A 115,343-nucleotide genomic window follows, 5' to 3' on the forward strand; every position below is an offset into this window, starting at 1 on the left:
CACGCGATCGAAATCCGAGAGGCTCGCCGCACGGATGTCGGCGACCAGATCCCAGCTACCGTTGGTTGTGTGCAGGGTGCGAATCTCGACGATCCCCCGCAGCTTGCGGATGACCTCGGTCGTCGATTTTCCCGTGATTTCGATCAGCATCACCGCACGGACCGACAAGTCGTCGTAATCGTCCCGGACGCGGATGGTGAAACCCAGCAACGTCCCGGTATCGACCATCCGGTCCAGACGGCTCTGCACGGTGCCGCGCGCCACACCCAGGGCATCCGCCATCCTGGACAGGGACGCGCGCCCGTCCACCCGCAGATAACTGATTATGCGCCGATCGAGATCATCGGGGATGAATTTTGCAGACACCACGCAGCAGCACTTTCATTCATGCAATTTGCCTAATTGGACTATAAAAATTCTCCAAAATTGGGCGAATTGCAAGGCAACCTTGCCATTTATACCAACAGCGTGCCGCCTTACGATCCGTCCGGATCACTTCCCAAAGGACAGAATTCATGGCCCCGCCTCCTTCCCCCCTCGCCTTCATTCCCTTCGTCAGCGTCGAGAACATGATGCGCCTGGTGCATCATTTAGGGATCGAGACCATGCTGCGTGAACTCGCCGACGCGATCGAGGCGGACTATCTGCGCTGGCCCATGTTCGAAAAGACCGCCCGGCTGGCCTCCCATTCGGACGAAGGCGTGATCGAACTGATGCCGACTTCGGATGGAGAGGCTTTCGCCTTCAAGTACGTGAACGGTCACCCGAGCAACATCGCCAGGGGCCTGCAGACGGTTGCCGCGTTCGGCCTGCTGGCGCGCGTCGACACCGGCTACCCATTGCTCCTGGCCGAGATGACCCTGCTAACGGCCCTGCGCACCGCCGCGACTTCGGCGATGGTCGCGCGCAAGCTCGCCCCGGCGGACTCGCGCGTCATGGCAATGATCGGCAACGGCGCGCAGGCGGAATTCCAGGCGCTGGCGATGAAGGCCATTGTCGGCATCGAGGAAGTGCGCCTGTTCGATATCGACCCCGCCGCCACCCGCAAGGTCGCGCTCAATCTGGAAGGGTCCGGTCTCGGCGTAGTCTCCTGCGAAACCTCGCAGGAGGCGATCGAGGGCGCGCAGATCGTGACGACCTGCACCGCCGACAAGGCCTATGCCACGATCCTTTCCGACAACATGGTCGGCGCCGGCATCCACATCAACGCCATCGGCGGAGACTGCCCCGGCAAGACCGAACTGCACAAGGACATCCTGTCGCGCGCCTCGACTTTCGTCGAATTCGAGCCCCAGACCCGCATCGAAGGCGAGATCCAGCAGATGGCAGCTTCCTATCCCGTGACCGAGTTCTGGAAGGTCCTGAACGGCGAGGCGCCGGGACGTGCCGATGCCCGGCAGATCACCCTGTTCGACAGCGTCGGTTTCGCGGTGGAGGACTTTTCGGCGCTGCGCTATGTACTGGGCAAGCTGGAAGGCACGCAATTCTTCCAGCAGTTGGACATCCTTGCCGATCCCGACGATCCCCGTGACCTGTTCGGCATGCTTCAGCGCGCCGCCGCCTGACGGGGAAAGCACGCGCCTGGACCCGCACTTCAATGTGATATTGGACCTTTACGGCTCCAATATCACGGCGAAGAAGCGGCCGCGTTCGATACTGGAGAATGAGAATGGGCGATACGATCCTCGAACGCGTGACCATGGACCGCAGGACGGTTCTGGCAGCGACCCCCGTGGTGCTTGCCGCCGGCACCACGCCCGCTCTCGCCGGAGCGCGGCCGAACGGCTCGGGTCCGGGCGATATCGTCACGATGACCGCAACCGACCTTTCCGCCGCGATCCATCGGCGCGATCTCTCCAGCCGTGAAGTGATGGCCGCGCATCTGGCCCATATCGACAAGCTGAACCCGCGTTTCAATGCCATCGTCTCGCGCGTGGATGGCGATGTGCTGCTGCGACAGGCGGCAGCGATGGACGAGGATGCCGCCGCCGGCCGCTTCCACGGTCCTCTTCATGGGTTCCCGCATGCCGTGAAGGACACCGCCCCGGTCAAGGGCATACGCACGACGCAAGGATCGCCGCTCCTGCGCGGCAATATCCCGACCGCCGACAGCCTCGTGGTGGCGCGGATGCGTCAGGCCGGCGCCGTGTTCATCGGCAAGACCAACGTTCCCGAATTCGCCTTGGGCTCGCACAGTTTCAACCCCGTGTTCGGGACCACCCACAATGCCTATGCCCACGGCCGTGCGGCCGGTGGCAGCACCGGCGGCGGCGCGGTCGCGCTGGCACTGCGGATGGTGCCTGTGACCGATGGCAGCGACTTCGGCGGCTCGCTGCGGAACCCGCCCGGCTGGAACAATGTCTTCGGCCTGCGCCCCTCGTTCGGCCGCGTCCCCTCAGTCCCCAACACCGACTTTTTCTGGCAGAACTTCGCGACATCGGGGCCGCTTGGCCGCACGGTGGCGGATCTCTCCATGCTGCTTTCGGTCCAGGCGGGTGGCGACAGGAGATCACCGTTCTCGCTTGGCGACGATCCCGCCATGTTCGCGCGGCCGCTTGACCGGGACTGGAAGGGCGGCAGGATCGGCTGGCTGGGCGATCTCGACGGCGCCTTGCCGATGGAAGCGGGCATCCTCGACACATGCGCCAGGGCGCTCAAGGCCTTCGAGGCGATCGGCATGAAGGTAGAGGCGGCCAGGCTTGCCGAACGGGCGCCAGATATGTGGCGCACGGCGAAGATACTACGTCAGTGGTCGGTCGGTGCCGATCTCCAGGCGTTCTACGACGATCCGGCCAAGCGCGCGCAGATGAAGCCCGAGGCGATCTGGGAAGTAGAGGGCGGCATGAAGCTGACAGGCCCGCAACTGGCCGAGGCATCTGCCGGGCGAACCCGCATCTATCAGGCCTTCGACGCCGCCTTCGAACATTTCGACTTCCTTGTCCTGCCCACCGCGCAAGTCTTCCCTTTCGACGTCAAGGAGCGCTGGCCCACGCAGATCGCGGGGAAGCCGATGGACAGCTACCACCGCTGGATGGAAGTCACCCTGCCCGCGACGATGGCCGGATTGCCTGCACTCGCCGTTCCCGCGGGCTTCGGCGGCGCACTGAAGCTTCCCATCGGCCTCCAGATCATCGGGAAGCGACACGACGACCTGGGCGTTCTTCAGGTGGGTCACGCTTACGAGAAGGCATCCCCCTGGATCGCCTCCACGCCGCCGCCGGCACTGCACGGCAGAGGCTGATAATCCCGGGCCATCATCGAAGTCGTGGACACGTTCGCTGCCAGCGGTGGCAGCAAGCTCAGCGGCGCTGATGATTTCCGAGCACCTGCATGATGAGCGGGCGAATGCGGCTTCGAACGCCCTCTCCCGCTCATCATGTTTACGGATGCTTATCTCGCGGATCGCGCAGGTTTGCGGAAACGCGTGCGAAAATCGGTGAGGTCGATCGTGAAATCGTCCGCCTTCATATATTCCTCATCTGTCAACTTGGGCTTTTCATCGGCCTTGTACCACTTGGCATAGTCAGACGCGTCCACGCTATTGACCTTGTAATGCGTCGAATAGGTTCGCACTTTCACCTGCGGCACCTTCAGGGCGAGGTCGAAAGTCATCAGGCGCAACCAGCCGTCGCCGATTCCCATGCCTGGCTCCAGCTTTGCCCCGGCATCCTTGGCAGTCTGCGCACGGTCCTGATAGTCTGCCAGCACCTGGTAGACCGGATGGCCGAATTTATTGAAGTCCGTGCGGAAGGCTTGCGCGTGTTCGTGTCCGCAGAGCACCATGAATATCTGATCATGCTGACTGAGGAGCTTGTCCCAAATCATCTGGGGGCTGTTATCCTCCGGATCGGCGGCTGCGTTGTCGATGATCGGATTGGCCAGACGTTCGCCGGCGGTGTCCAGGAAGTCATGCATCGAAACGATGGTCGGCAGGCCGGGATATCTGGCGATCACGTCCGCCGCCCACTTCAGCGAGGCATTGGGTGCATCGAACTGCAGGCCGATGTGCAGGAAGCGATAGCCGCCGGCCGTGAAAATCTGCGCACTGTCGGCACCGTCGTCATGGCTGGCGACATACCACGACTGGTCCTTGAAGTACTGCGACTGGTCCGAGAAGACCTTCTTCCAGTTCGACAGGCCACCCGAATGCAGCATGCCTACATCCGCCGCGCTGCGGACCTGCGCGGCCGGCGGATGGTTCCAATCCGTCCACATCGCATCATAGTCGTGATTGCCCGGCACGACCGAGAACGGCACTTTGCCCGCAATCATGTCCCAGCCCTGGCGGACTGTCGGCATTTCGACAGTGTGGACCTTCTCGGTCGGCGCGAAGTGGGCATCCATCATCGGGTTGGGGGCGCGCTTGAAGCCACGAGCCGCGTGGGCCGGATCGATCATGAGCGACTGGTGCTGCCAGTTGTCGCCCAGACCGTCCACGAAAGCGATATCGCCGCCGGCGCTCTTCAGGTTGGCGGCGACAAAGGCCATCTGGTCGAGGAACATCTTGCTGGCGTCGAATGCAAAGCCCTCACCGGTCTGGTGGGTGTAGTCGACATAGTTCTGCGTATCGGGGATTACCGCGATGGTGAAGCTGTCGTCGGCCTTGTCTGCGGCTGTCGCAGGCGCGCAAGCAAGCGCCACACCGGTAAGGCAAGTGCAAAGGGCGAGCAGGCGGGAAAGCGTTTTCATGATTCCATGGCTCCGAGAGATGTCAGGAAAGGTCAGAACGAGAAGCGCAGCGTCGCGCCGTAAGTCGCCGGATCGCCGAAGAAGGCAACGTAAGTGCCCGGCAGGACCGAGCCGTAGTTGAAGTAATTGGTGGCGTACTTCTTGTCCGTGACGTTGCGGCCCCAGACCGAAAGATCCCAGTTGTCGTCGATGCGCACGCCCGCACGCAGGTTCAGCAGCCCGTAACCGCCAGTGCGGGTGAGCGCGGAATCGTCAAGCGAACCGAAGTATCTAGAACGATAGGAGAATTCGGCGCTGGCATAGCCGATGAGGCGGGAGGCGATTTCATGCTCGTAGGAGCCGTTGATACCGGCCGTCCACTTCGGAGCACCCGCAATCGGGCGGCCCGAGAGGTCGCAGGTCGCCTGTCCGGTCGTTTCGACAGGGCATGGGCCTTCGGTGTACTCGCGGTACTTGGCGTCATTGTAGGCGACGAAGCCATGGAGCGTGAATCCCCGTATCGGGCGCAACGTCGCTTCGGCTTCCACACCCTGCGTGCGGGCACTGCCGGCGTTCGTCAGAAGCTGCACGACCTGATCGTTCACCTCCATCAGGACGTTGGCCTGATAATTGCGGATATCGGTGCGGAACACATCAAGGTTGACGGTTAGCGCATGGTTGAGGAAGTCGCCCTTGATGCCGGCTTCATAACTGGTCGCCGTTTCCGGCTTCACTTTAAGCGCGTCGGCGCCAAGCCCTGAAGGCGGCAGCGTGGTGTTGAGACCGCCCGCCTTCTGCCCGCGCGAAACCAGCGCATAGACCATCACTTCAGGGTTGAAGCGGTAGTCGGTGCTGAACAGGAACGAAGGCGCCGTGTTGGAAATGCGCGCATGGATCGGTCCTGCCGCCTGCGAGGCGAGCGCAGCGACAGGATCGCCGGTCGCGGTGCTGACCGGCACCGGGCGGGTCACGTCTTCCTGCTTGGTTTCGTAAGTGACACGCAGGCCGCCAGTCACGTTCCAGTTCGGCGTCACATGCCAGTTGACCTGACCGAAGCCGGCGATGCTGTTGGTTTCCGGCGCGGCATGCGTATCCCAGCGCGTGCCGTTGTAGGCCAGCAGGGTCGCCAGCGCCGCCGAGTAAGGAGCATAGGCCTTGATCGTCGCGGTGGGCATGCCCGCCAGCCACGCCGCCGCATCCTCGCCATAGGAGACGTACTGCGTCGTATCGACCTTCTGATAGAAGTAATAGATACCCGCCACCGCATCGACGTTGCCCATGCGCGGGAAGGCCAGACGGACTTCCTGCGTAAACTGGTCGTTCTTGATGTGATAACCGCCGTACATGACATCGGCGCTGCTGCCTTCGGTGTCCGAGGCGCTGTCGTATTGCCAATAGCGATAGGCGGTGAGCGACGTCAGCGTGAAGCCACTGCCGAAGTTCCAGTTGATTTCGGCGGAGCCCGCTCCCTGACGGGTGCCAGTGCTGTATGGGCCGGCGGCAGCGGTGGTAAGACCATCCGGATCAATCGCGAGCGTGGCGCCGGTGGCGTCCAGCTTGGTCTGGATAACGGATGGGGTAAGACCCCAGCTCGGGATCACAGTGACCGCCCCCGAACTTTGCTGCTCGCGCGCATATTCACCGATCAGCCGGATGCTGAGATCGGCGGAAGGTTTGTAGAGAAGCTGCAAACGCGCACCGCGCCGCCCAAGATCGCTGACCTTGTCGCCGTTGGTGATGTTCTTGACGATACCGTTGCGCGTGGTGTCATAGCCGGTCAGGCGGAAAGCGAGATTGTCGCTGATCGGGCCGGTGACGGTGCCCTGGTACTGCTGGTAGTTGAAGCGCCCGTTCGTCACTGCCCCTCGGCCACCCCAATCGAACTGCGGCAGTTCGGTGGTGATGTTGACAGCGCCTGCGGTCGTATTCTTGCCGAACAGCGTTCCCTGGGGACCGCGCAGCACTTCGACTTGCGCAATGTCGATCAAGTCGCTCGCCGCCATGCCCGGACGGCCCAGGTAGATGCCGTCGATGAAGACACCCGCGCTGTTCTCCAGCCCGTCGCTGCCCGGATTGTTGCCGATGCCGCGGATCGAGATGCTGGTCTGGTGACCGTTGGTGACGACGACATTGGTGCTGGGGACGAGCTGGTTGAGGTCCTCCAACCGGATATGGTCATTGCGGCGCAGGTCCTCCGCGCCAATGGCGGTGATGGCGAGCGGAACGTCCCCGATCTTTTCCTTCACCTTGCGGGCGGTGACGACGATGGCGTCGCCGGACCCATCTTCCGCCGGGAGGGACTGTGCAGGAACCTCCCCGGCATGGGCATGCCCGGCGCTGAGCGCCAGAACGCTTGAGAACAAGGCGAATTTTCCGATCACGACCCGAATCCCTTATTTACAATTCCGAAATACGATACGGACGTGTATCGTTATTATGTGACAGATTTGTGAGACTGAATTTGGTAGAAGGGCTGTCGATGAAGGACGAAACGGAAGCGCCGACACGCGGTCGAGGAAGGCCACGCGATGAAGAAAAGGACGTGGCCATTGCCGAGGCTACCTGGCGGATTCTCGCCGAAAAAGGGTATGAAGGGCTGACCTTTGAAGGCGTGGCGGAACTGGCTGGTTGCAGCCGTTCCACGCTCTATCGGCGCTTTGCCCACAAGGCCGAACTGGTCGAGGCGATACTTGGTCAGACATCGCGCCGGATCGAACCGAAGATCGACGAAACGATGAGCCCGCGCGAAATCCTGCTGGCCCACGCCCGCGCGCTATGCGTTTACATGGCCGGTCCGCGCGGCCCAGCGATGCTGATGATGTCGGTGAGTGCCGAACACCATGCCGACCTCTCCGCCGCCATCGCTCGCCACGGTACAAACGAGCAGGCATTCTACCTGCGCGAGCTGGAACGTGCCCGCCCCGGCACCAACGAACAGGTGCGCGACTTCGCTTTCAATACGCTGATCGGAAACATCATCTTCCATGTCGCGGTGCTGCGCACCACACTGACCGAACGGCAGATCGTCAGGCTGGTGGACGGCGCGTTGGCACTGCTGGAAATGGAACCGGGCTGATCGATGCCCCCCCGCCGATAAACGCCGCGATGTTCCATCGAACATGGCATACAGCCTAGGACGACCTGCCATCCTGCCCAAGGAACCGTGTTCGAGACTTGCGAACCGCGTGACGGGAAACCCCACAGGCAGGGTCGTCGTGCAGTTCGCAGTTCCAGATCTTGATCCACCGGCATCGGACCCCACAGCTTATCCGCCGCGCAACCCCCGCAATAGCGTCTGGCGGGCATGCGCCACGCGCGGATTGCGTAGAGCCGTAGGCAGCCAGACCAGCGAGTAGGGATTGGTCAATGGCGTAGAAGTCGGCGCGATCTTCACCAGACGTCCTTCGGCAATATATTCACGGCACATATAGTCAGGCAGAACCGACCAGCCCACATTGGCCTGCAACATCTGACGTAGCACTCGCAAATCCGGGCTCGTCAAACCCGGCGATGTATCGACATGTCCCAGGCGCTGATGCCGCAGCCACGTGTCGATCAGTGGACGGTCCAGATTATAGGCCACCATGACCTCTCCCCTGAGCCCCGCTTCCAGCGATGATGCCGCCTTTATGCGGGCGGCAACCTGCGGTGCGGCTACGGCATGAACCGGCTCGTCACGGATGATTTCGCTGTGCAGACGAGCGTCGACGATGGGATAGGCCGAAACCCCCAGATCGAAATGCCCCTCCAACAACATCTGCTGCACCAGATCACGATGCGCCGGTTGCAGCCGCACCCGCATCCCGGCCGCAATCAACGAGGGCAGATGCTGCACGATCTCTTCAGCGATAAAATCGGCATGACCGATGATGCGGATCACCCCGGCCAGATCGGACGAGCGTGCCCGCGCCTTGCCCATCGCCTCTTCCGCCCGGTCGAGCAGGTCGCCCAGGTCCTGCGCGAGTTCGTCAGCGGCCATGGTAGGCTCCACTCCGCGCGACCGGCGCTCGAACAGGGTGCGGCCGAATGCCACTTCCAATCCGGCGATGTGCTGCGAAACGTTGGATTGGGTGAGAGCCAGGCTGCGCGCCGCGCCGGAAATAGAGCGCAAACGGTAGACTTCGACAAAGGTGCGCAGGCGAACAAGGGACATGGGTAAAGTTCCATCAGATTTCTGATGGCTGCTTGCACTAGCCTTGTGAGTCAATGCCTGCAACTCCGTCTAGAAGGGCGGCAACGGAAACGACCCGGCGCTTCGAAGGAGCCCCCATGCTGACCAAGACACTCTACACCACCGCCGCGACCTCCTCGGGGGGCCGGGATGGCCGCGCCCGCACTGCGGATGGCTCTCTGAATGTCTGGCTCGACATGCCGGTCGAACTGGGCGGGCGCGGCCATGGCAACAACCCCGAACAGCTCTTCGCTGCCGGCTACTCCGCCTGCTTCCTCTCCGCGATGAAGAGCATCGCCGGATCACTCGACATGAAGGTGCCCGCAGAAACCACGGTGACCGCCACTGTCGGCATCGGCCCGCTGGCGACGCAGGGCTTTGGCCTGTCGATCGCGCTGACCGCAGACCTGCCTGGCGTGGAGCGCGCCGCCGCCCAGCGGCTCATCGAGGCTGCCCATGAGGTCTGCCCCTATTCCAACGCCGTGCGCGGCAACATCGACGTCGCCCTGACGCTGGCCTGAAATCTGCGAGACACACCATGACCGACCATTTCAACGATCTGAGCAACATCCTGCGGGCCATGAAGAAGGCGCATCTCGCCGCCGGCCCCGCCAGCCCCACCCTGCGCCGCGACCGCCTGCAACGCGCCGCGCGCCTCATCACCGACCACCGCGCCGCTCTGGTCAGCGCCATCAGCGCCGATTTTGGCAACCGCGCCGCCTACCACACGCTGGCCACCGATATCGCGACCACCGCGGCCGGGCTGCACCACAGCGCCGCCCATGTTGACCAGTGGATGGAACGCGAAAGCGCCCCGGTCACCGACCCTGCCGTGGCCGCATGGATCGAACCGCAACCGCTGGGGGTGGTGGGCATTGTCAGCCCATGGAACTTCCCGATCAATCTGGCCTTTGCTCCGCTGGCCGGCGTCTTCGCGGCGGGCAATACGGCTCTGATCAAGCCCTCCGAGTTCACGCCGCACACCTCGGACCTGATTGCGCGTCTGGTTGGCGATGCGTTCGACGCCGATGAGTTAGGCGTGGTGATCGGCGGACCTGATGTGGCGCAGGCCTTCACATCGCTGCCCTTCGACCATCTGGTGTTCACGGGCAGCACGTCGGTCGGTCGCCATGTGATGCGCGCCGCGGCGGAAAATCTGGTGCCGGTGACGCTGGAACTGGGTGGGAAATGCCCGGTGGTGGTGGACGATGGTTTCGACATCGCTACGGCGGCAGAGCGCACCCTGACGGTCAAAACCTTCAATGCCGGGCAGATCTGCCTCTCGCCTGATTATGTGATGATGCCACAGGATGCCGTGGAGGGGTTCGTGGCATCGGCCAAGGCTTTCATGACGCGCGCCTTCCCGGCCATTCAGGCCAATGACGAGTACACCTCGATCATCGCTCAGCGTCATTTCGACCGGCTCCTCGACCTTATCGCCGATGCGCAAGCCAAGGGCGCGACCATCGTGCCGCTCAACGCCGTCGGAGAGCCCGTGCATGACGCCGCCACGCGCAAGATAGCCCCCGTGCTGATCCTGAACGCGACCGAAGACATGCGCGTGATGCAGGAGGAGATCTTCGGTCCGCTGCTGCCGGTCGTCGCCGTGGACGTGGACCAGGCCATCGCCCGCATCAACGCCCATGACCGACCGCTGGCCGCCTACCTGTTCAGCGACCGCGAGCCCGTGCAGGAACGCTTCGCCGCCTCGGTCACCTCTGGCGCCCTGGTCATCAACGACATCATGTCGCATGCCTCCATCGAAAGCCTGCCTTTTGGCGGCGTGGGAGCCTCAGGCATCGGCGCTTACCACGGGGTGCATGGCTTCCGCCGGTTCAGCCATTTCCGCCCCACCGTGCGGCAGTCTGTCGAAGGGCTGAGCGGACTGCGGTTGCGCGCTCCTTACGCCGACAAAAAGGCTGCGCTGGAAACTATACTGAGCCCGAAGAACTGAAACACATCCCATTCATTCCTTCCGCATCCGGTGCGATGAAGCGCCGGGCGGACAAGAGAGGTGAACACACATGAAAATCCTTATGGTCCTGACCAGCCATGACGCGCTGGGCGATACGGGCAAGAAGACCGGCTTCTGGCTGGAGGAATTCGCTGCCCCCTATTACACCTTCCTCGACGCCGGGGCCGATATCACCGTCGCCTCGCCCGCCGGCGGCCAGCCCCCGCTCGATCCCAAGAGCGATCTGCCCGATTTCCAGACGCCGTTGACCGCGCGCTTCAAGGCCGACCCGGCAGCGCAGGCGGTTCTGGCGTCCACCGTGAAGCTGGAAACGGTGAAGGAAGAGGATTTCGACACGGTGTTCTACCCCGGCGGCCATGGGCCCCTGTGGGATCTGGCCGAGAGCGAACTCTCGATCGCCCTGATCCAGAGCTTCGCCAAGGCCGGCAAGCCACTCGGTCTGGTGTGTCATGCGCCGGGCGTCTTGAAGAATGTTAAGGCCGTCAACGGCGAACCCTTCGTGAAGAGCCGCACCGTTACAGGCTTCACCAATGGCGAGGAAGAAGCCGTGGAACTGACCGATGTGGTGCCCTTTCTCATCGAGGACACCTTCATCGCGCAGGGCGCCGATTACCGCAAAGGCCCTGACTGGGCGCCCTTCGTGGTGCAGGACGGCACGCTGGTCACCGGCCAGAACCCGGCCAGCAGCGAGGATGTGGCCAAGGCCCTGATCGCCATGGTCGCCTGACCCGCGCCTGACGCCGCCCACGCAAGTGGCGGCGTCAGGCCCATCTCTCTATGCGATAGAATTCTTCGGCCACAGCAATGTCTCGTGACTGGAGATTCTAGCTGGCGATCAGGAAAAACGCTTCGCGCCGGCGACGCAGAGGATGACGATGACGGTCGACGCGATCATCGTCCATGCAACCGGCTCTCCGAGAACAACACCCGCAAGGAGCAGCCCGAAGAAGGGCTGTAGGAGTTGAAGCTGGCCAACGCCGGCAATGCCGCCGATGGCAAGACCGCGATACCAGAACACGAAACCCAGCATCATCGAGAAGACCGAGACATAAGCGAAGCCGGACCAGGCACGCCAGCCAATGTCGCCCAAGCTAATTGGCATGGTAGCGAAAGCTATGATGGCCATGACCGGCAACGAGAGGAGCAAAGCCCAGCTTATGACCTGCCATCCCCCAAGGCGCCGTGAAAGTGACGCACCTTCGGCATAGCCCAGCCCGCATAGCACGATCGATGCTAACATCAGCAGGTCTCCGGTCAGCGAACCGCCTGCGCTGTAGTACAGGGCGAAACCGGCCACCGAAGCAGCTCCGATCGTCGAGAAAAACCAGAAGGCGGGTTTCGGGCGTTCGCCACCGCGCAGTACGCCGAAGATGGCCGTGGACAGTGGAAGCAGCCCCACGAAAACCACCGAATGCGCAGCCGTGATGTGCTGGAGGGCAAGACCGGTCAGAAGCGGAAAGCCGAGGACCACGCCGATCGAGACGATGGCGAGGGGCAGCAGGTCGGAGCGCGCAGGCCGCTCCTGCCGGAGTGCCATGAGGAAGACAGCGCCGAGCAGCGCCGCGATGACGGCACGTCCCGATGTCACGAACAGGGGCGTGAAATCCGCGACGGCGAGACGCGTCGCCGGCAGAGACCCGCTGAAGATGATGACGCCCAGGATGCCGCTGCCCCAACCGGCTGTAGTCCGTTCCATGATTCCTCGCTTTCGCGATCGGACTATCCGGAAAGGTCTGGCCAAGGCAGGGACAATTCCATACAAAACTCGGTAACTGTATGTCCAAAAACTACCGTACAATCAAAAGGGCATGATAATGGTCCGGCTGCGTCGCGGAACCCGAACCGAAGCACTCATGGATGCAATCCGTGCGAAGATCGCAAGCCGCGCGATCGGCCCCGGGGATCGGCTGCCCTCTGTCCGCGGGTTTGCCGAGACGATGTCCGCGTCTCCATCCACCGTGGTCGAGGCCTATGACCGATTGGCGGCCGAGGGGGTTATCACCGCGCGTCGAGGCTCAGGCTTTTACGTGACGGGAGGCAGTATCCCACCGATGTCGGTCAGCGAGATGGGGCCACGCCGCGACCGGGCCGTTGACCCATTCTGGATTTCCCGCCAATCGCTCGACGCCGATACTTCCATGGTCAAGCCGGGCTGCGGATGGCTTCCAACGGACTGGATGCCCAATGCAGCACTCCGCAAGGCGTTGCGATCGCTGGCACGCGGCGAGGATGCGCTGCTGACCGAATATGGCAGCGCGCGTGGTTCCCCGGCGCTGCGCCGTCTGCTTCTCGGTCGTTTCGCCGAAGAGGGAATAGAAGCGAGCGCTGACCAGGTTCTGCTGACCGGATCCGGCACGCAGGCCATTGATCTGATCTGCCGCTATCTGCTGCATCCCGGCGACACAGTGCTGGTCGACGACCCCGGCTATTTCAATTTCCAGGCGCTGCTCCGCGCTCACCGTGTGAAGCTGGTCGGCATTCCATACACGCCCACCGGTCCCGACATAGCGGCATTCGAGGCGGCGCTGATTGCACATACGCCAAGGCTCTATATTACCAACTCCGCGCTCCACAATCCAACCGGGGCCAGTATTTCCCACCAGTCGGCGCACCGACTGCTGAGCGCTGCCGAAGCCCATAACCTCACGATCGTGGAAGACGATATCTTCGCCGATTTCGAACCATCGCCGTCGCCGCGTCTTGCCGTTCTGGACGGGCTCGACCGGGTCATCCGCATAGGAAGCTTCTCCAAGACACTCTCCGCATCCGTGCGCTGCGGCTATATCGCTGCGCGTCGCGACTGGATCGAGGGGTTGATTGATCTTCAGGTTGCGACGAGCTTCGGCGGGCCCAGTCCGGTGGCAACAGAGTTGATCGCCGATGTGCTGGCGGGTGGAAGCTACCGAAAGCATATGGCCGAACTCCGACAGCGATTGGCACAGGCGCGGGACCGCACCGCCGCACGTTTGGCGAAGCTGGGAATCGTGCCATGGCTCATGCCGCGAGGTGGCTTCTATCTATGGTGCCGGCTGCCTGGAGACCTTGATTCTGCGGATATCGCCCGGCACTGTCTGGAGGCTGGCATAGTGCTGGCCCCGGGCAACGTATTCAGCGTATCGCAGTCTGCGGCGCCGTTCATGCGTTTCAACGTGGCGCAGTCTGACGACCAACGGGTAGAGGACGCCCTCATTCAGGCATTGGATCAATCCGGCCGACAAGGGTGAAACTGCGGCATACGTCATTCGCAAGCTGAAATTGCCGGGACCGTTCCGAGAGATACAGGGACTGGTTCGAGACCTTCCGGTATTCCAGAATACTTGCCATCCACGCTGACGGAACGCTGGCGCCCGCGCGCGTGGATGCCTCCGAGATTGCAAGGTAATTTTCTGACTTTGCTCGGCAGAGCGCTTCATCAGTCGTGTGTCAGGCCTCCGATGTGGCTTGCTGACGCCAAGGGCCGTTATGCAGTTCGAACGATCCGGGCCACATCGGTTCAGCGAGCTTGGTTTGCTCTGGCACTGTGACTGGTTAGCCGTATCGTGAACATTGAAGTCCTTGCCGCATAGTATCAGTCGATCTCCTTGTCGGGACCGAGGCCCCGAGCGCTATGGCAGTTACGCCATCACGCCAAACGGTAGTCTTCCTCGCGGGTCATCATCGCCCAGATTGTCCGCGCCATTTTGTTTGCCAGTGCTACGGCGAACACCATCCTGGGCCGGCGAGCCATCATGCGGCCCAGCCAGTTGTCGGGGAGAATGCCTTTGCGCGCGATCCATCGTGTCCTGCTCATCGCACCGACGACGAGAAGTTTGCGAATGCCGATTTGACCCATTCGGACAGGGTGTCGATATGCTCGAGGTAGAGGCCTGCGATCTCCCGGATACTGGAAGGCACGTCGACATCCTCGTCGTCCATGGCTGCGCGGATTTCCTTCAGATGAGGAATCCCTTGGGGGAACACCAGGCCGAACTCGGCCAAGTGTCCTCGTAGCGCGTTGATAGTCTGCGTTCGCTGGCTCACAAAACATTGATGGGTGCGATAGGCCACAGCCCTCGCCTGATGTTCCGCGCTTTTGACCGCAACGAAATGCAGGTTCGGGCGTACAGCGGCTTCGGCAATGGCCGCCGCGTCTGCAGCGTCGTTCTTCTGCCGCTTCACGAAAGGCTTCACGTAGATTGGCGGGATCAGCCGAACCTCATGACCTTCTGGGTGTCAGATACGAAGTCGAGGCTCCAGCGCTGGTTTGGCCCTGTGGCATCGTCATGGATGCTCGCGTGCCTAAGGCCCTCTTGCGGCCACCGCGCCGGCGCACCTGTAGGCGTTCCTCTCGATACAGCCGCCGAAACTTCTTGTGGTTCATTGTCCATCCTTCTCGGCACAGCAGCCAGTGCAAGCGGCTATAGCCAAACCGGCGAGGCAGCCCGGCCAACTCGCGGATGCGTGCCCGTGCCGCAGCATCGTCCGGTCGGCGGCTGTCGTAGCGCACGCTCGTTCGATCTACGCCCAGAGTCTCGCAAGCCCTGCGCCGGCTCACCTCGGAAACCTCCTGGAGATGACCCACCGCCTGACGCTTCGCTCCAGGCGTCAGAACTTTTTCAGGCTGATCTCCTTGAGCATGGCGTTATCCTGCATCGCATCAGACAGAAGACGCTTCAGCCGAGCGTTCTCCTCTTCCAGCGAACGCAGCCGCCGGGCTTCGGAGACATCCAGGCCGCCATTCCGGCCTCCTGCTCCTTCAACACCGCGATGATCTGTTCCTCGCTGAACCTGCTCCGCTTCATAGCCATCCGAATCCAAGGGCAGGACTCTACTCAAATCTGGAGGAAATCCACGGGCTCAGACCAGCTGGAGCTTTGCGCGCCATCGAGTTGACGCCACCCCATTTTTCAACGCTGCCCAGTGTCTGATCCGAGCAAATGAGGTGATGCTTGGGCGCTATGCCGAGATGACGAAATCATGCTTGCCAGATGGGGCTAATGGCGGCTTGATCCGGCGATGACCAATCGCCCTACAAAGTCGGTGCGCCCTGTCGATCAGGTTGCAGCCGGGAAGGCCTATTTTGCCGATCTGGGGCTTGATGTGAGCCACTTCGGCGCGATCTGGCACTTGTTCAAGGTGGGCCAGCTCATGGGGATCGACCTCAACCAGATAAGCGGGCAACATGGCCTGAGCATTGCCGACTTCCACCTGCTCAGCGCCCTGATGATGAACGATCCAGTGCCGATGCGGGCAACCGATCTCGCCATCGCTCTCAACGTCACGAACGCTGCGCTGTCGGGTCGGGTCGCCAGGCTGGCGGAGCGGGGGCTGCTGACTTGCACGGAAGCGGCCGCCGATCGTCGCACGAAGATGTTGCTGCATACCAGCAAAGGGGCCGAGAAGGTGCGCTGCATCGGCAGCGACCTCGAGCATGCCGGACGGTTCGTGCATCACTATCGGCAGTTGCCGCAGGGCGATCGCGACGCACTGGAGCGGATCATCGCACAGTTGCACACGATGATGGACCGTGATTTTCTGCCGGTCACGCGGGGGGATAGTTAAGGGGTTGAACAATCCGGGATTGATACCGGCCGAGGGCATCGGCCAGGAAGCGGCCATCTTGCCGCAACACTGGATCACGCCCCATGGCCTGCAATGCCGACGTTCTTTTCCGCCCCCTGCGCATCGGGTCGATGACCCTGAAAAACCGCATTGTCATGGCGCCGATGACGCGCGGTTTCGCCATCGATGGAGCTGTCGGCGCTGCGCATGCCAACTATTATCGCAAGCGCGCTGAAGGCGGCGTGGGGCTAGTCGTGACCGAAGGCGTCGTGGTGGACCGGCCGGCCTCTCGGAACGAGCCCAATGTGCCCAGGTTCTACGGCGACGATCTGGAAGGATGGGGTGATGTCGTCGGCGCGGTCCATGGTGCCGGCGGTGCGATAGCGCCGCAGATCTGGCACACTGGCGCGGTCCGGAGCAGCAGTATGGATTGGGAACCTGACTTCACGGTGGAAAGCCCTTCGGGCCTTATCGCACCGGATCAGGCACGCGGCGACACCATGAGCGAGGAAGCCATTGCCGATACCGTCACCGCCTTTGCCCGGGCGGCAGCGGATGCCAAGCGTCTCGGCTTCGATTGCGTGGAAGTCCATGGCGCCCATGGTTACCTGGTCGACCAGTTCTTCTGGGCAGGTACCAATCTGCGCGATGACCGCTATGGCGGCCCCACACTGAAGGAGCGGTCGCGCTTCGCGGCTGAGATCATTGCCACGATCCGCGCCGAGGTCGGGCCCGATTACCCGCTGATCCTGCGCGTCAGCCAGTGGAAGCAGCAGGACTACAGCGCACGCCTGACACAGACCCTCGAAGCGATGGCGGACTGGCTCGTACCGCTGGTCGAAGCCGGTGTGGATGTGCTGCACTGTTCGCAGCGCCGGTTCTGGGAGCCCGAGTTTCCGGAAGCGGACGGCGCGCAGGGCCTCAACTTCGCAGGATGGGCGAAGAAGCTGACCGGTGCACTGACGATAAGCGTCGGATCGGTTGGGCTGGACGGCGATTTCCTTCAGGTATTCAAGGGCCAGCATTCTGAGCCTGCAAGCATCGACAGTCTGGTCGAACGCATGGAGCGTGACGAGTTCGACATGATCGCGATCGGCCGCGCGCTGATCACCAATCCCGACTGGGCCCACAAGGCACAGACCGGCCGGTTTGACGAAATGGTTCCCTTTTCAACGGATGCCCTCGCGCAATTCGTCTGACGCGCAGGCGGGTGATCGAGCTGCCGTTAGACCGCAATCGGAGAGAGATGATGAAATTCGAAACCGCAGACCTGACCCCGCGCATCGGCACGGAGATCAAGGCCAGCAAGCAGGATCTGCTCCAAGGGGGCCTGGGCGAGGATATACGGGAACTGCTGGAACAGCGCGGGGTTCTGCTGTTTCGCGAACTGAACCTGACCGATGACGAGCAACTCGCTTTCGCCCGGACCCTCGGCGAGGTGATCGACCAGGGCATGAAGGGCATCTACAAGATTTCGCTCGATCCCGCGCTGAATGACACCGCCGATTACCTCCATGCCACTGTCCACTGGCATGTCGACGGTGCTCAGGACATGGTGCCAACACGGGCTTCGCTGCTGACCGCGCGCGTATTGTCCAGAATCGGCGGCCAGACCGAATTCGCCAACACTTACGCCGCCTATGACGATCTCCCGGCAGATCGAAAGGCAGAGGCGGACAGCCTGCGCGTGGTCCACTCGCAGGAATACATCCAGCGCGCGATGCATCCCGATCCGAGCGAGGCGCAACTGGCTCGCTGGCGCGAGCACCCTGAACAGGTTCATCCGATGGTCTGGACGCATCGATCGGGGCGCAAGTCCTTGCTGCTGGGCCTCACCGCTGGCCGCATCGACGGGATGAGCGAGGAGGAAGGCCGCAGGATCATCGATGACATGCAGGCATGGGCCACCCAGCCGCAATTCGTCTATCGCCACGAATGGACATCGGGTGACCTGATCATTTGGGACAATACCGGCGTGATGCACCGCGTCGAGGCCTATTCGGCCGACAGTGGCCGCCTGCTCAGCCGGACGACCCTTGTCGGTGAAGAACCCATCGCCTGAACACGGGAGACCCTACCGATGCCTGCCTATATCATTGTCTATCGCGAAAGCCCTGTGCGGGACGAGACTGCGATCGCGGAATACTCCCGGCGCAATCGGGAGAGCGCGGCAGCCTTCCAGCAGCAATTCGGAATCCGTCCTCTGGTGGTCTACGGCACCTCTCAGGCACTGGAAGGCGACAATCCCGACGGCGTCGTCATGCTGCAGTTCCCCTCAATCGAAAAGGCAAGGGCCTGGTACGCAAGCCCTGCCTACCAGGAGGCGCTAGCCTTCCGGAAAAATGCAGCCGAGTGGCGCGTCGTCATCGTCGAAGGCCTTCCGGAATGATGAGCGCCAGCGCACTTCAGAACGGCCAGCGGATATCGAACTTGCCGGAAGAGCAGTGGACGCCGGAAGTCGAGGCGCTATTTCCGCTCATGCTTCCGCCCGGTTCGACCACCACGGATTCGGACTTCAACTCGATCCTGCTCTTGGCGCACCGGGGCTCGCTGATCCCTGGCTCCGCTTCAACGCCAAGGTCGCGGAAGGCTTCGTACTTTGTGCGTGGTATAGGGAAATCGCGATCTCGCGCGTCGCGTGGCGGCGGGCCTCCGATTACGAATGGATCCATCACACGCTTTCGGCAGCGCGCGCCGGCTTGACCAAGGCGAATCTCGATGCGCTGCAGAACGACGATGCCGATGACCAATGGTCCGGCCTGGAAATCCTGCTGATACGCGCCACCGACGAGATCTACGCGGAGGGTGGCATAGCGCCACAGACGCTCGCCCAACTCGTGGAGCATTTCACAACGCAGCAGGTCATCGAACTGGTCTTCGTCATCGGGGCCTACATTGCGCTCGCCGCCATTCTCAACACGGCTGGCGCCGAAATCGAGCCTCGGATCATGCAGCAAGCAAAGGCTGCCGGCTTCCCACGGCTCGTGCTTATCTGAGGCGTCACCTCGGGAACCGGGCAATGACGCAAGGCGAACAGCGCCATGGCCGCGCAGGCATCTGCTCGCTGGAACGGCGCTCTGGCCCTGATAAACCAAGACGGCAGCAACGCGCCCAAGTCGGTCATACCGCAAGACAGGGCCATCTCCTGAAACCAGTCGTAGCCAGACTTTCGGAAAGCGGGAAAAATACAGTGTCAGTTGAGACTCGCGCAGGGGGCGCATCCAACGCTAGTACGCAACGCCCAACGACGGCGGTCAGACAGCGATTGTCCAAGACGAAACTGACCCTGCTCCTCTCTGAGCTTCCGCGATCCAGCAAAGCAACATCAATCCGTTCTGACTGACATAAGAACTGCCGGGAGGCATGACTTCAATGCCAGCCCGCGCCGGCGCGGGTGCGGCGGTGGATCGGGAGCGTCGATACGGTCATGCAATGGTCCCCGTCAGGTTATGAGGAACTCAACTGGCACGACCAGTTCTATAGCTTCGCCCTTCACATCCTCTGGCGGCTTGGGCAGCGGCTGCGCCCGCTTCGGAAGCGCCAAAGCCTCGTTGTCCAGCGAGCGGACACCTGACGAGCGCTCCAACCTGACCGACAGTACCTTGCCCTGCCGGTCCATGGCGAAGCGGATGTACGGAACGCCCTGCTGCCGTGCGAAATGGGCGTCTCGCGGATAGCGCTTCACCTTGTCGAGGGCGCCGAGGACGAGGCCCTGCCATGTCGGCCTGCCGCTCGAAACTTGCGGGGCGGGCGGCACGGGCTTGCTGGCTGGCGCCGTAGTATCCTTCACCGGAGGGCCGGGATCGGGCGGCACGAGTTTGGCAGGCGGCGTTGCTGCCACGACATTGGCGGTCGGAATGACGATCTTCGGCGCTTCGATCTCGGGTACTTGAGGCTTCGGGACGGGCTTGTCCTTCTTCACCTGCTCCGGCCCTGGCGGCACTTCGCGAACGGGTTCGGGCGGAGCAGCCGGGCGTGCGACATTGAACGCCGTCAGCGTCGCAGGCGGCGGCATGGCCGTATAAGTCTGCCAGGTCAGGAACAGCCCAGCAAGAATGGCCAGGCCGATCGCGCTTGTCCCGCCCAATCCGACCAGACGCGTGGTCAGCGAATCCGTTTGGTCCGCGTAGCGAAAGGTTCTTGAATCGCTCGCAAATCGCCAGCCGACAGTGTCATCTCGCGCAGGGTCACACTCCTCGGGTAGCGCAGGGCTGTCCGAGGAGGGTGACAGTATAATCGGCTTGTTGGATGGCACTTAGAAACGTCCGCGCACCGTTGCCATCACGCTGCGCGGATCGCCGTAGAACAATCCGCCGAAGTTGTTCGAGGTCGGGATCGACTGGTAGTAGGTCTTGTCCAGCAGATTGTTGACGTTGAGACCCAGTTCGACCGCTTCACTGACATCATAGCGCGCGTGCAGTCCAACCAGCGCGTAACCGCCCTGCTTGATCGTATAGCTTGCGGTCTGGGTATACATCTTGCTCTGGACATAAAGGTCGCCGCCCAGCCGCATGCGGTTGAAGCTGCCCGGCAGGCGGTAGTCGGTCGAGAACTTGAACAGCTTGCGCGGAATGCGGGTGTTGTAGTCCGTCCCCTTGTTGACGCCTGCGACATATTCGGGATCGCTATAGGTGAAGCCAAGCGTCGCGTTCCAGTCCGGCAGCGGAGAGCCGGAAACCTCGACTTCAAAGCCGCGGTTGCGTACGCGCCCGCCTTCGACGTAGCAGGTGGACGTACCGGTGACGCCGCACGTCTTGTCCGCCGTCGTGGCCTCGGGCATGTTGAGCAGGCTGGATTGGAACACCGCCAACGATGCATTCAGGCGCCCGTCGAAGTATTCGCCCTTTACCCCGGCTTCGTAGTTCTGTCCCTGGATCGGATCAAGCAGCGTATTGCCCGCGCTGTAGTAGCTCTGCGTCTTGTAGACTTCCGTGTAGCTGACGTAGAGCGAATGGTGGTTGTCGAGATCGTAGACAACCCCGGCGTAGGGCAGGAACCGGGCTTTCGAGCTGTATTCGTCGTTCACGTAAGGGCTCAGGACGGTGTAGCTCGACCAGCTCAGGCGTGCGCCGAGAATGGCATGAAGCCCATCGGCCAGAGCCAGACGGGTCGAACCGTAAAGGCCGCCTTCCTTGCGGTTGTAATTGTAATAAGTGCTGGCGGTGTTGAGCACCGGGGCTGTGATCGACGCATAGTCATAGTCGGTGATGTCGACGGTCGGCGTATTGGATGCGGTGTGGATCGTGAAATCGAACTTGTCGCGCCGCAGGCTGCCGCCAAGGACTAGCTGATGCTCGCCGCCCAGCAGCCGGTAATGGCCGGTGGCATAGACGTCGAGCCCCACCTGCCGGTCCCGGTAGTCCACGTCGGAGACCACCAGCCGGTAGATGTCGCCAGAGGAACGTGCCGGATAGGACGAGCGAAAGTCCGCGTCCGACCAGATCGCGCTGGGGGCGACCACGATCTTCCAGTCGCTGCCGATCTGCTGTTGCAGTTCGCCGAAGGCCGAATAGTTGCGGCGCTTGAGATAGGCCCACTTGCCCGCCAGCGAGGCCGAACGCGGCAGATCGTAGAACGCACCGCTGACGTCGGTGTTGAGCCCGCCCCAGTCGTAGCCGTGGTTGTAATCGCGCTGCGCGGTGCCGCCGACGCGCAGCAACGTGCCGGGGGTAAGATCGGCTTCCGCCGTCAGGTACAGCAGGCGATTGTCCCTGCTGGCGCCGTCACGGTAACTGCCCGCGTTGTTGTAGAAAGCCACGGCGCGCGCGCGCACGTCGCCGCCCTTGGTGATCGGCCCGGAAACGTCCACCTGCCCGCGATAGTTGGACCATGATCCAATGCCTGCCTCGACACCCAGTTGAAAGTCGCGCGTCGCCCGCTTGCGCACGAGATTGATCGCTGCGGAAGGATTGCCGGTGCCTTGCAACAGTCCGTTGGCACCGCGCACCACCTCGACCCGGTCGTAGATCGCCATGTTCGCGGTGGACATCACGTCCATCGAGTAGTTCTCGGAAATGTTGCTCGGAATTCCGTCGAACTGGATATCGGTGATCTCCGATCCGCGCGCGTAATAGGTCGAGCGGTCGGTCCCGAGCTTGGTATAGGTAATCCCCGTCGTGGTGCGGGCAATATCGTCGAGCGACTGAACGTTCTGGTCGTCCATCTTCTGGCGCGTGACGACCGAGACCGACTGGGGCGTCTCCCGCGGGGAGAGAGCCAGCTTGGTGGCGGTCGAGGTGCTGCGTACGGTGTAGGAACGGGTTCCCTCGCTCACGGCAGGATCGCTGGTCAGTCCAGCCAGGCTGCCGCCGTTTCCGCCATCACTGCCCTGAACCTGCACCGGCCCAAGCTGGATGGTGCCATCCGCGGTTCGAGGTGCAGCCTCCAGCGTGAAGGCGCGCGGCCCGGTCTGGCGGAAGGTCACCCCGCTACCGGCAAGAATGCGCGAAAGGCCTTCCGCCGGGGCAAAGCTGCCCTTGAGACCGGGACTTGAAACGCCCGCTGTCAATTCGGCGCGATAGGCCAGTTCGACACCGGCCTGCCGGGCATAGCTGTTGAGAACATCGGCCAGCGCGCCGGCGGGAATATCGTAGCTCCGGGCTTCTTGCGCCAGCGCCGGAGCGGCGATCCCGGCCGAAAGCCCCATCGTCGTACCGGCAAGGAGTACGGCGGCCATCAGCCTGCCGCTCGCGCGCTGCCCGCCGCGCGCCTTTGTCGAAATCTTCACTCTGGATAATCCCCGAACGTCGTTGAACTCGAGGCGTTATTGCTAATGCGAACGCCTTGCATCTATGACGATCATGGTTTGCGAAACGAGAGCTCAGGTTGAAAATTTTTTCGCCTGACCGGAAAATCAGCTGAAAATCAAGATCATGCGGTCAGTGAGCTGGGCCGAACGCAGCCCCAGAGAGCTGCGGAGTTGAGCGATGGCCGCAACCGGATCGTCGATGTGGAACACCCCGCTGACGCGCAAGTCACGCGCCGCACCGACTACCCCCAGATAGCCTCGATGGTAGCGCCCGATCTCGGCGACGACCTCGCTGAGCGGCGCATCCTTGAACACCAGCGCTCCTTCGGTCCACGCCATGGCATCGTCCGGGTTGACCGTGAATGCAGGGCCGATCCCTGCTGCGGGCCCATAGGAAAGGCTCTTGCCTTCGTGCAGGACGGCAGAGGTGCCGTCCTCGGCCGGATAGCGAATGCGCACCTTGTGTTCGGTGACGGTTACACGCGTTTCGGCGCCGTCGCGCCGGACGAGGAAACGGGTGCCGAGCGCCGTCGTCGATCCCGCGCCCGCCTGCACGCGGAACGGGCGCGATGGATCGGGTGCCACGGTGAATGCAGCCTCGCCGGTCAGTAGCCGGACCACGCGGCGGTTGCCTGCAAATTCGAAAGCCACTGCGCTGTGTGTCCCCAACTGCATCGTGGAACCATCGGCAAGTCGCATCGTGCGCCTCTCGCCGGTTCCGGTCATCGCGTCAGCCTGGAGCATCGTCATCCAGCCCTGCGCCGACCAGACCAACGCAAAAATGAGGCTTGCGGCGATCGCGGAAATTGCCCAGCGCCGCCGCACGCGTGCCCCTGGCCGAGCGAGCCTTCGGGTCTTGCGAACGGGCTCTTGCGGCAGGGATGCGCGCAGCGCCGGAGTCTCGGGCACGGCGCCCATCTGCATCCAGAGGTCCTGCATCCGCGCATAGGCGCGCGCGTGTTCTGGATCTCGGGCCAGCCAGGCATCGCGCTCGGCTCGCTTTTTGGCAGGCAGTTCGCCGTCGAAATCGGCGGAAACCCAATAGGCCGCTTCATCGGCAAGCGAATTCGGCAAAGGCGCCTCGGTATCACGCGGCATACAGTCATTTCCCATGCGAAATTGCCGCCAATCTGCATTCCGCTTTCATCCCATGACGTTCGGCGCAAGCAAAACGATAGGGTGTCATCGCAGGATCGCTCATGCTTCGGCCGCGTCCGACAAAGCCCGATGGCACAGCACCAGGGCATGACGGATATGCTTGCGCACCATGTCCTGGCTGATCGACAACCGCTCCGCTGCTTCCGAGACGCTCAATTCGTCGATCTTGACCAGCACGAAGACCTGTCGGCAGCGGAGCGGCATCGTATCGACTACCGCAGCAATCTGGCGAACTTTTTCCTGATCGAGCAGGCGCGTTTCAGCATTGGGATCCGGCGAAGGGACGCCGTGACCATCGGCTTCCTCGACAAACAGGGCTGCCTGTCGCCGCGCGGCGCGTAGATGATCCAGCGCCAGGTTCGAGGCGAGGCGGAACAGGAAGGAGCGCTTGTTGATGATCGGCGGATCGTCTTTCACGCTCTGCACGCGCAAATATAGGTTCTGCGCGACATCCTCTGCTGCCGCGACGCTGCCCACCATCCTCGCCAGCCAGCGCACCAGGGCGGCGCGCTCGGTGGTCAGCAGACGGGATAGCAAGGCGGAGTTGCTCGACATGGCGAAATGCGCCCTATCGATGTTGCGAATGAATCGCAACTGCGTGGGTACAGCGACACTTTTGACAGCGCCAAGAGCATAACATTCAGCAATGTGACCACGCTCAAGCACTAATTTGATAGCGTTATACTCTGAGCGAAGCTTTATCGCACATTCTGCCCTGCCTTTTAGCGACCGGCAGCTATCTCACTTTCACTTCTCCAAACGCGACATTCCTCTGTCGGCCCAAAAAAATTCATTCGAATGCTCTCTGCAACATTTCTAGCGCCATTCAGATATTAGCGGGACGCCGGTACAAATGCATCCAAGGTCCAGTCTGAAGAGCTATATCAGGGATACTTAGGTCTCGCCGCGCACCATAAAATCTACTCCCAATCGGTCGCAAGACAATGCCTGAACTTCGGAATGCAGGTAATCTACACGCCCCGCAATCCAAGCCAGCTCGTCTTCAGAGATCCGATATTGGCGATCGTATCGCGACTTCACGTAGGAGTCGTGCAGCCGCTTGAAGCAGCGTTTTTCCGACTTCGTTTCGCTAGGCCACGCCCTCGCCAACGCAGGCACGATGTTCTCGCTTCGGTCACGAAGCCAGGTAACGTTTTGCGATCGCGGACTGTCTCCCGTCAGCATATACAGTACGGTGTGGTACAGGACCTCCGTCGCCTGATGAAATTGGAAGACCGCCCGATTGAGCCACTTGCGGGCGAGCGAAATCTGGGCAAACTCCAGGAATTCGCTCGCGCTGGAGAACCAGTAATCGAAATCCGCGCGGCGCTCCTGAAGCACGGCAGCGTGGTCCGGCACCATTGGCAATGACAGGGGATGACCTGGTAGTTCGTAGAGTACTGTGCCGTCAGCCACCGCCCCACACACAAACGATTTACCGTGCGACAGATCGCGGTGGACCGACTTGATACCGCGGATCGACAGGCTGATCGGTACGGCAAGTTGCCGCGTGATGGCATGTTCACGCATGAGTCGATCTTCTGCATGCAATGGAAAGTCGGATTTTTGCGCAAGCCGGTCATCGCTAACCACCACAAGGATCGAGTACTTTGGCGTACGCCCGCCCGGTAACTCCCGCGTTCCAGTACCGCGTGCATAGGCGCCGAACAGGATGACTTTCAAAATGCGTCCCTGTCGTTTCTGACCGGCCCCCACCGAGTGGTCCGGGTTGTTTGTTAGTGTAAGATTGCCTCCGGCGCCATGGCTGGCCGTAGGTGCAGCGTAGCGGAACCGGAGGGCAGCCATGGCGCCGTCGCCGTCTCCGGGGCCGGCGGTCGATACCCCAGCGAACTATGAGGCCTGACGGTGTTGTAGTGCCGCCGCCAGGCCTCGATCAGGATCTTCGCCTCGGCCAAGGTGTAGAAGATCTCCCCGTTCAAGAGCTCATCACGCATCGAGCCGTTGAAGGACTCACAGTAGCCATTTTCCCATGGGCTGCCGGGTGTAATGTAGAGCGTTTTCACGCCGATCTTCGCCAGCCATTGCTGCACGGCATTGGCGATAAATTCAGGGCCATTGTCTGACCGTATGTGCGCCGGCGGCCCCCGTGTGACGAACAACTCGGCGAGAGTCGCCAGCACGTCCTCGCTGCGCAGCCGTCGCGCGATGGGTAAGGCGAGGCACTCGCGGCTGGCCTCGTCGATGATCGACAGGATGCGGAACTTGCGGCCATCATGTGTGCGTCCCTCGACGAAGTCGTAAGACCACACATGGCCCGGATATTCCGGTCGCAGGCGGATACATGATCCGTCGTTGAGCCAGAGCCTTCCACGCTTCGGTTGCTTCTGCGGCACCTTGAGCCCTTCACGGCGCCAGATGCGCTCCACCCGTTTGCGGTTCACATGCCAACCGGCATCGCGCAGCAAGGCCGTCACCCGGCGATAGCCATAGCGGCCATACTGCCGGGCAAGCGCGATGATATCCTCGGTCAGGGCTGCTTCGTCATCCGCCCCACGCGGCGTTTTGCGCTGCGTCGATCGATGTTGCCCGAGCACGCGGCAGACCCGCCGCTCGGACACCGGCATCATGCCCCGGATATGATCGATACAGCGCCTGCGGCGCGCGGGGCTCAGAAGTTTCCCCGCGAGGCCTCCTGTAGGATCAACTTGTCCAGCGTCAGATCTGACACCGCCCGCCGCAACCGAGCGTTTTCCTTCTCAAGCTCTTTCATGCGCCGAGCCTGGTCCATCTTCAGGCCGCCATACTCCTTGCGCCAGCGGTAGTAGCTCTGCTCGGTGACGCCGATCCGGCGACACGCATCCGCCACCGTTCCGCCCTGCGCCAGCACGATCTCCGCTTCACGCAGCTTGCCGATGATCTCTTCCGGCTTGTGCTTCCTCGCCATTCAAGTCCTCCTTCGTGGCCAAATCTAAAACAGATTTTGGGCCACTCAGAAGGGGGCAGATCAGTGGATAGGACCAGCGAGTTCGCGAGTTCGCGAGTTCGAAAAAGAGAAATTCTAGGTCGTAAACTCATAAACGGCAGCGTGGGCGTGTGACGATTAGCGCTCGCGCTGCCGTCCGATCCTCCGCTTTTGCTTGGCCCTCGTCGCACTTTCGCTGCCGTGGTATTCAGGTGCCAGAGCAAACTTGTCGCGCTCGTCAAATTGACGATCACCGCGTAGGCCGAACGCCTTGAAAAGCCGATAGCCCCGCCACCAAGCGAAGGCCGTCCAGGCCCCGCCGATCGTGACAGCAATGATCCATGCCCACATCGCCGCAGTATCGCTCAACCGTGATTGTACCATCCCAGCAAGTGCGATCGGCAAAATGCCGAGGAATGGTGTGGCCGGTCGCATTCGCGTGGACTGATCGTGATCCACGAAACGGCGCATCCGCAGGTATAGGCTCGCCTTTGGCTTCATATGGACATTTTTGGCACGATCCGGTGCTGACCGCTATCTGATTGCATCTCATGCCCAAGGCTGATTCAGCGTCGGCATGAGCCGATACGACCTAACTGACTTCGAGTGGCGCGTGATCGAGCCGCTGCTGCCCAACAAGCCGCGAGGCGTTCCGCGCGTAGATGACCGCCGCGTGCTGAACGGGATCTTCTGGGTTTTGCGCTCCGGCGCACCATGGCGCGACCTGCCCGAGCGATATGGCCCGCGCACTACCTGCTACAATCGGTTCGTGCGATGGCGGAAGGCCGGAGTGTGGGACCGGATGATGGATGCCATCACCGCCGCGCATGATGGCGATATCCAGATGATCGACAGCACTTCCGTTCGCGCCCATCAGCAGGCCGCGACGGCAAAAAGGGGGATCGAGATCATTGTCTCGGTCGTTCCCGAGGCGGGCTCACGACCAAAATCCATGCGGTCGTTGATGGGCAAGGGCTCCCGATCCGGCTGAGCCTGACCGCAGGGCAAAGCCATGACGGTCAAGCCGCTGACGCACTGCTCGATCATATTGATCTCGGAACAATCGTGCTGGCGGACAAGGCCTATGATGCCGATCGCATCCGAGCATCTCTCCGCGAGAGGGGTGCGTTCGCCAATATTCCGCCCAAGGCCAACCGGCGGTCAAAACCGTACTTCAGCACGTGGCTCTACCGCGAACGGAACCTGATCGAGCGGTTCTTCTCCAAGCTGAAGCACTTCCGCCGCGTCGCCACCCGTTACGACAAGCTCGCCGCCAACTTCCTCGCCATGGTTCAACTTGCCTCAATGCGGCTATGGCTGCGAGCTTATGAGTCTACGGCCTAGTACGAGCTGGAGATCGGGTCGAATTTCCTGTGGGAGATTATCGAGATCAGTCAGCATGTTTCACCAATCGCTATGCGCATCCGCCCGCCATGAGACCATAGCGACGACCTGGACGAAAGGGAGTTAACACTCGTCAATTCGTGCCGAACCGCGCTCTCATCTTTTTCGAGACCGAGAGCGCGTAATCTCGGCCCCTCCAATCGGTCGGGCTGTGATACGCGCCGATTGCCCTCCAATAGTCGCGATTTGCGCTGAGCTCTGCCAGAAATATCCAGCGCGCGATTTGGACATTGAAGCAAGCATCCTGGATGAGCCAGGCCCTGACTGTCTCTGGAGGCTTGTGGATGAGAGCAGAGAGCTTTGGGATCCACCAGGTGTTGATCTGCATCGGCCCAAGGTCATGCGTCCCGTTGGTGTTTGGAACCTCGGCGCCAATCCAGCCAGCTTCCTGATCCCGCAGCCCCCACAAAGTGCGCTCCAGCCATTCTCGCCCAGAGGCAGCCTCGCGAATGCACCGGCCGATCAGGGCTTTCTGCTCCAGGTTCCGAGTGGGACGCGCACCCGCTCCATTTGGAACCAGTGCCGCGACAAGGACGGCAACGCCCAAGCTTAGCATAACGGGTTTACCGATCACGGCCGTCTCCATTGTGAGGTGCCGCACTTTCGCTCGGGCCGGTTGATCGGACCTGTATTTCGGGTGCAACATCGCCCGAACGACCATGGGTGAAGATCGACTGGATCCATGCATCGAGAATTGCCGCTGCGGAACGCCCCCGCTCGGTGAGACTTGCGGCAAGCCCCTCGCGCCCTCCCCACCCGGCTGAACTCCGTTGTGCAGCAAGCCGAAGTTTGCGCTGGTACCGCTCGTTCGCTTGTTCCTCCCTCATGCGCGCCCATCGCTCCGAATGGCGCGGTGACCTGCCCCTCAGGCTGTCGCGCTCGACGCGGCCCAGCCCCTCCAGGGCGGAGGTCTTTTCGCCCGACCTCACGGTCAGGAATTCGGCAAGCTTGTCCCGATCCTGGGTCCATAGCTTTACCCCGAAGCGGGCCCGGGTGATCGCGGTGTAGTAGTTCTTGCCGTTTACCAGCGGCGAACCAAGTGGCGCCAGCACATAGACCCTGTCGTACGTCTTCGACTGAGCCGCGTAGATCGTCTCCGCGTACCCGTGGTCCCAGGTCTTGTGATGATCCAGATCGATTGATTGCCGCCGGCCATCGCGGTCCCATCGAATGGTTGCGCGGCTGCCTTCGAGCGCCTCGACCGTTCCCCGCTCGGCATTCTTGATGTCGAGATCGTGGTTCACCAGGCGCCACTGGATGCGATCGCCACGCGTCAGTTCCCGGTCCTCCACATTGAAGACGTTGACCCGCTGCGGGCGCCCCAGTCGCGGATTCCAGCGGACCGTCCGACCGTGTTCATCGGCAAGCTCGAGCACCTGCCGCTCGGCATCATCCGTAACCATGCGCACGACACGGTATTCACCCTCGCGCACGATCCCGGACCGGTGATCTCCGCGCGAAAAGGTCAAGACCTGCCCACGGCTGTAGAACCTAGCATAGCGCTTCTCGGCATCGGAAAGTCCCGCCGGCGTCAGCACCGAGAGACGTGCATCCTCGGCACCAATCGCTTCCTCGGTTCGGAGCGCCTCGCGCACTTTCGTGTTCACGATGAGCCGCGTAGCGTTGTCCAGCACCAGGATGTTGGTTGTGGTTCGGGTTTCGGGTTTGAGCCTCGTCCATTCCCGAACCAGGCTTTGCGCGAGTTCCTCGGGTTTCTCCTGCGTCAGGACCTTGTCGAGATTGGCAAGCGAACCGGCATAGTCTCCGCTACGAGCGAGCGCGACCGCAGCTTTCATCGCCCTGGTTTCCTGACGGACGGACACCATGAGGTCGACCCGCGACAAGCCCAACTGCTGCATCAGCCAGAAAGGTTTCCCCTGCTCGATGGCACCTGTCTGACGGTTGTCGCCAAGCATGATGAGCCGCGCACCCGAGAGCCGGCTCAGCTCCAACAGCCGTATGGCTTGCCGGTTGCCAAGCTGCCCGGCCTCATCGAGGATCAGCACCGAGTTCTCGTCCAGGCCCCGCCCTCCCCGCGCGAGAAGACTGGCGACGGTACGGCTCTCGATGCCGGCCCGCCCACCAAGTTCGGCAGCGGCGGACGAGGTAGGGGCCAGGGCGATCATGGTGAAACGCTCGTCGCTGGCACGGCGGAGAGCTCCCACGAGTGTCGATTTACCGGCGCCGGCGACGCCATGGACACCGACGAGGCGATCCGGGCTTGTTCCCAGATGCCGAAGGCCTCCCTGCTGCGCCGCGGTAAGTCCGTGTTCGGCGCTCGCTTCGACCAGCCGGGCGTCCACCGCAAGCGGGGCGGCATCGTTCAAGGCCAGAGCCAGGTGGTCGGACAAGGCCAGTTCAAGGCGGGCGGTCCTGCGCGTAGTGCGCCCGCGGGTGAGTACCAGATCTCCTGTGGGCTGCTGCGCCTTCAGCAGCTTACGCCGCCCCTCGTGCTCCTCTGCAAGAGGCCGGATATCGGAAAGGCGAACTTCCCCCAGGTGCGAAGCGAGCCCCGCCCGCAAGAGCTGTCCGAGGTTATTGACCGCTTCCCTGCCTTCGGAATGGCGCAGACCGAACAACATGGCGCGCGCCGAGACAGCATGGGATGGCTCAAGCATCCGTGGGCCACGCTCTTCGGCTGTCTCCCTCGCCCCTTCGAGCGCCTCCCGGTGCGGCCCGAGGCGAGCCTTCCATTGGCCTCGAAGATCCTCGAGGGTTGCGCGCGCCTTGGGGCCCCGGGTTTCGTAGAACGATTTGCGCCGTGCAGCCTGGCCTTCGAGCCCATGCTCCTTCGCATGGGCGTCGATCTGTTCGGCGCGCTGCGACATCTCGCTCACCAGATCCTTGGGGAATCCGCGGATCTCGAAGAGACCCCGCCTGGGATCGAAATCGACTTCATAGCCAAGCTCTCGGATCCGGTGAGCGAGCTCATTACGATAGACCTGCCCGGCAACCATCTGCTCGGCGTACATGGCCCGGGTTTCGAGGCTCACGAACTGCTCCCCTTCCCCTCGGTTGGTTACGTTCATGATGACCACGTGAGTATGGAGATGAGGGTCAAGCTCGCGCGAGGCATGCTCCGTAAAGCGGGCGTAGACGAGGCGCCCCGTGGTCTCGTGGACCACTTCGCCGTCGCAACGGCGGCGCAGGGTCGCGTGTTCCTCGAGATAACCCAGAGCTTCGGTTACCGCCGTCTCGTGAGCGGCAACGATCCTCTCGTCCCCCATTACAAGCGCCATGATCGAAACCGACTTCGGCGCATTGACCGCAAAGTCCCAGCCGGGATGATGCTCGATGGTCCCGTCGCCTTTTCGAAGCCCCAGTTGCTGATCGCCGATCTTGCCTGCCAGCAGATCGCGCATCACGGCAGGGTCCACTTTGCCGCAGAGACCAAGCTCATCGGCGATCAGCCCGCCCCACTGCGAATGCTCACCCTCCCCTTTCGTGTAGTAATCCCCGACGGCGTAATAACGCGCGAGGTTCTTCGGCGTACCCTTGAGGCGGCGGGGATGGATCATGCCGGCCTCGACGCATCACGCGCGCCGGTGCGGCGACCGTGCTGATGAAGACGGAAGTCTGCCGGCTTGCCGAGAAGCATGAGGGGCTGCGTCGCGCTCGCCGACGGTGCCGCCTCGACTTCCCGCCTGTCACCTTGGAGGCTCTCCTCGGAACGTGTCACTGCGACCGCATCGAGAGGCAGCATCAGTGAGGAAGCGGCATCGGCGGTCGGAGTCTGACGACGTTTCGCTGAGCCACGCTTCGGAGGGGATGCCACTTCAGCAGCGACAAGGTCGGGAGCCGAAGGCTCCTCATGAACCGCCAGCCGAACCGGCGGATCGAGCTTCTCCTCGAAGGCAAAGGCGACGGACGGAACGTTGTGGAAGCTGTCCTCGAAGCGCACCACCGGAAGATCGCGCCCAAAGCGCAGATAACCCACCAGGTTGGGCAGGTTCGTCACTTCGGTATGCATGACCAATGGGCGGGTTACCTGCATGCGCGACAGGTTCACGCCGTCACGCATATCGTTGACGCCGTAGGACATGCCCTCGTTCGCCTCGACCTGTTCCACCTGTCCAAGGTTCTCGCTGACATGCTTGGCGGTCAGCGTGTCGTTTGCCCTCAGCGCGACCCACGTCGAACAGTATCCGGTAATCGCAGCAGCATCCTGTATCCCGTAGGTAGCCTCCAGCTGCGGGTAGCTCTGGTACCCCAGCACCCCGCAGCCTCCGTACTTCCGCGCGCGCGCCAGGAAGTCAGAAAGCGACGGCAGCTTGTGAAGCGACGGCAGCTCGTCGATGACGCAGTAGAGCCGACGATTACGGTCTGGGGTAAGGCTCATGATCGCGCTGATCGCAATGTCGAGCCAGACCGTGATCAGAGGGCGCAGCGAGGGCAGCTGATCCGCCTTCACGCTGATGAAGAGCCAGCTGTCGTCCTTCTCGTTTGCCACCCAATCGCGGATCGAGAGGCCATCGGCGGTATCGTCGAGGTAGGAGAAACTGCGCAACACCGAGGCCAGCTCGGCCTGGATGCCCGCCGAGGTTCGCTCTCCTTCCATGGAAATGAAGGCCGCGGCATCGGTGCCAGCGGCGAAGGCTGCAAGATCCTTCAGCTTTGAGCGCAGGAGAGTGTCGAGAAGGATCGAAACGAGCGTCCGTTCCTGGCGCGCGAGCTTGCGCATGACCGCAACCAGAGAGCCGCGCGCGGCCTTGGCCCAGAACGGATCACCCGACTTATCAGGGATCGTGGACTCGGCGATCTGGTCGTAGTGGTAGTCCCGCGGGACATCGACCCAAGGCGACCAGCGATCCGAACGAAGGTCTAGCGGGTTCAGCAGGACATCGATCCCAGGCCGATAGAACTTCTCCACGAAGGTCCCAGCAGTGTCGTAGACAATCGCGCGGCGCCCCGCGGAACGGATCCCTGCCAGCATCTTGACGATGATGTTGGTCTTTCCTGTCCCGGGCGCCCCACAGATCAGGATATGCTCCGGCTCGAAGGCATCGGGCACTCGTACTCCGCCGATTTCGAAGCTGCCACGCGCCTGCGCCCAGAGCGCCCGGCGCACTTGCCTGATGGTGCCGAAGCGGGCCCCTCGCAGGAACTGGTTGGACCCTAGTCCCCTCCCCATCCGGGTGAAGTAGAACCATGCCCAGAGCAGCATGCCGAGGGCAAAGACGCCGGAGATGGCAGCCCCATGGAGGAGATACCCTTCGAACGCCCGCAAGGTGTCCTTGGCGACCTCGGCGTCCATAAGCCGCGCTGGTGTCGTCCAGTAGGGCTCACCGCTTTCGGTGTGGAACAGAATAGGCGTGGCATTACCCGGAACCGTGTCTCCCATCACGAGAGCCTGGCCGACCTTGGCAAGGACGAAGCGCTCGTACGCGCTGGAGCGCTCGAGCGCATACCAGACGATCCCGCCGATCCAGACCACCAGCCCGGCAAGGCAGGTCTGATAAAAGACCTGCGTGGTCATTCGGACATTGTGGACAGTGGCCTGCCCACCACGGGTCCAGGACCCGAGCGTGTCGTGGCGGAAGATGCTCACGTGCGGTCCTGCTCGGGATCGAGCAGCCCCCTGTCACGCAAGAGACGGCGCGCATCGCCCAGCCCTTCCTCGAGGAGGCTTGGTGCGCGGGCACCGACGGACTTCGCCAGGATCGCCAGCGTCTGGATTGCGGTTGCGTGAATTTCGTCGAAACGAGCGTGGTAGCCGGTGGGATCGTTGCCCTCAAAGCGCTCGAGGACATCGCGAACGTAGCCCGATGGAGTAGTGCCGAGAGTGGCCGCCTGATCGAGCAAGCGCTCGAACAGGTCGTCGGAGAGACGGATGGTAATCCTTGCCATGCGCAGGTCCATGCTGCGCCGGCACGTGGTGAAGCCTCACCTTGGTAGCAGAAAACCACGGATTTCTCAAGGTTTTGACGTGTCCGACACGTGCGACGATCGGTGCCAAGCCAGATCAATCACTTGGACCGCGTCGGCTACCGCCGTGTCCGACACACCCGACATTCTGTGACCCACCGTCAGACCATAGGCGACGGTGCAAACCCCCGGAAACTTGAGCGATTCGCGCCGCAGCACCCGTGCGTACGGTGCATTACAAACGCCCCTGTGGCGTGCGTCGCTTCTACGCAGCGGCCTGCCCGCTGCGCTGCCACGTGCCGGAAGGCGCGGGGCTCCCCGGGAGGGGATCACTTGTTCTTCGCGGGCGGCAAGCCCGCAGCAAATCCCTCTTGCACGGCGTGCTCCGACGCGAGATGCTCACAGCGGCGGGCAGGCCTCCTCATTCGAGGAGATTACCAATGCCCAAGATGTCGACGCGCGAACGCCTCACCAAGATCGAAAGCGACCAGAAGAAGCTCGCCGAAGAGGCCGAGAATGTGCGCCGCACGCTCCGGCAAAGCTACGGTCTGATCTGCGCTGACCTTCCCGTCGAGCACTTGTCGGAGCGTGAGTTCAGGGATGTCGTGACGCATGCCATCAGGCTGGGCGGTCCGTCTGCGATCGCCGCGCTCAAATCGCAGACCTCTGTCACCGCCAAACTGCAAACTGCGCCGGAACGGCGTCCCGGCGACGAGCACGGCGGAGCCGCGCGCAGGAGGCCGGCGCCGGACCAGGGCGTCGCATCGCCGGGCGACGGACCCGTCTTCTGACGGGTCCCTGAGCCCGGCGATCTTCTCCCTCGCCGCACAAAAAAGGGGAGCCGGCAAAGGCCATGCCCTTGCCGGCTGCCCTGCATTCGAGGTCAGGCGTGATGCCGCGTCCGAACTGGGTCGCAGGCGATGAAGTGTGCGGGCACGCCGCCGCTACGCACCAGCCTTGCCAGATGCGACTGGAGCCCCGAGCCTTCGCAGACCACCGCTTCAACGGGCTTCAAGCGCATCATCGCCTCATTGCGCGCAAAGCCTGCGCGCTTGCCGTGCCGCCGGTCCAGCGTGAACGCCACCAGCTTGACGCCGGAGCGCGCCGCCCATGCCGCGGCTATCGCATCGCAGCCCTTGACCTGCGCGCTGGTGGCCAGAACCATCCCCGGAATGCGCGCCTTGATGCTATCGAGTTCGCGCCAGATCCGGGCGTGGTCCTCCCAGACCTGTCCTCCCGAAAAGAGGACGATCGGTCCACTCGGCGCGTTCACCTCGATGCGCTTTGCGCGCCGGGCGGCGAGGAAGTCGGCAGCGGCTATGACCGACGCCGTACGCTTGCCCGAGGTAAGCGTGGCGCGCGGGGAAGACCACGGATGGCCGGTTTCGGCGCGGAACATCTGCGCGGCGTGGTCCCGCATGCAGGCAAGCGCTTCGCAGGCTTCATCGAGCCCGTTGCAGAGCGCTTGCCCGTCCTCGATCCCCCCTGTCGCGATCTCGCTTCCGTCGTTTTCACGCACCTGCTCCCCGAGCTTGCGCGCCGCATGATCCGCCTCGCGCCCCAGCCCTTCGGCCACCTTGTGAAAACTGTGCACGACGCCCCAAGCGATGCGCTCGGCAAGGGGCTCGAGGCGTGTGTCGCGCAGCACGTCGAAGAGCGTCGTCACCATCATCTCGACGGCCAGTTGCACCTCGCGGGCCTCGGGCATGTCTGCCGTCACCGCGTCCTCGGCCACCGTGAGCCGCACCTCGTATGCCGTCTCAGCAAACGCGGCGGCGAAGGCGTCTGCGGGCTCGCGCCGTTCCTCGGCGAGCAGATCGGCAATCTCGGCAAAGCTGCGGGAAATCCGGTAAGCATCAGTCATCGTGACCTCCTTTTCTTGAAGAGGTCTTTTCATCGGCACGGGCTCCGAGCTGCGGGGTCAAGGATCGCGGGGCGCAGCCCCGTGACCGCGCCAGCGGCGATGGGGGCAACGATTTTGCGAAGCAAAATGGTGGGGCCCCGTCGTCCTTGAGGCCGCAGCGGCCCCGTGCCAGTCTTGGACGACCAGAGAGAGATGGGAGAGCTGGCCCGAAGGGGGTTCAATGCCCCCTGAGGGCCATTTCGGCAGGGCGCGAGTCCCGGACTAGGACAACAATAGGCAGTGCGCCCGCTTCCATTCGGAAACGGGCGCACTAGGTCTCGCGAACGATGCCAGCAGATCAGGCCCCAGGCGGGATATAGGCCTCGAAAGGATTGCCCTCGTGCAGGTGCCCGAAGGGCGTGAAGACGGAACCCTTCTCGTCATGACCTACCGCGCAGATGACATAGCGACGTTCGCCGGTCTGCGCGCGGGTGCATTCAAGGAGTGCGAGATGACCGTCTTGGGCGGCGCGGCGTATGGTTTCGAAATTGCGGCGAAATGTGCGTGGGATTGCCATAGTCGTTACCCTTCAAGCCGCCGCGCGCGGCGATGCGCCGCGCATCACTGGCCGTGCCAGAGGGATCGCCAACTCTGGCTTGCGGAAAGCATGAATCGGGATACCGGCCTCCCTCAGCAGTTGATAGAGGTTGGCTTGAAGCCCTGAACCTTCGCAGAGGACGGCCTCGACGGGTTTCAGGTCTACGAGCTTGCGATTGCGGGTAAAGGCGACCTTGCGACCCGATCCGTAGAGCCCATAAGTGACCAGCGGCACCCCGGTTTCCGGGCGGGATGCCCATGCCGCGGCGATGGCATCGGCACCCTTACGCTGACCCGTCGTTACCAGCGTCATGGTGGGCACGCGGGCATGGATCTGGTCGAGCCGGTCCCAGATCGGCCGCCAATCCGCCCACTGCGCAGGGCCGGAGAAAACCACGATCGGTCCCTGCGGCAAGTGGCGTTCACGCGCGGCAAGCGCACGCTGGCGCAGAAAATCCTGCGCAGCGATTTGACTTGCCGAGGACGCCCGCGAGACCCTGCTGCCGCGCGCGGGGGACCACGGCCAACCCGACAGGGCCCGGTACATCTCGGCGGCATAATCCCGCATGCATTCGAGCGCTTCGCGCTGTTCGGCGGTAGATCGACACAGGAGTTGCTTGTCCTCAAGTCTGCAGGTGAAGACCTCGCTCATGTCGGGAGAACGGGCCATTTCGCCGATCTCGTCGGCCAGTGCGTCCTCGCGCCGTTCAAGTTTCCCGGCAACGAAGTGGAACGAGTTGACGAAGCCCCACGCGAGTTCGGCTGCCAGCGGTTCGAGCCGGGTATCAGTGAAGAGATCGAAGATCGTAGCGACAATCCCCGCGCAGTCGGCCTGCGCTGCGAGCGGATCCGGCATCTCGTGCTCGGCGGCGGCCTCTCCCGGTTCGGAAATCGAGAGCGGCATGGGATCGCCGAAAGCGGCCCTGAATTCGGGCGTGGCTGTCATTTCAGCATAGAGTGTCTTCAGGTCTGCAAAACGGTCAATGGTCGAGGTACGGGACATGATGCGTCTCCCGCATGCGAGTGGAAAAAGCCGGGGGGTGCGCGCTGCGCGCCCCCCGGTGACGGTGTCGGCCTTCAGAAGGCGATCTCGTCATCGAGATCGTCCCCGAGTCCGCCCGGCAGCTCGTCCGTGAGCGAACCGGCCCCATCAGCGGTGCTATCGCCGAAACCGTTCCCGGTTCCGGCGCTCATGCGGTGCGCACCGCCGGCTTCATAGTCACTCCGTCCACTGCGCGTTGCGGGACCGAAGTCGTCGCGGCGCTGCGGCCGCCGCCAGGCGACCCGCAGCCCTTCCTCCTCGCTGCCGAACAGCGCGATCGGCAGTGGCTCGGGAAGGCTGGGATCGTCGATCGAGCCCTGGAGGAATGCCTCGCCAGTGGTGTTGCGAGCGACAGCTTCCCACAGCGCACCGATCTGGACCCAGCGATTGCCGACATTGAGCGCGACGATCTCGAAGACCGGGGCGCGATCGTTGCCGCTCTCGACGGGACGCAAACCAAGGTGGGGCAGATCGATGGTGCGGGTGGCAATCGAGCCCATCAGACGGCCGTTGCGCAGCTGGAATTCACCAATGTTCATCTCAATTCTCCTTTGACGTACGCCGCTTCGAGCAATCCGAAACGACACCCTCAAAGGTCCCTCTCTTCTCCCGGCCCGTTCCCCTGCGGAACACTCTCCATCCATGTGCAGAGCGCCCCATTCGCACCCCGCCTGTGTTCATGCCTGCGACGGCTCCCTTTCGTTCGCGAGGTCGTTCAGAGACCGCGTTCAGCCGCCAGCCTATCGAGTTCGGCGATAAGCCGCTCGATTTCTTCCCTGTAAGCATCATCGACAATCCGGCCCCCGCTGTTGGTGACATGAAAGGCGAGCAGTTCTGGTTGAGCAACATCCGGATGATAGCCAAATTCATCCTGACGTTGAGGTAGCTGGCCCGGAGGGATGTCAGCGGCGAGCAACGATACCTTTTCCTGATCGGTAGCCGTCACCAATCGCGTACCGGTAGCGCAAGTCACGGATGCAGATCGCGCTGCGCCGGCGGCCGCGAAAGTACGCTGGTGCAACGTCGATGCGAAGTGTCGGAAACAAGAAAATCCTCGATTATCCGATGTGATATGTTTGCGGTCGACCAACAACCGGCGAAGGTGCCGAGCAGATATCGGAACGGGTATTGGGACAGAAAACGATCGAAGAGCGCCAGAGCCAGGAACGAGCGCACCTGACCGCAAACTATTGGGTAGCGACATTGCTTCGTCGCGAACTATGCAGACAACCTGTCACGCCGCGCCACCCCCGTTCTGTCCAATAGCGCCGTTGGAACCACATATCGACATTGTGCTTTACTCGTTTGCCAATTGGTACAAGAACAGCTCCACTCAAAAGCGCCCAGAAGAGGGGATCCCCATGTCTGATACTGAGCAGTCCGAGCTCGCCCGCCTGACCGTCGAATTGCTCAGCGCATTCGTCGCCAACAACACAATCTCGAGCGAGGCTCTGCCAGGTCTGATCGAAGCCACCCGTTCGGCACTTGCAGGGGAATCGGGCGAAGCACCGATGCCGGCTCCGGAATTCAAGCCGGCGGTGACGATCGAGGAAAGCCTTGCTTCGCGTGACCACATCGTAAGCTTGATCGACGGAAAGCCTTACCGGGCGTTGAAGCGTCATCTTACCAACAATGGCCTGACGCCGGAACAATACCGTGAGCGCTACAATCTTCCGGCGAGTTACCCGATGGTTTCTCCCAGCTATTCCGAACAGCGTCGTGCTTTTGCGAAGGCTGCCGGACTGGGTGGAAGCGCTGGTAAGCCAGTATCGAGCGCCGCGCCGACTGCCAACGTCGCAAAGCCGGCCGCGAAGGCTGAAACCTCGCCGGCGAAGGCAACCCGCAAGACGAGTACAAAATCGGCCACCAAGTCAGCGTCCAAGCCTGTTGTCACCAAGACGGCACCGGCTTCAGCAGCAAGCGCGCCTGAACCGGTAACACCGGCAGCGAAGAACGAAAAGGCTGCTGCGGTCAAGGCTGCAGCTGGAAAGGCCGCTTCCAAGGCGAAGGCAACGCTGGCTATGAAGAAGCCGGTTGCCGCATCGGCGGAGCCTGCGGCAAAGACCGGCGGGAACACTTCAACCAAGACGCCCGCCGCTCCTGAAAGCAAGTCGGAGGCAAAACTCGCATCGCGGCCACGATCGTCTGCCAAGGCCTCAGCCAAGTCCGCCGGAAATTCGGCTCGCAAGATGGCGCGCCCGCCGGCAAGTGCTCCGGCGACGATCCCGGCTGGCGTATCGGGCGTGCCCGCTGTTGCCCAATCCGCTCCAAAATCCGCAGCCAAGAAAGCGGCAGCCGGGAAGCCCAAGACCGCAAAGCCTGCGACCGCCAAAGTCACGAAAGCGAAGACCAGCCCCCCCGTAGCAACCGAGGCAACTGCTGGCGATCTGCGTGCCAAGAGCGTGCCCGCAAAAGCCAAGGCGGCGGGCGCCAAGAAGACCAAGCTGACGCCGAAATACGGCTCGGTCACCGTACCGCAAGCCGCCACCCCTGAGGCTACGGCTCGCGTCCCCGAAACTCAGGGCACGGTGCCCGCGCCGAGTGACGCGCCGGCATAAGTGCAATCTCCTGGGCGGCGCACGATCGTCTGCCTGGATTAAAAAGAGCGGCCATCTTCCTGGGATGGCCGCTCTTTTTTTAGCGATCCAGATTGCCGGAGTAGATGGCAATGTTGGTCAATGGATCTCGGCTAGAAGGATCTCGCCGTCTCGGGGCCACTGACTTGTCACCATCACGGGGTGAAGCGGATTTTCGGTTCTGACGATGTACTGCGCCGCGCCGGTCTGCGCCCGCAGGCGCAACGCAACAACATAGGCATTCTGAAACGACGCCAGCCTGGCGCGTATTGCAGAGGATCGCATGAAGTGAGCTCCTCACAAGCGGGCCCCAACACGAGAAAGCGGCCAGAACGGTCGGTCCCGCAGCTGTACCCGCTATCAGGGGTAATCAGCAAGGTGCCAACGACCCCGGGCAGTGATCGCAGTCGTCCTACGGTACTGGAACGGACAACGGCCGGCGATGATCACCGGCCACGCCCCTCCTGACCCCCAGAATGTGCCCACGCAGTGCATCACAACCGCTACAGGTCGTCTCCGATGGCTCGTGCGCACAAAATCTGATCCGCACCCGACAAGACCCTCTCGTCGTAATAGGGGCTCTGCTCGACCCGCAGCAGAGCCAGGGAGACGGCGGCGTCTGGATCGACGATGGTCATTGCGAATTCTTCAGCCGCGTAACAGTGGCTGCCGCTGTAAAAGTCGATCCGCACGCGCATCAGTTCCGTCCAGGCAACCTGATCGGTCATTTTCGGTACTCCCGGATAGGACGTACGGGGGGATTGCGGCCATCAAGGCCGCAATCCCCCAGCCATCAACTCGCGCGCTCAAGAAGCCTGCGAGCCTTGCCTTCCAATTCAAGCCGGTCGTCCTGATGAACCTTGCTACGGGCCGTGGCAGTAATGCCCTGGACAAAATCATAGAGCGAGCTTGGGGGATGACCTTCCTCGTCGAGGACAGTCGCTATGATGCGGCCCGTGTCCCCCTTCGAAAAACCGCGACCGCGCAGAAAGGAGATGCGGTCCTCATCGTTTCTGGCAACGATACGCTCGCGCGCGGTGCGTATGCCCTCGATGAAACTGCGAGGCGAAGAGCCCGCGAAGCGTGAAAGCGCAGGGGCTGCATGTTCAGCGAAGCGATTGGCAGCAAACTTCGAGTGCCGGATATTGATTTCCTCGAAGTTCTCTACCCCCCACAGGTTGCGGTTCATGCAAACGGCGCGCAGGAAGAAGGTGGCGAGACCGAGGGTTTTCGAACCGACCTCGGAATTCCAGCAATAGAAGCCCTTGAAAAAGAGGTCCGGCTCGCCGCTCGGCAGCTTGCCCGCCTCGATCGGATTGGTGTCATCGACGAGGAACAGGAAGACGTCGCGATCGGATGCATAGAGCGTGGTCGTATCGCTCGTGACATCGACATGGGGGTTGTAGGTCATCGTCGACCAGTCGAGCACACCCGGTACCTTCCAGCGCGTATCACCGGTGCCGTTGCCAGCGATTCTCATCACTGCCGCCACGAGCTCATGGTCCCAGATACGGCCGTAATCGGGACCGGTCACGGCCCGCAGTTCCGTCCGGCCATCGCGGGTTTCCAGCATTTTCACATGCTCACCGCGGTGCGAGAGCAGGCCGTGCTGCAGGTTGATCCCGGCGAGCGTCGCCGGAAGCCCTCTGAGGTAGGCACTGGGAGCGCCGACGAGGCTGCAAAGCTGCCCGAACGACCAGTTGGTCGGCGCAACGGGCTCTGCGCAGCCCGGGGTTAGCAAAGTCAGGCGATCGGCATCGCCGGGTTCTGCGCGGACTTCGATAGCGCGGCTCTCGACTATCCGGGTGGTTGCAGCCTCAGCCCGTGCGAGCATCATCGCGTGAAGGTCGCCGAGCGAAAGGAAGCGTTCGTCGGCCGGGCGGGCAAACCATTCCGAGGACACGCGCGAAACATTCTCGCCCCGGCTGACGTCGACGCGGTACGGTGCCAGAGGCTGCACTTGCGGGAGGCTGGATGAATTTGTCATGTTCGTGATCTCCGTACGAGGTTCCAGGCCGCGGACTGCCAATCATCCGCGCTCCTTTCGCTCCCCCCTTCCCTTTGCGCGACTGGATAGCGGCAATGGCGGTTAGGGGGCGGTCGCCCCCGTGGAGGAATTGATACGGCTCGACACGTCATCTCCCTTGCCGGCTGCGCCAGGCCATGTTGACAAAAGGGATTCCCACCCCGGTCGAGTTCTTGTTCAAGCCTACCTTTTGGAAGGACAGGCATGGATCGCGGCGACCTGAGCGACGCAGAATGGGAATTGATCGGGCCGCTGCTTCCGCCCGAGCGTGGCAGGCATGCCCGTCCCTACCGGAGATAATCGGCGCTATTTCAACGGAATGCTTCATGTCCTGCGGGTTGGCTGCCCTTGGCGGGACATGCATGAGCGATACGGGAAGTGGGACTCGGTCTACGTCCGCTTCCGCCGTTGGGCCGAGCAGGGCGTCTGGGATGCCATGCTGCAAACACTGGTCGACCTTGGCCTGACCGACGACTGGCAACACATGATCGACAGCACCACGATCCGGGGGCACGTATCGGCCGCTGGCGCTAAAGGGGGACGTGTAATACCAAGGTGCGTTGAGGCTGACTCACGCGGGGGATTCCCAAGATCGTGAAAATCTGATTCGACGTAGCAGGCACGTGGAGGCTTGCGATGGCGGCAGCGATTGGGGTTCGGTATGACTACACATCGGCAGATTTGCGCCAGTTTGCGCGACGAAGCGATGATGCGGATCAGGTCCGGCGGCTATTGGCGGTGGCTCTGATCCTGGACGGCGGGAGCCGGAGCGAAGCGGCGAAGGTTGCCGGCGTCACGCTGCAAATCGTGCGCGACTGGGTCCTGCGGTTCAACGAAGGCGGCCCCGATGGTCTGGCGACGCGCAAGGCGCCGGGCCGGGCCGCGATCCTCAATGACGAGCAGCGCGCGCGGCTTGCGGCGATAGTCGAGGCCGGGCCAATCCCCGCGTCGCATGGCGTCGTGCGCTGGCGGCTTGCCGATCTGACCCAGTGGATCTGGGACGAGTTCGCGCTCTCGGTCACGCGCCATACCCTCGGGCGTGAGCTTCGCGCGATGGGCTACCGCAAGCTCTCGGCGCGGCCCCGCCATCGGGGGCAGAAGGGCGACGACATTGCCGATTTTAAAAAAGCTTCGCTGCCCGCCTGGCGCAGATCAGGTGGCGCCTCCCGCGAGGAACGCCGATAGAGCTGTGGTGGCAGGACGAGGCTCGCATCGGTCAGCAAACCAAGCTCACCCGGCGCTGGGCGAAGCGCGGCACGCGGCCCTCGGCACCCAAGGATCAGCGGCGCTCCTCGGCATGGCTGTTCGGCGCGATCTGTCCCGCCGAAGGTAAAGCCGCCGCCATCGTCATGCCCCGCTGCAACAGCGAGACGATGAGCAAGCACCTCGAGGAGATCGCCTTTCACGTCGCGCCAGGCGCACATGCCGTTCTGCTGCTCGATCAGGCCGGATGGCATGGATCGGTCGAGCTGGTCGTGCCGCCCAACATCACCTTGATGCCGCTGCCGCCCAGGTGCCCGGAGCTCAACCCCGTCGAGAACGTCTGGCAGTTCATGCGCGACAACTGGCTGTCGAACCGCATCTTCAAATCCTACGATGACATCGTCGACCACTGCTGCTTCGCCTGGAACAAGCTCGTCGAACAGCCCTGGCGCATCATGTCCCTCGGACTGCGCCAATGGGCCCATGGGTTCTGATCAATGCACCTTGGTATAACGGGACCGGCAGCGAACCTTGGGCATGCTGCCAGACCGGTACGGGGTTAAATATTTGCTAGCTCGTCTGCCCGCTTAGCCCGGCCACGCCCGCCGACATAGCCGACGTTCCCGATGCTCACCCGCCTCCCTCAAAGCTGCTGTACGTTAATGTACTCGATTGGATTTATTAATCGGCAAGCTCAACATCAGCGAACAAAGCGCTCGATGTTTTCAACCAGCGTTTCAGGAATTTCGTCGGGAATGAAATGCCCGCTGTCGACCCTGACCACTTCGGCTCCGGGCGCCTTGGTTGCCAGGACGCCTTTCAGCCACGCATAACCCGGCCCGCCAAGTGCGAGCACCGGCATCTTAAGCGGCGCATAGCCATCGTCGTCGACGATGTCCTGAGGAAAGGCCTGATACCAACCGTCGCCCGCCCGGATGGCATCTGGTGAACCGTAAGCTGCAGCATAAACGTCCCGGTCGAGCGCATCGATCGAGCGTTCGTCTTGGGTCAGGTAGTGGAAGAACCAGTCCTGCTCCATCCGGATACGGCCATCGGCCGCCATCTTTTCGTGCAGTTCGGGAACCTGGTGATAAGCGAACCACCAGACATAGGCATGTGAACCGTCGCCAACCTTGTCACCAAACGTACCCAGCGCCGGCAGCATGGGCCATGTCGCAAGTCCTGCATCCGGCGGAGCGACGTCGAGAAGTACCAGCTTGCTGGTTAGGTCTGGATGATTGGCCGCAAAGCTGTAGGCTACCATCGACCCGATATCATGGCCGACTATATCGACTTTACCGAGGCGAAGCTGACCCACCAGACCCGCGATATCGGCAGCCATGGTTTTCTTGTCATAGCCACCGGTAGGCTTGTCAGAAGACCCCATACCGCGCAGATCGACCGCAATCACCCGCCGATCTCGCGCAAGTGCCGGCATGACCTTGTGATACGACCACCAAGTCTGAGGCCATCCCGGCAGCAATATCAGCGGAGGGTTTGCGCTGTTTGCCGCGCCTCCTTCGACGTAATGAAGACGTACGCCGCCGACTTCGACGAAGCCTTCGCGGAATCCCGGCAAATGCCTGAGCAACGCTTCATCGGATGTCGCGGCCGGCGTAATCGCGCTGGGCGAAGCTGCCAGCACCGAGCCTGCTGCCATTACGGGGCTAGCCGAAAGCACCATGAGTGCAATTCGCAAAGTGAAGTTCCGGATCATGTGGTGCTGCTCCCTGAGCCAGAATGGCTGCGGCGTCGGTCGGATATTCGAATAGCGCAGCGCACGATGCGCGCGCTGCCAGACGCGTGGACGCAAACCTCGTCCATGCGGCTGCTTCACTCATTCCTGGGTATGAGATGCTTGTTACTAGCGCCCGCCGCCGGATCACGGCGGGCGGGCGCTTGAGGATCACAGGAACCTTGGTCAGATCTGGACCTGACCGCCATCGACGAAGAGTTCCACACCGTTGATGAAGCTTGCTTCGTCCGAACTGAGGAACAGCACGGCCTTGGCGATTTCCGAGGGCTGGCCGATGCGACCGGCGGGGATCAGCCCTGCAAGATAGGCCTTGGTATTCTCGGCATCCTCACCGCCGCCGAACAGTTCATCGACACCCGGGGTATCGGTGACGCCGGGGCTGACGGCGTTCACGCGGATGTGGCGATCCTTCAGGTCGAGGATCCAGTTGCGCGCAAAGTTGCGCACGGCCGCCTTGCTGGCGCTGTAGACGCTCAGCGCAGGTGTACCCGAGATGCTCACGGTCGAGGCGGTCAGCACCACTGAAGCGCCGTCACGCAGCAGCGGGAGAGCCTTCTGCACGGTGAACAGCACACCCTTCACGTTGGTGTCGAAGGTCTTTTCGTAGTGCTCCTCGGTAATCGCGCCGAGCGGTGCGAATTCGCCGCCGCCGGCATTGGCGAAGATGACGTCGATAGCGGAGTGCTGCTGCTGAACCGCGTCGTAGAGGCGGTCGACATCGGCCAGCTTGCTCATGTCGCCGCGTACGCCGGTGACGTTGCCGCCGATCGCCTTGACCGCCGCGTCGAGGGCTTCCTGCCGCCGTCCGGTGACGAACACCGATGCGCCTTCGTCTGCGAAGGCCTTGGCCGTTGCAAGACCAATCCCCGTGGTGCCACCGGTGACCACGACGACCTTGTTTTCGAACCTGTTAGCCATGTCATTCTCCATTTGTGCATTCGGTGGGAAACCGTTTCCCTGCCGCTGGAGAACAAATGCATCCGGAACGATCTTGGCTGTAGACAGCAAAATCGCTACTCATCGTTCTATACATGGAACGATGAGTAGGATCTGGGATTCTTCACCTCGCGGGTGCCAAAAGCCGAAAGCCTCCTCCTCAGATGTTACGTCAGGCATACTCAGGGATGATTTCGGATCGAACGTCCTTCTGGTGAAATCAAGCCAAGGCAAACCCAGCCGGCAAGCCAATCATTCCAGTATTCCGAAACAACAATCTGATTTTATCTGACTTTTCCGAAAACCCGATCGTCGCCAGAAGTCACCTCACCGGCTGAGGAAGAACGGCTTCGCCCCTAATCCGCCTGACCACACACACCGAAGGACCAGCATCATGGCTTATGTAACCACCAAGGACGGCGTCGAAATCTTCTTCAAGGACTGGGGCCCCAAGGATGCCCAACCCATCGTCTTTCACCACGGCTGGCCGCTCTCGTCGGACGACTGGGATGCGCAGATGCTGTTCTTCCTCTCCAAGGGCTATCGCGTCGTCGCCCATGATCGCCGTGGCCACGGCCGCTCGGAACAGGTGAGCGAGGGTCACGACATGGACCACTACGCCGCCGATGCCGCCGCCGTGATGGAGCATCTGGACCTCAAGAACACGGTCCACATCGGTCACTCGACCGGCGGCGGTGAAGTCGCGGCCTATGTCGCCCGCTACGGCATCCCGCAGGGCCGCGTCGCCAAGGCCGTGCTGGTCAGCGCCGTACCGCCGATCATGCTCAAGACCGATCGCTATCCGGGCGGTCTGTCGATCGAAGTGTTCGACGGCCTGCGCGCCGGGCTTGCCGCCAACCGTTCGCAGTTCTTCCGCGACGTTGCCGCCGGCCCGTTCTACGGCTTCAACCGCGAAGGCGCGAACGTACTGCCCGCCGTGATCGACAACTGGTGGCGCCAGGGCATGATGGGCAGTGCCAAGGCCCACTACGAGGGCATCAAGGCGTTCTCGGAAACCGACCAGACCGACGATCTGAAGGCGATCACCGTGCCCACGCTGGTGCTCCACGGCGATGACGATCAGGTCGTGCCTTACAAAAACGCCGGCGTGCTGCAGGCCGAGATCCTGCCGAATGCGACGCTCAAGATCTACGAGGGCTTCTCGCACGGCATGCTCACCGTCAACGCCGACACCATCAATCCCGACCTGCTCGCCTTCGTGCAGGCCTGAACGATAGAATGGCCCCCGGGATGCTGATCGCTATCCCGGGGGCAATTGGTCAATGCTCGTTTCCGCCGAACACCGATCGAACAGGTCGCTGTGCCCCTCGAACCTCGGCACCGAAACCCGTCCGAAGCGGAAATCCGGTTGTCCCTCCATGCAGTGCGCGTCTAGGATCAATCCTTGGCCCTTCATTACGCCTGAGAGATGCAGCGATGATCCGTATATTGGTGGTCGACGATCACCCCGTCGTTTGCGAGGGCCTGAGCGCAATCATCGAAAGCGAAGAAGACCTGACGATAGCCGGAACTGCCGGCGACGGGATCGAAGCCGTGCATCAGTTCTCGGCGCTTCGGCCGGACGTCACCTTGATGGACATGCAAATGCCCAAGGCGAACGGTGCTGAAGCCATCGCGACCATTCTGGCGGGCGAGCCGTCGGCAAGGATCATCGTCTTGTCGACATATGCCGGAGATGCCTCAGCAGCCCGCTCTCTCAAGATCGGCGCGGCCGGTTACATGCTCAAGAGTAATGCTCGCAAGGTCATAGCGCAGGCGATCCGCGATGTGCACGCAGGCAAGCGCTACATCGATGCGTCGGTCGCTTCGGAAATCGCCATCCATGTCGGCGAACGGTCGTTGACCGCGCGCGAAACGCAGGTGCTTGCGGAAGCCGCCAGAGGCAACGGCAACCGCGAGATTGCGCAGATCCTGGGTATTTCCGAGGAAACCGTGAAGGATTACTTCAAGAGCGCCTTCACCAAGCTCAACGTCTCCGACCGCACCCACGCGGTCACCGAGGCACTACGGCGAGGCATGCTGACGATCTGATCGGCCGGTAAACCGGCTCGCCAGCCAAGTCGGAAAGCCAACGCGGACCGCATAGGCCTTGCGCTCCGGAACCCGCATCCAGATCGAAGTACCGGCTCCCGGCCGGGATTCGACCGTCAGCCTGGCCCCGATGCTTTCCGCACGCTTCTGCATCCCCAGGAGGCCAAAGCCGGATCCCGAATCTCCGCGGCTCTCAAAACCCGAACCATTGTCGGCCACCACGACCTCCAGAGCGCGCCTACCAAACGTCAGTTCGACCGTGACAGTCTGCGCCCGCGCATGGCGCGCCGCATTGAACAGCGCCTCTGCCACGATCTCGCGAACTTCGCGAATAACCACGACATCGACCGGTCGAACGTGTCCATTTACCGAGACCGACCTGTCTACATCGGCCGCGAAGGGCATTTCCATCATCACCTGCTGCAGCATGGCATCGAGGTCGGCCGGGCTGTCCTCCAGATGCAGGTTGTGAACGCGCAGTTTACCCTCGGCAATGAGCGCATCGGCACGGTCGAGACTTTGCTCCAATTCCTCTCGATTGGGGTCGGCACCCTGCATCCTGGAGGTGATCGCCTGGATGCGCATGACCAGCCCCTGCATGCCTTGCAGCAGGGTGTCGTGAATATCGCGGCGATGCGCTCGCGCTCGTTCGCGCGCTCGGCTGCCTGGCTACGCAACCGCCGCGCGACTTGAGCGACACGCCAGCGCACGGCAAGCCAGACGCCAAGCAACAGGGCAAGCCCCGTGGACGCGGAAAACCACCAAGTCTGCCAGAAATGCGGCGCCACATCGATTTCGATGGCCTGCCCCTGATTGTTCCAGACGCCGTGAGAGTTCGCACCAACGACTTCGAGCTGATAATGTCCGGGTGGCAGCCGCGTAAACATGGCGGCGCGCTGCTCGCTGGCGTCGACCCATTCCGTATCCATGCCCTTCAGCCGGTAGCGCAGGCGCGTCGCCATGGGATTGTCGAAATCGACGACGGCAAGCTGTATCCGCAGCCGAACGGTGCCGGAAGGAAGTTCCACTCTGGGCCCCACCGGCATGGCCCGGTCATCGGCTTCGATTGCCGTGACGAGCACGGGCGGCGGCGGCCCATCCGTAGGCGCGGTGGCCGGATCGAATACGGCGATCCCATTGCTCGTCGAAACCCAGATGCGCCCGCTGCCGTCGGCTGCCAGACCTGACATGTTCGCGTAAGTTGGCGGACCAGGCACGCCGTCTGCAGCTCGGAAAATACGCAGATCCGGCTGGAAATGCGGATCGACAAATGTGCGATCAAGATCGGCCGTCCGCAGCCGGACGATCCCACTGCTCGTTTGCAGCCACGTCTCGCCGCGCGGGGTCTGTACGATCCCGGCGACGAAATTGAGCCAGGGGAAGCGAACGCTCGACACCACTTGGACCGATCGACCGTCGAACCGGCCAAGGCCACGGTCACCGCCCAGCAGTATCGCATTTCTGCTGCGATACTGCGCTTCGATAAAGCCCAGCGTATTGTCGTCATGGCGCCATACGATCCGGGAATGCTCGCCATCGGTCAGCCACAGATTGCCATTGCCGATATAGGCGAGCACCCAGCCGTCGCGCCACGCGGAATAAGTGCCGATCGAATAGCCCGAATCCTCACCGAGAGCGACGGCGGTGGAGTGCTTTGGTCCCAGAAGTGCAAGGCCGCGATCGGCAGCGCCCCACAGGCGCCCCCGATCGTCTTCAAGGCATCCGTTAACGCCCAGCTCTTTCGCAAGTCTTGCCCCATCGTGGCCGAGAGGAAGCGAGGCCGGCGAAGGTCCGCCGATGCGCGTAAAACGGTCCGTCCCATTGAACACCCAGACGCCCCCGGCCCGGGCAGCGCACGGCGCGACCCCGCCCGGGCGTGTTCCCGGCCAGGATGTAAGGCCTTGGCCGAAGCCGGACCGAAACAGGTGGTCCTGCCTCCAGGCCCAGACAGTGCCGCGCCCGTCGGCGGCGGCGAATGCCGGAGAACGGTTTTCAACCGTGTTGTTGGCGCCCGCCAGAACCGACACGAAGGAGCTGCGGCTGAAGCGTTCCAAGCCTTGGCTCGTCCCTATCCAGAGCGCCTGTTCGCGATCGATCATCGAAGGCAGCGCGCTCAGCGGCAATACGGATGCAGTCAACGCATAGCCGCTGGGCCATCCGGCAATACGCACCGCACGCCCGGACGCTCCGATGGCGTAGCGCTCCAGCACATTGTCGCCCTGAATGATCCAGAAGTGGCGGGCATCCTCGAAGCGGACCGGCGCGTCGCCTTTGCGGGTAAAGCCCGTGATCGCAAAAGCCTCGCCGCCAATGACCTTGGTGGAACCCAGCTCGGTGAGGCGGCTTTTTCCGACCAGCCAGACACGGCCGTCGGGACTATTCGCAAGGCCGGAAGAATGGATCCCGCTTGCCACGATGCGCAACCTTCGATCCCTGGGCGAGACGGCGATCAGCCGGTCCCCCACCAGCAGCCATAGCGTCCCATCGCCGCCGATCGCGCTGCCATAGAACAGCTCGGCCTTGAACTCGGTCCACAGAACCCATTTGCGATCGATCAAGCGGGCCACGTAGACCCGCCTGCTATCGCTGCCCACGGCCCAGGCCATTCCGGCACGGTTGGCTGGCAGGGCCCAGACGGTACTCATGCGAAGGCCGGTCTGCGCGACGTGCCGACCGGCGCGCACAAGCGAGAGCCCCCCGTAATCGTGACCGACCCACAGATCGCCATCGGCAGTTGCCAAGAGCGGCCCGATCGTATCGGCCTGGATCGGTTTCGCGCTGGAAGGCGGCTGTCGCACGAAACTCCGGCCATCGTACCTGTAGAGACCGTCACTGGCACCGATCCACAGAATCCCGTCGGGCGTCTGCGCCAGGGACCGAACCCCGGCCGGGGCGCCCTCCCGCGGCCCTGTGAAGCTGTGCTGCCAGCCCCGCATTTCCAGAGAGGATAGCGGTTGAGTTCCGGCCCCAGCGCTGCCGCTTGCCATGCACAGCAGGCTGAGCGCGCTCAGCAGACCAATCCGGGACAGCCGTCTCCGCGGCCGCAATAATCCTGCTCGGCCGCGCCGCGCCACTGCGTTCAAAACCACCCGTTTCTCCTTAACCCCGAGTGGCGACGCATCACGGCGTGATCGCCCCTAGCACCGAGCAGGCGATGATGCACTCATGCCCCGGTATGAGCTGAGCGCAATGGAGGTCGATCCTCCAAGCGCAGCCCATTCACACCCGCGTATAATTGTTCGGGGCCAACAATCCGGCTTAGGAAGGAGGAGATCGGAAGGCTTTTCAATGAACCGCACACCACTTCCATACCCATGCGTGGCGATCGTCGATGACGAGGAATGTGTCCGCACGGCCCTTGCCGGGCTGCTGCGGTCGATCGAGGTGCCTTCGGCTCTGTTCGAAAGCGGGATCAGCCTGCTCGAACAAGACCTCCGTCATTTCATCCTCGTTCTGAGCGATATTCAAATGCCGGAGCTGTCGGGTATCGAGCTGCTGGACCGCATCCGCGCACTGGCGCCCAATCTCCCGGTTGCCCTGATGACTGCGTACCCCGATGCCGAATGGCGCCAGCGTGCGCAGGAAAAGGGCGCGTACCGTTTCCTTGCCAAACCTCTGGATGCCGATGCCGTCATCGCCATGATCGAAGGTCTGCTGGGCGGGGCCGGACAAGGCTAGCCATGGTCACGCCCTTCACGGACAGGACGCGAGTGTCTCTCGCCGCGCTGACAGCGGCAGCCGTCTTCGTCATCGATACGTTCACGCGCCTGCAGAGCGCCGTCGCCGTGCTCTATGCGCTGGTGCTGCTGATAGCCGACGACGGAACTTCTCGGTCTCGCCCCTCTTACTGGGCCTATCCCTGCGCCGCCCTTGCCGTGATCAGCTTTCTCATCAACCACGGCGGCAGGGCCGATACGGACGAAATACTGCGCCTCGTGGCCAGCCTTGCCGCCGTCACCATCGCTGCTTTGCTCCTCGCCCGAAACCGACGGCTGCGCGAGCAGGTCAGGGCCAGAGATGTCCGTTACGAAACAATTTTCAACTCGCTTGCCCTTGCCATCTGGGAGCATGATTTCACTGAAGTCATGGCCGAACTGAACGCCATCGAGGCAGGCGGTGTCGATGATCTGGAAGCCTATCTGCGGGCCAATCCCGGCCGGGTCGCGCACATGTGCAGCCTGGTCAGGATCACCCATGCCAATGACGCAGCCATGCGACTGTTGGATCTGGAAGGTGAGGCAGGCTTCTTCGAGCGCCTTTCCGACTTTCTGCCCGAAGAGGATGAGAGTTTCCTGGAAGGCTTGCTTGCCCTCGACCGGCGCAGCCCTACATTCGAGATCGAATGCCAGGTCCGCACCGCGCGGGGCAACCTCATACCCATTTTCATCACGATGCGCCTGCCGACCGATGGCAACGGCTATGATCGCGTCTGTGGCAGCGTGCTCGATCTTACCGAGCGCAAGCGGATGGAAAGGAACCTCGATGTTGCCCGGCTCGAACGGGACGAGGCCCTGCACCGCGCAATCATCGGTGGCCTCTCCACCTCGATTTCGCACGAGGTCAGCCAACCGCTGTCGTCAATCAACGCCTATCTCGCAGCCGCGGGCCGTTGGCTCGACAGGCGCCCTCCTGCCGTCACCGAAGCCCGCCGGGTAATCGGCCAGGCGCAACATGCTGGAGAGGATGCCGCGCAGGTCATTGCCCAAGTCCATGAAGTAGTGGAACGGGGTCGTCTGGAGCGGTCACCCATACCTTTTGCCCCTCTCATCCGGCGCGTGAGCGGGGCAATCCGATCCCGGCAGCCGACGGCCACGATCGAACTGACCCTCGACGATGGCAACGACCACATACTTGGCGAGGTCCAACTGCTGGAGCGGCTCGTCTCCAGCCTGATTGGCGGCGCACTAAATGCCGCGCACCGCCCCGATGAGCAAAGGGCGATCGGGATCGCGTCTTGTGCCGATGGCTCCTACGTGCGCCTCAACATCACCTGCAGCGCTACCGCCGAACCGGCAGGCCCCTTGGTGTCGGATCGACAACCCGCTCATCTCTCAGCCGGAAGCCTCGGTCTTTGCCGCGCCATCGCCCAGTTCCATGGTGGCTCCATCCGGGTTACCCGCAACGGCGCGGGAACAGGCATCGATATCGAACTCGAGCTTCCTCGTGCCTGTGATACGGAATGAACAATCGTCGCCGTGCCAGATGCGCAGGTGATCTCGATCATCCTCGCGTATAAAAGCATTTCCTGAAGTCTTGGCATAAGCCGATCCGATCCCACGCCTAACGCCCACGCCAAATGCCACGGCGGCACGGAGATTTCATGTCCACCAGAAAACCGGTTCCTCCCGGCCCCATCCTTTTCATCGGCGGCATCGCCGCCTTGCTCGTGCTTGCCTTCCTGTGGGCAGCCGGATGGATCGGCCCCAAGCGCATCAGCGGCGGCGATGTCACCCGTGCGCTTGAGTACAACACCGGTAAGAAGCAACCGGGCTTCCGCCGCGCCCATGCCAAGGGCCTTTGCCTGTCGGGCAATTTCACCGCCAACGGCGCTGGAACCGAAGTCTCGACTGCCCAGGCGTTCGAACCCGGGACGTATCCCGTGATCGGGCGCTTCTCGGTGGCGGGTGGCAATCCGCTCGCCACCGATGGCCGCAATGTCTTCCATTCCATGGCCTTGCTTCTGAAGACGCCCGACGGCCAAGAGTGGCGCATGGCGATGGATCATACGCCCATCTTCCCGGTATCGAGCGCGGCGGGCTTCATCGCCCTGCAACGCGCCACGCGGCCCGACCCGGCGACGGGCAAACCCGATCCGGCGAAAATGAAGGCCCTGATCGCGGCATATCCCTCGGTAAAGGCGTTCCAGGACTATCTCGCCAAGGCCGTGCTGCCGAGCAGCTTCGCCAATGCGACCTATTACGCGATCAATGCCTTCACCATGACCGACGGCACGGGCGATACCCGCTTCGTCCGCTGGCAGTTCACGCCAGAGGCAGCGCTCGGCGGGCTTGACAAGGCCCATCTGGACACCCTGCCCCGCGATGCCCTATTCCGCGAGATGATCGAACGCACAGCCAAGAGGGCATCGCGCTGGCACCTGATCCTAACGATCGCCAACCCCGGCGACCGAACCGACAGCGCCACCGTCGCCTGGTCAGGCCCGCACCGGACCATCGACGCCGGTATTCTCACCGTCGACAAGGTCATGCCCGAGGAGGTCGGCGCCTGCCGCGATCTCAACTTCGATCCCACGATCCTGCCTGTCGGCATCGGCCTGTCCGATGACCCGCTGTTGGCAGCACGATCGAAGGTCTATTCCTCCTCGTTCCAGCGCCGCGCCGGCGAAGGGCCGCATCCGAGCGCGGCCGGGGGCGATCTTGCCGAAGACCTTGCCAAAGACCCTGCTTATAAGGAGTCTGCGCAATGAACCGCCCGCCCCATGATTTCCATCCGCTGCTGCGCGTGGTTCACTGGCTCATGGCGGCCATGGTCCTCGCCATGCTGTTCATCGGTGTCGGCATGGTCTCCACCACCGGACCGGCTTACCTCGCCCTGCTGGCGCTGCACCGACCGGTCGGCATTGCAATCCTGATCCTGGTGGTGCTGCGCCTTCCCTTGCGCCTTGTCACAGGCTCACCGCCCCTCCCCGATGATCTGCCGCCGATGCAGGTTCTGGCCGCCAAGGGTTCGCATGTGCTGCTCTATGCCAGCATGGCGGCCATGCCGCTAATCGGATGGGCCATGCTGGCAGCCGGCGGCTATCCGGTGGAGCTGTTTTCCGGCCTGATGCTTCCGCCCATCGCGCCCCACGACTTGTGGCTCTACGCGCTGCTGCGGCAGGCGCATACGGTGATCGCGGTGCTGTTCTTCGCCCTGATCCTCGCCCACCTCTGCGCTGCCTTGTTCCACGGCCTGGTTCGCAGAGACGGTGTGCTGCGCAGCATGACGGTGGGAACGCCGCCAAGCCCGGTCGAACCTTCGCAAGGCGATAGTGAAGCCTCGGACTTCGACGTATACCCATCCGCCAACGATCCCGACGCCCCGGAGTTTCCGGAAGCGCAACCCAAGGCGGACGAATGAATTCGGCACCCGAGTTTCCAGCATCCGACTCCGGTACCCAGGCTCACCGCTATCACCGCATCTTCGAAGCCACGGTCGTCGCGTTCTGGGAAATCGATCTGGCCGACATGCAGGCCATGCTGGCCGAAAGGTGCCGGGAGAGCGGGCTGGAACCGGCCGACTACGTCCGGGCAAATCCCGGCTTCATCCGTCAATCGATCGACACTTGCCGCGTTCTCGACCTTAATACGCGCGCGCAGGAGCTGTTCGGCGTCGACCGCGAAACCGCGCTGGCGACACCTTTCGGGCATTGGTGTCCGCCTCAGGCGGAAACGATGCTGCTCGACAATCTCGTGGCCTATCTGACCGGCGAAGCAGGTTACGAGGGCGAGGCGGTGATGATGCGGGCGGACGGTTCACTGTTCCCCGTCCATGTCAGCACGGCGTTTCCGCAGGAGCCGGTATCGCCCCCCGCAGGCACGTTCGCCGTGATGGACATCAGCGATCGCATCGAGCGCGAGGAAGCACTGGCAAGACTCAATACCGAGCTTGTTCGGGCAGCCCGCGTCGCCACTCTGGCCGAACTGGCCGCATCCATCGCCCATGAAGTCAACCAGCCTCTCACCGCGCTGGTCGCGAATGGGAATGCGGCCCTGCGCTGGCTCAGGCGGCCAACCCCAGACCTGAAGGAAGCGATCGATGCCATTGCGCGTATCGTCGAGGACGGTACTCGCGCCAGCGAAGTGCTCGCCCGCACCCGCCGCATGGCGACCAAGGGCGACGGCCTGCGCGCGCCGCATGACTTCGCGACGATTGTCGACGAAGCACTGGCGATAATCCGCTGGCAATTGGCAAGCCTCGGCGCGGAAGTCGACATGGCGATCGCTGCGAATGTCGGCAAGGTGCAGGTCGACAAAGTGCAGATCCAACAGGTGCTTATCAACTTGCTGGTCAATGCCGCACAGGCCATGGCAACCATCCCGGCGCCGCGCCGGATAAGCCTTTCCGCGCGCCTGGACGGCACATTCGTGACGGTTCAGGTCGACGACCACGGCCCCGGCATTCCCGAGATCGCGGGCCAACCGATTTTCAACGCCTTCTATACCACTCGGCCCGATGGCATGGGCATGGGCCTCTCGATAACCCGCACGATCGTCGAAGCACATGGCGGCACGATCAGGGTCGACACCTCGGCACAAGGCGGTGCCAGCTTCCAGTTCACGCTGCCTCGCGCAGACTGAATGCGACTGCGGCAGGCGCGCGCCAATGGGGTTAGCCGGTCATACGCGGGCATGATCGACAGGACGCAGCGCTTTCGCTCTTAGGGTTCCATCCGCGCCAACCATCCGGCGCGCTCGGAAACTCCGGGGAACGGAAACACCATGTCCAATTCCATTGCCCCGCCTACGGAAGCCACCTCCCGTCGCTGGACCGCCGTTTGCGCCATTGCCCTTGGGACGTTCGTCATGGTGACGAGCGAGTTCCTGCCGGTCGGCCTGCTCGGATCTCTTGCGCGAGACCTTGGCGCTTCGGAAGGCCGGACCGGCCTTTTGCTATCCGTACCCGGCCTCGTTGCAGCAATCAGCGCGCCTGCTTTCGCCATCTTTGCCGGTCGCCTCGACAGGCGATTGGTGCTGTCAGGCCTGACCCTCAGCATTGCGCTCTCGGATCTGGCCGTGGCCCAAGCGGTTCACTTGTGGATGGCTCTTGCCGGACGCGTGCTGCTGGGTCTGGCCCTCGGCGGAGTATGGACTTTCGCCGCAGCAATCGGGCGCAGACTGGTGTCGCAGGACGATGGCAACCGCGCGGCCGCCATCATCATGGGCGGCATATCTATCGGCACCGTGCTCGGGGTGCCGCTCGGCACTCTGGCCGGCGGGCTCGTTGGCTGGCGTGCCGCCTTCGGCTGCGTAGCCGTTCTCGCCCTGATCGCATTTGCGCTCCAAGCCATGATCATCCCACCGCTCGAAGCCAGCGAGCGCCTGAATGTGAAGGCCATGACGGCCGTGCTGCGCGTTCCGGCTATCCGTATCGGCTTTCTGGCAACGGCACTCGTCGTTGCCGGGCACTTCAGCGCCTATGCCTATCTGGAACCGTTTCTGGCGGCACGAGGGGTCTCCGGCGCAGTCATGGCGTGGCTTTTGGCAGGCTATGGTCTGGCCGGATTGATCGGCGTCTGGCTGGGGACATGGGCAAGCAGCATGAGCCGGCGCTGGGCGCTTGCAGGCGCTATGCTGGTCATCGGATTGGCGATCGGCACCACGCTTTTGGCGGGATCACGACCTGCCATGGCGGCGACCACTATTCTTGCCTGGGGAGCCGCCTTTGGCGCGCTTCCGCTCTGCCTGCAGGTCTGGACGCTTCGCGCGGCACCGCAGAATTTCGAGGCAAGCTCAGCGCTTACCAATACTGTTTTCCAGTCTTCCGTGGCGATCGGCGCTCTTATCGGAGGGCTGATCGTCGATCATGGCGGCGTCGGGAAAGCCTGGATGATCGGTAGTGTACTCGCCCTCACCGGTGCCCTTGTTGCATCACGCAAACCGTAGCGTCGCCGATCCTTCGCCTAGGTCTCGCTCATCCGCCGCCATGATCGGGACATCGATCGTAAACGTGCATCCGGGTCCGGCGTTGTTGCACGCGACGATCGTGCCGCCATGGGCCTCGACGATCCCTTTGGAAACGGACAGCCCCATCCCCATACCATCGGCTTTGGTGGTGAAGAACGCCTCGAACAATCGGGCTGCACCCACGGCATCCAGGCCCGGCCCGGTATCGACCACGCGAACTTTGGCACGCGGGCCTTCCATCTGGAATCCGACTTCGACCACCCTTCCCGGACTGCCGCCCTGGGACATGGCCTGCGCCGCATTGACGATGAGGTTGATGATGACCTGCTGCATTTGCACCCGGTCGCCCAGAATCCGGATCGGGGCATCGCAGCCGGTCAGCGTGCAGGATGCACCCAGGATACCGATCTGGCGCCGCGTGATCTCGATCGCTTCCGCCAGTGTCGGCTTCAACTCGAAGACAGTGCGTTCGCCGCTGCCCTTCATCGCCATGGCGCGGGTACGCGCGATGATCCGGGATGCGCGCTCCCCTTCAAGGATCATGTGCCCGATGGCGGCACGTGCCTCGTTGAGATCGGCCACCGGCCTGTTCAGCCAACGCAGCGCGGCATTGCCGTTCGCCATGATCGCGCTCAGCGGCTGGTTGATTTCGTGGGTGATGGATGCGGCCAGTTCCCCCAGGACCGAGACGCGTCCCGCATGGGCAAGATCCAGCTGCGCGCGGGCAAGCGCCTTTTCACGAGCGATCCGCTCGCTGATATCGACGAGGCCCACGACGACGAAGATCTGCTCCTCCGGCCGCTTGGGATAGGCAGCACTCAGGATGACGTCGAGGTTGGTGCCATCCTGCCGGCGGATCACCGTTTCAGCCTCATGGCTGACCTTTCGGGCGATATAATCAAGGAAGACACCCTTCCACACCGCCATCGTCTCGTCCGGACACCAGATACCCAGCGGCTTGCCGACCGCTTCAGTCGGAACCACGCCCAGCATCTGACAGGCCTTTTCGTTGAGGCCGACGATCGGGGTGCAATCGAGCACGCGCCTGACGATGGTAATGTCGGACGCTATTTGGGCGGCAATGTCCGCAACCTCGCTTGCCAGTTCCGCCATGACCCGGCGAACGCCGCGTAGATCGATCTCCACGAAGCCCACAATCGTGCCGTCGAACACGCTGTGAAACCGGTTCTGCTCACGCGAGAGGTCGAAGACGAGGGTATGGAAGCCTTCGAACCGCCCATCGGCAATTCTCGGAACGTAACGGATCGCCGCCTCGCGCGAACCGCCGCTGCAATGCGGAACCTCGGCCTCGAACGAAACCGTCTCGCCTGCGGCCACGCGCTCCAGATAGGGGTGCCGCTTGGCATAGAGAGTTTCGCCAAGGAAATCGCGCATATGGCTGCCGACAAGCTGTCCCGGCGTTCGTCCGTACCAATGGATATGGTGATCGTTGGCGAAGCGACAGACATGCCCGGCATCGAAGAACGAGATTAGTGCAGGAACGGCGTCGGCGGTCGAGACCCCGTAGTCGCCAGCCTCGGACTTCGATCGTGTGTCCAACATTCCGGCGGGCCTCGCATCGTTACTTTGGAGCCGTCCCGACCGCCCCTTTAGGCAGGGCCCGGAGAGCGGCAGGCGGCGCGATGATATTGACCGCCTACGAGAGCAACAATCGCGCGCCCGAGGGGAGGGATTATCCCCCCAAACGGGGGGATGCGCATGCTGGCGCCATTGCGTATCGCAGCGCTCATACCCGTGTATGAGGTTCACAAATCGCCAGGATAGGCCACATTGACCCACGTCATGCGGTACGCCGCTAAGTTGAGGATCGAACTCGTGGATCAGCCTGTCGATAGCCATGCCGAACTGCCGATTTCTTCGGCTGGCATGAAAGAGTTGCTTGAACGCAATCTGCACGAAGTGTTCGGCGAAAACGATCCGAACCGCCGGCGAGCGGCATTGAACGAACTTTGGACCGACGATTGCACGCTACATGCTCCGCCCGGCGTCATCCGGGGACGTGAGGCGATCGATGCCTTCGCCGGCCAGCTTCGCGCTACGCATTCCGATTTCGTCTATACGCCGATTGGTGAGCCGCAAATCCTGCATGATGCAGGCCGGCTAGCCTGGGGCTCCGGTCCCGCTGGCGAACCTCCCCGTTATACCGGCTGGGACGTCGTGATCACCAGCAACGGCCGGATCGCTACTCTGATCGTCTTCCTCGACGGCAGTGGCAAGTGATGATGCACACTCTGAAATCGCGCCCCGTCGCGCTGCGCTGGACGCCGATCGCAGAGGCGTGACATGAACTTGACCACCATGACCGGTACAGACGAAGCTCAAACGATCCACGTCGTCGATGACGACCCTTCGATCCGCGTCGCGCTCGACGGCCTATTCCGCTCGGTAGGCTACACCGTTCGCACGTTTGCGAGTGCTACGGAATTCATGGCTTCCGGATGCGCGCAAGCCGCCGGGTGCGTGATCCTCGACGTACGGCTGCCCGGCGTCAGCGGACTCGATTTTCAGGTCCAGCTTGCCGAAGCCGGCGTGCAGATGCCGGTCATCCTGATGACGGGCCACGGCGACATTCCGATGAGCGTGCGCGGGATGAAGGCGGGTGCGGTGGACTTCCTGCCCAAGCCGTTTCGCGAACAGGACATGCTCGACGCCGTCACAACGGCGCTGGCCCGCGATGCCCGGCAACGTGCCGAGCGGCAGGGATCCCAGGAACTGCGAGAGCGCTATGCCCTGCTGTCGCCGCGCGAGCGCGAGGTCATGGGCTTCGTCGCCCAGGGCCGGATGAACAAGCAGATCGCCTGGGATCTCGAGCTCAGCGAAATCACCGTCAAGATCCATCGCGGCAATGCCATGCGCAAGATGGGCGCGAGAAATCTGGCCGACTTCGTGAAAATGGCAGAAGCTGTGAAAGACATCCTGTAACGGAGCTGGCCTTGCAGCCTCGCGGCCATCCATGCGGCCATTCATACCCGCGTATGATCTCCTAGACCGCGTGTATCAGGCACCGATACGCGCGCCTGAACGCACTGCCGGGCTTCCTTTCCTATCATCGCCATACCCCGCGTCCCCCTGTCCAGAACGGAGACCGGGGCTTGCCCCTTGGAAAGGACCCTCGAAATGCCGACCAACGAAGATGTGATCCGTTCGCTCTACGCCAGCGCCGAAGGCAGCGACAAGGACACTACCCGGTTCGTTTCCCTGTTTACCGAGGACGGCTACTTCTGGGATGTCGCCGCCGGCCAGAAGTATTACGGCAAGGAGATCGGCGACACCGTCGACATCTATGCCGAAGCCTTCCCGGACATGCACCGCAAGCTGGAGAAGTTCATCGTCCACGGCGATATCGTCATTGTCGAACTCAGCCTCAACGGCACGCATCGCGGCGATCTGCGTCTTCCGGCCGGAACGATCAAGGCCACCGGCAACGAAATCCACGCCCCCTGCTGCGACGTGTTCCACTTGCGGGATGGCAAAGTCGCCTCGTTCCACTGCTACACGGCGGCCACCATCCTCCTCGCCCAACTCGGCGTGTTCGGAAACCTAGAAGCGGCGCTGGAACATTGAGCCGCTGCGTCCCAGCGAGGATCCCCTCATGACTCTCATGCCCACTCCCCACGGCGATATTGCGGCCGATCGTCGGCATTTCCTCGGCGGCGCGCTCACGGCCGCGGGTGCTGCCGCGGTTCTCCCCAGTGTTACGCAGGCTCGGCCGCTCGGCGGCAACTCGCAGCCCTTGCTGCCGCCCGCAAGCGATGCCGTCACCGCATTCCGCGTCGAGATCGAAGACACCGACCTCAGCCAGTTGCGCCAGCGCTTGGCGCTGACCCGCTGGCCCGAACCGGAAACCGTCAGCAACTGGACGCAAGGCGCCCAGCTCGACGCGACCCGCACGCTGGTGGACTACTGGCGAACCGCCTACGATCCGGCACGGCTGACAACCCAGCTCAACGCCCTGCCGCAGTTCCGCACCGGCATCGACGGCCTTGGCATCCACTTCATTCACGTGCGCTCGCGCCATCCGCAGGCACGCCCGATCATCCTGACGCACGGCTGGCCGGGCTCGGTCGTCGAATTCCTCGACGTCATCGGCCCGATGACCGACCCTACCGCCCACGGCGGCAAGGCCGAGGACGCCTTCCATGTCGTCATCCCCTCGCTTCCCGGCTTCGGGTTTTCCGACAAGCCGACCGAGCGCGGCTGGGGCCTGCCGCGCATCGCCCGCGCCTGGGGTACGTTGATGAACCGCCTCGGGTACGAGCGCTATATGGCGCAGGGCGGTGACTGGGGCGCCGGGGTCACGACCTGGATGGCGAAGCAGCACGTCCCCGGCCTGGCCGGCGTGCATCTCAATCTGCCGATCCTGTTTCCGCCGCCGCTGGCGGGCACCCCCGCGGCCGAGGAACAGGCCTCGATTGCGCAGCTGGTGGCCTACAGCACGGACGAATCCGGCTACGCGCTCTTGCAGGGCACTCGGCCGCAGACGATCGGCTATGCGCTTGCGGATTCTCCTGCCGGACAGGCCGCCTGGATCTACGAAAAGCTGGCGGCCTGGAGCGATTCCGGCCACCACCCGGAAAAGGAAATCGGCCGGGATCGCATGCTGGACAACATCATGCTCTACTGGCTGACGGACAGCGCTGCCTCGTCAGCAAGGCTCTATGCCGAAAGTTTCACTACCGACTTCTCGCCTCAGAAGCTGGACATTCCGGTCGCGGTCAGCGTGTTCCCCGGAGAGATCTTCCGCCCGCTGAAGGTCTGGGGCGAACGCATCTACTCGAAGCTGACCTACTGGAACGAAGCGCCTCACGGGGGACACTTCGCGGCGTTCGAGCAGCCCGGGATCTTCGCCGAGGAACTGCGCCGCGCGGCGCCGACGCTGTGGTGAAACGCGCTGCTCCACTCGCGATCCTGCTTGCGGCGGCAACTCCAGTTGCCGCCGCATTTGCGCAAGAGAAAAGCCGCTTCGATGACGCTTCGACACCCGCCCTCGAAGTCAGCGGGATCGATCATGTCGGCATCAACGTGCCGGATGCGGGAAAGGCCGCCGCTTTCTTCCATGACCTGATCGGCACGCGCGTGATGTCCGACTGGCGCCCTGCCCCGGTCGACCGGCAGTGGAAGCGCCGCTTTCGCTGGCACGCGAGCGCACGGCTGCGCCGCCTCATGATGATCGAGGCTGGTGACGGCTCCAAGATCGAGCTGTTCGAATATGCCTCGCCCCATGCCTCTCTGCGGCAACCGCACGAGGACGATGTCAGCGCGACCCATATCGCGCTCAAGGCCCACGATCCTGCCCGCGCGGTGGCGACGGTTAGGGCCATGGGCCTGACCGTCTCGAACGAACCTGTGACATTGCCCGATGGTTCGCGCTGGTTCTATTTTCTCACCCCCTGGGGTTCGCAGATCGAACTCGTTTTTCCCGCAAGCCAGTGAGGAGCGCCCTGAGGCGCTCCTCACTCCGTCACGAGACCTTGCCGCGTGGATCGTCGATGTGCATCCGCGCGATATCGTAGCGGACGCCTTCGCGGTGAAGGATGCGCACCGTCTTCACGACCGTCGACAGCGCCGAAAGGAAGCTCTCGGCCTCTTCATGGTTTTCATAGGCTTCCTGATCTGCCCAGCCTTCGAGCAGGTGGAAGGTGTTCGGATCGGTCAGGTCCTGGGCGAAAGCGTAGTAGATGCAGCCGGGCATCTTCTGCGCCGCCCTCATTTCGGGAATGACCGCGTCAATGAAGGCCTGCCGATCCTCCGGATGAACCCGGTAATATGCGCTGACGGTGACTTCGGTGGAAAGCGTCTTGTCGTGGTCGGCCATACCGGCCTCCTCTTGATCTGTTGAATTATCGAGCGGCCGCCGCCCGGGCTGAGCGTGAACGGCCAGCGATCCCAACTAGGGATCCGCTTCGCCAGCCCCAATAATGCCCACAAGCCCCCCGATCATACCTGCGTATGAGTGCATGACACCTGGAGTTCGACCGACGACCTGCGCGTCTAATCGTCACGGTCATGCCGATATCCTAGCTGAAGGAACGATCACTTCCGCCGAAAAGGACGAACTGCATGACATCCGGTCACTCCCGCCGCCAGGTCTTTGCCGAACTGGGTAAAGGCGCAGCGCTCGCTGCCGTCGCGGCGACGGCGGCCCCGGCAATTGCCGAAGCGCAAGGACTGCATCTCGCTCCGGCCTCACCCGCGATCACGCCCTTCCGTGTGGAAGTCCCGCAAGTCGCGATCGACGACCTCAAGCTGCGCCTGCGCCTGACCCGCCTGCCCGAACGCGAGACTGTCTCAGACTGGTCGCAGGGCGTACCGCTGGCAAAGGCGCAGGCGCTGGTCGCCTACTGGCGCGACCATTACGACTGGCACCGGTTCGAGCGCAGGATCAATTCCTACCCCCAGTTCCGTACCGAGATCGACGGACTGGGCATCCACTTCATCCATGTTCGTTCGCGCCATCCCGGCGCCTTGCCGATCATCTTCACACATGGCTGGCCGGGTTCCATCGTGGAATTCCTCGATGTCATCGGCCCGCTGACCGATCCTACCGCGCATGGCGGCAAGGCGGAGGATGCCTTCGACGTCGTGATCCCCTCACAGCCCGGCTTCGGGTTCTCGGACAAGCCCTCGACGACAGGCTGGGACGTTGTCCGCACGGCCAAGGCCTGGGGCACGCTGATGCAGCGGCTCGGCTACGACCGCTGGGTTGCACAGGGCGGGGATTGGGGCGCAGGCGTTACTCACGCGCTCGGCCATGTCCGGCCTACCGGTCTGATCGCCGCACATGTGAACTGGCCGCTGGTCATCCCGGCCCAACCTCCCGTCCCGCTCACGGCAGACGAACAGGCTTGCATGACGGCCATCGCCGCGTTCCTGAACGATCAGTTCGGCTACTTCAAGGAACAGGGCACGCGGCCCCAGACCGTCGGCTATGCGCTTGCGGATTCGCCCATCGGTCAGGCCAGCTGGATCTACGAGAAGTTCCAGGCCTGGACGGACAATCGCGGCAATCCCGAGGATGCCCTGAGCCTCGACCAGATGCTCGACGACATATCGCTCTACTGGTTCACGAACAGCGCCGCATCTTCGGCCCGGATCTACTGGGAGAACACAAGGAACGGCGGCGGCTTCGATGCTGGCACGATCGAACTGCCGATGGCCGCGACGATCTTCCCACGGGAGATCTACCGCGCGCCCAAGGCCTGGGCCGAGGCCCGCTGGCCGAACATGTTCTATTGGAACGAGGTCGATCGCGGCGGACACTTTGCCGCCTTCGAACAGCCCCAGCTTTTCTCCGAAGAGATGCGCCGCGCCTTCCGCACGATGCGCCAGGCCTGACGCCTTAACACTCCCATCAATAGACAGGAAACCTGAGCATGTCCCAACGTCTCGGCGGCAAGATCGCCCTCATCACCGGTGCAACCAGCGGCATCGGCCTTGCCACGGCAAAGGTCTTCGCAGGCGAAGGTGCTAAAGTCTTCATCACCGGGCGCCGACAGGATGTTCTCGACAAGGCAGTCGCGGAGATTGGCGGCGATGTCACCGGCATCCGCGCCGATTCCGCCAGTCTGGCCGATCTCGATGCCCTCTTCGCGCAAATAAAGACCAAAGCCGGGCGGATCGATGTCCTCTACACCGCCGCGGGCGGCGGCAGCATGCTCCCGCTCGGTCAGATCACCGAGGAGCAGGTCGACGACACATTCGACCGCAACGTCAAAGGCGTGATCTTTACCGTGCAGAAGGCCCTGCCGATGATGGGCAAGGGCGGATCGATCATCCTCACTGGCTCGACGGCTGGGACCGAAGGCACCGCCGCCTTCAGCGTATGCTCCGCATCCAAGGCCGCCGTGCGCAACCTTGCGCGCAGTTGGGTACTCGATCTCAAGGACAGCGGCATTCGCGTAAACGTCGTGAGCCCCGGCGCGACGAGAACGCCCGGCCTCGTGGAACTGGCAGGCGAGGATGAAGCAGCGCAGCAGGGTCTGCTCGACTACCTCGCCTCGCGCATTCCGCTGGGCCGCGTCGGCGAGGCGGAAGAGATCGGCAAGGCCGTCCTGTTCCTCGCCAGCGACGATGCCAGCTTCGTGAACGGCGCGGAGCTTTTTGCTGACGGCGGACAGGCGCAGGTCTGATCCTGCTTCAAACAGCCAGACGCCCGGTCGCTTCCCCCTCCGCACGGTGACCGGGCGTCAAACCCTTTTCAGGAAAGAAGCTCCATGCGTTCCGTCCTTTACTACCGACATGGCGTTCCCGCTGAAGTGCTGGAAACCGTGGAGGTCCCTGCCCCACCCCCTCCGCCACCAGGCCACGTTGTCGTGCGTGTTCGCATGCGCCCGGTTCATTACGGCGATCTGCTGGGCATAGCGGGCCGCTATCGCAGCGGCGGCGACTTGTCCGTGCCGCCTGAGGGCAATCGGGTCGGTTTCGAAGGTCTGGGCGAGATCGCATTTGTCGGAGAAGGCATTGATCTGCAGCCCGGAACCCGTGTCGCGTTCTTCCCGGGTCGCGGCGCCTGGAGTGAATACGCCACGGTGGCAGCCGAATTCGTTACACCGCTTCCTGAGGAGCTTCCCGACGAGGTCGGCGCCCAATTGCATGTAAATCCCCTCACCGCCGCTCTACTGCGACGCGCCGTCGATAGAGCCGGAACAGTTCCTGGCAGAGACGTCGTCGTTCTTACCGCCGCCGGTTCCGCCGTCGCACGATTGACAATCACTACCCTCGCCGCAGCCGGCGTCACGGTCGTCGGCCTCGTGCGTAGCGACCGCGGCGCGCAGGAGCTTCGCGATCAGATGCCTTGGCTACCTGTGCTTTCGACGGCCAATTCGCATTGGAAGGACAACCTTGCGGACACCATCGGCTCCAGCCCCATTAGAGCAGTGCTTGATCCTGTAGGTGGCGCACTAGCCAGTGAGTTGGCGAAACTTCTAACCAGTGGAGGTTCGCTGATTTCCTACGGCGACCTTTCTGGCGAGCCAATCTCGGTATCCGCGCTGTCCTTCTCGACACGCGACATCCGCATCTTCGGCGTGACCGTCGGCACATGGGCACAGTTGCCCGCTGCCCAGAGAGCGGAAGATTTGAAGTTCGCGATGGACCTTGCCCGGCACCATCCAGAACTGTTCCCTGTGTCAGCGCGCTACGATCTCGCTGATGCCCGCGATGCAGCCTCTCACGTCGAACGGCCCGGCAAAACGGGCGTCGTGCTGATGACTTCGTGAGGCCCGGAAATCGTCAGACGCCAAAAATTCGACCGGCAACGGCCCCCTCGGACCGATCAAACACGTGAAATGGAGTACCCAGCGATAATGAAGGCTGACGTTCGCAGTGCCGCATGGGGCAGTCAGGGCAGCATCGTCCTTGGCAACAAAGGCGTTCTACGGGATGGCAGATGGGCCTCGGCACGAAGTCTGGGTTGGATGGCGGTTGTGCTTGTCATCATGGGCGCCATCCTGTCGCTTCAATCCATCGTGAAGTCGCTGGTCAACAACGACTCCGTCACTCTTGCCATGGCCTTCGCCTGCACTTTGCTTGCCTATGCAGCCTATTCCGCAATGGTGCATTACGGCGAACGTCGCGGAACAAGCGAACTGGCCGTCCGTCCTCTCCTGCGCGAATACACGACCGGGTTTCTCGTCGGTGCAGCGATCATCACCACAGTGATCGGATCGTTGTGGCTGACAGGGCAGTACGTCATCCACCGAGGCGACTGGACTGATTGGGCGCATGATTTACGCGAGGCGATCGGTACCGGTCTGCTCGAGGAATTGCTGGCCCGCCTGATCCTCTTCCGCCTGCTCGCCCGGGCATTCGGAGTGCCAGCGGGCTTCGTCGTTTCGGCCGCGGCATTTGGAGCTGCTCATCTCGCTAACCCGAACTCCTCCCCGCTTGCCGCGTTTGCGATCGCAATCGAGGCCGGCCTACTCTTCGCCGGCTTCTACTTCCTCACAGGGCGTATCTGGATGTCGGCGGGAATCCACGCGGGCTGGAATCTCGTGCTTGGCGGGGTTTTCGGGGCCCGTGTTTCAGGCATGAGTGGCGAAGGAAGTCTGCTCGTAAGCTTACCTAACCTCGGATCCTCTGATCTCCTAACAGGAGGCGCGTTTGGCCCTGAGGCTTCGATTCCCGCCATAATTCTTGGTTTTGCCGCGTTCATTCTAACCATACGGCTGGCGCCAAGGAGCATTTCCGGCGCGCGAACGGAATAGTTGAACCGGATGCCCAAGCGCCCCGGTTACCTGCAGGTCAAACCTGCCTCGGTGGGTGACCACGCTTTCCAGCCTTTCACCCCAACAAAGTAACCCTTCGAGGCATTGTGGCGGCTTGCTGTTTCCAGCCGTTTGCTCGTGGCGGCAAACCGCGTTCCCGAGACGGTCGCGGAGCCGCAGGGCGGCTCAGATTTCAGTTCGCTCGGATAGGGTGAGAGCATCATCGATATCGACGCCGAGGTAACGCACTGTGTTTTCGATGTTGGTGTGGCCGAGCAATATCTGCACCGCTCGAAGATTTCCGGTCGCCTTATAGATGAGCGAGACTTTTGTGCGCCGCAGTGAATGCGTGCCGAATTCCCGCTTGTCCAAGCCAACTGTCATGACCCACTCGTCGATCAGACGAGCATATTGCCGTGTGCTTAAGTGACCACGATAATCGGTACGGCTCGGGAATACAAAGTTCTCTGAGTTCCATCCGCGCCTGTCGAGCCACACCGTCAGGCTTTTCCGTGCCTCTGTCATGATCTCGAACTGGACGGGCTTGCCGGTCTTCTGCTGGATAACAGTTGCGCGGCTGCGAATGCTCCCGCGACTGACGATGTCACCGATCTTTATCTTCACGAGGTCACAGCCGCGCAATTTGCTGTCGATCGCAAGATCAAACAGCGCGCGGTCGCGCAGCCGCCTGTGCTCGTCCAGGTAGAAGCGGATGGCCCAAACGTCTCGCAGTTTAAGCGGGCGTTTTGGCCCCACGTTCTGGCCTGCATTCCACGGGCGTCGTTCGTGCACGGCAGGGTCTAGGTCTGAATGTCCCATGATGTTTCTCCATCGACCTCAATAGCCCACTAGAGATTACCGCTCATTGAACGGGCGGAAACGCCTTGACTGGAACTATGGCATGAAAATGCCCTGCCGGGACGCTGCGGGCGCTCTCGGGATAATCGTAGGAAAGCTTTCAATTGTTGGTGAATTCGCCGACATAGCTGCCGTAGAGTGCCTCATCTCGACTCCCTGATAGCTGCCGTCCGTTCACCAACTTACGGATGAACCTGAATGGTTTGGCATGGGATTTTGCGTCACTTAACGGACATCAGAAGAACCACGGCCCGAAATACTAGGGTCAGTGCAGCATAAAATGCCTTTCAATGTGCTTAGCCAGCAGTCTCTATCATGCAGTCGGCATCATCACTCCTCAAAGCATGGCAACGGATGTTCTATGCACGGAGCGTTGCAGCGCACAAATCGGCTAGATCTGTTAATGGCTTCTGAAAACGCCGGAAGGGGTGTCAGCGTGACTGGCGGCCGTCCCAATGTTAGGAGTTCTGCTCAGCTTCTTCATGGTCGGGTGTAGGCGTGCTACAGATAGTTCAAGGCCGGTATTTTCGCGATGTTCCCCTTACGGATACCACCCACCGTGGGATTTTCTATACGAACCTGCGTGCCTTCGGAGATCGCAACGCGCGCATTTTTCCATTTGGTAGATTGCTCCCCTCTACCACCCACCATGGGATAGGCAGCTTTACCGTCGAAGCCATCGAACGCCTGGAGTCACAGTCGGAGGATGGCCAGCGGGAGGTGCTTGCCGCGACGAGCGGCGACCAGTTGTTGGAAGAAATCGCCGCCGTCATATCCTTCTGCACAAATGTGGTCTGCGTTCGCGATGTCGACATGGCGAGGCGGCTTATCTCTCACCAAGAAAATCCTAACGCGAATCAACAAGGGCCAGCCAGCATCCTTCGCCAAACCTTCGATAAAACCGTCGTTTTCAGCGAATATCATGTCACTGATATCGACCAGTTCATGAGGTCACTCATTGCCCTTAACCGCAAGAGTTACGAAGCAGCGATCCGGGCCATCCGCCAGATAGTCGACGCCATGCTGATCGTCGACGAAGATTCAAGTCTCGCTTACACGCTGATGGTTGCGGCACTTGAGTCACTCGGGCAAGCATCGGAGCCGGAAGTCGCCCTCTGGTCGGAATATGACCCGCGTAAGCGGGCCCGAATCGATGAGGCGACTAAAGGCCTGTGCGAAACGCGCGAATTGCGGATCCGCACAGCCATTCTGGCCAATGAGCATCTGTCGCTCCAGCGGCGATTTGTCGCCTTCGTGATCGGCCATGTCGAACCGAGTTTCTATCGAGAGGAGGCTATCGGAGCCGTGCGTCCGATCGCGGCCGCAGAACTGCCATCCGCTCTACGCCAAGCTTACGCGATCCGATCGCGGAACGTCCATGCATTGGAAAATCTCGCTCCCGAGATTTGGATGGCGGCAGATCGTGCCGATACTGCTTTTGCGGAGGGCAAGACACTTCTGAGCCTGGAGGGGCTGGCACGCCTCTGTCGCCATGTGGTTCGCAGATTTGTTGAGCGTGCGCCATGCGATGCGGATCACGACTTCAACTATCGATCAGCTTTGCCGGGTATCTTCAATATGCGGTTGGCATCACAATATTGGGTCCACCAGGCCGCCGGCTTTAACCGGCACAGCGCACCTGCCTACTTCGATGGTATGGTCGAATTTCTTATCGAAGGCATGTCCGGTCGGAGCGAAGCCGGTCTCGTAGATATGGGCGCCGTTCTGGACGTGATAGAGCGATCCGCGCTGGGGCTTTCGGATCGGGAGGATCGCCTCCCGATGGCTGGTATGATGGCCATTTGGAATGCTTGTGCGCCTGCAGATAAGCGGCGCAATCTCAAGAAGCCGCTGCGGGAAAAATTCGAAGACGACCTCGCTGAGCCCAGTATGGTGAGCTTTGCCGTGAAGTTGCTACTACAGCGCCCCATCCCCTGGACTTCAGAGGCGATGGTATCCCTGTCGGCGAAGCGCCGTGCCGCCCGGCGCGGGAACAGTTTTCAGGTCATGCCGAAAAGGATAGATGCCGCCTTGCATCTTCTGGTAGCCGACCGCCTTTTAAAGGAAGGAAACAAGGGATGTGGGCTTGAAGAGGTTTCGCATGCAGTAGAAACGGTCCCCGGCATCATGGATCTCATCCGTTTCGAGGAGGCGCTCAAAAATGACGAGGATTTAGATCTTGATATTAAAAGATTCATTCTTTCCCAGGAGCCGTTCATAAAACCGGGGACTGAGACTGCTTCTGACATTAGCGAATAAGACCCTGCATCGAGATGCGAATGCATAGGTGCAACAGAATGGAATTGCCTGAATTACGGCTCATGGCCTGCCCTCAGCACGCGTAACCCGAGAAGGCCATATGCCTATGCGAGGTGTACTGCGAGAAATGGGTCTCGTCCTGAGGCACCTCATGAAGCACGGCCCGTAGCACGCCGCGGCTTCCAGGCTCCCAGCCGTAGACGCGATCACTAAGCAAGCACGATGGATTTTTCACCCTATTTTCCAGCAGCCTTTGCTGCAGCTTCGACCCATGCGCCGAGGTTTCCCCGACCGTTGTCGTTATTCCAGAGATAGTGCTTGTATCCTGGGGCGCGCAACGCGCAACAGCTAGTGGTGTTACCGTGCATGTCCGAAATTTTGCTGATGTCGATCGTTAACAGCCCGTTGCCGCGAGAAATGCTCTGCCCGATTTCGTACTTGACCCACTTGCTCTTGTGGGTGTTAGCACCGATCAGCACTACGGTGACACTCGTTCCGGACAGCTGATTATCAATCCACGTCTTGATGGCGGCATCCCCCGCTCGTTCAACCTTCTCAAATTCAGCCTTATCAATGAAACCAGATTTTAAGACACCTCCGATAACATTGCTGTTTCTGACATTCATCGCGCGATGAACATCGTCGTATTTAAAGCTGAAAAATACTTTTCGGGCCATTTTCGATCCTCGTAATACTGCAGTGTTTAGCTATTCGGATTTCTGCCGATAGGTCCGCGGCTTCTTGAAGAGGTCAGCCAAGCGAGGATCTTTGTCAACACGTTGCGACTTCGAAACGGGCCGAGCGTGAACGAATTCTTCGCTTGATAGAGCGTTGACCATGCCATACTCAAATTCTATTCCCGCCATCTCTCAAGCTTGCAATGACGATTTCCATCGCAGCCAACATTTTCGTCGCCGCATCTGAACGATGTGTGTTGGTTGACTGGCAATGGCTGCGCGATGACGCATCGAGGAGCCGAGTATTCAGGTGCGCTTGCAAAGGCTGGTCGCGGTCGCGAATTATGCGTCCGTCGGACGCCTGCGAAGTGACTTCGCTGCTAACGAAGCCCGAGCAGACCATGACTTAAGGTTCCGGGGGACGTCGCAGTCGATCCGCCACTGCTTCAGGCTGTTCGACCGGAGTCGGGTAGCGCTGTTCGCTAGGGTGAATGTCGAGTTGGTGGTGGAGCAGGGCAACATAGTCACGCTCCTGCGCAAATTCGGGATCCGCTCCGATCTGCTGGCCAAGGATCGCGGCCGCGCCGCCGGCGGTCATGATCGGCAGGATGGCGGCATCGGGCGCCTTGGCCTTGAACAACTCGAACTCGTCCATAATGCCTTGCATGCCGCCCACGAACACCGCAGCGCCGAAGCTTGTGTCATCGAGCATCTGTTCGCGCATGATTGCCAGGCTTGCGGCCATGTCCTCCGGTACTTCCGGTGTCACCACAACATTGTCGAACAAAGCGGTTTCCTTGGGGAACTCGTCCTCGAAAAACTCGCTTTGGTACAGCTTTACCCAGGCGCCATAGTCGACGCCCATCGCTTCGGCATGTGCCCATACCATCGGCGTGATCGCAGGATGTCCACCCCAGACCAGCTGGCGCCGGCCGAGCGTTACATAAAGCAGCGCGGAAACCGCAGCCGTGATCGCGGCGGTGTCGGCCTCACCCATGAAATGTTTGGCAGCCGGATCAGGTACGCCGGCCGAGAGAAATACCGCTCCATTGGGGTTCACTGATTGTCCCATCCGACCAGCTCCCATCCTGCATCATGCACTTTGAGGCAGCGCACGTCTTTGATCTTTTTATCGAGCCAAGCAAGGTGTTCGCGCCAAGCTGGTCGAATACCGACATCATCGAACACCAGGCATGGGAACCGGCTATGCTTGGCGCGCTGCGCCTTGGTCTCGATCTCATTGAGCAACTCGGCGGTCGGCACGCCGACCATCGGATAGGCGTGAAGCTTCAAGCCATTGGGCAAGTTGATCGCCATCGCCCGATAAGCGCCGATCCCTTCGATCGTCCCCCCGATGGCTTTGATTTCCATGGCGAGCTTGCCGGCTAGGCTCAACTGGCGCGTCGCGATACTACGGCTCCGCACGCGCTCGGCTCGCCGCGCGACCGTATCGATCATCTCCCCAGTGAGCTGACGCTGCGCCGTCAAATCGCCAGCCTCAAGCATGATCGTATCGCTAAGCCCGAGTTTGCGCGTGGGCTTATGGTCCGGCCAGACCAGTCGGAGGAGCTGAATGCCCTTGGACTGACTCCGGCCAAGCTCCAGAGAGGTCCATTTACTGCTGAAATAATCAGGCGTGTCGAGCATGACGACGACGTCGCAATCGACCAAACGATGCCACAGCATTTCCTGAAAAACTGTGCCGGGGCGGATATCGTGGGTGTCTAGAAACACGTCGAACCCGCGCCCGCTCAATTCGTCGTGGAGCTGGACCGCCACTTCGCGCGATTCAGTGCGCCGATAGCTGATGAAAATCCGCCGTTGCCGATGGAGCAGGCCCAGACATTCCAGCGCGATGGCAAAAGGAGCTTCGAGTTCGGTGTCGTCGGCGTCCAGGAATACGGCGTTGAGCGCGGCGATGGTGGCGGGGAGTACATCCTCGGGCTTTTCGCCTGCGCGTACCACCGGCACGATGGGCATTTTGTCGATCTCGAGCGCGTCGATCAGCGACTGATCCCTTGTTGGATCTCCGCCAAAGTAGAGCGCAGTGGTGCTCGCATCGCGATTACGTGCCTCGCAGTCGCTCGCATCGCGAAGGACAATCTCAGTGCCGAAGTCGAGTTGGAATTCCGCAGCGATCTCCGCGACCCGCTTGGCGAGCGTCGTGCGTTCTGCGTCCGTGACAGCGCCAAGGACGATCAATTCGTAGAATGGAGTAGGCGCGTCGCTCATCCGTCCAGACTCGTTTGGGTAGCATAGGTTTGCATAGGTGTCTGCCCCGTGCGTTACGCTGGAGCATCACACTCTGCAAGTGCAACGCTGACTCCCTGCTCGCCCTGTCTGGGTTCAATCAGCTCGCTGCCGAACTGCGCGCTCATCGTTTCTAGCGGACAAGTGCACCAAATCTGATAGTCTTCACCAGCACGGGCATGATGGATGCCATTTCATGGCCTTCTCATGCGGGTTGGGGAAACGACCCTGATCATCCAATCACTTGTAGCAGACGAGATTACAGCAATATCGGCATGACCGGGCTAGGCGCGGCAGGAAGGCTATAAGCCTCACGAATCCGATCGAGAAACTGCGTTTGCCCCCCATAGCTCGGATGCCTGACGGGAATCACCTGAAGGCGTGTGTCCAAGCGGGTCATTGTCTTCGCGGCATCGTTACCAATCGCGAAAATTCGTTGCGGTCGCAAAAGCTCAATCAGCATCGCGAGAATATCTTCGCCTGCGCGTCGCTCGGCTGCGTTATGATTTCGATTGGTGAATGGCTTACCTGGTTCGTAAGGATGCAGTGGAAAGACATTCCAAAGAAAAATCCGCGCATCAATCTTTCCCAAAATTGCCCAAATCACCGCTGCCGTTCGCTCAGCTACAACGTCACCGACAGTCGGACGATCTATCTCCACACCCCAACGGCTCATATGGGCGTGGGCATTTACCTCGTCTGTGAGAGCAAGGCCGGTTCTGCGCCCACCGCGATATCCGAGATCTCGACCAATCCAGATTGCATCCACCGGGGCAGACGTGGCACTTTCGAGCATAGCCGAGAGAGCAGCAGTCCGCGTTTGCGGAGCATCGGAACGATCAAAGATTTCACAGCGATCCGTATAAGGGTTGAAAGCGTGCTCAAACGACAGCTTCGACACCGCCCTGACAAAAGACTGCGAGTTCATGCGGGCTCCGCTAGAGGCTCAAAATGGATCGTTCGAGCGTCTCGATCACCCACGATCCATCCGCCCTGCGCGGCGCGCATTTGCCTGAAAACCTTGTATCCGTCCAGAATGGCTTTCTCCCAGAGCTTCGGCGGGCAACTCGAGACCTCATAACCGCTCACGAACTCGCCAATCGTCTTTAATACGCCGAACGAAATCTGATGTTGATCTTCAAAGAAATTCAAGTCTTTTGCACGTGCAAAGATCCACGCCGTCAGGCCCTCCTCCACAACAATCGCACGGCCGCAATCCTGCTCCTCATCGAACTCCTTCCGACTTTTCCGCTTCTGTTTGACCAAGGCTCGGACAACGGGAGACCAATGAAGAATCGCAGCATGGGCAAAATGAAAGACATCGTGGAAGCGGTAGCCGTCGCGGTCCGCGATATTATCGGTTAGGGGATCGCCAATGAATACGTCATTCCATTGCAGATAGGTTCTTCCGCTGGCTCGCTGACTGACCTTGATCCGGAATTGGCGTGGCAATTGCTCTTCCGGCAGGAAATCGCGATCAAAGTCGATCAACGAAGCAGGGTCCGGGGCGAGAAAAGCGCCACGCGTCTTCTTGATGTTCGCACGGACTACCGTCGAGAAATCAAGGCCGGCGCCGCTCAACGCCTTAAGATAGTAGCCAGCGAAAGCGACGAGATCCGTTCGAGCAGGTGATTCGCCAAGCAAGTCTGCGGCCCCCCGCCCGAGGTCGAACAATGCCAAATCAAGGTTTACTGCGCCTTCCGGAACCAGAATCTGAGCAAGAGCCCCAAGACGATAGTCGCTTGCCACACCGACGCGTTTGTAACCGCCGTTCGCAATTCCATCCGCAAAGATGTCCTCGAGCGGATGCCCAAGACGCCGACAAAGCGCAGTAAAATACCACAATGTATCGCCAAATTCCTCTTCAGCGGCCTTGCGGTACCCGGGAAATGCATCTCCTTCTCGAACGTGCTTTTTCGAAGCTGACATGATACCGCCGACCTCGCCATACAATCCTAGCTGGATCGGTTCGAGACTGCCAGGGTTGAGGACGTCGGTACCTGCGATTTGCGCCACATACTCGCTAAGGGGCAATGACCCCCTTGCAAGCTCAGTATCCAGTGTTGCCACGCAGCTGCCTCCATTCAAAGGGCGCGCTTTGATAGCCGCCATCGCCAAGTGAGCGGATCCACTGCTCGAATTGGGCGATCAATTCTTCGTCTGTGAGTACATTTCTGCCGATACCCCGCTTGCACACCGAACGACCGTTCGCGTCGACCAGATAATCGGGAATCTGTGGGCCGTACCCACCGTAGTACACAAAGTCATCGCTAATCAGGACGCGATTGACGCCGGTATCTCGCGCAATATGTCGGGGATTTTGGTGACCAGCGTCGGTCGTATGGAAGGAATCCCGCTGGCCCCAGCAACCGCTTACTACGTCCCAAAAGTAAACGTTATCACCGCAGCTCTGCTTCCTGCTTCCACACCGATAGGGCTTTTTACTAGCGAAGCGGGGATCCGCATCATATTCCTGGAAGCTCAGGACCTCCGATATGCGCATCGCATGTACTAGGTGCCCACCGCGCCGAACGGTTCGATTAGCGCTTCCGCTTCCCACAACCCAATCGCCCGGCATTGCCGACCGGCGAATATCGGGCTTGCAGGTGGCGAGTGTACAATACTCGTAAAATGGATTGGGAGCGAAACCGCTATCGTACCGCACAACGTATGAATAGAGCCGCGCCATCAGCAAGGGTGCTTTTTGAGAACAACGGGCTCGCAAGCGCCCCCATCGGGCTTCTCCCAGCCGTCTTTTCCATTGATCGCGTCAATGATGGCATCGCCGTTCCAGCCCACAACAGCGTCAGCATATTCCCTCAATGCTGACGGAAGTTCGCATTCGTTTTCGCCGTGCGCCCAGACACCGACGATGCGCTTACCCTGCTTGGCTGCATACTCAATCTCCCAGTTCACCCATTCGCTGTCCTTCGTTTGAGGCGATACGTAGCAAATGAAAACCCCGGCCCAATTGATTGCCGGAGCCAATATCCCCGTCTTGATATAGCTTTCATCTGTCGCGTTATTGAATTTTCCCGTGTGAATTGACGAATCGCGGATCGTTAGCCCTTTTGAGCCAAGAAGCCCCTTCAACTTCGCGAGACCATCGTCATCGCTGTGAACATGACTGATAAACACATTTTTCATGTCGGCCATCGACACCCCCCATTGAAATCTGCAGACGCTGCCACAGAAATTTAAGTAGCATCGCGGATTTGAACAGACGGTAATTATTACAATTTTAGTTACCAGCCATAAATCGAAGGCATCCACAAAAAAGTGCCGACATCGGGCTCTAGATCGGAGCCGAACTCGGACGCGCCCACGCGCTTGTAATTTCATCACCCCAACAAGCAATGATTGCCTTACTGCACAGCCGGAGCATACTGCCCCATTAGCGACGGACCCAGTGTGACCTGCCCCCTGGCAGTCCCTCGCTCATAACGAGAGTCTTGCGGTTGAATATTCCGGCACGCTCGCCTGCACAAGCGCGTCGGGCGTGATGCTATCGTCCTGCACGAACGTCCGACGCGCTTGTGCAGGCGTTCGATTTCCCAACGATGAGTGGGGCCGAACATGGTTGTAGTCGTAGCGCCAGATGGCCAGCTTCCGACGGGCGTCAGCCAGGCTGTCGAACAGTTCCTCGTTGAGCAGCTCATCGCGCAATGAGCCGTTGAAGCTCTCGATGAGGCCATTCTGCTGGGGCTTTCCGGGGTCGATGTAATGCCACTCGACCTTGTTCGTGCTGGCCCACTGCAGGATCGCCCGGCTCGTAAATTCAGTGCCATTGTCACTGACAATGCAAGCAGGTTTCCCATGCAGGCGAACCAGCGCATCCAGTTCGCGCGCCACTCGAGCTCCCGAGATGCTGGTGTCCGCTGCCAAGCACAGGTTCTCCCGGCAGCAATCATCGTTGATCGCCAGAATCCTGAACTTGCGCGACGCGCCAAACGTATCGGCGACAAAGTCCATCGACCAGCGGTCACCAGGACGAAGTGCTCCCGGCACCGGCGTCCGACTGCCCCGGGCGCGCTTGCGGCCGCGTCGTCGGCGTACAGACAAGCCTTCTTCCCGATATAGCCGGTAGAGCTTCTTGTGGTTCATGCTCATGCCCTTGCGCTCCAGCATGACGCCGATCCGACGATAGCCGAACCGACGGCGCTGCCCTGCGATTTCGCGCATCGCTTCGCGGATCGCTCCGTGGTCCGGCGGGCGTTCGCGCCTGACCGTCTTGAGATCGACGCCAATCAGCACGCAGGCCCGGCGCTGTGAGACTTGGTAGTCCCGCATCACACCGAGCGCTACGTCGCGCCGCTGGCCCGGCGTCGTCAGCCTTTTCCCAGCAGGTCTTACAGGATCGCGTTGTCCAGCATGCTGTCGGCCAGGAGCCGCTTCAGCTTGCCGTTCTCGTCCTCCAACTGCCGCAACCGATGGGCATCGGAAACTTCCATACCGCCGTACTTCGCCTTCAGCTTGTAAAAGGTCGCCGTGCTCAGGCCGTGCTTCCGGCAAATCTCGACCGTTGGAAGTCCTGCCTCCTGTTCCTTGATCATCCCGATGATCTGCGCCTCGGTGAAACGGCTCTTCCTCATGCGTCTGCTCCTTCTCGTGGGCAGACTCTACATCAGAATGAGGGATCTTTCGGGGGGCAGGTCAAGTGCAGTCGCATGTCGCCAACAGCAAGCCGATCTGTAATTAATCAGATCGGACATAAATGTTTGCGGAGCGCCCGAACACACAAGGCGTCGAAGCTGCAGTTTGCGCAATAGCCTTAGCATCCCCTGACCGGCCCCCGCTGAGTGCTCCGGGTTAGCGCATTGTGGCCGCGTTTTCCCTTTCGCTCGCTACACGCTTCCCCGATCCTGCACTTCACACAATTGCGCCCAGCCGGTACGCGGCCAACAAGGACGATGAGACAGCTGCAGCCCTAGAGATTCTCTTCGATCCAGTCGCTGGCGCTGCACCTCCTCGCCTCTCAATTTCCTCCCGCCAATCACCTCCAACCAACGGTTGACCTTCTATAGCGCCGACCTGCTTGAAAGTGGAAACGCACCAGGAACCTTCTGCGCGGTTAATGCTGCGAAAACAACATCACACTGTCGCTTAATATCCCTGAAGCCATTGCCGAAGTGGGGTCGCGGTACTTGCTTCCTCATTGAGGACAATCCACATTGGATCTTTTTGCCCCACGATGTCGCCCCAGATTATTCTATCATAAAGACAAAGATACTCCTGCGAAGTCCAGCCGGTGTCGTACCAGACGTCGACCGCTGGAAAGATAGCGATCCTGCCCGTCCCCTTGTGCCCATCGCCATAACCGAGCTCCCAAGGAACCCAGCGGCTGTCCTTGCTATTGTTCGAAGCTAGGAGAACAAAGCGCTTAGTGTCGCGAATCCGGGACTTCAGGATATCGGCAGTGACCCTTGAAGTTGTTGGGGGCATTTGCGGATCTATCTCGTCAATATAAACCTGCGCGCCGTGGTTTTCGAGCACTAGCGTCGCCCCTGCCACCAGATCGTGATCCTTCGATGAATGTGACAGAAAGGTAGATCCGGTCAGCGAACGGCCATGTTGCGAGTACCTGTTGGTGACAAATGCGGATTTTTGCACCTGATTGCCCCACTCGATCAAATCCGCGCGTGTCGTGTACTGCCGCATCCAAGAACCCCCGAGAATCAAGGTTAAACAAAGACATTTATCGGCAACAGCCGTCGGTGCTATGGGGGGCTCGGCTAATCCGTCGTGTTTTCCGCAAAACTTGCTTATCACGTCGGAAATCGCCGCCGGCAATTAGTTAGCACCTCCCTAACACCGGCCGTTGATGACCGCTTTGAACCCTGATACCTCCGCTTAATGCGCCCGATACGGCTGTACGAAGTTCAGGTTGAGCCTCTCTTACTCTTGATTGAAGCTGTTCCGGACTGCTAACGTTACCCCCTCGGCACCTTGCCCCCAAAACAAGCGCGCTAAGACCTGAACGAACAGCTGCTTTCGGTCACTTCGCTTTAATAGGCGCCGTTCCGGATCGTCCGACAAGCCAGCCCATCACCCCACCAACCCATCAAGATCGGCAAACACCCCCGCCCGTTTCCACAATTCCCGATTACCGATCACATAAGCGACTTCCTTCGCGCGGGTCATAGCGACATTCAGCAAGTTCGGCGTCTTACCCGCCCAGTTCCTTGCCCCTGACTGCGCAGCATCGGGCGCGCCCAGCACGAACAAAACCGCTTCAGCCTCCCTGCCCTGGACAGTATGGACAGTGCCGACCCGGCTACGCGCCCAGGCCGCAATGTCGGGGATTGCTTCCGCCAGCACCGGGCTGCCTGCAATCATCCGCCTCAAACCGTCAGCTACAATGACAAACGGCGTGACGATATAGAGGTCAAACTCAAGCCCTGCCCGAGCGATCTCCTCCAGCATGCGGACAACCACCTGCCCTTCGTCCCCGCACCACTTGTCCTCGCCGCTTCCACGAACATCGATCCAGCGGGCGGGACCGAGGAGTTCTCGGATCGGCGAAGTTTTTGCAGTTTTCGCCTGCACCATCAGCCCCTCATAGGCCACGCGGTTGGCGACCTTGAACATGGGGTTGGCGCAGCGTCGGTGAACGAGGAGAGGGACGCCGACGGTGCGCGTGCCAGACCTGGCCGGAAACTCGGCGAAAGAAGACGTCGCTCCATCCGCGAGCGTCTGCACCGATCCGGCCGGCGCGGAAAACCGATCAGGATCTATGCCGAAGCTTCGGCAGATAGCGCCCGTGAGGCTTTCCGGGAGCAGGACAACGGGCTCGACCTGGACGGGATCGCCGACAACGATCGCCCGCTTCACGCGCATGAGAGCGCCGACCGCCTGCTGGGGGCTTGCCTGCCCTGCCTCGTCGACAAGGAGCCAACCCAGCCCTTCGGGCGGGACCATCTTCAGCATGTTGCCAACAGAGGCAAATGTCGTGGACACCGCAGGCACCACCAGGAAGAGGCTGGACCACAGGTCCGGTATCAGGCTGTCCTTTTCGGGAGCATCGAGCCCTTTGCCGTCGAGCACCTGCATGGCCATGCCAAGGTTCTGCCGCAGCGGTTTGGCGGCGGCGTCGATGAAGGCCCGGTGCAGATCGAGCGCGGCTTCGAACAATGCATCCCGGTCGCGGTGCTCGGCGGGCGTGAGCCAGGGGGCAGCCGTCTGGACGGTCTCCCGCGGACCGCCCAAAAACGCATCATCGAGCACAGGCACGCCTCGGATCGTCTGCTGCCCGCGCAAAGCCGCCAGGGCTGGACGAAGCGCGCCGGAGATTGCCTCCACCGCTTGCCCGGGCCGGAACCGCAGCCACGGCGAAGCTGTGAGAGCTGCTCCGGGCACCGATAGCGCCCCGCTTTTCACGAGGGGCCGGCCAGATTTCGCCAGTGTAGCCGAGAGGTCCAGGTGCTCTGCCTTCCACTGACGCCAGGCGGCCGAACCGAACAGGCGCGCGAGAAGACCGGGCCGCATGGCCGCGTGCTCCCGGCAGGCCTCGAATGCACGTTCAAGTCGGGGCAGATGCACGGATGCAAGGCGAAGCGTTTCAGCCGCCTTGTGCTGCGCTTCGACGCGCCCGCGAAGCTCTGTGTACCGAGCACGCGCGGCATGCCATCGGCGCAGTGCCTCGCGGCGATCTTGCGGCGGCTGCAAGTCGGCGACGATCTTCGGCGGCCGGGTCGAACCATCGGGCAGATCGATTTCAGCAGGCGTGCCGCAGACCGTTTTCAAATACCCGAACAGCCCGGTTTCCTTGTTCCACCAGAAACGGTCGCGGAACGCGGCGCGATTGCCGGCGTTGCCGAGCACTGCCGCGATCGCGCCCCATGCCTTGGTGCCAAGAAGCTCATCGGCCAAGGGCTCAAAGTACCGAAGGCTCGCGGCATCCTCGGCCACCGCCCCGATTGCCGGAAGCTCGGCGCTGACGTTCTCGACCGCCTTGTTGTTCGAGGATGCAATCAGCATCTCGAAGCCTTTCAAGCTTGGATCCAGCCGGTAGAGGTGCACGAAGGCGCTGCCAAAACGTTGCCTCTGGCCCGATGCGGTGAACGCCGTTTCCGGATCGTCGAACCGCGCCATCGCATCAGCCCGCTGGCTGACCAGCGCCGCCACGACATCGCGCAGCAGCGTTGTCTTGCCCGTACCCGGCGGACCGTTGACGGCAAGGATCTCGCCCGAGGGTTGCTCGCTTGCCAGGTTGACTGCGGCCTGCTGCATGAGGACGAGCGGATGGCGCCCTGCCCCCGGCCAGCGGGCGAGAGGAAACCGTGCCGGCGCAAGCGCGCTTTCTACCGCGTCCCTGTCACTCAGCAGGTCGCGGCGCTCGGCGGGCGGCTTTGCACCAAGGAAGCGCTGAAGCGCCTCGGGGCACTGGCCCTTGCGAACGAGCTCGCCCGCTCTTGCCAGATCTTTCAGGTAAAAACTGTTGAGCAGGATCGGCTCAGGCGGTTCACTGGACTTCGACGATACCAGCGAACGGACCGCAAAGGACGGAGGCGTGACACTGCCGCGCTCCAGCCCGCATTCATCGACGAGCCATTCGAAGGCGGCGTTCAGGGCCTGAAGGGTGAGCGGACGCACACCGTCAGTTTCATCCTCACGGTAAAGACGGGAATGGAGCTCCCCCTGCAGCCGCTCCTCCTGCGCAGTCCAGGCCGCAAGCGTCGATGGCTCGTCGCGCAGCGCCCGGGGCAGTCCCCAGGCAAAGCTGGAAATGGTCGCGCAGGCGTCCGGAACAGGCTTGCCGAAGCGATCGACAATGACAATCGCGAGCGGAGTCTCTCCCCGTGCCTGAGGTTTTTCAGGCCGTTTATCCGCAAAGCGGGCCAGGAGCTGGTCCATCGCCGGCTTCATGGAGACGGTCCCAAGCACGATCTGGAAATAGAGCCTGGTGCCCATAGGCCCCTTCGCGGGGCCGTCATCCCAGGGCAGTCCGCGATCGAGCCGTACGATCCGCCTGTTGTCGCCGGCAGCAAGATCGGCGGGGCGCCGGAAGGTCGCCGGCGACAGGACCTCAAGCACCGTCCAGGCGCGGAGAATGTCCTCCATGCGGTTTTCCTCCGCGCGACCGGGAAGCGGTGCCGGCACGACCGGCGCCGCTTCAACTTGGCGGGGCTGCGCTTCAGCCCTGCGATGCTGATGCGCCGAGAACGGGAGTTCGGGCGACGGTTTGGGCTGCGAGCCACTATCGACCTCAGCGGCGCGATCGGTCACAGCTTCGGCCTCCCTCGAGCTTGGGCAAGCCGTCTGGAGCGTCTGTTCCAGCCGCAGACGCAGGCGCTCTGCCCGCTGTGTATTGCGCCAGCCCAGTTCTCTCAGAACGGCCTCGAGTGTGGCGCCATCTCTTTCGTTGCTGGCGACAATTTTCTCAAGCTCGACGATACCGAACTGGCTGAACGGACGCCCTCCGGCTTTCGTCATAACTCTTCCTTCCGATTCAATTCTCATTCCCATATGCCGCGCGGCAGGGCGCTTTCAGTGACATTTCCCGTTACCAGGGCAAGGAGCAGCCGCTGCTGACCCAGGTCGGCGCGCAGGAAATCAGGCCGGGCAGCATAACGCCCACCTGCCAAACCGGAAGGTGAAGCATCCCACTTTGGGCGGTGCCGAGAGACATCGGCCATGGCAAGTTACCAGTTCTTCATCGCAGGGTGGCAGTGCATGCCCCCGATATCCGACAAGACCATAGAGTGGTAGGGACGGGGCGGCGGGCGCACAAACGGCACAAGCAATTGATATTTCGCCAGAGAGGGATATCGGCGTATGCAAAACCGGACAGCGCCTTCACGCTTAGCGAAGTGTCGGCTGGAGGCACGATGACGTTTTCAGATATCCTGCACAGGCACGGCGATGAGCTTGCTCTCATTATCGGCAACGGAATCCACCTTACCGGCGGCCCGAGCCGCAATTCCTGGCGCGGTCTCTTGCTCCGGCTTGCCAACGAAAGCGGCCTTGGCCTGAAGGATTGGCCGGCCGGCCTTTCGAACATCGAGTTCTTCGATATCCTGGCCCTGCGCAGGCAAAACCAGGGCGCCGAGATGGCCAGGGAGTTCTGCACGGCGATGGGCGACTGGCAGATCAGCGATTACCACCGCCGGATTGTCGGATGGGCAGAGCGACATGACGTCCCTGTGCTCACCACAAATTTCGACAATGTGCTTGCCGATGCCGTGGGCGCTCGAGAGCTGCGGACCAGGCACCGAAGGTTCACTGCCTTCTATCCTTGGGACACGCGTTTTGCGCACACGCTGCTGGACGATCCCTGCGCGGGCTTCGGCATCTGGCATATCAACGGGATGGCCTGCCATCCCAGCAGCATCCGTCTCGGACTCAGCCATTATGTCGGTCTTGCGCAGCGCGCGCGGGGATGGATGCAAAGGCGCCAGACCGGCATCTTCAAGCCGGGTGGCCTGTCCAGTTGGACAGGACGTCACACCTGGCTACAGATCATGTTCAAGCGGCCCCTTCTGGTAATCGGGCTGGGCCTCAGAGAAGACGAAGTCTTCCTGCGCTGGCTGCTCATCGAAAGGGCCCGCTTTTTCGCGAAGTTCCCCGAGCTTCAGCAAGATGCCTGGTACGTCTACAGGAACGATGCGACCGACAGCAGCCAACAGGGCCATCTGCTGTTTCTCGAATCCGTAGGCTTCAAATGCGTACCGGTCGGCGCGCACAGCGAAATCTACGACAGCGCGGCCTGGCTAAGCTGATCAGCGGCAGGTACATCGTTCCCGGTTGGCCTCAGGTCGAGGCGACAGGGAATGCCGGGCGGTTTCTCATTTGAAATTCCGCCCCTTCCCGAACGTGTCGATGTGGAGGTCGGGGATTTATGCCGAGCCCGAGGCTATGCCGAACCCTCTGCAAAAATCGCGGGATTTCCGCTGATCTGGCAGCCAACCATTCGGCATAGTTGCGCGTCCATTCCCATGAGAGTGATGCTTTTAATCGGTCGGGGCCAGTGCCTCGATAATCCGACAGTCTGCCACCACACCACCGTTGCACGAATCGATGACCGACTTCAGTTCCCGGCGCATTGCCGTGAGATCCGCAAGCTTGCGATCCACTTCCAAGAGATGCTCACGGGCAATGCTGTCTATCCCGGCGCAGTCGCAACTGCGATCGTCGGAGAGACTGAGCAGCGCCCGAACCTGATCCAGCGAGAAGCCAAGATCACGCGAACGCCGAATGAAGGACAGCCGCCCAAGCTCCCCTTCGCCGTAAGCGCGATAATTTCCGCTCGTGCGAGCCGGCTTCGGTAGCAATCCGATGCGCTCGTAGTAGCGGATTGTCTCGACTTTGGTGTTCGTGGCTTTGCTCAACTCGCCGATACTCAGCGCCATGCTCTTGACCCTGTAGTTGGTACAGGCCCCATATAGGCCGCCGGTACGGAAAAATGGAGGCCGAGATGGCCGGTGGCTGCTGTGGTTGCGCGGATACGGCTCGCAAGATCGAGGATCGAGCCTGGCGACGCGTGCTCTGGATTGCGCTCGTCATCAATGCCGGCATGTTCGGGGTGGAAATCGTCGCCGGCGTCACGGCAGGTTCCGCCGCATTGAAGGCCGATGCTCTCGATTTCCTGGGAGATTCCGCGAACTACGCGATCAGCCTTGGCGTGGCCGGTCTCGCGCTGAAATGGCGGGCGCGAGCTGCGCTTGCGAAAGGGGTATCCTTGCTGCTGCTCGGCCTCTGGGTAATCGGCAGCACCATCTGGATGGCAACGACCGGCACTTTGCCTAGAGCCGAGACCATGGGCGCAATCGGCGTTCTGGCGCTGGCCGCCAACCTGCTTTGCGCGGTGCTGCTTTGGCGTCACCGGGAGGGCGACGCCAATCGGCGCTCGGTCTGGATCTGCTCGCGCAACGACGCCATCGGCAACGTGGCGGTCGTCGTCGCCGCATTGGGCGTGTTCGGAACCGGAACCGCCTGGCCCGATATCACGGTGGCGGCCGTGCTGGCCTTGTTGGGCGTTTCCGGCGGTTGGCAAATCATCCGGCAGGCATGGCAGGAGCTGAAAGACCGCCACGCCCCTACTTCGCCCCAAAGCGGAACCGCACCCCAGCGTTGAGCACGAAACCGTCGGTCGGCGCCCAGGCATCGACCGTCCAGGCCCCGGTTGACGCGCGGGCCGGGAGAAGCAGAGGATCGTAGCGGGTCTGGCGGACGTTTAGGATGTTCTCCGCATTGGCGAACAGGCTGATGCGCCCCAGAATGAGTTCGCCCATCGCGCCAAGCTGGACGTAGGGTTTGCTGCGGGTTCGGTACGGATTGTCGTCGAGCGACTGACGGCCGGTATAGTAGGCCTCAAGGCCCACCCGGCCGCGACCTTCCTTCTCCCACATGGCGACGAGCCCGGCGCTATCCCTGGGCGTCAGCGGCACGGTGCGCCTGCCGGAAGCGTCCGGGTCGGGTTCACTCGCGGCCACATGCACGTAGCTGCCAGTCAAAGTGATTGCTTCCCAGCGGTACTTCACCAAGACCTCGGCGCCGCGCGTCCGCGTAATTCCTTCGGCATTTGCCAGAGTGATCCGGTCAGCGGCGATGGTCCGCACCTGCACGGCATGATCGATGTTGGAACCGAAGAAGCTGACGTTCGCCTCGAACGGACCCGTGGCATAGCCAAAATCGATCGAGGCCGTGTCGGCGACTTCCGCCCTCAGTCGACGATAGGGCTCGACATGGGACAAACCGTTGGCCTCCACCTCTTCCACGAAGGGCGTCGGCGCGTAGAAGCCTTGGCCCAGCGAAGCGCGGACTGTCCAGGGACCAGGACGATACAATGCCGAAAGACGCGGACTGACCCGTGAGCCATATTCGCTGTGATCGTCCCAGCGAGCGCTACCCGAGAGCGCCAGGTCGCTGGCTACCTGTTGCTCAATCTGGGCGAACAGGGCCGGCACGGTGTAGCGATAGTCGAAGATGCCGAACTGGCGCGAGCGATAGTCATCCATCTGGAAGGCCGCGCCCGCGAGCCAGCTCGTCGCGCCCGCCTCGCCGGACAGCGAGGCCTCGCCAAAGGCTGTACGGTGACGATCGTTCTCGATTGTCTCCCCGAACTGGTGATCGTGAAGCTGCGTCACACCCGCCGCACGCAAATGCAGCGTGCCAATCCCGTCCAACGGCGTCTCCGCCGTGAAACCCAGATCATAGCGGCGGCTATGCTGCGCCTGTACGAATGCGGCTCCGTCCGGCGCGGTCGCGCCCGGAAGCGTGCCGCCGCCGCGCTGTTCGGTCATGGCACCGAAGGTCAGCAAGGCGTTCGAGCCTGCCTCGTCATCCCAGAACAGGCGGGGACGGACAGACCAGCGCCGATAGCCTGCCATGTCCGCCCAGCCATCGTCGTTGAGGTCCTTGCGGTCCTGGCGGTCGAAACCTGCCGTGACAGATGCCCCCAGCGTAGAACTGATCGGTGCCGACGAATAGGCGGTCACGTCCTGACCGCCGCGACTGGTCGCGTTCACCAGCAACTCGCCCTGGGGTTCGTCCGCCGGGCGGCGCGAAACGAGATTGATCACCCCACCCAGCGCGGAAGGGCCGTAGAGCGCCGAAGCCGCGCCCTTGATGATCTCCACTTGCCCGAGGTCGGTGGGCGGAATCTGGAGCAATCCAATCGATGGAGTCTGGCCGCCGTAAAGCGGCAGGCCGTCGGCCAGGATCTGGGTGTACCGCCCCTTAAGCCCCTGGATGCGGATATTCGCTGCCCCAAGGGAGGGAGATGTCGTCTGCACCCGCACACCCGGCGTCTCGCTCACCAGCATGGCGATGTTGCCAGGACGCATGAGGAGCTTTTCCTCGATCTCTTCCCGGTCGAGTATGTCCACCCGGATCGGCTCATCCTGCACCCGCCGACCGCTACGGGTAGCCTGGACGACAATCTCAGAGCCCTCCTCCGACCCATCATCGTCCCCATGCTCTTGGGCCTGCACCGGCAGAGCAATCGAAGATGCCATTGCCAATGCGACGACAGCGCTCCGCCGCGCCCCGATAACTCCCGTAAAACTCAAAACTTGCCCCTGCCTCAGTATGCTGGCGCGCCACGCGGCGCGGCTGTGAGGCAGCCCCTTACGGCCTGTAGTTGCTACAGGGTCAAGCGCTTAAGTGGTTCTCTCGTCAAAGATCAGCTTTGCGGAGTGATGGCGATCGCCGAATGGTCCATAGCAGCATCGACCTGATTCCCGGCCTCCTTCCGCTCGGAGTAACGGTCGACGAGTTGCGCCGCATGCGGCCGCATCAGCACGGTGAAGCGCACCAGCTCCTCCATCACATCGACGATACGCTCGTAATAGCTCGACGCCCGCATCCGGCCGTCCTCGTCGAACTCCTTGTAGGCCATCGCCACCGAGGACTGGTTGGGGATCGTGAACATTCGCATCCAGCGGCCCAGCAGGCGCAGCGAATTGACGGCGTTGAACGATTGCGAGCCGCCGGACACCTGCATGACCGCAAGCGTGCGGCCCTGCGTTGGCCGCATCCCGCGCATCTGAAGCGGAAGATGGTCAATCTGCGTCTTCATGATGCCGCTGATCTGGCCGTGGCGCTCGGGGCTGCACCAGACCATGCCTTCCGACCACAGCGCATGCTCGCGCAGCTCGTGCACTGCCGGGTGATCGTCCCCCGCTATCTGATCGGGCAGAGGCAGGTCGCTGGGATCAAAAATCCGCGTCTCGGCGCCGAAGAATTGCAGCAGGCGGGCGGCCTCTTCCACAGCGAGCCGCGAGAACGAGCGTTCCCGCAGCGAGCCGTAGAGCAGCAGAATGCGCGGAGGCGGTTGATCAGGGCCAAGGCCAGCGGCGGGACGAGCCAGCGCGAAAGCCTTGTCCAAAGCAGGAAGATGGTCGGGAGCGGCGAGTTCGCGCAGTCTCATGCAGAAATACCTTTCTCGTACCAGGGGCGGGTCCGCTTCACCAAGGTGACGATCGACAGCATCACCGGCACTTCGACCAGCACGCCCACGACCGTTGCCAGTGCGGCGCCGGAACTGAGGCCAAAGAGGCTGATGGCGGCGGCCACAGCCAGTTCGAAGAAGTTGGAGGCACCGATCAGCGCCGACGGGCCGGCGACGCACCATGCCACGCCGAAACGGCGGCTGAGCCAGTAAGCGATGCCGGCATTGAGATAGACCTGAAACAGGATAGGCACGGCAATCAGCGCGATCACCAGCGGTTGCCGGATAATCTGCTCGCCCTGAAAGCCGAACAGCAGCACCAGCGTCAGCAGCAGGCTGGCAAGGCTGATCGGGCCGATGGCGGACAGGAAATGCTGGAGCCGCTTCTCACCGCCGCGAAGGAGCGCGCGGCGGAGCAGTTGCGAGATGACCACCGGGACGACGATGTAGAGGCCCACCGAAAGCGCCAGCGTGTTCCACGGCACGGTGATCGATGCCACGCCGAGCAGCAGGCCCACCAGCGGTGCAAAGGCAAAGACCATGATCAGGTCGTTCAGCGCCACCTGGCTCAAGGTGTAGTTCGGCTCACCTTCGACAAGGTTGGACCACACGAACACCATCGCGGTGCACGGCGCTGCAGCCAACAAGATCAGTCCGGCAATGTAGGACGACGATGCGCCTTCGGGCAGCATCGGCGCAAACAGATAACCGAGGAAGAAGGTGCCAAGCAGTGCCATCGAGAATGGCTTGATCGCCCAGTTCACCACGAGGGTGACGCCGATTCCGCGCCAGTGCTGCCGAAGGCCATGGAGCGCGCCGAAATCGACCCGCAGCAGCATCGGTATGATCATCAGCCAGATCAGGCCCGCCACCACGAGGTTGACGTTGGCGATCTCCAGCGCTGCGATCGCCTCGAAGGCGGCCGGCAGCAAGTGGCCGAGACCGATCCCCACTACGATGCACAGGGCTACCCAAAGCGAGAGATAGCGCTCGAAAAGCGACATGGTCGTCAGCCCTTCCCAGGAGCGACAGGCGCGGTCGAGATACCGCTGCCCAAGGCGATCTGCATGTAGACCGTGTCGAGCCAGCGGCCGGCCTTCCAGCCCATGCCGGTCAAGCGTCCAGCGTGCTCAAAACCGCAGGAACCGTGGAGGGCTACCGAGGCAGGTTCCGCCCCGCCGATGACCGCAACCATGCGGCGGAACCCGTGAGCCTCGGCGCCTTCCAGCAGGGCCTTGAGTAGCAGCTTGCCGATGCCCCCACCGCGTCGGTCGTGCGCCACGTAAATGCTGTTCTCACAGGCATAGGCGTAGGCGGGGCGATCCCGGAACTGCGTGGCGTAGGCATAGCCGACCACTTGATCGCCGTCGCAGGCGACGAGGAACGGCCAACTCCGACCGGACACCGTCAAGATCTTCTCGACGGTCTCGTCCTCGGTCGGCGGTACGACTTCGTAGGTCGCCGTGCCGTGAAGAACGTGATGCGCATAGATGGCGGCGATGGCCTCGGCATCGCCGATCGTCGCTCTGCGAACCGAAAGCGTCATCGCCGGGTCGCTTCCACGACTTCGCCGTCTTCCTTGACGAAAGTGCCGCGCTGTTCTGTGGGCAGCAGGTCCAGCACTGCTTCGGAAGGACGGCAGAGCTTCACGCCCAGCGGCGACACCACAAGTGGCCGGTTGATGAGGATGGGATGTTCTATCATCGCGTCGACCAATGCCTCGTCCGTCAAGGTGTCGTCTCCGAGGCCCAGTTCAGCATAAGGCGTACCCTTCTCGCGCAGCAGGGCGCGCGGGGTGATGCCGGCCCGCGCGATGAGTTCCACCAGCAGCGCGCGACTTGGCGGCGTCTTCAGGTACTCGACGACATGAGGCTCAATGCTCGCATTGCGGATCATGGCCAGGGCATTACGAGAGGTCCCGCAAAGCGGGTTATGGTAGATCACGATATCGGTCATTGTTGCCTCTTCAGCAGCAGGTAAGTTCGGCCAGAAGCGGCTCGCACAGTTCGGCGCGCCCCTGGCAACAATCCTTGGCCAGATAGACCATCAGTCCGCGCAGCGCGTCGAGATTGGCGCGCTGGATTTGTTGGCGGCCACGCTTCTCGGAAAGCACCAGTCCGGCCTTCGCCATCACGGCGAGATGCGTCGAAAACGTGCTCTGGGTCAGCCCCGATGCCTCGACCAGTTCGCCGGTCGACAGACCTTCAGGCTCGTGCCTGATCAGCAGCCGAAACGCATCGAGCCGCGTCGGATGGCCTAGAGCTGAGAGAATCGAGAGTGCATCGCCAGTGTCCATGCATCGTTTTTATCCGATGCAATTATCGAGGTCAACAAAACATCGTAAATTACCGATTTAAATCTCTATAGCGAATCCAGAAACGCGAGGAGTTGATCATCCGCTTTGAAACGTGAAACGGCCTGCCCGGAAACGGGCTCAAGCCTAGCGAGGGCAGCTTCCTTCATCGCGATGTGTGCATGGAGATATGGTTGAGTCGATCGGGTCGACTCATGCCCGAGCCACAGGGCAATGACCGTCGTGTCCACACCCGCCGCCAACAATTCCATCGCTGCGCTATGGCGAAGGATATGAGGAGAAACCCGCTTGCTTCGCAGGGACGGGCAGTCCTTTGCTGCTTGGCCCACATACTTTGCCAGAAGATATTGCACGGAATCCGAGCTCATCCTCGCCCCCTGGATCGTCGGGAACAGCACTGTTGTCTTCAGGCGAGCAGGTTCCGCTAGCCACTCACTCAGTGCATGTTGCGCGGTCTTGGTAATAGGCGTCGCTCGCTCCTTCCGACCTTTGCCAAGGCATCGGACATGTGCCGATGGGCCCAGGCAAACCGCGTCACGGTCCAGGCCGGTCAACTCGGAAAGCCTCATTCCGGTCTGAACGGCGGTGAGCAGCAACGTGTAATCCCTGAACCCAATCCATTTGCTGGTATCCGGTGCGGCTAGGATTGCGTCGATCTCGCTTCTTACAAGGAAGGTGACTTCCCTTCGGATCGCCCTCTTCGGCGGGATCGCCAGGGCCCTCTGGATCTGGCCGGCAACGGCGGGTTCCTCAAAAGAGGCGAAGCGGAGAAAACTGCGAATGCACGTAAGACGCTGATTGTGGGTGGCTGCGCTCGCGTGGCGGCATCCATCGAAATGATCCAGGAATGCGCCGATAAAATCGGCGTTAAGGTCGGTAAGTTCGAGATCGGAAGGGCACTTCCCCAGTTCGCGGCCCGCGAATTGCAGCAGCAATCGGAACGTATCGCGGTACGACGCGACGGTATGGGAGCTGGCATTGCGCTGTTGCTTCAGTCGCTCGATGAAGAAGCGCTCGATGAGTCTGGGAAGGATGTTGGTCATGACGCATGCTCCCATCGCGCTTCGAACCGTCGGCTTGCGTGGCGGAGCAGATCGGCGGTCGCAGAGAGATACCAATAGGTATCGCGGACATGGGTATGGCCAAGATAGGTGGAGAGCAGCGGCAGCCGTCTTTCTACGTCGGAGCCGGCCTCGTACCAACGGATCAGCGTTCGAACCGCAAAGGTGTGTCGCAAATCATGAATGCATGGTCCGTTCCATCTCCCTGGACCTCGGATGCCGGCTCGCCTGGCCCAGGTGAGGAACGGCTTATGAATGGCGTCGTGCCGCAAAAAGCTCCCTTTAAACCCTGCGAAAAAGTGTGGAGCATCCCTTCGGGCCTTCACGCCGTCTCTGATATCCGCGTAGGACTTGAGCGCTTCGATCGCGGTGTGGTGAAGCGGAATGATCCGGGTCTTGGCGAACTTCGTCTCTCTGATCGTCACTAGGCCAGCAGTGAAATCCACGTCGGCTCGGGTCAGATTAACTCCCTCGCTGAAGCGCATCCCTGTCGTGGCGAGCAGAGCCAGAAACTGGCAATAGGTCCGTGCCTGATATGGCGTTGGAACCAGGCTCGGAAGAGCTCGAAGCAGATCGTCGATCTCATCGGGCGCGTAGATGTACGGTCGCCGGCGACGCTGGGGTGGAAACATGCCCGAGGGAGGTATCTCGGTCCGGGGATCGAGCATTTGAACATGCCGGGCGAAAGACCTGACAGTGGACAGCCGTGAAGACCATGTTGCAGGTCCGCATTGCGAGCCTGCCCATTCGACGGCTAGCTTAGCCGTTAGGGTTTGCGCCGGTCGCTGAGACATGAATGCGACGAAGCCGCGCAGGCGCTGTTCTTGGGTCGTCAGCTTGTAACCCAGCGAACGCCTCATTGTGAGGTAACTGTCCAGGGCGTTTTGCAGCGGGGTCACAGTGCACCTCCCGGCCAAGGCAGGCTCAATGTGCGGAGGCTCTCCACGTCCACCTTCGCGTAAATCCGCGCGGTGTCCGCATCCTGATGCCTCAGGACCTGGGCGATCTCATTGAGACTTGCGCCTGCCCGGATCAGGTTGGTTGCGAGAGTGTGGCGGAAGCTGTGCGACTTGCGACCAAGACCCGTTACGCCTGCCCGGTGCAAAGCACGCCTCGCGATCAGGATCACAGGTGTTGCCGAGGTGAAGGGTGATCGTGGGGCCTCGACCAAATGGAAAAGCGTTCGAGCGCGCGTGCGAGGCCGTCCTCCGCGAATATATTCGATGATCGCCATGCCGACATCATCCGGCAGCGGCATGGTTGCAACCTTGCCGCCCTTGCCATCGATCCGGACCAGCCCTTCTCGCCAGTCGATAGCGTCTAGCGTCAGCCGGGCGACCTCGACAGCTCGCAGGCCCAAACGCGCCAGCAACAGCAGGATTGCATAGTCTCGCTTACCCGCGACAGTCGCCCGATTGCACCCAGCCAGAACTGCCTCCAACTGCTCTGTGCTCATGTAACAGGGGAGACCCGCCTGCTTCACGTTGCGCACCTTCGGCACGGCAAGCGCTAGATCAGCTTCAACAAGCCCCTCCGCCCGGGCGTACCGGAGAAATCCGCGCAGGCAGCAGCACATCAGCGACGCGCTGCTGCGGCTGTAGCGTGCTGCCCGGCGCTCCACGTAAGAAAGGATGTCTGGTGCCCGCAGGTGGGCGATGCCTTCGCTGCAGGTCCAGACCTCACGAAGGAACGGTTTGCAGAATGATCCGAAAGCAATGATCGACTTAGGCTGATAGCCGTGATGGAGGAGGTGGTTGGCGAAACGATCGAATGTGACGTCGATTGGATCCGTGGTGGCGGGCGCTGGACCGATGGTACCGGCATCAACCATGATCGCACGCAGCCGGCGTAGCGCCTTGCGCTCGCCGTGCCCGAACAGATGACTTAGCGTTGGCACCTTCAGGAAGCGATCGAACGCGCTGTAATCGAGGGCGCTTGATCCTGGGCCTGGTTCTTCAAGCCATTCAACAAACCGGCCCGATATGTAGATCACCGATCGCGCCGACGACTGGCTGTATCCTTCCGTCTCCATGGACGAGACGAGCTTCTGGACGAAAGCTTTGTACGGCGACGCCTCAAGGCGCCGCCAAAGGCTCTCATCCGATATTTTGAAAGTAGCCATAGTGTCTCTCCTGTGCCGTTCCGGCAGGAGAAAGACGCGCAACTATGCCGAATGGTTGGCTGCCAGATCAGCGGAAATCCCGCGATTTTTGCAGAGGGTTCGGCATAGCCTCGGGCTCGGCATAAGACCCCTTATGCCGAACTCGGCATAAGGGGATCAGGATGTCTCTGGGCGCGGGATGCTTTGAAACCGGATCCCGGGGATCCGGCCCACCGCCGTTCTTCGCGCCGTCACCGCGCCCGAAGGGCAGCGGGAACGGCTCGCAGGCAGCCTCGCGCTCACGCCCCACGGCGGACAATAGCGGGGTCAGATCGACGAGCTTCCTCGCGATGACATGGATAACCTCCCCCTCTCGCTGAACGATGCCCTCGACGCCGAGCATGCGCGCCCCCATCACGATCCGCCGGTTCTCCTCGAACATGCGCGGCCAGACAATGAGGTTGGCAACACCTGTCTCGTCCTCGATGCTGATGAACAGCACGCCCTTGGCAGAGCCTGGACGCTGGCGCACCAGCACGAGGCCGGCGAGCGAAACGCGGCGACCGTCGCGGATGGCGGCCAGCGAACGACAGGGCGCGACGTTCCTGCCGTCCAGGTCCCCGCGAAGGAAGGCGACCGGATGACGCCTGAGCGTCAGACCGACGTGGCCGTAGTCCTCGACCACCTCCCTGCCCTCGGTCATCGCGCGCAGCAGAACCGGCTGTTCGACGATCTCGTGAATGAAGCCGTCAGCCCGCGCCTCCGCAGCGGCAAAGAGAGGCAACTGCTCGTCGCGCAGCGCCTTGATCGCCCATAGGGCTTCGCGCCGCGCCAGGCGAAGCGAAGGGCGAAAGGCATCGGCTTCAGCAAGCTTGCCGAGAGCGGCCGCCGGGACATCGGCCCGGCGCCACAGCTCCTCAACGCTCATGTAGGGCTGATCCGCGCGTGCGGCGACGATCCTGGCAGCATCCGCCTCCGCGAGCCCTTTGACCATGCGCATGCCGAGACGCACGGCAAAAAGGTCATCCTCGCCGCTGCTTGCCGTGGGTTCCAGCGTAGAGTCCCAGCGCGAGGCATTGACGCAGACCGGGCGGATTTCGACGCCATGGCCGCGGGCATCGGTCACGATCTGGGCCGGCGCATAGAAGCCCATGGGCTGGGCATTGAGCAGGCTCGCGCAGAAGACATCGGGATGCCAGCACTTGAGCCAACAGGAAGCATAGGCAATCAGCGCAAAGCTCGCGGCATGGCTTTCGGGAAAGCCGTAGCTGCCGAAGCCCTCGAGCTGGCCGAAGGTCTTTTCGGCAAACTCGGCGGTATAGCCGCGCTCTGTCATGCCTGTGACGAGCTTCTCCTTGAACTTCGAGACGCCGCCGGTGAACTTGAATGTCGCCATGGCGCGGCGCAGTTGATCGGCCTCGGTCGGAGTGAAGCCCGCGCATTCGATCGCGACGCGCATGGCCTGTTCCTGGAACAGCGGCACGCCGAGCGTCTTACCGAGGACCTTTTCGAGTTCGGGCTTGGGATAATGGACCGGCTCCTTGCCGGCGCGCCGGCGCAGATAGGGATGGACCATGTCGCCCTGGATCGGTCCGGGCCGGACGATCGCGACCTCGATGACCAGATCGTAAAACGTGCGCGGCTTGATGTGCGGCAGCATCGCCATCTGCGCGCGGCTTTCGATCTGGAAGGCGCCGAGCGTATCGGCGGCGCGGATCATGGCGTACGTACGCGGGTCCTCGGGCGGGATGGTGCTCAAATCCATCTCGATACCCTTGTGCTGGCTGAGAAAGTTGAAGCCGCGCTTCATGGCGGTCAGCATGCCGAGCGCAAGGCAATCGACCTTCATGAACTTCAGGATGTCGATATCGTCCTTGTCCCATTCGATCACCTGACGGTCCGGCATGGCCGCCGGCTCGATCGGCACGAGTTCGTCGAGCCGGTCACGGGTGAGCACGAAGCCGCCCGGATGTTGCGAGAGGTGCCGGGGCGTCCCGATCAGTTCGCGCGCCAGGTCGATGGCAAGGCGCAGCCGCCGGTCCCCCAGATTAAGGTTCAGTTCCTTGACGTGGCGGTCCTCGACACCGTCTTCGCTCCAGCCCCACATCTGGCCGGACAGCGACTTGATGAGGTCTTCGGACAGGCCCAGCGCCTTCCCGACATCGCGGATGGCGCCCTTGGCGCGGTAGCGGATGACCGTCGAGCAGAGGGCGGCGTGATTACGGCCATAGGTCTCGAAAACCCACTGCATGACGATCTCGCGCCGCTCGTGCTCGAAGTCGACGTCGATATCGGGCGGCTCCTTGCGCTCCTGGCTGATGAAGCGTTCGAACAGCAGATCGGAGCGCGCAGGATCGATCGAGGTGATGCCGAGCACATAGCAGACCGCGCTGTTGGCTGCCGAGCCCCTGCCCTGGCACAGGATTTCCCGGCTGCGCGCGAAGCGGACGATCGCATTGACCGTCAGGAAGTAGGGCGCATAGCCAAGCTCGCCGATGAGCGAAAGTTCGTGCCGCAGCAGCCGCGCCACCTCATCAGGGAGGCCCTCGGGATAGCGCTGCTCGGCTGCGTCCCAGGTGAGTTTTTCGAGGACCTGCTGCGAGGTCAGGCCGGGAATCGCGGTTTCCTCTGGGTATTGGTAACGCAATTCGTCAAGCGAGAAACGGCAGCGCTCGGCGATCTCGATGGTGCGCGCCAGTGCCGCCTCGTAACGGCCGTAGAGGCGGTACATTTCCGCAGGTGGCATGAGGAAGCGGTCGGCATTGGTTTCCCGCCGCGCGCCGAGTTCATCGATCGTGCAGCGGTGGCGAATGCAGGTCATGACCTCCTGCAGCACGCGGCGATGGGGATGGTGGTAGAGTACGTCCCCGGTGACGACGGTCGCCACCTGGTGCTGCGCGGCCAGATGGGACAGGCCATGGAGCCGCATCTGGTCGCCGGGCCGGCGATGCAGCGTCAGGGCGAGATAGCAGCGCCCCGAGAAGATCCGCTCGAAGCGGGCAATTACCGGCTCGGCGTCCTCAACCTCGCCCGGAAGCAAAATCGCCAGCAGCCCTTCGGCATGATCCGCGACATCGTCCCAGCCGATCAGGCACTTGCCCTTCCCGCCCCGCTGCTTGCCCCGGCTGAGGAGGCGGCAAAGGCGGGCATAGCCTGTTCGGTCCATGGGATAAACGAGGAGCGAGTGCCCCTCGGTGAGGTCGAGCCGGCAACCGACAATCAGGCGGACGCCCGTCGAACGCGCGGCATCGTAGGCGCGCACGATCCCGGCGAGGCTGTTGCGGTCGGTAATGGCGAGCGCCTCAAGCCCATGCGCTGCAGCCGTGGCGAACAATTCCTCGCAGCTCGAAGCCCCGCGCAGGAACGAGAAGTGCGAGGCGCATTGGAGTTCGGTATAGCGCATGGCTGTACAGCCCTTCGGCAAGGCTTTCTCAGACGAGCCCATCCGCAAACAGTGGCAGCGCGGCGCCCGCTTCCTGTTGCTCGAAACCCGATACCGTCACGCCGACCAGGCGCACGCCTTTTTCGGTCGGCAGCACCTGCCGAACGAGTGCGAGGCTTGCTTCGCGCAGCTGCTCATGACTGCGCACGGCCATCGGAAAGGTCTTGCTGCGTGTGATCTGCTGGAAGTCGGCGTATTTGACCTTCACGGTTACCGTCCGCCCAAAAGACTGCGCCCGTTCGCACCAGGTCCACACATCGTCGGCCTGGCCCAGCACGCCTGCCTCGATCTCTGTATCCGCCACCAGATCGCGGTCGAAGGTCGTCTCGCTGCCCGAGGACTTGCGTTCCCGATCAGGATTGACCGGTCGCTCGTCGATGCCGCGTGCAATCTGGTAGTACCATTCGGCGGAACTGCCGAAATGCTCCTGCAGGAAGCCGAGCGTCTTGGCGCGCAGGTCAGCGCCGGTTTCGATGCCAAGCGCCTCCATCTTGCGCGCCGTGACCGGGCCAACGCCATAGAAGCGCTTCACCGGCAGGCTCTGCGTCCAGGCTGCCCCCATATCGGGCGTCACCGCGAACTGCCCGTTGGGCTTCTTCTGGTCGGAGGCGAGCTTGGCCAGGAACTTGTTATAGGAAATGCCGGCGGAAGCCGTCAGTCCTGTTTCCTCCAGGATCCGCGCACGGATTTCCTTGGCAGTCAGCCAGGCGGTCGCATTGCCCCGAAGCCCCTTTGCGACGGCTTGCGTCACATCGAGATAGGCCTCGTCGAGCGAGAGCGGCTGAATGAGATCGGTGTAGTCGGCGAAGATCGCATGAATTCGCCGCGAGACCTCTTTGTAAACGTCGAAGCGCGGCGGCACGAAGATGAGGTCAGGGCAACGCCGCTTCGCGGTGACGGAAGGCAGCGCCGAACGCACGCCGAAGGTTCGCGCTTCGTAGCTTGCCGCCGCGACCACGCCGCGCGCGGCCGGGTAACCGACGGCCACCGGCTTGCCCCGAAGCGCCGGATCGTCGCGTTGTTCGACCGACGCGAAGAAGGCGTCCATGTCGACGTGAATGATCTTTCTTACGCGCGAGTCGGGCATAGATCCCCAGCTAGCACAAAAAGAACAATTAGAGAACATACTGGCGCGTTCAATCGCCCCGATGCCAGATGAGTAAGAGTCCGCCCGTGACCCTTGGCGGCAGGAAACGCCCCGTTGCAAACGTTCAGGGACAGCTTGCCGCTCCTCCAGGCCAGCCGTTCGTTTATGGTGTGCGATAAAGCTCCTGACGATTCCGCATTATAAACGCGTGCACGTGCTGCACCGATGCAGCTTGAGCTTTGACGGAGAAGAACCATTCATCGAACGCATTGGCATCATCGTTCGCAGGCTCGACATAGTCCAGGAAGCGCTCCCCGCCGGACGGCAGATCGCCTGCCCGCACTGCCTCGCGATACTGTACCGCAAGTCCCCAGTCATCAATTTGCGCTGCAACCCCGGCAAGATCCCGGCCCATAACTGGTCGCCACCATGGCTTCCGCTTGCGAGCAAGGTGTCGAACAAATCTATCACGGCTTCGAGCCCATAACTCGGGATCATCCGCAGGCCAGATCGGCTCGATCCAACGCGGTGCAATGACATCACCCGCCTGTTCAGTCATCGCCAGCGCAAACCTGTCACTCAGCTCAGGCCAGTACAGCGCCTTAACAGCAGCAACCCTAAGTGACAGGTGTTCCGCATAGTTCTGACAATACTGCGTGAAACCCCCATTGCTGACTTGTCCAACGATGTCGGACCACATCAAAAGGGTTCGCTGCGCCTCGGTCAATAGCTTTTGCCCGGAGTGACCGTAGAGGTTCCAGCCCTCAATGTTCATGACCGATGGGACATGGATCAGGTTTTCTCCTGTCATCCACCACCGATCGTCGAAATACGCTGCAGCACGTTCGAACTCGGCTTCGCTCATGATGGGTCGGCTATCGGCCATTAGTGCTCCAAATCAAGATCGCATGATGCGAGATGACACCTACCACACTCAGGTCAATGCCGGATTTGCTAAGATTAGGCGGTAACGTGAAAACGCAGTAATTGGCTGCTCGAAACGACCAAGCCCGACTTGTTTATCAGCTTGGAGGCCACCCGCCCACCTACCAGCCCGCAGGCCGCCTACCGGCCCGCAGGCCACCTACCGGCACGCAGGCCACCTGCCGGCACGCAGGCCACCTACCGGCACACATGCCGCCATCGTCTGACTACCAGCCTGCCAAACTGGCACGCACACCATCCGCGCCCTTACCGAGCCCAAACGCTCCGCAACACTGCCAAGTCTGATCCAAGGCCCGCTGCGCCGCCCCGGTCGGTTTGAGATTCCCGACCGTCAAAACGATCAGCGGACCAGGGAACTCCTGTGAATGGGTCCTATCCGGAAGAACGCAGGGGATGAGTGCACCGGTTCGCTGAGATCGGCCCGACTTTGTCCCGGCGCAGGCATCAGGCTTGCGATATCAAGGCCGCGATAAACCGGACCAGCAAGCTCGATCCTGGCCCATGTAGGATTGAGCGATGCAAATGCCTTGAGCGCCGCGATTGTCTGCGCCCGATCGTTCATCGCCATGGAAAGCCGAGCCGCACGGCGCCAGATGCGATCCCAGCCCTCACCCAGATGCGTTGCTTGCCCAATTGCGGCCTCAGCTTCGGCCCGCTTCCCGGCCGACCAGGCACGCTCGGCGCGGCCTATCGACTCCTGCGCCAAGCGCAGATCGAACAACCGGCGCAGCTCGGCCACCGGCTGCGGCGCGGCATCCACCCGCAAATCGACGTCCTGCCAGCCGTCGTCACGGGTTCTGACGAGAAGCGCTGCGGACATTCTTCCCGTCGTCTGGCCGCCTGCGGCCTCCCCTGCTTCGAGCGCGGCCAGCAGGCGCGCGGCAAGGCTGCCCTCTCCCGAAAGAAACGTCCTTTCCGCGGCACTGAGCACCCGCTCCCCGGCAAGGCCATTGCCCTGGACGCTTAAAACGGAGCCCGAACGCGCTCCCGCCCATCCCGACGCCAGCGCTTCACTTCCCGAATACACCATTCCCGGGCTACCAGGAGCAACGACGCCGACTTGCCTGAAGCTGATATCCTCACCCTCGAAATTGCCGTCCGAGGCAAGAAGCGCATCGATCGTCTCGCGGGGGGACTTGCCCTCGGCAAGCAAGGCAAGAAATGTCATTCATTTCGCGAAGGACAATGACCTCACCCAAACAGTCCATGTAAATACCAGCCCTGCCCGCCGGTCGCAGCATCCACGCCATCGCCTTGCCGGAAGACCCAGTAACGTGCGCCGGTCTCATCCTCGACGAGGAAATAATCGCGCACGCTCAGCCATTCCGCTTCGCTCAAATGCCATTCGCCGTAGATGCGCTCGGGGCCATCGGCGCGCTTCACGCGCCGGCGAACGCCGCGCCACACGAAATGAACAGGCGGATGGTCCGGCAAAAGCGCCATCGTCTCGATCGCCTCCGGCCTTGCAAACAGCCGCACCGGCCGCGGCCAGCGCTCGGGCCAGCGCAGAAGCGTCGGATCCGCCATCGGTGCAATACGCATGACCGAACGCTCGGGGGTATGGCTTTCGCGCGCGGCGATGCGGAACAGTCTCTGCTCCCCGACCCGATTGCCGAGGATATCGACGAGCGCGGATACGTCGGGACCGGGTTTGTCGCCGAGGCTCGACATGGTCCGCAGGCCCAGCGGCTCGATCACCGGCGCCGCCAGCACCATGCGCTCGATGCCAAAGCCGGGATCTATGGTTTCGATCCTGTCGCACAGCAGCCGGGCAATCTGCTTTTTCTCGCGGCTCGCCTTGGCAAGCCCGGCGCGGATGGCCTGAACGGCATTGTCGACGCGGTGGAAGCGAAGATCGAGCCGGCGCGCGCCGAGACCTGCCTCCTCCAGCAATTCGCATAACGCATCGACCAGTTTGCGGATGTAGCGCGCGATCGTCTCCGGGGCTCCGATCGGCTCGGCAAAACGGCGCTCGACTTCGATCTGACGCGGCGCCTCGACAGGTTCGAAAGGTTCAGGCAGCCTCCCATAGATCTGGTCGAGCCGCCGGCCGGGATCGGAACCGAACCGCAAGGCGAGCGAAGCGCGCGGCATGGCCTCCAATTCCGCGATCGTTTCGATGCCCAGCGCGGCGAGGCTTTCGATCGCCTTGGCCTCCAGGCGAAGTGCCGCAAGCGGCAGCCGCGCAACCGCTTCGACAAAGTCTGCCGGATCGACGACAGCAAGTCCTTCGGGGCGCAAGATCTCGCCGCCAAAGCGGGCAAGCGCATGGGCAGCCCCGTAGGTCGGCGCGCAGACGGCGCGCGCGGCGGTCTCGACTTCGACGAGCCGGCGCAGCATGTCGGCAAGCAGCCCCCTGGCTCCTCCGTGACTGTGGGTTGCCCCGGTCACGTCGAGCATCAAGCCATCGGGCGGATCGAGCGCAATGAGCGGCGAGTATTTGCGCAGCGACCAGACCGCGAGGCGCTCCAGCGCCTCATCGTCTGCGTCGCGGTCGGCGTCCATGATCAGCAGATCGGGCACCAGCGCCTGCGCCTGGGTCACCGCCATGCCCACGTACAGGCAGAGAGCGCGCGCAGGCGCGCTCACCGAAGTCAGCACGCGGCGACGCCCTTCCATGCCCGCCAGGACCAGCGGCGCGTCAGGCGGCGGTGCTTGCCGCCCAAGCCTGCGCCGCAGCCGGTCGATCGGCCAGGTCGGCAGGAAGAGCGAGACGACCTGTCGCATCGCAGGATTCCAGAAGAAAATCGGCGCTTTCACCAGCCCGGCACCGAATGAGCTCGACGAACCAGCGCGGCCGCCCGACGCCGGGGACCGGCAAGATTTCCGACGGAACCGCTGTCACCCGCCAGCGCGTCGCGGCCGCCGTCGGCTGCCCGAAATCAGCAGCATCCTCGCGCTTGCGCCAACGGCGCAGCGCAATCCCGATCGAACCGCTTTGCTCCGCAGCCAGGAGCAGGCGGCGAGAGACCGGCATCGAAAGACGCGCCACCTCGGCAACCACACCGCCAAGCCCGCCATGGCGTAACCCCTCTTCAAAGCAGGCGAGCAGCGAGGTCTCGTCCTGTGCTTCGAGATAGATGACACGGTCGGGATCGAGCCCGGCCAGGGCGATGGCCGGCGCGAAGAGATCGGCCTTGGTCATGCACCAGAGGATCTTGCCTTCGGCGCGTGCCATGATGCCTGCGGCAAACAGCGCTGCGGCTGCGCCGTCGGTCACGCCCTGGGCGCCGCCGGCCACTTCATGGAGTGAACCCAGCGCAAGCCCTCCGCCGGGTAGCTTGGCATCGAGCGCTTCAAGCCCGAAGGGCAATACCTCGCGCGCGCGCCTGTCGCCGCCCTCGATCTCGGCGATCCGGGCGCGCAGGGTATCAATGCGAGATGGCGACCCTCGCTCCGTCATGAAGGGCCTCCTTGTGGCTCTGCGATGGAATTTTCGTTCTTATTTTGTTCTATTCCGTCTAAGAGTCAACGCCGCGCCTCGAACATCGCAACGCGCGGACACGGAAAGGGCCCGGAATTCAGACAATAAGGCTGCGAAAATTTGAGCCGCCGATCCCCACTGCTTTACGTTTCGGACAGAGCGTCAGGCAGTGGCGGCTAACGAGTGAGCGAATCGGCGTGCGCCCGCCCTCAGAAGTGTTGCTCACTCTTTGTTGAACCTGCCTGCGGGCGTAGAATGGTTTTGAAAGGATGCTCCCATCTGCAACCTCTATCGCCTGACGACACCTGCTAGCGCCATCGCCGCGCTTTTCGACACCGAGCCGTCGAGCGGGGCCAATTATCTCGAGGTGGTGGCACCGACAGACCCCGGCCTGGTTATTTCGCAAAGCCAAGCCCGGGCGATGGCCTGGGGCTTCCCGCGTACCGATCCAAGCAAAGTGACCGGCGAGATGCTGAAGCCTCACCCCATCTACAATGCGCGTGCGGACAAGATTGGATCGAGATTCTGGCGCGGGAGCTTTGCGCGGCGTCGCTGCCTCGTTCCACTAAACGCCTGGGCCGAACCGGAAGGTAAAAAAGGAAAGATGACCCGGACCTGGTTCTCGCTACCCGGCGAGGAGATTTTCGCAGTCGCAGGCATCTGGCGTCGTAGCGACGAATGGGGGCACGTTTTCTCGATGATGACGGTTCCCGCGCATGAAGCCATGCTGGATCTCAACGACCGCATGCCAGTGATCCTGCGCCGCGAAAACTGGAAGACCTGGACCGACGGCTCGCCAACCGCCGCTCACGGGCTCTGCAATCCATGGGAGCGGGAATTACTGCGCGAGCCATCCGACGAGCCATGGTCCGACAAGTCCCAAATGGACAAGCCGCCGGCACCCTCACCGCAGTTGTCATTGCCGCTGTAGCCCAAACTCAGGCGATCAGACGCACCAACCAGGGAAGCGCAAGCGCCGCCGCCAGGAGACCGGCTTCAATATACGTCTTCAATGGAAACGGTCCCTCCGTTCGGACGTCGGACGCCCCCCCGCCCACAACGCGTTGATGAGGGCCTGCCCCGCCCTTTCAATGGCCTGCTTGTTGCCCGCAAAATTCACGGCCTGCCGATAACGTTGTGCTGCACGTTCGCTTTTCATGGAGGGCATGTAGAACACCCGTCAGCAAGCGCGACCGCGGATGCACCCGGATTGGCGGCGCTTTGCATAAGCAGCGCCCACGCCCCCCCTCCACCGCCAAGCCCCGATCACGAGATTTCCGGCCCGGAACGACCACGTCCAAACTGCCAGTTGATACCAGCCTCGCGCATGATCCCGCCGGCCTGCTGTCCAAGCTGCTTTTCGAGCACGGGCCGCCATGGAACCAGGGTGAATTCGTGGCTTCGCTCTATAAGCGCGAAGCGCCCCGAAATGCCATCGATCCGGCGGCTCACCTTGCCTTCAATCCAATCGCTGGTCTTCGCCTCCGAGAAATCCTTCCCAAGCTCTATTGAAAGACGCTCTGCGATCCGCAGCAATTCGCGCCGCTGAAGCAACGCCAGAGCATTCTGCCGCAATCTGATACCACTCGGCGAAACATCGGCCAGATCCTGCTCGACCAGCCATTGGCGCCGCTGATCCAGACCTGCACGAACTTCCCGGCCGAAACCCGCATCGCGCATGGCCAGTCCAGAGGGTGATGCAAGTTCGCGATCGAGCCAGGTCGCCCCTTCCATCACGGCCATCCGCTCCAACGATCCCGCCCCCAGGACCTCGATAGCGACGGGCCGGGAAGTGACATCGCGCTGCTCGAAGCGTTCTGCTACTTCGAGATGTTCGGACGAAATACGCCAGCTTCCATCGGCCTTGCGAGGCCCAGCCGCCCGCGATGACTGCGCCCCACAGGATCCGCACGTTTATGCCTGAATACCCGCGCCGGGTCAGGGAATTGACTGCAAGCCCCGTCACCGGTCCCCCAAAACTCCCGCCAGCGGTTTCGCCGCTCCAAGGCTGCACCCACGGCACTCGCCCCTGTTCGAGCTCGGCAATGATCCGGGCCGTAACCTCGTCATAAAGCGAGGCCCGATTCGTCCCCCGACCTGTGGCTCGTGATCCCACGGCACCAGAGCCCGCGCCCTTCGATAGCGCGCCTCCCGATTGCGACCCCGCGCATGACGGAGCCTTGCGATTGCTGCGCATGTCTCACCTCCATACCTCGCCCCAAAACCACCATGGCCTCCCCCGACGGAGCGGGGGTGGGCGGCACGGGTGACCGCAAGGCCCGCTGCAGGGCAGCGCCTGCCCCCCTTGGGGCCGGAGCGAAGTCGGAGGAGCCGCACCCATGTGCGGCTTGCAGGCGGTGCCGGCGGGCCTAGACGGGCGCCAAGCCCACCCGCGCTCCGAGAGGGAGGCTCACCAAAAGACGCCGCGCGCGAAAGCGCGCGTCTACGTCACCGGTCCATCACGATGGACCGGCATCCTGCGCCAGCGATCCTCACCGAATGGCCGAGACCGAAAGGGCTCGGTGCCCTGCACGCTGGCATTGTCCCGTCCGCGTGCGGCATGGAGCGCGGTCGCGCCTCAGGCGCGAGGCGCCCGATGGCTTCGGGTCATCAGGAAGCGTCTCAGCACCCAGAGATCAGGCCCAAAACGCTCGGACCCAAAGAGCCCGGGTCCCAGAGAGTTCAGGTCTTGGGAGGAGCAGGGTCCGGCAAGCGCGGCGCGCGCGCATAAGGCGGGGTCAACTTCAGCAGCTCTACAACGGCGGCCTTGTCGAGACGCACACCCCCGGCAAATTGCCCGCCGACAAGCCCCATCAACCGGTCGTCGGTCTTCATTCTCTGAAGCTCTTTCAAGGTCGCTTCGAACGAGCCCGGCAATTGCGCGGTAGTGCAGGCCTTGACGGTAGCGGAGGGATCCTCTTGCGCAAGCATGTCGGCAAGCTCGGGACAGGATGCGAGCAAACGCCACGTCGTGGGCCACTCGACCATGAGCACGACCCAGGTCGCCAGCCGGAACCAGCCGTCCCCCGTTGTCGAGTAAGTCGGATGCTGGAGGGCAGCGGCATGGTGAATGGCGAAGGAGTTGATGATCCGCTTGATCTGACGCGGATTGGCAGGAAGCCAGGGGGCGAGCGCAACGAGGCGCCTCGCAGTCACCTTATCGACATCCGGCGTGGCCGCAACAGCGATAGCCAGTTCATCGTTGATGATCCGTCCGACCGCCTGGTTTGCGGCATCTTCTGCGCTGACTGCTGATGTCGCTGCAGAAGCGCCCGCTCCAGCACCAGTCACGACACCCGCTTCCGCTCGCTGGCGAACCTGATCCATAACCGTCGAGGCTTCAAGCCATTCGGATTTGATACGATCGCGCAGTGTCTCGGCTTCGAAGACGATAGTGGGATCCTTTTCTGTTTCCTCCCGAACTTTCACACGCAACGCGATCTCGGCATCACGCGCAGCGGCCTTCAGGGCTTGAGCGGCCGGCCCAATTCCTTGCGCGCCATCGAGAAGGCCGCCGACATAAGTCACCTGCACCTGAGGGTCGAGACCGGGCAGGAGGTAGCTCAGTTGGATGGCCTTTTCTACGAAACGCGCGCCTATGCTCTGTTCCGCACTGCCGGACACCTCCAGCATCTCACCGTGCTTCGCCTCGAAAGCGCGCTCCAGCCACTCGCGATCGCCAAGGATCAGGAAGACGACGCGCGGACTGCGAAGGATAGTGCGCATGCCGCGAACGAGATCGACGATGACGTCTGGCTTGCAGCGGTCGAGATCGTCGACGACGACCAGGATTGGTCGCCCCATACGGACCATCGTCTTGTGAAAGTGGCGTCTGAAGCGCTCGAGCGGATCGCTTTGGCCAAGGCTCAGTCTTTCGGCCAGCGGGTCCACGCCGGGCGCCAGCGAGCCCACGAGCAGCGATAGCGCTCCGCCCAGAGCCGTCAGGCCGCCCGAGGCGAGCAGGAGCCATCCTGCAAAATTATCAGGCACCGGGCCAATAATCTTCTCGGACGATTTCGCCCCGACACCGGCAGCACCCCACCATTGCAGCCCCAGGTTCAACGCCAGAACAAGGAGGAAGGTCGTTAGCGGGAGTATCAGCTTGGGCGTCCACAGACGCCAACCAAGCTCCCGGATCCAGAGCCAAAGCCACTCGCAAGTCAACCCGCCCCATCTCTTCAATGCAGCCCAACGCCTCGATTGCCCGCCAGCTTTTTCTGGACTGGCATCGCCCTTGCGCACTGCATCGAAACAAGTGTGGCGAATGACCTGGTAGAAGGCCCACCAGGGCGGGGAAATATGCTCGCTTTGCCATGCGTTGTATTCGACGATTATCCAGGGGCGCTTCTCCGCCGCCGTCAAAGCGATCTTCTCGTAAAACATGCGCCCGATTGCAGCCTCGTCGGCAGAGCGGGCGCGCAGGAAGCCGGCCGGCGTACCGCCGTATCCGTAGGGATTGAGGACGCGCGCGATGAAGTTCGCGAAGGTAGTCTTGCCCCCGCCCCACGGCGCATCGAGATGGAGCACGAACGAGGCCCGGGTCTTCGAGCGCGCACAATCCCGATTGAGCTTGCACCAGATCATGTGCAGGCGCCGTGCAAGGACAATGGCGATACCGCCGCGACCCAATGCATCGTCATCGACTTCCGCATCGTCGTCCAGGAAATCAAGGTCCGGTGGCGGCGTGCCAACCGGTCCTGCCGTGTCCTGCGCGGAAGACTGCGGCGAAGCCGGCGCAGGCACAGGCGGCGAGCCCGCCGAGGACTCGGGCAAGATTGATGGTTCCTGATTTACCTCAGGCCCAGTCACTGGAGACACCGTTGGGGGCACCGACGACGCCCCAACCGACGAAGGCGCCGGTTCGGATGCCGGCGAGGAGACAGGCGAAACGAACGAATCCTCTGTCTGTATTGTGGGGTCTGGTTCGTGCGCAACGGACGCGACTGATCCGCTCGCCGGTTGCATGGGCGCCTCGTTCGGCAAGGTATCAATGACCGGTGCGATGAACGGGAAATTGCCGCGCATGTCGATCTTCGGTAACTGCTTGACCTTCATCTGCGCTGCAAGGATGCCCGTTCGCTCGACGACACCTTGCGCGATTGCCTGACTGTCCAGCCCGTGATCGGCGGTTCTCATCTGATCGAGAAATGCCTGAACGAGAAAAGACGGCCGTGCACCTGCAGGCGCATAAGTGAACTCGCCCGGTTCCGCACCGTAGATGAGGAGCCTCGGTGACAGTGCCCGTTCCCGCCAGACCTGCAAGCGAGGCCCCGCACGCAAACCGGAATAGTCCAGTCTACCTGGCATGTCCCGGCAGCCGTCGACGATAACGAGCTGCCCGCGGCATTCAGCGCCGTCCAAAGCCTCAAGCAAATTGTTAAGCGACAAGGCTGCACTGGTGCTCTCAGACTGAAACGATGGCGCCGAAGTTTCATCAGGATAGTCGCCGTCCCGCCTGCCAAGCGAGACGTCATCCGCGAGCAGCAAGGTGTCACCATTGACGTCGGGCGTATGTCCGCCAAAGTAGAGAAAGGCTATGTTGCCGGGATGGCTGCGAACGCTGTAGACCCATTTCTCGACGCTGCGGCGGATGTTCTTGATCGTTGGCGCCGGCCATTCGCTGTCTAGCAGGCCATCCTGGGAAGCAAGTGTTTCGATCGACCCGAGCGGCGCCGTGACATTGCGAAATTGCTTCTGGAACCAGTCGGACAATGCGCTTGCAGATGCGCCGGCAGATTGCAGTTGCAAACCGGGTAGCGAACGATAGCCGCCTACGCTGATGATCAGCGCATGGGTTGCTGCTTGCCGTTCATCCGTCCTTTCGACTTCCATAGTGAGAATCCAGCAATAAGAGCCTATCCACGCTTCCTACTCTGTCGATCCGCGTGGCCCGGTTCGGGGCCCGCAATGCCCGGCACCGTGCAGCCGGCGTCCGATCATCCGAGCCGAACCAGGCCGTTGTCGGCGATATTCTGCAGATAGCTGTCACTGAAATCGGTAGCGATCTCGATCCACAAGGGATGGTGATCCGACATCTGCCACGTACGCCACTTGGCATAGATCTTCTCGGGCGTCTTGGCTTCGAATTCGCCTTCCTCGGGGTCCTTCGCCGGAAGAAACTGCCTATAGTAATCAAAGTCCTCGTCGCGGAAAACGTCCTCGTACATGTGCAGCATGCCGCCGGTAATCACCTTGAAGCGCGGATCCTTCACGCGCACGGCGATCTGGTCGTAGAAATGGTCCCCCGCCTTGCGCACGACATCGCCATCGATTTGCGGAGGGACAACGAAACCATTGGATTTGAGGGCCTCCATGGTCCTGTGCTTGGGACTGACGACGTTGAAGTCCCCGAGCACGATATAGTTCTCGACCGCGCCGTGCCGGTCCTGTTCCTGCTTGCTCTCGCTATTCTGCCGATCGGCCAGAAACTTCACCATCTTCCCGATCTCGTCGATCCTGCGCTCGAGCGCCGGACCAGAGGCGGCGCCGTAATACAGATGCGCGGTGCACAGGCTGAAGCGAAACCAGCCCGACTGAAAGGCCACGAGGAACGGACTGCGGGCGAACTGAAGCTGCTCGCTCTCCTCCGTTTGCTCGTCGCCCCCGGTTTTCTCGACCTTCTTGGGCGCTACGACCTGCTGCCCCTTGGGCAGCACAATCTCACCCGCGATCTTGCGGAACCAGACCTTCTCGGTGTTGTAGACGAACACCATGCGCTCGTCGTTCCCGCCCGAACCTTCGGTCGTGTCGGTCGCAATGAAATCCCATTCGCGGCCGAGGATCGCCATGACCTTCTGCCACGCGGTCAGATCCCGATTGACTTCCTGCACGGCAACCAGATCGAAGCAGGAGATCATTTCCGCGATGTAGTAGAGGCTTTCCTCCCGCCGCGGGCCGTAACCGAACTTGTTCGAATCGAAATCGCGGATGTTCCAAGTCGCAAGCAGCAGCGAGGAATCGCGCTTGCGTTCGCGTAGCTGCGCTTGTCGCGCCCGAATCGCAAGCAGGCGTTCAGCACAATGCTTCGCCCCGGCCTCGTCGTTGTAGAAGTTACGCCTTATCGATGCGTACATGTTCGTCATGTCACCCCCCGAATCGCCCCACGTTATTATGAATTAATACGAGACAATTATGAATAGCGATTTTGAACGCCACAGACACAAACCACAAACCGGATAAAATCGATTGATCTCATCGCGCCATGAGAATTAATATGCGTGCCAAGCCCACTCAAACCGAATGCCGATACTCTTCGATAGCCGTCATGGAACGAGGTGTGAGCAGCCGCAGGTGGTATCGAATGCAGTCGGGCCAGCGGCCCGAAGTGTGGGCCCGCCATGCTATCCATCTGATTTAATGAGCGAACAGTCCCAGGTCTCGCCACCTAGCTGTCTGGTTGCGACACATCATTGGGACATGGTAAATGGGGCCATCGCAGATCACGCGTGGCGCTTTTCCGCTCTTGCTGATGAGGTTTCGTGATGGTGCAAATACATCCCCAAGCCCGGACCACACCTGCTGTACGCGCGGAAATTGCTCGTTCGGTTGAGCCTGCCAGCATGTGGCCAAGCGCTATGGCATCAGCGACGAAACCGTGCGCAAGTGGCGCAAACGTGGAGACCAGGCGGTCCAGGATCGCTCGAGCCGGCCCAAACGACTGGCGTGGCGCATGAGCGGGGAAGAACGCGCGATTATCTGCGCGGTACGTCGGGCCACTGGTTTCCCCCTGGATGATCTCACCTTCGTGCTTCGCCACTTTCTGCCGCACCTCAATCGCGACAGCATCTATCGAGTACTCAAGGCTGAGGGGCTCAACCGCCGCCCGCCCAAGCCTGCAGTGCAGCCGCGTAAAGGGCAAGGCAGTTTCAAAGACTATGATCTGGGTTTCGTGCACATCGATGTAAAACATCTGCCCAAGCTGCGCACCGCGGACGGCGAGATCCGCAAGCGCTTCCTGTATGTGGCCATCGATCGCTGCTCACGGTTCGTCTATCTCGGCGTCTACGACGCCGAAAATGCCGCAAATGCCATCACCTTCTTCAAGGCTGCCAGAAAGGCCTTCCCGTTCCGCATCACCCAGGTCCTGACGGACCGGGGATCCTGCTTCACAGCTGATGATTTTGAACGCGCCTGCGCGCAGCTCAAAGTCATTCATCGCACGACAAAGCCTTATACGCCGCAAACCAACGGTATGGTCGAACGCTTCAATGGCCGTATTGCCAGCGAGGTATTGGGAATCAATGTTGCCGGCCACGCCGATCTCGAAATCCTGCTGACCAGCTTCAACCGCGCTTACAATCGACGACGACAACGCGTGCTCCAAGGCAGCTCACCGCGCCAGAGGGTAGGAGAACGGATCGGGCTGAGACCCGCGCTCGCCAATCCTCTTTACAAGCCATCGGCACCCGACGATCTTATGGTGCAAGTCGACGATATCTTATTTTATGCCAATGATGTGTCGCAACCAGACACCTAGCAGGCCACAGCCAGGAGGTGACCAGTAATGCATCCGGATTGACCGTATGCCGCGGGCCAAACAAGGGCCGCACGCATCGATCGCCGGACCGTATCGGTCATGCTCTCCCGTCCCGGTTGCTCGCCAGTTGCCTTGCCCTTTCCGAAGCGTGCCGCCAGCGCCCAGGCGTCATTCCTACTCGCTTCGCGAACGCTTTCGTCAGATGACTTTGGTCGCCAAAGCCGCACTCCAATGCAATTTGCGCGAGTGGCAGCGTGGTCTCCTGCATGAGCGTACACGATTTCTCGATGCGCCGTTCGAGCAGCCACGCATAGGGCGATGTCCCTATCGTCTCGGTGAAAGCCCTTATGAAATAGCATAGCGAAAGGCGGCATACGTCGGCGACGGCGACAATGGATACCGGCTGCGAGAGTCCGGATCTAAGAAGACAGAGCGAAGCATTCACTTGCCAGCAGGCCAGCCTTGGACCGCGGCTTTCCTTTTGCGTGACGTGCTGGCCCTGGCACAGCGCCGCCAGCGGGGCGCTTGCCGCCTCGGCCGATGAATATGCGTCTTTCGGGTATACGGATGAGCCAGCACGAGAAGAGCGAACGCCATCGACCGTGCTCCTTGCGAGCAAACTATCCGAAGCCAAGCCGTGGGATGACGGGCGAACTGCTGGCGGACCATTTGCTCTTACGCCGCGCACCGGTGAGTTTGGTCCGGAACTGGCATGAGCCAAAGCGTCAGGCGCACCGCCTTTTCGGCGCGCTTTCACACGTTCTCAGTCGCCACGGCGACCTCCCGAGGGTTGCAAGCGTCAATCTTCCCACCGTGAGACGATGTCACGCTTCGCGACCACCACTGATCTGCCCCCTTCTGAGTGGCCCAAAATCTGTTTTAGATTTGGCCACGAAGGAGGACTTGAATGGCGAGGAAGCACAAGCCGGAAGAGATCATCGGCAAGCTGCGTGAAGCGGAGATCGTGCTGGCGCAGGGCGGAACGGTGGCGGATGCGTGTCGCCGGATCGGCGTCACCGAGCAGAGCTACTACCGCTGGCGCAAGGAGTATGGCGGCCTGAAGATGGACCAGGCTCGGCGCATGAAAGAGCTTGAGAAGGAAAACGCTCGGTTGCGGCGGGCGGTGTCAGATCTGACGCTGGACAAGTTGATCCTACAGGAGGCCTCGCGGGGAAACTTCTGAGCCCCGCGCGCCGCAGGCGCTGTATCGATCATATCCGGGGCATGATGCCGGTGTCCGAGCGGCGGGTCTGCCGCGTGCTCGGGCAACATCGATCGACGCAGCGCAAAACGCCGCGTGGGGCGGATGACGAAGCAGCCCTGACCGAGGATATCATCGCGCTTGCCCGGCAGTATGGCCGCTATGGCTATCGCCGGGTGACGGCCTTGCTGCGCGATGCCGGTTGGCATGTGAACCGCAAACGGGTGGAGCGCATCTGGCGCCGTGAAGGGCTCAAGGTGCCGCAGAAGCAACCGAAGCGTGGAAGGCTCTGGCTCAACGACGGATCATGTATCCGCCTGCGACCGGAATATCCGGGCCATGTGTGGTCTTACGACTTCGTCGAGGGACGCACACATGATGGCCGCAAGTTCCGCATCCTGTCGATCATCGACGAGGCCAGCCGCGAGTGCCTCGCCTTACCCATCGCGCGACGGCTGCGCAGCGAGGACGTGCTGGCGACTCTCGCCGAGTTGTTCGTCACACGGGGGCCGCCGGCGCACATACGGTCAGACAATGGCCCTGAATTTATCGCCAATGCCGTGCAGCAATGGCTGGCGAAGATCGGCGTGAAAACGCTCTACATTACACCCGGCAGCCCATGGGAAAATGGCTACTGTGAGTCCTTCAACGGCTCGATGCGTGATGAGCTCTTGAACGGGGAGATCTTCTACACCTTGGCCGAGGCGAAGATCCTGATCGAGGCCTGGCGGCGGCACTACAACACCGTCAGGCCTCATAGTTCGCTGGGGTATCGACCGCCGGCCCCGGAGACGGCGACGGCGCCATGGCTGCCCTCCGGTTCCGCTACGCTGCACCTACGGCCAGCCATGGCGCCGGAGGCAATCTTACACTAACAAACAACCCGGACCACTCGGTGGGGGCCGGTCAGGAAAGCGACTTGTCGTAATAGCAGTTAACTATTCTCAGCCAGTCCGAAAGCCTGAGTGTCCAATGTTCTGGATCATGCCCGGACTTTTTTACGTTCGCGAGCAGTTCTTCCATCGCAGTGAGAATCACGACAGTCTTGTTCAAAACAGCCCCTCTCATTGGCTAATAAGTACCCGATCGATATACTGTTATGAGTGATTTTTCAAACCATATATCTCAATTGCTTGAGTGCGATAAGTGCCATTTTCATACAAAATCACAGGATACAGAGCTTCTGCAATAGAATGGAGTTGAAGCCGATTCCTCGCCCGCGCCTATTAAATCGCAGTCCTGCGAACGTGACGTCAAAGGAGTGTATTTGAAGCAGCGCTCGAATCGGGAAGCGATGGTTGCGCGCCAGCTTTCTTGACCCACGGCTCTGCCGTCCGATCCACAATCAACGGCGAGCTATAGACGCGGCAGAGCTCGAATGCCTCCTCGGGCGTGCCTTCTGTCCAGCGCCGCCAATTCTCGCGCGCCAGGATCGTAGGCATCCGGTCATGCACCTCGGCCATCTGCTCGCACCCGTCGACCATGACCATGGAATAGGCATCACCCCATTCGGCGGTCGGCCGCCAGATGCCGGCGACGGCAAACAATTCCTCATCCGGTAGCGAGTACCAGGTGCGTGTCATGTTGCCCTTCGCGCCCTCAGCTTCAGCCCATGCGCTGACGGGGATCAGGCAGCGACGCTTGGCAAAGCTGTCTCGCCAGAAGCCCGTGTGCAGCTTGTCCTCGCGCGTGTTGTTGACCGGTTTGGGTTTGAGCGGGGCTCCCGTCTTCTTGCTTTTCAGCACCAACGGGAACCCCCAGTTCATGGCGCGCACCGTCTCCCCGGCGATGACTAGGCCAGCATATCCCGGATAAACCTCGGCCGCGAAATTGGGCGCGATGGCGCTCTGGGCGTGGAACAATCCAGCCACCGCGTCGGCGGGCATCGTCATGCGGTACAAATTGCACATACAGGGAGTGTCGCTCAGACCGCGATCGCGTCCCAACAAATTCTTCGGCGTTATCCGAAGGATTTAGCACGATTATCGCGTGCCGCTTCCTGATAGCGGGGTTAGAACAAAC

Annotated in this window: 99 protein-coding genes and 5 pseudogenes (1 of these 104 running past the window's edge); 40 read left to right on the forward strand and 64 right to left on the reverse strand. The window is 61.9% G+C overall.

Features of this window, described 5'->3' with window-relative positions; genetic code table 11:
- A protein-coding gene (locus ACLIMP_RS21680; protein ID WP_443478307.1) for an Lrp/AsnC family transcriptional regulator crosses the window boundary here: on the reverse strand, positions 1-366 show its 5' portion. Its footprint begins 69 nt before the window's first position; 366 of the gene's 435 nt are visible here — the first part of the coding sequence; it begins with the start codon at positions 364-366; its stop codon lies beyond the left edge, outside the window.
- Positions 367-515: 149 nt separating this feature from the next.
- Between ACLIMP_RS21680 and ocd the strand changes: the two genes are divergently transcribed.
- Both ocd and ACLIMP_RS21690 read left to right on the forward strand, forming a co-directional pair.
- Positions 516-1,565 (forward strand): ornithine cyclodeaminase, encoded by a 1,050-nt coding sequence (ocd, locus tag ACLIMP_RS21685; protein ID WP_443478308.1) that lies wholly within the window; start codon positions 516-518, stop codon positions 1,563-1,565.
- Positions 1,566-1,669: 104 nt separating this feature from the next.
- Positions 1,670-3,241 (forward strand): amidase, encoded by a 1,572-nt coding sequence (locus tag ACLIMP_RS21690; RefSeq protein ID WP_185999937.1) that lies wholly within the window; start codon positions 1,670-1,672, stop codon positions 3,239-3,241.
- 149 nt (positions 3,242-3,390) lie between these two features.
- On the opposite strand, the gene ACLIMP_RS21695 is transcribed toward ACLIMP_RS21690, so the two are convergent.
- A complete protein-coding gene (locus tag ACLIMP_RS21695) occupies positions 3,391-4,689 on the reverse strand; it encodes a metallophosphoesterase (protein WP_185999938.1) in 1,299 nt (432 codons plus the stop codon).
- A gap of 32 nt (positions 4,690-4,721) precedes the next feature.
- Complete coding sequence (locus tag ACLIMP_RS21700; protein WP_443478309.1) at positions 4,722-7,031, reverse strand: TonB-dependent receptor; 2,310 nt, start codon at positions 7,029-7,031, stop codon at positions 4,722-4,724.
- Between the two features lie 116 nt (positions 7,032-7,147).
- On the opposite strand from ACLIMP_RS21700, the gene ACLIMP_RS21705 reads away from it, so the two are divergent.
- Positions 7,148-7,744: a TetR/AcrR family transcriptional regulator gene (locus ACLIMP_RS21705; RefSeq protein WP_185999940.1), complete on the forward strand. Its 597-nt coding sequence runs from the start codon at positions 7,148-7,150 to the stop codon at positions 7,742-7,744.
- Positions 7,745-7,933: 189 nt separating this feature from the next.
- Here the strand turns inward: ACLIMP_RS21705 and ACLIMP_RS21710 are convergent, their stop codons facing one another.
- Positions 7,934-8,821, reverse strand: a complete 888-nt coding sequence (locus tag ACLIMP_RS21710) for a LysR family transcriptional regulator (protein ID WP_132469181.1) — start codon at positions 8,819-8,821, stop codon at positions 7,934-7,936.
- 116 nt (positions 8,822-8,937) lie between these two features.
- Here ACLIMP_RS21710 and ACLIMP_RS21715 point away from each other — a divergent pair, with 116 nt between their 5' ends.
- From ACLIMP_RS21715 to ACLIMP_RS21725, 3 genes are all read left to right on the forward strand, one after another.
- A complete protein-coding gene (locus ACLIMP_RS21715; RefSeq protein ID WP_054434600.1) occupies positions 8,938-9,360 on the forward strand; it encodes an organic hydroperoxide resistance protein in 423 nt (140 codons plus the stop codon).
- 17 nt (positions 9,361-9,377) lie between these two features.
- Positions 9,378-10,793 carry a coniferyl aldehyde dehydrogenase gene (locus ACLIMP_RS21720; RefSeq protein WP_443478310.1) on the forward strand — a complete coding sequence of 472 codons (1,416 nt, stop codon included), beginning with the start codon at positions 9,378-9,380 and terminating at the stop codon, positions 10,791-10,793.
- 70 nt (positions 10,794-10,863) lie between these two features.
- A complete protein-coding gene (locus tag ACLIMP_RS21725; protein WP_185999942.1) occupies positions 10,864-11,541 on the forward strand; it encodes a type 1 glutamine amidotransferase domain-containing protein in 678 nt (225 codons plus the stop codon).
- Positions 11,542-11,649: 108 nt separating this feature from the next.
- Here ACLIMP_RS21725 and ACLIMP_RS21730 read toward each other — a convergent pair whose 3' ends face one another.
- A complete protein-coding gene (locus tag ACLIMP_RS21730) occupies positions 11,650-12,510 on the reverse strand; it encodes a DMT family transporter (RefSeq protein ID WP_185999943.1) in 861 nt (286 codons plus the stop codon).
- A gap of 157 nt (positions 12,511-12,667) precedes the next feature.
- Between ACLIMP_RS21730 and ACLIMP_RS21735 the strand changes: the two genes are divergently transcribed.
- Positions 12,668-14,038: an aminotransferase-like domain-containing protein gene (locus tag ACLIMP_RS21735; protein WP_443478311.1), complete on the forward strand. Its 1,371-nt coding sequence runs from the start codon at positions 12,668-12,670 to the stop codon at positions 14,036-14,038.
- A gap of 721 nt (positions 14,039-14,759) precedes the next feature.
- Here ACLIMP_RS21735 and ACLIMP_RS21740 read toward each other — a convergent pair.
- Both ACLIMP_RS21740 and ACLIMP_RS21745 read right to left on the reverse strand, forming a co-directional pair.
- Positions 14,760-15,017 (reverse strand): annotated as a pseudogene (locus ACLIMP_RS21740) (IS110 family transposase); the annotation flags it as partial.
- Between the two features lie 8 nt (positions 15,018-15,025).
- Positions 15,026-15,595, reverse strand: a pseudogene (locus tag ACLIMP_RS21745) (transposase family protein); the annotation flags it as partial.
- 214 nt (positions 15,596-15,809) lie between these two features.
- Between ACLIMP_RS21745 and ACLIMP_RS21750 the strand changes: the two are divergent.
- The 5 genes from ACLIMP_RS21750 (at position 15,810) to ACLIMP_RS21770 (ending at position 19,351) form a co-directional block, all read left to right on the forward strand.
- Positions 15,810-16,355 carry a MarR family winged helix-turn-helix transcriptional regulator gene (locus ACLIMP_RS21750; protein WP_185999946.1) on the forward strand — a complete coding sequence of 182 codons (546 nt, stop codon included), beginning with the start codon at positions 15,810-15,812 and terminating at the stop codon, positions 16,353-16,355.
- Between the two features lie 83 nt (positions 16,356-16,438).
- Entirely contained in the window at positions 16,439-17,554 is a 1,116-nt protein-coding gene (locus ACLIMP_RS21755; protein ID WP_185999947.1) for an NADH:flavin oxidoreductase, read from the forward strand.
- Positions 17,555-17,604: 50 nt separating this feature from the next.
- On the forward strand, positions 17,605-18,417 hold the full coding sequence (locus ACLIMP_RS21760) for a TauD/TfdA dioxygenase family protein (RefSeq protein WP_054434603.1): 813 nt from the start codon (positions 17,605-17,607) through the stop codon (positions 18,415-18,417).
- 18 nt (positions 18,418-18,435) lie between these two features.
- Positions 18,436-18,744, forward strand: coding sequence for a DUF1330 domain-containing protein (locus tag ACLIMP_RS21765; RefSeq protein ID WP_054434588.1), 309 nt, complete (start codon positions 18,436-18,438; stop codon positions 18,742-18,744).
- Between the two features lie 55 nt (positions 18,745-18,799).
- Positions 18,800-19,351: a carboxymuconolactone decarboxylase family protein gene (locus tag ACLIMP_RS21770; RefSeq protein ID WP_054434586.1), complete on the forward strand. Its 552-nt coding sequence runs from the start codon at positions 18,800-18,802 to the stop codon at positions 19,349-19,351.
- 446 nt (positions 19,352-19,797) lie between these two features.
- Here ACLIMP_RS21770 and ACLIMP_RS21775 read toward each other — a convergent pair whose 3' ends face one another.
- From ACLIMP_RS21775 to ACLIMP_RS21805, 7 genes are all read right to left on the reverse strand, one after another.
- Positions 19,798-20,442 (reverse strand): energy transducer TonB, encoded by a 645-nt coding sequence (locus ACLIMP_RS21775; protein WP_231635492.1) that lies wholly within the window; start codon positions 20,440-20,442, stop codon positions 19,798-19,800.
- A 168-nt stretch (positions 20,443-20,610) separates the two neighbouring features.
- On the reverse strand, positions 20,611-23,082 hold the full coding sequence (locus ACLIMP_RS21780) for a TonB-dependent siderophore receptor (protein ID WP_221937324.1): 2,472 nt from the start codon (positions 23,080-23,082) through the stop codon (positions 20,611-20,613).
- Positions 23,083-23,208: 126 nt separating this feature from the next.
- Entirely contained in the window at positions 23,209-24,201 is a 993-nt protein-coding gene (locus tag ACLIMP_RS21785) for a FecR family protein (RefSeq protein ID WP_054434584.1), read from the reverse strand.
- A 99-nt stretch (positions 24,202-24,300) separates the two neighbouring features.
- Complete coding sequence (locus tag ACLIMP_RS21790; protein ID WP_231635491.1) at positions 24,301-24,927, reverse strand: RNA polymerase sigma factor; 627 nt, start codon at positions 24,925-24,927, stop codon at positions 24,301-24,303.
- 228 nt (positions 24,928-25,155) lie between these two features.
- Complete coding sequence (locus ACLIMP_RS21795) at positions 25,156-25,944, reverse strand: HEPN domain-containing protein (protein ID WP_443478312.1); 789 nt, start codon at positions 25,942-25,944, stop codon at positions 25,156-25,158.
- 53 nt (positions 25,945-25,997) lie between these two features.
- Positions 25,998-27,166 (reverse strand): IS3 family transposase gene (locus ACLIMP_RS21800; protein WP_443478072.1). Its coding sequence is split into 2 segments (ribosomal slippage): positions 25,998-26,905 and positions 26,905-27,166, totalling 1,170 coding nucleotides; the frame shifts between segments, so codons are not numbered across the junction.
- Between the two features lie 156 nt (positions 27,167-27,322).
- Positions 27,323-27,685, reverse strand: a complete 363-nt coding sequence (locus tag ACLIMP_RS21805; protein ID WP_054434088.1) for a hypothetical protein — start codon at positions 27,683-27,685, stop codon at positions 27,323-27,325.
- Between the two features lie 76 nt (positions 27,686-27,761).
- On the opposite strand from ACLIMP_RS21805, the gene ACLIMP_RS21810 reads away from it, so the two are divergent.
- A protein-coding gene (locus tag ACLIMP_RS21810; protein ID WP_132470550.1) for an IS5 family transposase occupies positions 27,762-28,528 on the forward strand; the annotation gives its coding sequence in 2 pieces (ribosomal slippage) (positions 27,762-28,074 and positions 28,074-28,528; 768 coding nt in all).
- 133 nt (positions 28,529-28,661) lie between these two features.
- Here ACLIMP_RS21810 and ACLIMP_RS21815 read toward each other — a convergent pair.
- Genes ACLIMP_RS21815 through ACLIMP_RS21830 form a run of 4 tightly spaced genes read right to left on the reverse strand, consistent with a single transcriptional unit; the run spans position 28,662 to position 34,435 of the window.
- Positions 28,662-29,162 carry a lytic transglycosylase domain-containing protein gene (locus ACLIMP_RS21815; RefSeq protein ID WP_231635441.1) on the reverse strand — a complete coding sequence of 167 codons (501 nt, stop codon included), beginning with the start codon at positions 29,160-29,162 and terminating at the stop codon, positions 28,662-28,664.
- On the reverse strand, positions 29,152-32,106 hold the full coding sequence (gene mobF / locus ACLIMP_RS21820) for a MobF family relaxase (protein WP_443478313.1): 2,955 nt from the start codon (positions 32,104-32,106) through the stop codon (positions 29,152-29,154). Before mobF ends, ACLIMP_RS21815 begins: the two co-directional genes overlap by 11 nt.
- Positions 32,103-34,136, reverse strand: a complete 2,034-nt coding sequence (locus tag ACLIMP_RS21825; protein ID WP_443478314.1) for a type IV secretion system DNA-binding domain-containing protein — start codon at positions 34,134-34,136, stop codon at positions 32,103-32,105. Before ACLIMP_RS21825 ends, mobF begins: the two co-directional genes overlap by 4 nt.
- A complete protein-coding gene (locus tag ACLIMP_RS21830; RefSeq protein WP_443478315.1) occupies positions 34,133-34,435 on the reverse strand; it encodes a hypothetical protein in 303 nt (100 codons plus the stop codon). Before ACLIMP_RS21830 ends, ACLIMP_RS21825 begins: the two co-directional genes overlap by 4 nt.
- 458 nt (positions 34,436-34,893) lie before the next feature.
- Between ACLIMP_RS21830 and ACLIMP_RS21835 the strand changes: the two genes are divergently transcribed.
- Positions 34,894-35,244, forward strand: a complete 351-nt coding sequence (locus ACLIMP_RS21835) for a hypothetical protein (RefSeq protein ID WP_443478316.1) — start codon at positions 34,894-34,896, stop codon at positions 35,242-35,244.
- Between the two features lie 92 nt (positions 35,245-35,336).
- Here the strand turns inward: ACLIMP_RS21835 and ACLIMP_RS21840 are convergent, their stop codons facing one another.
- The 5 genes from ACLIMP_RS21840 to ACLIMP_RS21860 all read right to left on the reverse strand — a co-directional run bounded on the left by ACLIMP_RS21840 (position 35,337) and on the right by ACLIMP_RS21860 (position 38,851).
- A complete protein-coding gene (locus ACLIMP_RS21840) occupies positions 35,337-36,317 on the reverse strand; it encodes a DUF2493 domain-containing protein (RefSeq protein ID WP_443478317.1) in 981 nt (326 codons plus the stop codon).
- A 337-nt stretch (positions 36,318-36,654) separates the two neighbouring features.
- Positions 36,655-36,873 (reverse strand): DUF6117 family protein, encoded by a 219-nt coding sequence (locus ACLIMP_RS21845; protein ID WP_443478318.1) that lies wholly within the window; start codon positions 36,871-36,873, stop codon positions 36,655-36,657.
- 12 nt (positions 36,874-36,885) lie between these two features.
- A complete protein-coding gene (locus ACLIMP_RS21850) occupies positions 36,886-37,896 on the reverse strand; it encodes a DUF2493 domain-containing protein (RefSeq protein ID WP_443478319.1) in 1,011 nt (336 codons plus the stop codon).
- A gap of 74 nt (positions 37,897-37,970) precedes the next feature.
- Entirely contained in the window at positions 37,971-38,474 is a 504-nt protein-coding gene (locus ACLIMP_RS21855) for a DUF736 domain-containing protein (RefSeq protein ID WP_443478320.1), read from the reverse strand.
- A gap of 176 nt (positions 38,475-38,650) precedes the next feature.
- Positions 38,651-38,851, reverse strand: coding sequence for a hypothetical protein (locus tag ACLIMP_RS21860; RefSeq protein WP_443478321.1), 201 nt, complete (start codon positions 38,849-38,851; stop codon positions 38,651-38,653).
- A gap of 355 nt (positions 38,852-39,206) precedes the next feature.
- Between ACLIMP_RS21860 and ACLIMP_RS21865 the strand changes: the two genes are divergently transcribed.
- Entirely contained in the window at positions 39,207-40,493 is a 1,287-nt protein-coding gene (locus tag ACLIMP_RS21865) for a Ros/MucR family transcriptional regulator (RefSeq protein ID WP_443478322.1), read from the forward strand.
- Between the two features lie 521 nt (positions 40,494-41,014).
- On the opposite strand, the gene ACLIMP_RS21870 is transcribed toward ACLIMP_RS21865, so the two are convergent.
- The gene (locus tag ACLIMP_RS21870; RefSeq protein WP_443478323.1) at positions 41,015-41,239 is read right to left on the reverse strand and encodes a hypothetical protein; all 225 of its coding nucleotides are present in this window, start codon (positions 41,237-41,239) and stop codon (positions 41,015-41,017) included.
- A gap of 65 nt (positions 41,240-41,304) precedes the next feature.
- Entirely contained in the window at positions 41,305-42,498 is a 1,194-nt protein-coding gene (locus ACLIMP_RS21875; RefSeq protein ID WP_443478324.1) for a DUF932 domain-containing protein, read from the reverse strand.
- 243 nt (positions 42,499-42,741) lie between these two features.
- On the opposite strand from ACLIMP_RS21875, the pseudogene ACLIMP_RS21880 reads away from it, so the two are divergent.
- Positions 42,742-43,123 (forward strand): annotated as a pseudogene (locus ACLIMP_RS21880) (IS5 family transposase); the annotation flags it as partial.
- A gap of 50 nt (positions 43,124-43,173) precedes the next feature.
- Positions 43,174-44,234 (forward strand): IS630 family transposase gene (locus ACLIMP_RS21885; RefSeq protein WP_443478325.1). Its coding sequence is split into 2 segments (ribosomal slippage): positions 43,174-43,666 and positions 43,666-44,234, totalling 1,062 coding nucleotides; the frame shifts between segments, so codons are not numbered across the junction.
- A 206-nt stretch (positions 44,235-44,440) separates the two neighbouring features.
- Here the strand turns inward: ACLIMP_RS21885 and ACLIMP_RS21890 are convergent.
- On the reverse strand, positions 44,441-45,457 hold the full coding sequence (locus ACLIMP_RS21890; RefSeq protein WP_443478326.1) for an alpha/beta fold hydrolase: 1,017 nt from the start codon (positions 45,455-45,457) through the stop codon (positions 44,441-44,443).
- Positions 45,458-45,661: 204 nt separating this feature from the next.
- Positions 45,662-46,414, reverse strand: a complete 753-nt coding sequence (locus tag ACLIMP_RS21895) for an SDR family NAD(P)-dependent oxidoreductase (RefSeq protein WP_443478327.1) — start codon at positions 46,412-46,414, stop codon at positions 45,662-45,664.
- Between the two features lie 412 nt (positions 46,415-46,826).
- Here ACLIMP_RS21895 and ACLIMP_RS21900 point away from each other — a divergent pair, with 412 nt between their 5' ends.
- Complete coding sequence (locus tag ACLIMP_RS21900) at positions 46,827-47,663, forward strand: alpha/beta fold hydrolase (RefSeq protein WP_443478328.1); 837 nt, start codon at positions 46,827-46,829, stop codon at positions 47,661-47,663.
- A 206-nt stretch (positions 47,664-47,869) separates the two neighbouring features.
- Positions 47,870-48,484, forward strand: coding sequence for a response regulator transcription factor (locus tag ACLIMP_RS21905; protein WP_443478329.1), 615 nt, complete (start codon positions 47,870-47,872; stop codon positions 48,482-48,484).
- Here ACLIMP_RS21905 and ACLIMP_RS21910 read toward each other — a convergent pair.
- Positions 48,458-48,913, reverse strand: coding sequence for a sensor histidine kinase (locus ACLIMP_RS21910; protein ID WP_443478330.1), 456 nt, complete (start codon positions 48,911-48,913; stop codon positions 48,458-48,460). The genes ACLIMP_RS21905 and ACLIMP_RS21910 overlap by 27 nt on opposite strands.
- Entirely contained in the window at positions 48,898-51,573 is a 2,676-nt protein-coding gene (locus tag ACLIMP_RS21915; RefSeq protein ID WP_443478331.1) for a ligand-binding sensor domain-containing protein, read from the reverse strand. Before ACLIMP_RS21915 ends, ACLIMP_RS21910 begins: the two co-directional genes overlap by 16 nt.
- A gap of 199 nt (positions 51,574-51,772) precedes the next feature.
- Between ACLIMP_RS21915 and ACLIMP_RS21920 the strand changes: the two genes are divergently transcribed.
- The 6 genes from ACLIMP_RS21920 (at position 51,773) to ACLIMP_RS21945 (ending at position 58,089) form a co-directional block, all read left to right on the forward strand.
- Positions 51,773-52,162 (forward strand): response regulator, encoded by a 390-nt coding sequence (locus ACLIMP_RS21920; protein WP_443478332.1) that lies wholly within the window; start codon positions 51,773-51,775, stop codon positions 52,160-52,162.
- Positions 52,163-52,269: 107 nt separating this feature from the next.
- The gene (locus tag ACLIMP_RS21925; RefSeq protein ID WP_443478333.1) at positions 52,270-53,667 is read left to right on the forward strand and encodes a sensor histidine kinase; all 1,398 of its coding nucleotides are present in this window, start codon (positions 52,270-52,272) and stop codon (positions 53,665-53,667) included.
- 137 nt (positions 53,668-53,804) lie between these two features.
- Positions 53,805-54,911, forward strand: a complete 1,107-nt coding sequence (locus ACLIMP_RS21930) for a catalase family peroxidase (protein ID WP_443478334.1) — start codon at positions 53,805-53,807, stop codon at positions 54,909-54,911.
- Positions 54,908-55,564 carry a cytochrome b gene (locus ACLIMP_RS21935; RefSeq protein WP_443478335.1) on the forward strand — a complete coding sequence of 219 codons (657 nt, stop codon included), beginning with the start codon at positions 54,908-54,910 and terminating at the stop codon, positions 55,562-55,564. The genes ACLIMP_RS21930 and ACLIMP_RS21935 overlap by 4 nt, the downstream gene beginning before the upstream one ends.
- Positions 55,561-56,784, forward strand: a complete 1,224-nt coding sequence (locus ACLIMP_RS21940; RefSeq protein ID WP_443478336.1) for a PAS domain-containing sensor histidine kinase — start codon at positions 55,561-55,563, stop codon at positions 56,782-56,784. The genes ACLIMP_RS21935 and ACLIMP_RS21940 overlap by 4 nt, the downstream gene beginning before the upstream one ends.
- A 141-nt stretch (positions 56,785-56,925) precedes the next feature.
- Positions 56,926-58,089, forward strand: coding sequence for an MFS transporter (locus ACLIMP_RS21945; RefSeq protein ID WP_443478337.1), 1,164 nt, complete (start codon positions 56,926-56,928; stop codon positions 58,087-58,089).
- On the opposite strand, the gene ACLIMP_RS21950 is transcribed toward ACLIMP_RS21945, so the two are convergent.
- On the reverse strand, positions 58,075-59,673 hold the full coding sequence (locus ACLIMP_RS21950; RefSeq protein WP_443478338.1) for a PAS domain-containing sensor histidine kinase: 1,599 nt from the start codon (positions 59,671-59,673) through the stop codon (positions 58,075-58,077). The genes ACLIMP_RS21945 and ACLIMP_RS21950 overlap by 15 nt on opposite strands.
- A 228-nt stretch (positions 59,674-59,901) precedes the next feature.
- On the opposite strand from ACLIMP_RS21950, the gene ACLIMP_RS21955 reads away from it, so the two are divergent.
- The 5 genes from ACLIMP_RS21955 to ACLIMP_RS21975 all read left to right on the forward strand — a co-directional run bounded on the left by ACLIMP_RS21955 (position 59,902) and on the right by ACLIMP_RS21975 (position 63,564).
- On the forward strand, positions 59,902-60,351 hold the full coding sequence (locus ACLIMP_RS21955; RefSeq protein WP_443478339.1) for a nuclear transport factor 2 family protein: 450 nt from the start codon (positions 59,902-59,904) through the stop codon (positions 60,349-60,351).
- 78 nt (positions 60,352-60,429) lie between these two features.
- Complete coding sequence (locus tag ACLIMP_RS21960) at positions 60,430-61,053, forward strand: response regulator transcription factor (protein WP_443478913.1); 624 nt, start codon at positions 60,430-60,432, stop codon at positions 61,051-61,053.
- A gap of 195 nt (positions 61,054-61,248) precedes the next feature.
- The gene (locus ACLIMP_RS21965) at positions 61,249-61,695 is read left to right on the forward strand and encodes a nuclear transport factor 2 family protein (protein WP_443478340.1); all 447 of its coding nucleotides are present in this window, start codon (positions 61,249-61,251) and stop codon (positions 61,693-61,695) included.
- A gap of 28 nt (positions 61,696-61,723) precedes the next feature.
- A complete protein-coding gene (locus ACLIMP_RS21970) occupies positions 61,724-63,016 on the forward strand; it encodes an epoxide hydrolase family protein (protein WP_443478341.1) in 1,293 nt (430 codons plus the stop codon).
- Positions 63,013-63,564: a VOC family protein gene (locus ACLIMP_RS21975; protein ID WP_443478342.1), complete on the forward strand. Its 552-nt coding sequence runs from the start codon at positions 63,013-63,015 to the stop codon at positions 63,562-63,564. Before ACLIMP_RS21970 ends, ACLIMP_RS21975 begins: the two co-directional genes overlap by 4 nt.
- Before the next feature lie 28 nt (positions 63,565-63,592).
- Here ACLIMP_RS21975 and ACLIMP_RS21980 read toward each other — a convergent pair whose 3' ends face one another.
- Positions 63,593-63,946, reverse strand: coding sequence for a putative quinol monooxygenase (locus ACLIMP_RS21980; protein ID WP_443478343.1), 354 nt, complete (start codon positions 63,944-63,946; stop codon positions 63,593-63,595).
- 245 nt (positions 63,947-64,191) lie between these two features.
- On the opposite strand from ACLIMP_RS21980, the gene ACLIMP_RS21985 reads away from it, so the two are divergent.
- From ACLIMP_RS21985 to ACLIMP_RS22000, 4 genes are all read left to right on the forward strand, one after another.
- The gene (locus ACLIMP_RS21985; RefSeq protein ID WP_443478344.1) at positions 64,192-65,466 is read left to right on the forward strand and encodes an epoxide hydrolase family protein; all 1,275 of its coding nucleotides are present in this window, start codon (positions 64,192-64,194) and stop codon (positions 65,464-65,466) included.
- 38 nt (positions 65,467-65,504) lie between these two features.
- Positions 65,505-66,260 carry an SDR family NAD(P)-dependent oxidoreductase gene (locus ACLIMP_RS21990; RefSeq protein ID WP_443478345.1) on the forward strand — a complete coding sequence of 252 codons (756 nt, stop codon included), beginning with the start codon at positions 65,505-65,507 and terminating at the stop codon, positions 66,258-66,260.
- Positions 66,261-66,344: 84 nt separating this feature from the next.
- Complete coding sequence (locus tag ACLIMP_RS21995; RefSeq protein ID WP_443478346.1) at positions 66,345-67,349, forward strand: zinc-binding dehydrogenase; 1,005 nt, start codon at positions 66,345-66,347, stop codon at positions 67,347-67,349.
- An 87-nt stretch (positions 67,350-67,436) separates the two neighbouring features.
- Positions 67,437-68,336, forward strand: coding sequence for a CPBP family intramembrane glutamic endopeptidase (locus ACLIMP_RS22000; RefSeq protein WP_443478347.1), 900 nt, complete (start codon positions 67,437-67,439; stop codon positions 68,334-68,336).
- Positions 68,337-68,522: 186 nt separating this feature from the next.
- Here ACLIMP_RS22000 and ACLIMP_RS22005 read toward each other — a convergent pair whose 3' ends face one another.
- The gene (locus tag ACLIMP_RS22005; RefSeq protein ID WP_443478348.1) at positions 68,523-69,155 is read right to left on the reverse strand and encodes a tyrosine-type recombinase/integrase; all 633 of its coding nucleotides are present in this window, start codon (positions 69,153-69,155) and stop codon (positions 68,523-68,525) included.
- Between the two features lie 537 nt (positions 69,156-69,692).
- On the opposite strand from ACLIMP_RS22005, the gene ACLIMP_RS22010 reads away from it, so the two are divergent.
- Positions 69,693-71,453 (forward strand): hypothetical protein, encoded by a 1,761-nt coding sequence (locus ACLIMP_RS22010; RefSeq protein ID WP_443478349.1) that lies wholly within the window; start codon positions 69,693-69,695, stop codon positions 71,451-71,453.
- Positions 71,454-71,689: 236 nt separating this feature from the next.
- On the opposite strand, the gene ACLIMP_RS22015 is transcribed toward ACLIMP_RS22010, so the two are convergent.
- From ACLIMP_RS22015 to ACLIMP_RS22060, 10 genes are all read right to left on the reverse strand, one after another.
- Positions 71,690-72,130, reverse strand: a complete 441-nt coding sequence (locus ACLIMP_RS22015; protein WP_443478350.1) for a TIR domain-containing protein — start codon at positions 72,128-72,130, stop codon at positions 71,690-71,692.
- A gap of 406 nt (positions 72,131-72,536) precedes the next feature.
- Positions 72,537-73,190, reverse strand: a complete 654-nt coding sequence (gene thcA / locus ACLIMP_RS22020) for a Thoeris type III anti-phage system protein ThcA (RefSeq protein ID WP_443478351.1) — start codon at positions 73,188-73,190, stop codon at positions 72,537-72,539.
- The gene (gene thcB4, locus ACLIMP_RS22025; protein ID WP_443478352.1) at positions 73,187-74,362 is read right to left on the reverse strand and encodes a Thoeris type III anti-phage system protein ThcB4; all 1,176 of its coding nucleotides are present in this window, start codon (positions 74,360-74,362) and stop codon (positions 73,187-73,189) included. Before thcB4 ends, thcA begins: the two co-directional genes overlap by 4 nt.
- A 277-nt stretch (positions 74,363-74,639) precedes the next feature.
- Entirely contained in the window at positions 74,640-75,308 is a 669-nt protein-coding gene (locus ACLIMP_RS22030; protein WP_443478353.1) for a uracil-DNA glycosylase, read from the reverse strand.
- A complete protein-coding gene (locus ACLIMP_RS22035) occupies positions 75,305-76,450 on the reverse strand; it encodes a nucleoside triphosphate pyrophosphohydrolase family protein (RefSeq protein WP_443478354.1) in 1,146 nt (381 codons plus the stop codon). The genes ACLIMP_RS22030 and ACLIMP_RS22035 overlap by 4 nt, the downstream gene beginning before the upstream one ends.
- Positions 76,431-77,069 carry an Nmad2 family putative nucleotide modification protein gene (locus ACLIMP_RS22040; RefSeq protein ID WP_443478355.1) on the reverse strand — a complete coding sequence of 213 codons (639 nt, stop codon included), beginning with the start codon at positions 77,067-77,069 and terminating at the stop codon, positions 76,431-76,433. Before ACLIMP_RS22040 ends, ACLIMP_RS22035 begins: the two co-directional genes overlap by 20 nt.
- Positions 77,069-77,536, reverse strand: a complete 468-nt coding sequence (locus ACLIMP_RS22045) for a TIR domain-containing protein (protein WP_443478356.1) — start codon at positions 77,534-77,536, stop codon at positions 77,069-77,071. The genes ACLIMP_RS22040 and ACLIMP_RS22045 overlap by 1 nt, the downstream gene beginning before the upstream one ends.
- Before the next feature lie 282 nt (positions 77,537-77,818).
- Positions 77,819-78,972 (reverse strand): IS3 family transposase gene (locus tag ACLIMP_RS22050; protein ID WP_443478357.1). Its coding sequence is split into 2 segments (ribosomal slippage): positions 77,819-78,732 and positions 78,732-78,972, totalling 1,155 coding nucleotides; the frame shifts between segments, so codons are not numbered across the junction.
- Positions 78,973-79,483: 511 nt separating this feature from the next.
- Positions 79,484-80,038: a toll/interleukin-1 receptor domain-containing protein gene (locus tag ACLIMP_RS22055; RefSeq protein WP_443478358.1), complete on the reverse strand. Its 555-nt coding sequence runs from the start codon at positions 80,036-80,038 to the stop codon at positions 79,484-79,486.
- A gap of 387 nt (positions 80,039-80,425) precedes the next feature.
- A complete protein-coding gene (locus ACLIMP_RS22060; protein ID WP_443478359.1) occupies positions 80,426-83,812 on the reverse strand; it encodes a DEAD/DEAH box helicase in 3,387 nt (1,128 codons plus the stop codon).
- 395 nt (positions 83,813-84,207) lie between these two features.
- Between ACLIMP_RS22060 and ACLIMP_RS22065 the strand changes: the two genes are divergently transcribed.
- Positions 84,208-85,098: an SIR2 family protein gene (locus ACLIMP_RS22065; protein WP_443478360.1), complete on the forward strand. Its 891-nt coding sequence runs from the start codon at positions 84,208-84,210 to the stop codon at positions 85,096-85,098.
- Between the two features lie 231 nt (positions 85,099-85,329).
- Here the strand turns inward: ACLIMP_RS22065 and ACLIMP_RS22070 are convergent, their stop codons facing one another.
- On the reverse strand, positions 85,330-85,728 hold the full coding sequence (locus tag ACLIMP_RS22070; RefSeq protein ID WP_334185971.1) for a MerR family transcriptional regulator: 399 nt from the start codon (positions 85,726-85,728) through the stop codon (positions 85,330-85,332).
- Positions 85,729-85,793: 65 nt separating this feature from the next.
- On the opposite strand from ACLIMP_RS22070, the gene ACLIMP_RS22075 reads away from it, so the two are divergent.
- A complete protein-coding gene (locus tag ACLIMP_RS22075) occupies positions 85,794-86,453 on the forward strand; it encodes a cation efflux transmembrane domain-containing protein (protein WP_443478361.1) in 660 nt (219 codons plus the stop codon).
- On the opposite strand, the gene ACLIMP_RS22080 is transcribed toward ACLIMP_RS22075, so the two are convergent.
- The 15 genes from ACLIMP_RS22080 to ACLIMP_RS22150 all read right to left on the reverse strand — a co-directional run bounded on the left by ACLIMP_RS22080 (position 86,416) and on the right by ACLIMP_RS22150 (position 103,623).
- Positions 86,416-88,389: a TonB-dependent receptor plug domain-containing protein gene (locus ACLIMP_RS22080; RefSeq protein WP_443478362.1), complete on the reverse strand. Its 1,974-nt coding sequence runs from the start codon at positions 88,387-88,389 to the stop codon at positions 86,416-86,418. The two genes, ACLIMP_RS22075 and ACLIMP_RS22080, sit on opposite strands and share 38 nt — an antisense overlap.
- Before the next feature lie 113 nt (positions 88,390-88,502).
- The gene (arsH, locus tag ACLIMP_RS22085) at positions 88,503-89,249 is read right to left on the reverse strand and encodes an arsenical resistance protein ArsH (protein WP_443478363.1); all 747 of its coding nucleotides are present in this window, start codon (positions 89,247-89,249) and stop codon (positions 88,503-88,505) included.
- Positions 89,246-90,274, reverse strand: a complete 1,029-nt coding sequence (arsB, locus tag ACLIMP_RS22090; protein WP_443478364.1) for an ACR3 family arsenite efflux transporter — start codon at positions 90,272-90,274, stop codon at positions 89,246-89,248. The genes arsH and arsB overlap by 4 nt, the downstream gene beginning before the upstream one ends.
- Before the next feature lie 5 nt (positions 90,275-90,279).
- Positions 90,280-90,816 carry a GNAT family N-acetyltransferase gene (locus tag ACLIMP_RS22095; protein ID WP_443478365.1) on the reverse strand — a complete coding sequence of 179 codons (537 nt, stop codon included), beginning with the start codon at positions 90,814-90,816 and terminating at the stop codon, positions 90,280-90,282.
- Positions 90,813-91,226 (reverse strand): arsenate reductase (glutaredoxin), encoded by a 414-nt coding sequence (gene arsC, locus ACLIMP_RS22100; protein ID WP_443478366.1) that lies wholly within the window; start codon positions 91,224-91,226, stop codon positions 90,813-90,815. Before arsC ends, ACLIMP_RS22095 begins: the two co-directional genes overlap by 4 nt.
- 10 nt (positions 91,227-91,236) lie before the next feature.
- On the reverse strand, positions 91,237-91,566 hold the full coding sequence (locus ACLIMP_RS22105; RefSeq protein ID WP_443478367.1) for an ArsR/SmtB family transcription factor: 330 nt from the start codon (positions 91,564-91,566) through the stop codon (positions 91,237-91,239).
- Positions 91,567-91,631: 65 nt separating this feature from the next.
- Positions 91,632-92,627: a tyrosine-type recombinase/integrase gene (locus ACLIMP_RS22110; protein WP_443478368.1), complete on the reverse strand. Its 996-nt coding sequence runs from the start codon at positions 92,625-92,627 to the stop codon at positions 91,632-91,634.
- The gene (locus tag ACLIMP_RS22115; RefSeq protein WP_443478369.1) at positions 92,624-93,544 is read right to left on the reverse strand and encodes a tyrosine-type recombinase/integrase; all 921 of its coding nucleotides are present in this window, start codon (positions 93,542-93,544) and stop codon (positions 92,624-92,626) included. Before ACLIMP_RS22115 ends, ACLIMP_RS22110 begins: the two co-directional genes overlap by 4 nt.
- Positions 93,541-94,767, reverse strand: a complete 1,227-nt coding sequence (locus ACLIMP_RS22120; RefSeq protein WP_443478370.1) for a tyrosine-type recombinase/integrase — start codon at positions 94,765-94,767, stop codon at positions 93,541-93,543. Before ACLIMP_RS22120 ends, ACLIMP_RS22115 begins: the two co-directional genes overlap by 4 nt.
- 67 nt (positions 94,768-94,834) lie before the next feature.
- Positions 94,835-98,149: an error-prone DNA polymerase gene (locus tag ACLIMP_RS22125; RefSeq protein ID WP_443478371.1), complete on the reverse strand. Its 3,315-nt coding sequence runs from the start codon at positions 98,147-98,149 to the stop codon at positions 94,835-94,837.
- A 28-nt stretch (positions 98,150-98,177) separates the two neighbouring features.
- Positions 98,178-99,275, reverse strand: coding sequence for a DNA polymerase IV (gene dinB / locus ACLIMP_RS22130; RefSeq protein ID WP_443478372.1), 1,098 nt, complete (start codon positions 99,273-99,275; stop codon positions 98,178-98,180).
- A 163-nt stretch (positions 99,276-99,438) separates the two neighbouring features.
- Positions 99,439-100,140, reverse strand: a complete 702-nt coding sequence (locus ACLIMP_RS22135; RefSeq protein WP_443478373.1) for a DMP19 family protein — start codon at positions 100,138-100,140, stop codon at positions 99,439-99,441.
- A gap of 420 nt (positions 100,141-100,560) precedes the next feature.
- The gene (locus tag ACLIMP_RS22140) at positions 100,561-101,388 is read right to left on the reverse strand and encodes a DUF1028 domain-containing protein (RefSeq protein WP_443478374.1); all 828 of its coding nucleotides are present in this window, start codon (positions 101,386-101,388) and stop codon (positions 100,561-100,563) included.
- A 23-nt stretch (positions 101,389-101,411) separates the two neighbouring features.
- Positions 101,412-102,947 (reverse strand): Y-family DNA polymerase, encoded by a 1,536-nt coding sequence (locus ACLIMP_RS22145; protein ID WP_443478375.1) that lies wholly within the window; start codon positions 102,945-102,947, stop codon positions 101,412-101,414.
- The gene (locus ACLIMP_RS22150; RefSeq protein WP_443478376.1) at positions 102,862-103,623 is read right to left on the reverse strand and encodes an ImuA family protein; all 762 of its coding nucleotides are present in this window, start codon (positions 103,621-103,623) and stop codon (positions 102,862-102,864) included. The genes ACLIMP_RS22145 and ACLIMP_RS22150 overlap by 86 nt, the downstream gene beginning before the upstream one ends.
- A gap of 298 nt (positions 103,624-103,921) precedes the next feature.
- Here ACLIMP_RS22150 and ACLIMP_RS22155 point away from each other — a divergent pair, with 298 nt between their 5' ends.
- Positions 103,922-104,575: an SOS response-associated peptidase gene (locus ACLIMP_RS22155; protein ID WP_443478914.1), complete on the forward strand. Its 654-nt coding sequence runs from the start codon at positions 103,922-103,924 to the stop codon at positions 104,573-104,575.
- A 335-nt stretch (positions 104,576-104,910) separates the two neighbouring features.
- On the opposite strand, the gene ACLIMP_RS22160 is transcribed toward ACLIMP_RS22155, so the two are convergent.
- From ACLIMP_RS22160 to ACLIMP_RS22175, 4 genes and pseudogenes are all read right to left on the reverse strand, one after another.
- Positions 104,911-105,489 (reverse strand): DUF3363 domain-containing protein, encoded by a 579-nt coding sequence (locus tag ACLIMP_RS22160; RefSeq protein WP_443478915.1) that lies wholly within the window; start codon positions 105,487-105,489, stop codon positions 104,911-104,913.
- 31 nt (positions 105,490-105,520) lie between these two features.
- Positions 105,521-105,841: pseudogene (locus tag ACLIMP_RS22165) on the reverse strand (ArdC-like ssDNA-binding domain-containing protein); the annotation flags it as partial.
- A gap of 485 nt (positions 105,842-106,326) precedes the next feature.
- On the reverse strand, positions 106,327-109,476 hold the full coding sequence (locus ACLIMP_RS22170; protein WP_443478377.1) for a P-loop NTPase fold protein: 3,150 nt from the start codon (positions 109,474-109,476) through the stop codon (positions 106,327-106,329).
- Between the two features lie 104 nt (positions 109,477-109,580).
- Entirely contained in the window at positions 109,581-110,726 is a 1,146-nt protein-coding gene (locus ACLIMP_RS22175; protein ID WP_443478378.1) for an endonuclease/exonuclease/phosphatase family protein, read from the reverse strand.
- A 399-nt stretch (positions 110,727-111,125) separates the two neighbouring features.
- Between ACLIMP_RS22175 and ACLIMP_RS22180 the strand changes: the two are divergent.
- Positions 111,126-112,120: pseudogene (locus ACLIMP_RS22180) on the forward strand (IS481 family transposase).
- A 97-nt stretch (positions 112,121-112,217) separates the two neighbouring features.
- Here ACLIMP_RS22180 and ACLIMP_RS22185 read toward each other — a convergent pair.
- A complete protein-coding gene (locus ACLIMP_RS22185) occupies positions 112,218-112,877 on the reverse strand; it encodes a helix-turn-helix domain-containing protein (protein WP_443478379.1) in 660 nt (219 codons plus the stop codon).
- Between the two features lie 150 nt (positions 112,878-113,027).
- Here ACLIMP_RS22185 and ACLIMP_RS22190 point away from each other — a divergent pair.
- A protein-coding gene (locus ACLIMP_RS22190) for an IS3 family transposase (protein ID WP_443478072.1) occupies positions 113,028-114,196 on the forward strand; the annotation gives its coding sequence in 2 pieces (ribosomal slippage) (positions 113,028-113,289 and positions 113,289-114,196; 1,170 coding nt in all).
- A 378-nt stretch (positions 114,197-114,574) separates the two neighbouring features.
- On the opposite strand, the gene ACLIMP_RS22195 is transcribed toward ACLIMP_RS22190, so the two are convergent.
- Positions 114,575-115,231 carry an SOS response-associated peptidase gene (locus tag ACLIMP_RS22195; RefSeq protein ID WP_443478916.1) on the reverse strand — a complete coding sequence of 219 codons (657 nt, stop codon included), beginning with the start codon at positions 115,229-115,231 and terminating at the stop codon, positions 114,575-114,577.
- Positions 115,232-115,343 lie beyond the last annotated feature (112 nt).

The sequence above is a fragment of the Novosphingobium aeonii genome (assembly GCF_052279045.1).
Taxonomy (GTDB): domain Bacteria; phylum Pseudomonadota; class Alphaproteobacteria; order Sphingomonadales; family Sphingomonadaceae; genus Novosphingobium.

Bases quoted from the DNA above. Each gene is read 5' to 3' on its own strand.
- ocd (WP_443478308.1), top strand. From the start codon at position 516: ATGGCCCCGCCTCCTTCCCCCCTCGCCTTCATTCCCTTCGTCAGCGTC.
- ACLIMP_RS21690 (WP_185999937.1), top strand. From the start codon at position 1,670: ATGGGCGATACGATCCTCGAACGCGTGACCATGGACCGCAGGACGGTT.
- ACLIMP_RS21695 (WP_185999938.1), bottom strand. From the start codon at position 4,689: ATGAAAACGCTTTCCCGCCTGCTCGCCCTTTGCACTTGCCTTACCGGT.
- ACLIMP_RS21705 (WP_185999940.1), top strand. From the start codon at position 7,148: ATGAAGGACGAAACGGAAGCGCCGACACGCGGTCGAGGAAGGCCACGC.
- ACLIMP_RS21710 (WP_132469181.1), bottom strand. From the start codon at position 8,821: ATGTCCCTTGTTCGCCTGCGCACCTTTGTCGAAGTCTACCGTTTGCGC.
- ACLIMP_RS21715 (WP_054434600.1), top strand. From the start codon at position 8,938: ATGCTGACCAAGACACTCTACACCACCGCCGCGACCTCCTCGGGGGGC.
- ACLIMP_RS21720 (WP_443478310.1), top strand. From the start codon at position 9,378: ATGACCGACCATTTCAACGATCTGAGCAACATCCTGCGGGCCATGAAG.
- ACLIMP_RS21725 (WP_185999942.1), top strand. From the start codon at position 10,864: ATGAAAATCCTTATGGTCCTGACCAGCCATGACGCGCTGGGCGATACG.
- ACLIMP_RS21730 (WP_185999943.1), bottom strand. From the start codon at position 12,510: ATGGAACGGACTACAGCCGGTTGGGGCAGCGGCATCCTGGGCGTCATC.
- ACLIMP_RS21735 (WP_443478311.1), top strand. From the start codon at position 12,668: ATGGATGCAATCCGTGCGAAGATCGCAAGCCGCGCGATCGGCCCCGGG.
- ACLIMP_RS21750 (WP_185999946.1), top strand. From the start codon at position 15,810: ATGACCAATCGCCCTACAAAGTCGGTGCGCCCTGTCGATCAGGTTGCA.
- ACLIMP_RS21755 (WP_185999947.1), top strand. From the start codon at position 16,439: ATGGCCTGCAATGCCGACGTTCTTTTCCGCCCCCTGCGCATCGGGTCG.
- ACLIMP_RS21760 (WP_054434603.1), top strand. From the start codon at position 17,605: ATGAAATTCGAAACCGCAGACCTGACCCCGCGCATCGGCACGGAGATC.
- ACLIMP_RS21765 (WP_054434588.1), top strand. From the start codon at position 18,436: ATGCCTGCCTATATCATTGTCTATCGCGAAAGCCCTGTGCGGGACGAG.
- ACLIMP_RS21785 (WP_054434584.1), bottom strand. From the start codon at position 24,201: ATGCCGCGTGATACCGAGGCGCCTTTGCCGAATTCGCTTGCCGATGAA.
- ACLIMP_RS21805 (WP_054434088.1), bottom strand. From the start codon at position 27,685: ATGAAGCCAAAGGCGAGCCTATACCTGCGGATGCGCCGTTTCGTGGAT.
- mobF (WP_443478313.1), bottom strand. From the start codon at position 32,106: ATGATCCATCCCCGCCGCCTCAAGGGTACGCCGAAGAACCTCGCGCGT.
- ACLIMP_RS21830 (WP_443478315.1), bottom strand. From the start codon at position 34,435: ATGGCAAGGATTACCATCCGTCTCTCCGACGACCTGTTCGAGCGCTTG.
- ACLIMP_RS21835 (WP_443478316.1), top strand. From the start codon at position 34,894: ATGCCCAAGATGTCGACGCGCGAACGCCTCACCAAGATCGAAAGCGAC.
- ACLIMP_RS21840 (WP_443478317.1), bottom strand. From the start codon at position 36,317: ATGACTGATGCTTACCGGATTTCCCGCAGCTTTGCCGAGATTGCCGAT.
- ACLIMP_RS21845 (WP_443478318.1), bottom strand. From the start codon at position 36,873: ATGGCAATCCCACGCACATTTCGCCGCAATTTCGAAACCATACGCCGC.
- ACLIMP_RS21850 (WP_443478319.1), bottom strand. From the start codon at position 37,896: ATGTCCCGTACCTCGACCATTGACCGTTTTGCAGACCTGAAGACACTC.
- ACLIMP_RS21855 (WP_443478320.1), bottom strand. From the start codon at position 38,474: ATGAACATTGGTGAATTCCAGCTGCGCAACGGCCGTCTGATGGGCTCG.
- ACLIMP_RS21870 (WP_443478323.1), bottom strand. From the start codon at position 41,239: ATGACCGATCAGGTTGCCTGGACGGAACTGATGCGCGTGCGGATCGAC.
- ACLIMP_RS21875 (WP_443478324.1), bottom strand. From the start codon at position 42,498: ATGACAAATTCATCCAGCCTCCCGCAAGTGCAGCCTCTGGCACCGTAC.
- ACLIMP_RS21890 (WP_443478326.1), bottom strand. From the start codon at position 45,457: ATGATCCGGAACTTCACTTTGCGAATTGCACTCATGGTGCTTTCGGCT.
- ACLIMP_RS21895 (WP_443478327.1), bottom strand. From the start codon at position 46,414: ATGGCTAACAGGTTCGAAAACAAGGTCGTCGTGGTCACCGGTGGCACC.
- ACLIMP_RS21900 (WP_443478328.1), top strand. From the start codon at position 46,827: ATGGCTTATGTAACCACCAAGGACGGCGTCGAAATCTTCTTCAAGGAC.
- ACLIMP_RS21905 (WP_443478329.1), top strand. From the start codon at position 47,870: ATGATCCGTATATTGGTGGTCGACGATCACCCCGTCGTTTGCGAGGGC.
- ACLIMP_RS21910 (WP_443478330.1), bottom strand. From the start codon at position 48,913: ATGCTGCAGCAGGTGATGATGGAAATGCCCTTCGCGGCCGATGTAGAC.
- ACLIMP_RS21920 (WP_443478332.1), top strand. From the start codon at position 51,773: ATGAACCGCACACCACTTCCATACCCATGCGTGGCGATCGTCGATGAC.
- ACLIMP_RS21930 (WP_443478334.1), top strand. From the start codon at position 53,805: ATGTCCACCAGAAAACCGGTTCCTCCCGGCCCCATCCTTTTCATCGGC.
- ACLIMP_RS21935 (WP_443478335.1), top strand. From the start codon at position 54,908: ATGAACCGCCCGCCCCATGATTTCCATCCGCTGCTGCGCGTGGTTCAC.
- ACLIMP_RS21940 (WP_443478336.1), top strand. From the start codon at position 55,561: ATGAATTCGGCACCCGAGTTTCCAGCATCCGACTCCGGTACCCAGGCT.
- ACLIMP_RS21945 (WP_443478337.1), top strand. From the start codon at position 56,926: ATGTCCAATTCCATTGCCCCGCCTACGGAAGCCACCTCCCGTCGCTGG.
- ACLIMP_RS21950 (WP_443478338.1), bottom strand. From the start codon at position 59,673: ATGTTGGACACACGATCGAAGTCCGAGGCTGGCGACTACGGGGTCTCG.
- ACLIMP_RS21960 (WP_443478913.1), top strand. From the start codon at position 60,430: ATGACCGGTACAGACGAAGCTCAAACGATCCACGTCGTCGATGACGAC.
- ACLIMP_RS21965 (WP_443478340.1), top strand. From the start codon at position 61,249: ATGCCGACCAACGAAGATGTGATCCGTTCGCTCTACGCCAGCGCCGAA.
- ACLIMP_RS21970 (WP_443478341.1), top strand. From the start codon at position 61,724: ATGACTCTCATGCCCACTCCCCACGGCGATATTGCGGCCGATCGTCGG.
- ACLIMP_RS21980 (WP_443478343.1), bottom strand. From the start codon at position 63,946: ATGGCCGACCACGACAAGACGCTTTCCACCGAAGTCACCGTCAGCGCA.
- ACLIMP_RS21985 (WP_443478344.1), top strand. From the start codon at position 64,192: ATGACATCCGGTCACTCCCGCCGCCAGGTCTTTGCCGAACTGGGTAAA.
- ACLIMP_RS21990 (WP_443478345.1), top strand. From the start codon at position 65,505: ATGTCCCAACGTCTCGGCGGCAAGATCGCCCTCATCACCGGTGCAACC.
- ACLIMP_RS21995 (WP_443478346.1), top strand. From the start codon at position 66,345: ATGCGTTCCGTCCTTTACTACCGACATGGCGTTCCCGCTGAAGTGCTG.
- ACLIMP_RS22000 (WP_443478347.1), top strand. From the start codon at position 67,437: ATGAAGGCTGACGTTCGCAGTGCCGCATGGGGCAGTCAGGGCAGCATC.
- ACLIMP_RS22005 (WP_443478348.1), bottom strand. From the start codon at position 69,155: ATGGGACATTCAGACCTAGACCCTGCCGTGCACGAACGACGCCCGTGG.
- ACLIMP_RS22015 (WP_443478350.1), bottom strand. From the start codon at position 72,130: ATGGCCCGAAAAGTATTTTTCAGCTTTAAATACGACGATGTTCATCGC.
- thcB4 (WP_443478352.1), bottom strand. From the start codon at position 74,362: ATGAGCGACGCGCCTACTCCATTCTACGAATTGATCGTCCTTGGCGCT.
- ACLIMP_RS22030 (WP_443478353.1), bottom strand. From the start codon at position 75,308: ATGAACTCGCAGTCTTTTGTCAGGGCGGTGTCGAAGCTGTCGTTTGAG.
- ACLIMP_RS22040 (WP_443478355.1), bottom strand. From the start codon at position 77,069: ATGGCGCGGCTCTATTCATACGTTGTGCGGTACGATAGCGGTTTCGCT.
- ACLIMP_RS22045 (WP_443478356.1), bottom strand. From the start codon at position 77,536: ATGGCCGACATGAAAAATGTGTTTATCAGTCATGTTCACAGCGATGAC.
- ACLIMP_RS22055 (WP_443478358.1), bottom strand. From the start codon at position 80,038: ATGCGGCAGTACACGACACGCGCGGATTTGATCGAGTGGGGCAATCAG.
- ACLIMP_RS22060 (WP_443478359.1), bottom strand. From the start codon at position 83,812: ATGACGAAAGCCGGAGGGCGTCCGTTCAGCCAGTTCGGTATCGTCGAG.
- ACLIMP_RS22065 (WP_443478360.1), top strand. From the start codon at position 84,208: ATGACGTTTTCAGATATCCTGCACAGGCACGGCGATGAGCTTGCTCTC.
- ACLIMP_RS22070 (WP_334185971.1), bottom strand. From the start codon at position 85,728: ATGGCGCTGAGTATCGGCGAGTTGAGCAAAGCCACGAACACCAAAGTC.
- ACLIMP_RS22075 (WP_443478361.1), top strand. From the start codon at position 85,794: ATGGCCGGTGGCTGCTGTGGTTGCGCGGATACGGCTCGCAAGATCGAG.
- arsH (WP_443478363.1), bottom strand. From the start codon at position 89,249: ATGAGACTGCGCGAACTCGCCGCTCCCGACCATCTTCCTGCTTTGGAC.
- arsB (WP_443478364.1), bottom strand. From the start codon at position 90,274: ATGTCGCTTTTCGAGCGCTATCTCTCGCTTTGGGTAGCCCTGTGCATC.
- ACLIMP_RS22095 (WP_443478365.1), bottom strand. From the start codon at position 90,816: ATGACGCTTTCGGTTCGCAGAGCGACGATCGGCGATGCCGAGGCCATC.
- arsC (WP_443478366.1), bottom strand. From the start codon at position 91,226: ATGACCGATATCGTGATCTACCATAACCCGCTTTGCGGGACCTCTCGT.
- ACLIMP_RS22105 (WP_443478367.1), bottom strand. From the start codon at position 91,566: ATGGACACTGGCGATGCACTCTCGATTCTCTCAGCTCTAGGCCATCCG.
- ACLIMP_RS22110 (WP_443478368.1), bottom strand. From the start codon at position 92,627: ATGACCAACATCCTTCCCAGACTCATCGAGCGCTTCTTCATCGAGCGA.
- ACLIMP_RS22120 (WP_443478370.1), bottom strand. From the start codon at position 94,767: ATGGCTACTTTCAAAATATCGGATGAGAGCCTTTGGCGGCGCCTTGAG.
- ACLIMP_RS22125 (WP_443478371.1), bottom strand. From the start codon at position 98,149: ATGCGCTATACCGAACTCCAATGCGCCTCGCACTTCTCGTTCCTGCGC.
- dinB (WP_443478372.1), bottom strand. From the start codon at position 99,275: ATGCCCGACTCGCGCGTAAGAAAGATCATTCACGTCGACATGGACGCC.
- ACLIMP_RS22135 (WP_443478373.1), bottom strand. From the start codon at position 100,140: ATGAGCGAAGCCGAGTTCGAACGTGCTGCAGCGTATTTCGACGATCGG.
- ACLIMP_RS22140 (WP_443478374.1), bottom strand. From the start codon at position 101,388: ATGACATTTCTTGCCTTGCTTGCCGAGGGCAAGTCCCCCCGCGAGACG.
- ACLIMP_RS22145 (WP_443478375.1), bottom strand. From the start codon at position 102,947: ATGCGACAGGTCGTCTCGCTCTTCCTGCCGACCTGGCCGATCGACCGG.
- ACLIMP_RS22150 (WP_443478376.1), bottom strand. From the start codon at position 103,623: ATGACGGAGCGAGGGTCGCCATCTCGCATTGATACCCTGCGCGCCCGG.
- ACLIMP_RS22170 (WP_443478377.1), bottom strand. From the start codon at position 109,476: ATGGAAGTCGAAAGGACGGATGAACGGCAAGCAGCAACCCATGCGCTG.
- ACLIMP_RS22175 (WP_443478378.1), bottom strand. From the start codon at position 110,726: ATGACGAACATGTACGCATCGATAAGGCGTAACTTCTACAACGACGAG.
- ACLIMP_RS22195 (WP_443478916.1), bottom strand. From the start codon at position 115,231: ATGTGCAATTTGTACCGCATGACGATGCCCGCCGACGCGGTGGCTGGA.